The 115,343-nt window shown below is 50.4% G+C and carries 95 protein-coding genes and 3 pseudogenes (2 of these 98 only partly in view); 33 read left to right on the top strand and 65 right to left on the bottom strand.

Annotated features, from left to right (window positions below):
* From SAQUA_RS04730 to SAQUA_RS04695, 8 genes are all read left to right on the top strand, one after another.
* On the top strand, nt 1–277 hold the 3' portion of the coding sequence (locus SAQUA_RS04730) for a fimbrial protein (RefSeq protein WP_380674203.1). It extends 239 nt beyond the left edge of the window; 277 of the gene's 516 nt are visible here — the last part of the coding sequence; the start codon falls outside the window, past its left edge; it ends in the stop codon at nt 275–277.
* 10 nt (nt 278–287) lie between these two features.
* Nucleotides 288–824, top strand: coding sequence for a fimbrial protein (locus SAQUA_RS04725; RefSeq protein WP_380674166.1), 537 nt, complete (start codon nt 288–290; stop codon nt 822–824).
* Between the two features lie 9 nt (nt 825–833).
* Nucleotides 834–1,373 carry a fimbrial protein gene (locus tag SAQUA_RS04720; protein WP_380674167.1) on the top strand — a complete coding sequence of 180 codons (540 nt, stop codon included), beginning with the start codon at nt 834–836 and terminating at the stop codon, nt 1,371–1,373.
* Nucleotides 1,374–1,383: 10 nt separating this feature from the next.
* Nucleotides 1,384–1,926: a fimbrial protein gene (locus SAQUA_RS04715; RefSeq protein WP_380674168.1), complete on the top strand. Its 543-nt coding sequence runs from the start codon at nt 1,384–1,386 to the stop codon at nt 1,924–1,926.
* Between the two features lie 214 nt (nt 1,927–2,140).
* A complete protein-coding gene (locus SAQUA_RS04710) occupies nt 2,141–2,947 on the top strand; it encodes a hypothetical protein (RefSeq protein ID WP_380674169.1) in 807 nt (268 codons plus the stop codon).
* A 196-nt stretch (nt 2,948–3,143) separates the two neighbouring features.
* Nucleotides 3,144–3,800, top strand: coding sequence for a hypothetical protein (locus SAQUA_RS04705; protein ID WP_380674170.1), 657 nt, complete (start codon nt 3,144–3,146; stop codon nt 3,798–3,800).
* A 117-nt stretch (nt 3,801–3,917) separates the two neighbouring features.
* Nucleotides 3,918–4,877, top strand: coding sequence for a ParB family protein (locus tag SAQUA_RS04700; RefSeq protein ID WP_380674171.1), 960 nt, complete (start codon nt 3,918–3,920; stop codon nt 4,875–4,877).
* Nucleotides 4,878–4,966: 89 nt separating this feature from the next.
* Nucleotides 4,967–6,502, top strand: a complete 1,536-nt coding sequence (locus SAQUA_RS04695; protein WP_380674204.1) for an IS3 family transposase — start codon at nt 4,967–4,969, stop codon at nt 6,500–6,502.
* 52 nt (nt 6,503–6,554) lie between these two features.
* On the opposite strand, the gene SAQUA_RS04690 is transcribed toward SAQUA_RS04695, so the two are convergent.
* From SAQUA_RS04690 to SAQUA_RS04645, 10 genes are all read right to left on the bottom strand, one after another.
* Nucleotides 6,555–6,749: a hypothetical protein gene (locus tag SAQUA_RS04690; RefSeq protein WP_380674172.1), complete on the bottom strand. Its 195-nt coding sequence runs from the start codon at nt 6,747–6,749 to the stop codon at nt 6,555–6,557.
* A gap of 87 nt (nt 6,750–6,836) precedes the next feature.
* Nucleotides 6,837–7,157, bottom strand: a complete 321-nt coding sequence (locus SAQUA_RS04685) for a TA system toxin CbtA family protein (protein ID WP_380674173.1) — start codon at nt 7,155–7,157, stop codon at nt 6,837–6,839.
* 22 nt (nt 7,158–7,179) lie between these two features.
* Complete coding sequence (locus tag SAQUA_RS04680) at nt 7,180–8,178, bottom strand: ArdC family protein (RefSeq protein WP_380674174.1); 999 nt, start codon at nt 8,176–8,178, stop codon at nt 7,180–7,182.
* Nucleotides 8,179–8,277: 99 nt separating this feature from the next.
* Entirely contained in the window at nt 8,278–8,757 is a 480-nt protein-coding gene (locus SAQUA_RS04675; protein ID WP_380674175.1) for a hypothetical protein, read from the bottom strand.
* Nucleotides 8,757–9,071 (bottom strand): hypothetical protein, encoded by a 315-nt coding sequence (locus SAQUA_RS04670; RefSeq protein WP_380674176.1) that lies wholly within the window; start codon nt 9,069–9,071, stop codon nt 8,757–8,759. Before SAQUA_RS04670 ends, SAQUA_RS04675 begins: the two co-directional genes overlap by 1 nt.
* 102 nt (nt 9,072–9,173) lie before the next feature.
* The gene (locus SAQUA_RS04665; RefSeq protein ID WP_380674177.1) at nt 9,174–9,626 is read right to left on the bottom strand and encodes an antirestriction protein; all 453 of its coding nucleotides are present in this window, start codon (nt 9,624–9,626) and stop codon (nt 9,174–9,176) included.
* Nucleotides 9,627–9,701: 75 nt separating this feature from the next.
* On the bottom strand, nt 9,702–10,169 hold the full coding sequence (radC, locus tag SAQUA_RS04660) for a DNA repair protein RadC (RefSeq protein WP_380674178.1): 468 nt from the start codon (nt 10,167–10,169) through the stop codon (nt 9,702–9,704).
* 100 nt (nt 10,170–10,269) lie between these two features.
* Nucleotides 10,270–10,554 carry a hypothetical protein gene (locus tag SAQUA_RS04655; RefSeq protein WP_380674179.1) on the bottom strand — a complete coding sequence of 95 codons (285 nt, stop codon included), beginning with the start codon at nt 10,552–10,554 and terminating at the stop codon, nt 10,270–10,272.
* A gap of 22 nt (nt 10,555–10,576) precedes the next feature.
* Nucleotides 10,577–10,906, bottom strand: coding sequence for a hypothetical protein (locus tag SAQUA_RS04650; protein ID WP_380674180.1), 330 nt, complete (start codon nt 10,904–10,906; stop codon nt 10,577–10,579).
* 340 nt (nt 10,907–11,246) lie between these two features.
* Nucleotides 11,247–12,152 carry an integrase domain-containing protein gene (locus SAQUA_RS04645; protein ID WP_380674181.1) on the bottom strand — a complete coding sequence of 302 codons (906 nt, stop codon included), beginning with the start codon at nt 12,150–12,152 and terminating at the stop codon, nt 11,247–11,249.
* Nucleotides 12,153–13,299: 1,147 nt separating this feature from the next.
* Between SAQUA_RS04645 and SAQUA_RS04640 the strand changes: the two genes are divergently transcribed.
* Nucleotides 13,300–15,978 carry a hypothetical protein gene (locus tag SAQUA_RS04640; RefSeq protein ID WP_380674182.1) on the top strand — a complete coding sequence of 893 codons (2,679 nt, stop codon included), beginning with the start codon at nt 13,300–13,302 and terminating at the stop codon, nt 15,976–15,978.
* A 336-nt stretch (nt 15,979–16,314) separates the two neighbouring features.
* Nucleotides 16,315–16,539, top strand: coding sequence for a hypothetical protein (locus SAQUA_RS04635; RefSeq protein WP_380674183.1), 225 nt, complete (start codon nt 16,315–16,317; stop codon nt 16,537–16,539).
* Nucleotides 16,540–16,597: 58 nt separating this feature from the next.
* On the opposite strand, the gene SAQUA_RS04630 is transcribed toward SAQUA_RS04635, so the two are convergent.
* Nucleotides 16,598–17,806, bottom strand: a complete 1,209-nt coding sequence (locus SAQUA_RS04630; protein WP_404413008.1) for an IS256 family transposase — start codon at nt 17,804–17,806, stop codon at nt 16,598–16,600.
* A gap of 190 nt (nt 17,807–17,996) precedes the next feature.
* On the opposite strand from SAQUA_RS04630, the gene SAQUA_RS04625 reads away from it, so the two are divergent.
* The 6 genes from SAQUA_RS04625 (at nt 17,997) to SAQUA_RS04600 (ending at nt 26,163) form a co-directional block, all read left to right on the top strand.
* The gene (locus tag SAQUA_RS04625) at nt 17,997–18,863 is read left to right on the top strand and encodes a carbohydrate ABC transporter permease (RefSeq protein ID WP_380676052.1); all 867 of its coding nucleotides are present in this window, start codon (nt 17,997–17,999) and stop codon (nt 18,861–18,863) included.
* 21 nt (nt 18,864–18,884) lie between these two features.
* On the top strand, nt 18,885–19,805 hold the full coding sequence (locus tag SAQUA_RS04620; protein ID WP_380676054.1) for a carbohydrate ABC transporter permease: 921 nt from the start codon (nt 18,885–18,887) through the stop codon (nt 19,803–19,805).
* Between the two features lie 5 nt (nt 19,806–19,810).
* Nucleotides 19,811–21,076: an extracellular solute-binding protein gene (locus SAQUA_RS04615; RefSeq protein ID WP_380676056.1), complete on the top strand. Its 1,266-nt coding sequence runs from the start codon at nt 19,811–19,813 to the stop codon at nt 21,074–21,076.
* 24 nt (nt 21,077–21,100) lie between these two features.
* Nucleotides 21,101–22,522: a CehA/McbA family metallohydrolase gene (locus SAQUA_RS04610; protein WP_380676058.1), complete on the top strand. Its 1,422-nt coding sequence runs from the start codon at nt 21,101–21,103 to the stop codon at nt 22,520–22,522.
* A 67-nt stretch (nt 22,523–22,589) separates the two neighbouring features.
* Complete coding sequence (locus SAQUA_RS04605; RefSeq protein WP_380676060.1) at nt 22,590–23,711, top strand: ABC transporter ATP-binding protein; 1,122 nt, start codon at nt 22,590–22,592, stop codon at nt 23,709–23,711.
* 562 nt (nt 23,712–24,273) lie between these two features.
* Nucleotides 24,274–26,163 carry a PhoX family phosphatase gene (locus SAQUA_RS04600; RefSeq protein WP_380676062.1) on the top strand — a complete coding sequence of 630 codons (1,890 nt, stop codon included), beginning with the start codon at nt 24,274–24,276 and terminating at the stop codon, nt 26,161–26,163.
* A gap of 271 nt (nt 26,164–26,434) precedes the next feature.
* On the opposite strand, the gene SAQUA_RS04595 is transcribed toward SAQUA_RS04600, so the two are convergent.
* The 4 genes from SAQUA_RS04595 to phnW all read right to left on the bottom strand — a co-directional run bounded on the left by SAQUA_RS04595 (nt 26,435) and on the right by phnW (nt 31,456).
* The gene (locus tag SAQUA_RS04595; RefSeq protein WP_380676064.1) at nt 26,435–26,971 is read right to left on the bottom strand and encodes a hypothetical protein; all 537 of its coding nucleotides are present in this window, start codon (nt 26,969–26,971) and stop codon (nt 26,435–26,437) included.
* 238 nt (nt 26,972–27,209) lie between these two features.
* Entirely contained in the window at nt 27,210–28,898 is a 1,689-nt protein-coding gene (locus tag SAQUA_RS04590) for an endonuclease/exonuclease/phosphatase family protein (RefSeq protein ID WP_380676066.1), read from the bottom strand.
* Nucleotides 28,899–29,374: 476 nt separating this feature from the next.
* Nucleotides 29,375–30,184, bottom strand: a complete 810-nt coding sequence (gene phnX / locus SAQUA_RS04585) for a phosphonoacetaldehyde hydrolase (protein ID WP_380676068.1) — start codon at nt 30,182–30,184, stop codon at nt 29,375–29,377.
* A gap of 129 nt (nt 30,185–30,313) precedes the next feature.
* On the bottom strand, nt 30,314–31,456 hold the full coding sequence (phnW, locus tag SAQUA_RS04580) for a 2-aminoethylphosphonate--pyruvate transaminase (protein WP_380676070.1): 1,143 nt from the start codon (nt 31,454–31,456) through the stop codon (nt 30,314–30,316).
* Between the two features lie 176 nt (nt 31,457–31,632).
* Between phnW and phnR the strand changes: the two genes are divergently transcribed.
* The 4 genes from phnR to SAQUA_RS04560 all read left to right on the top strand — a co-directional run bounded on the left by phnR (nt 31,633) and on the right by SAQUA_RS04560 (nt 36,390).
* Complete coding sequence (gene phnR, locus SAQUA_RS04575) at nt 31,633–32,340, top strand: phosphonate utilization transcriptional regulator PhnR (protein ID WP_380676072.1); 708 nt, start codon at nt 31,633–31,635, stop codon at nt 32,338–32,340.
* 99 nt (nt 32,341–32,439) lie between these two features.
* Complete coding sequence (locus SAQUA_RS04570; RefSeq protein WP_380676075.1) at nt 32,440–33,456, top strand: putative 2-aminoethylphosphonate ABC transporter substrate-binding protein; 1,017 nt, start codon at nt 32,440–32,442, stop codon at nt 33,454–33,456.
* A gap of 154 nt (nt 33,457–33,610) precedes the next feature.
* Nucleotides 33,611–34,675 (top strand): putative 2-aminoethylphosphonate ABC transporter ATP-binding protein, encoded by a 1,065-nt coding sequence (locus SAQUA_RS04565; protein WP_380676077.1) that lies wholly within the window; start codon nt 33,611–33,613, stop codon nt 34,673–34,675.
* Nucleotides 34,672–36,390, top strand: a complete 1,719-nt coding sequence (locus SAQUA_RS04560; protein WP_380676079.1) for a putative 2-aminoethylphosphonate ABC transporter permease subunit — start codon at nt 34,672–34,674, stop codon at nt 36,388–36,390. The genes SAQUA_RS04565 and SAQUA_RS04560 overlap by 4 nt, the downstream gene beginning before the upstream one ends.
* 443 nt (nt 36,391–36,833) lie before the next feature.
* On the opposite strand, the gene SAQUA_RS04555 is transcribed toward SAQUA_RS04560, so the two are convergent.
* The 9 genes from SAQUA_RS04555 to SAQUA_RS04515 all read right to left on the bottom strand — a co-directional run bounded on the left by SAQUA_RS04555 (nt 36,834) and on the right by SAQUA_RS04515 (nt 44,538).
* Nucleotides 36,834–37,619 (bottom strand): hypothetical protein, encoded by a 786-nt coding sequence (locus SAQUA_RS04555; protein ID WP_380676080.1) that lies wholly within the window; start codon nt 37,617–37,619, stop codon nt 36,834–36,836.
* Between the two features lie 195 nt (nt 37,620–37,814).
* Nucleotides 37,815–38,351, bottom strand: a complete 537-nt coding sequence (locus tag SAQUA_RS04550; RefSeq protein ID WP_380676082.1) for a fimbrial protein — start codon at nt 38,349–38,351, stop codon at nt 37,815–37,817.
* Nucleotides 38,352–38,361: 10 nt separating this feature from the next.
* A complete protein-coding gene (locus tag SAQUA_RS04545) occupies nt 38,362–38,841 on the bottom strand; it encodes a fimbrial protein (protein ID WP_380676084.1) in 480 nt (159 codons plus the stop codon).
* A 10-nt stretch (nt 38,842–38,851) separates the two neighbouring features.
* Nucleotides 38,852–39,367, bottom strand: coding sequence for a fimbrial protein (locus SAQUA_RS04540; protein WP_380676086.1), 516 nt, complete (start codon nt 39,365–39,367; stop codon nt 38,852–38,854).
* Nucleotides 39,364–39,894, bottom strand: a complete 531-nt coding sequence (locus SAQUA_RS04535) for a fimbrial protein (RefSeq protein WP_380676088.1) — start codon at nt 39,892–39,894, stop codon at nt 39,364–39,366. The genes SAQUA_RS04540 and SAQUA_RS04535 overlap by 4 nt, the downstream gene beginning before the upstream one ends.
* Nucleotides 39,895–39,943: 49 nt before the next feature.
* Nucleotides 39,944–40,687, bottom strand: coding sequence for a fimbria/pilus periplasmic chaperone (locus tag SAQUA_RS04530; RefSeq protein WP_380676136.1), 744 nt, complete (start codon nt 40,685–40,687; stop codon nt 39,944–39,946).
* Between the two features lie 147 nt (nt 40,688–40,834).
* Nucleotides 40,835–43,348: an outer membrane usher protein gene (locus SAQUA_RS04525; protein ID WP_380676090.1), complete on the bottom strand. Its 2,514-nt coding sequence runs from the start codon at nt 43,346–43,348 to the stop codon at nt 40,835–40,837.
* Nucleotides 43,349–43,361: 13 nt separating this feature from the next.
* Entirely contained in the window at nt 43,362–43,913 is a 552-nt protein-coding gene (locus tag SAQUA_RS04520; RefSeq protein WP_380676092.1) for a fimbrial protein, read from the bottom strand.
* A gap of 85 nt (nt 43,914–43,998) precedes the next feature.
* The gene (locus SAQUA_RS04515) at nt 43,999–44,538 is read right to left on the bottom strand and encodes a fimbrial protein (protein ID WP_380676094.1); all 540 of its coding nucleotides are present in this window, start codon (nt 44,536–44,538) and stop codon (nt 43,999–44,001) included.
* 683 nt (nt 44,539–45,221) lie between these two features.
* On the opposite strand from SAQUA_RS04515, the gene SAQUA_RS04510 reads away from it, so the two are divergent.
* The 3 genes from SAQUA_RS04510 (at nt 45,222) to SAQUA_RS04500 (ending at nt 48,023) form a co-directional block, all read left to right on the top strand.
* The gene (locus SAQUA_RS04510; protein ID WP_380676096.1) at nt 45,222–45,491 is read left to right on the top strand and encodes a FaeA/PapI family transcriptional regulator; all 270 of its coding nucleotides are present in this window, start codon (nt 45,222–45,224) and stop codon (nt 45,489–45,491) included.
* A gap of 72 nt (nt 45,492–45,563) precedes the next feature.
* A complete protein-coding gene (locus SAQUA_RS04505; RefSeq protein WP_380676098.1) occupies nt 45,564–46,166 on the top strand; it encodes a response regulator transcription factor in 603 nt (200 codons plus the stop codon).
* A gap of 837 nt (nt 46,167–47,003) precedes the next feature.
* Nucleotides 47,004–48,023: a glycosyltransferase family 9 protein gene (locus SAQUA_RS04500; RefSeq protein ID WP_380676100.1), complete on the top strand. Its 1,020-nt coding sequence runs from the start codon at nt 47,004–47,006 to the stop codon at nt 48,021–48,023.
* Nucleotides 48,024–48,671: 648 nt separating this feature from the next.
* Here the strand turns inward: SAQUA_RS04500 and SAQUA_RS04495 are convergent.
* The 9 genes from SAQUA_RS04495 to SAQUA_RS04455 form a co-directional block, all read right to left on the bottom strand.
* Nucleotides 48,672–49,838, bottom strand: coding sequence for a CdaR family transcriptional regulator (locus tag SAQUA_RS04495; RefSeq protein ID WP_380676102.1), 1,167 nt, complete (start codon nt 49,836–49,838; stop codon nt 48,672–48,674).
* A 226-nt stretch (nt 49,839–50,064) separates the two neighbouring features.
* Nucleotides 50,065–51,249 carry a thiolase family protein gene (locus tag SAQUA_RS04490; RefSeq protein WP_380676104.1) on the bottom strand — a complete coding sequence of 395 codons (1,185 nt, stop codon included), beginning with the start codon at nt 51,247–51,249 and terminating at the stop codon, nt 50,065–50,067.
* A gap of 10 nt (nt 51,250–51,259) precedes the next feature.
* Nucleotides 51,260–51,997, bottom strand: coding sequence for a 3-oxoacyl-ACP reductase FabG (gene fabG, locus SAQUA_RS04485; protein ID WP_380676106.1), 738 nt, complete (start codon nt 51,995–51,997; stop codon nt 51,260–51,262).
* A gap of 19 nt (nt 51,998–52,016) precedes the next feature.
* A complete protein-coding gene (locus SAQUA_RS04480; RefSeq protein WP_380676108.1) occupies nt 52,017–53,594 on the bottom strand; it encodes an acyl CoA:acetate/3-ketoacid CoA transferase in 1,578 nt (525 codons plus the stop codon).
* A gap of 53 nt (nt 53,595–53,647) precedes the next feature.
* A complete protein-coding gene (locus tag SAQUA_RS04475) occupies nt 53,648–55,003 on the bottom strand; it encodes an MFS transporter (RefSeq protein ID WP_380676110.1) in 1,356 nt (451 codons plus the stop codon).
* 157 nt (nt 55,004–55,160) lie between these two features.
* A complete protein-coding gene (locus SAQUA_RS04470; protein WP_380676112.1) occupies nt 55,161–56,702 on the bottom strand; it encodes a class I adenylate-forming enzyme family protein in 1,542 nt (513 codons plus the stop codon).
* Nucleotides 56,703–57,334: 632 nt separating this feature from the next.
* On the bottom strand, nt 57,335–58,447 hold the full coding sequence (locus tag SAQUA_RS04465) for a fimbrial protein (RefSeq protein ID WP_380676114.1): 1,113 nt from the start codon (nt 58,445–58,447) through the stop codon (nt 57,335–57,337).
* A gap of 22 nt (nt 58,448–58,469) precedes the next feature.
* The gene (locus tag SAQUA_RS04460) at nt 58,470–61,115 is read right to left on the bottom strand and encodes a fimbria/pilus outer membrane usher protein (RefSeq protein ID WP_380676116.1); all 2,646 of its coding nucleotides are present in this window, start codon (nt 61,113–61,115) and stop codon (nt 58,470–58,472) included.
* A 194-nt stretch (nt 61,116–61,309) separates the two neighbouring features.
* Nucleotides 61,310–61,849 carry a fimbrial protein gene (locus tag SAQUA_RS04455; RefSeq protein ID WP_380676118.1) on the bottom strand — a complete coding sequence of 180 codons (540 nt, stop codon included), beginning with the start codon at nt 61,847–61,849 and terminating at the stop codon, nt 61,310–61,312.
* A 634-nt stretch (nt 61,850–62,483) separates the two neighbouring features.
* Between SAQUA_RS04455 and SAQUA_RS04450 the strand changes: the two genes are divergently transcribed.
* Both SAQUA_RS04450 and SAQUA_RS04445 read left to right on the top strand, forming a co-directional pair.
* Nucleotides 62,484–63,128 carry a LuxR C-terminal-related transcriptional regulator gene (locus SAQUA_RS04450; RefSeq protein WP_380676120.1) on the top strand — a complete coding sequence of 215 codons (645 nt, stop codon included), beginning with the start codon at nt 62,484–62,486 and terminating at the stop codon, nt 63,126–63,128.
* A 328-nt stretch (nt 63,129–63,456) separates the two neighbouring features.
* A complete protein-coding gene (locus tag SAQUA_RS04445) occupies nt 63,457–64,389 on the top strand; it encodes a LysR substrate-binding domain-containing protein (protein WP_380676122.1) in 933 nt (310 codons plus the stop codon).
* 81 nt (nt 64,390–64,470) lie between these two features.
* On the opposite strand, the gene SAQUA_RS04440 is transcribed toward SAQUA_RS04445, so the two are convergent.
* The 6 genes from SAQUA_RS04440 to SAQUA_RS04415 all read right to left on the bottom strand — a co-directional run bounded on the left by SAQUA_RS04440 (nt 64,471) and on the right by SAQUA_RS04415 (nt 70,690).
* Nucleotides 64,471–65,499, bottom strand: a complete 1,029-nt coding sequence (locus SAQUA_RS04440) for a hypothetical protein (protein WP_380676124.1) — start codon at nt 65,497–65,499, stop codon at nt 64,471–64,473.
* A 152-nt stretch (nt 65,500–65,651) separates the two neighbouring features.
* Entirely contained in the window at nt 65,652–66,173 is a 522-nt protein-coding gene (locus tag SAQUA_RS04435; protein WP_380676126.1) for a hypothetical protein, read from the bottom strand.
* A gap of 26 nt (nt 66,174–66,199) precedes the next feature.
* Nucleotides 66,200–66,871: a molecular chaperone gene (locus tag SAQUA_RS04430; protein WP_380676128.1), complete on the bottom strand. Its 672-nt coding sequence runs from the start codon at nt 66,869–66,871 to the stop codon at nt 66,200–66,202.
* Nucleotides 66,840–67,520, bottom strand: a complete 681-nt coding sequence (locus tag SAQUA_RS04425) for a pilus assembly protein (protein ID WP_380676138.1) — start codon at nt 67,518–67,520, stop codon at nt 66,840–66,842. Before SAQUA_RS04425 ends, SAQUA_RS04430 begins: the two co-directional genes overlap by 32 nt.
* 74 nt (nt 67,521–67,594) lie before the next feature.
* Entirely contained in the window at nt 67,595–69,847 is a 2,253-nt protein-coding gene (locus SAQUA_RS04420; RefSeq protein ID WP_380676130.1) for a TcfC E-set like domain-containing protein, read from the bottom strand.
* A 345-nt stretch (nt 69,848–70,192) separates the two neighbouring features.
* Nucleotides 70,193–70,690, bottom strand: coding sequence for a CS1 type fimbrial major subunit (locus SAQUA_RS04415; protein ID WP_380676132.1), 498 nt, complete (start codon nt 70,688–70,690; stop codon nt 70,193–70,195).
* A gap of 1,113 nt (nt 70,691–71,803) precedes the next feature.
* Here SAQUA_RS04415 and SAQUA_RS04410 point away from each other — a divergent pair.
* Together SAQUA_RS04410 and SAQUA_RS04405 are read left to right on the top strand one after the other, a co-directional pair.
* Nucleotides 71,804–77,728, top strand: a complete 5,925-nt coding sequence (locus SAQUA_RS04410; protein WP_404413144.1) for an Ig-like domain-containing protein — start codon at nt 71,804–71,806, stop codon at nt 77,726–77,728.
* A 253-nt stretch (nt 77,729–77,981) separates the two neighbouring features.
* Nucleotides 77,982–78,905: a LysR substrate-binding domain-containing protein gene (locus SAQUA_RS04405; protein WP_380678202.1), complete on the top strand. Its 924-nt coding sequence runs from the start codon at nt 77,982–77,984 to the stop codon at nt 78,903–78,905.
* Between the two features lie 278 nt (nt 78,906–79,183).
* Here the strand turns inward: SAQUA_RS04405 and SAQUA_RS04400 are convergent, their stop codons facing one another.
* From SAQUA_RS04400 to tssB, 13 genes are all read right to left on the bottom strand, one after another.
* Nucleotides 79,184–80,542 carry a VasL domain-containing protein gene (locus SAQUA_RS04400; RefSeq protein ID WP_380678200.1) on the bottom strand — a complete coding sequence of 453 codons (1,359 nt, stop codon included), beginning with the start codon at nt 80,540–80,542 and terminating at the stop codon, nt 79,184–79,186.
* A 60-nt stretch (nt 80,543–80,602) separates the two neighbouring features.
* Nucleotides 80,603–84,127 (bottom strand): type VI secretion system membrane subunit TssM, encoded by a 3,525-nt coding sequence (gene tssM, locus SAQUA_RS04395; protein WP_380678198.1) that lies wholly within the window; start codon nt 84,125–84,127, stop codon nt 80,603–80,605.
* A 31-nt stretch (nt 84,128–84,158) separates the two neighbouring features.
* Nucleotides 84,159–85,565, bottom strand: coding sequence for a type VI secretion system protein TssA (gene tssA / locus SAQUA_RS04390; RefSeq protein WP_380678196.1), 1,407 nt, complete (start codon nt 85,563–85,565; stop codon nt 84,159–84,161).
* 5 nt (nt 85,566–85,570) lie between these two features.
* Nucleotides 85,571–86,236: a type VI secretion system-associated protein VasI gene (gene vasI / locus SAQUA_RS04385; RefSeq protein ID WP_380678194.1), complete on the bottom strand. Its 666-nt coding sequence runs from the start codon at nt 86,234–86,236 to the stop codon at nt 85,571–85,573.
* Nucleotides 86,233–87,030 (bottom strand): Fis family transcriptional regulator, encoded by a 798-nt coding sequence (locus tag SAQUA_RS04380; RefSeq protein WP_380678192.1) that lies wholly within the window; start codon nt 87,028–87,030, stop codon nt 86,233–86,235. Before SAQUA_RS04380 ends, vasI begins: the two co-directional genes overlap by 4 nt.
* Entirely contained in the window at nt 87,027–89,630 is a 2,604-nt protein-coding gene (tssH, locus tag SAQUA_RS04375) for a type VI secretion system ATPase TssH (protein ID WP_380678190.1), read from the bottom strand. Before tssH ends, SAQUA_RS04380 begins: the two co-directional genes overlap by 4 nt.
* A 10-nt stretch (nt 89,631–89,640) precedes the next feature.
* Nucleotides 89,641–90,408: a type IVB secretion system protein IcmH/DotU gene (icmH, locus tag SAQUA_RS04370; RefSeq protein ID WP_380678188.1), complete on the bottom strand. Its 768-nt coding sequence runs from the start codon at nt 90,406–90,408 to the stop codon at nt 89,641–89,643.
* Nucleotides 90,408–91,754, bottom strand: a complete 1,347-nt coding sequence (tssK, locus tag SAQUA_RS04365; RefSeq protein WP_380678185.1) for a type VI secretion system baseplate subunit TssK — start codon at nt 91,752–91,754, stop codon at nt 90,408–90,410. The genes icmH and tssK overlap by 1 nt, the downstream gene beginning before the upstream one ends.
* A 2-nt stretch (nt 91,755–91,756) precedes the next feature.
* Nucleotides 91,757–92,254 (bottom strand): type VI secretion system lipoprotein TssJ, encoded by a 498-nt coding sequence (gene tssJ, locus SAQUA_RS04360; protein WP_380678183.1) that lies wholly within the window; start codon nt 92,252–92,254, stop codon nt 91,757–91,759.
* Entirely contained in the window at nt 92,251–93,552 is a 1,302-nt protein-coding gene (tagH, locus tag SAQUA_RS04355; protein ID WP_380678181.1) for a type VI secretion system-associated FHA domain protein TagH, read from the bottom strand. The genes tssJ and tagH overlap by 4 nt, the downstream gene beginning before the upstream one ends.
* 455 nt (nt 93,553–94,007) lie before the next feature.
* Nucleotides 94,008–94,448, bottom strand: coding sequence for a type VI secretion system baseplate subunit TssE (gene tssE, locus SAQUA_RS04350; protein ID WP_380678179.1), 441 nt, complete (start codon nt 94,446–94,448; stop codon nt 94,008–94,010).
* A gap of 6 nt (nt 94,449–94,454) precedes the next feature.
* Complete coding sequence (tssC, locus tag SAQUA_RS04345; protein ID WP_380678177.1) at nt 94,455–95,945, bottom strand: type VI secretion system contractile sheath large subunit; 1,491 nt, start codon at nt 95,943–95,945, stop codon at nt 94,455–94,457.
* A gap of 28 nt (nt 95,946–95,973) precedes the next feature.
* Entirely contained in the window at nt 95,974–96,471 is a 498-nt protein-coding gene (gene tssB / locus SAQUA_RS04340) for a type VI secretion system contractile sheath small subunit (RefSeq protein WP_380678175.1), read from the bottom strand.
* A 715-nt stretch (nt 96,472–97,186) separates the two neighbouring features.
* On the opposite strand from tssB, the gene SAQUA_RS04335 reads away from it, so the two are divergent.
* Complete coding sequence (locus SAQUA_RS04335; protein ID WP_380678173.1) at nt 97,187–97,705, top strand: Hcp family type VI secretion system effector; 519 nt, start codon at nt 97,187–97,189, stop codon at nt 97,703–97,705.
* A gap of 450 nt (nt 97,706–98,155) precedes the next feature.
* Here SAQUA_RS04335 and SAQUA_RS04330 read toward each other — a convergent pair whose 3' ends face one another.
* From SAQUA_RS04330 to SAQUA_RS04305, 6 genes are all read right to left on the bottom strand, one after another.
* Nucleotides 98,156–99,910 carry a restriction endonuclease subunit S gene (locus SAQUA_RS04330; RefSeq protein WP_380678171.1) on the bottom strand — a complete coding sequence of 585 codons (1,755 nt, stop codon included), beginning with the start codon at nt 99,908–99,910 and terminating at the stop codon, nt 98,156–98,158.
* Nucleotides 99,910–101,382, bottom strand: coding sequence for an N-6 DNA methylase (locus SAQUA_RS04325; protein ID WP_380678169.1), 1,473 nt, complete (start codon nt 101,380–101,382; stop codon nt 99,910–99,912). Before SAQUA_RS04325 ends, SAQUA_RS04330 begins: the two co-directional genes overlap by 1 nt.
* A 72-nt stretch (nt 101,383–101,454) precedes the next feature.
* Nucleotides 101,455–103,878 carry an EcoAI/FtnUII family type I restriction enzme subunit R gene (hsdR, locus tag SAQUA_RS04320; protein ID WP_380678167.1) on the bottom strand — a complete coding sequence of 808 codons (2,424 nt, stop codon included), beginning with the start codon at nt 103,876–103,878 and terminating at the stop codon, nt 101,455–101,457.
* 191 nt (nt 103,879–104,069) lie between these two features.
* The gene (locus tag SAQUA_RS04315) at nt 104,070–105,362 is read right to left on the bottom strand and encodes a TRAP transporter large permease (protein WP_380678165.1); all 1,293 of its coding nucleotides are present in this window, start codon (nt 105,360–105,362) and stop codon (nt 104,070–104,072) included.
* Nucleotides 105,363–105,386: 24 nt separating this feature from the next.
* Nucleotides 105,387–105,893 carry a TRAP transporter small permease gene (locus tag SAQUA_RS04310; RefSeq protein WP_380678163.1) on the bottom strand — a complete coding sequence of 169 codons (507 nt, stop codon included), beginning with the start codon at nt 105,891–105,893 and terminating at the stop codon, nt 105,387–105,389.
* 60 nt (nt 105,894–105,953) lie between these two features.
* Nucleotides 105,954–106,934 carry a TRAP transporter substrate-binding protein gene (locus SAQUA_RS04305; RefSeq protein WP_380678161.1) on the bottom strand — a complete coding sequence of 327 codons (981 nt, stop codon included), beginning with the start codon at nt 106,932–106,934 and terminating at the stop codon, nt 105,954–105,956.
* Between the two features lie 446 nt (nt 106,935–107,380).
* Between SAQUA_RS04305 and SAQUA_RS04300 the strand changes: the two are divergent.
* From SAQUA_RS04300 to SAQUA_RS04280, 5 genes and pseudogenes are all read left to right on the top strand, one after another.
* Nucleotides 107,381–107,807 (top strand): annotated as a pseudogene (locus tag SAQUA_RS04300) (LysR family transcriptional regulator); the annotation flags it as partial.
* A 238-nt stretch (nt 107,808–108,045) separates the two neighbouring features.
* Nucleotides 108,046–109,074 (top strand): glycerophosphodiester phosphodiesterase family protein, encoded by a 1,029-nt coding sequence (locus tag SAQUA_RS04295; protein WP_380678159.1) that lies wholly within the window; start codon nt 108,046–108,048, stop codon nt 109,072–109,074.
* A gap of 271 nt (nt 109,075–109,345) precedes the next feature.
* Nucleotides 109,346–109,894 carry a type II secretion system assembly factor GspB gene (gene gspB, locus SAQUA_RS04290; RefSeq protein ID WP_380678157.1) on the top strand — a complete coding sequence of 183 codons (549 nt, stop codon included), beginning with the start codon at nt 109,346–109,348 and terminating at the stop codon, nt 109,892–109,894.
* A 53-nt stretch (nt 109,895–109,947) separates the two neighbouring features.
* A pseudogene (locus SAQUA_RS04285) lies at nt 109,948–110,043 on the top strand (type II toxin-antitoxin system RelE/ParE family toxin); the annotation flags it as partial.
* Nucleotides 110,033–110,321 (top strand): annotated as a pseudogene (locus SAQUA_RS04280) (helix-turn-helix domain-containing protein). The pseudogenes SAQUA_RS04285 and SAQUA_RS04280, both read left to right, overlap by 11 nt.
* A gap of 134 nt (nt 110,322–110,455) precedes the next feature.
* Here SAQUA_RS04280 and gspS read toward each other — a convergent pair.
* The 7 genes from gspS to gspJ all read right to left on the bottom strand — a co-directional run.
* A complete protein-coding gene (gspS, locus tag SAQUA_RS04275) occupies nt 110,456–110,851 on the bottom strand; it encodes a type II secretion system pilot lipoprotein GspS (protein ID WP_380678155.1) in 396 nt (131 codons plus the stop codon).
* 84 nt (nt 110,852–110,935) lie between these two features.
* The gene (locus SAQUA_RS04270; RefSeq protein WP_380678153.1) at nt 110,936–111,790 is read right to left on the bottom strand and encodes a prepilin peptidase; all 855 of its coding nucleotides are present in this window, start codon (nt 111,788–111,790) and stop codon (nt 110,936–110,938) included.
* Between the two features lie 22 nt (nt 111,791–111,812).
* Entirely contained in the window at nt 111,813–112,556 is a 744-nt protein-coding gene (locus tag SAQUA_RS04265) for a type II secretion system protein N (protein ID WP_380678151.1), read from the bottom strand.
* Nucleotides 112,546–113,034 carry a type II secretion system protein GspM gene (gene gspM / locus SAQUA_RS04260; RefSeq protein ID WP_380678149.1) on the bottom strand — a complete coding sequence of 163 codons (489 nt, stop codon included), beginning with the start codon at nt 113,032–113,034 and terminating at the stop codon, nt 112,546–112,548. The genes SAQUA_RS04265 and gspM overlap by 11 nt, the downstream gene beginning before the upstream one ends.
* Nucleotides 113,027–114,217 (bottom strand): type II secretion system protein GspL, encoded by a 1,191-nt coding sequence (gene gspL, locus SAQUA_RS04255; protein ID WP_380678147.1) that lies wholly within the window; start codon nt 114,215–114,217, stop codon nt 113,027–113,029. The genes gspM and gspL overlap by 8 nt, the downstream gene beginning before the upstream one ends.
* Nucleotides 114,214–115,191 carry a type II secretion system minor pseudopilin GspK gene (gene gspK / locus SAQUA_RS04250; RefSeq protein WP_380678145.1) on the bottom strand — a complete coding sequence of 326 codons (978 nt, stop codon included), beginning with the start codon at nt 115,189–115,191 and terminating at the stop codon, nt 114,214–114,216. Before gspK ends, gspL begins: the two co-directional genes overlap by 4 nt.
* Nucleotides 115,188–115,343 carry the 3' end of a type II secretion system minor pseudopilin GspJ gene (gene gspJ, locus SAQUA_RS04245; protein WP_380678143.1) on the bottom strand. Its footprint extends 444 nt past the window's final position, so the window shows 156 of its 600 coding nt (coding positions 445–600); its start codon lies beyond the right edge, outside the window; the stop codon is at nt 115,188–115,190. The genes gspK and gspJ overlap by 4 nt, the downstream gene beginning before the upstream one ends.

Raw genomic sequence — 115,343 nt, 5'->3', positions numbered from 1 at the left:
GGAAATACCGCCGCTAAGCCTTCGTCATAAGGGCACGGTTACTACTTTTGATGAGGCCGCAGTCAGCGGTATTGTAGATGACTTTGGTATTCATGTTGACTTGGAAACAGCTAACGGACGCGTACCATTCACGGTAGGAAAGGCTTTTGTCATTACCGATCGTGCCCAATCCTCATTACAAACGACGATTATGGTCACGCCAGTCAAAAAGAAGGGGGCAATCTTGGGTGCTGGCTATTTTACTGCAACGTCTACTTTGCAGATCGAATATCAGTGAGGTAGTTTTGATGAACAGAGGATGTTTGCTAAACAAACTATTAGTGCTATGCCTGGCCGTAGCCTGTTTCTCCGTACAGGCGGAACAAGCGGAACAGGGGAAAAGGGGGACAACCTTCGTTTTTTATTGGGGATATTTGTTGGATGAGCCTCAGTGCATCTTTACCAGCCAACAGTCGGCTCAAATAAATTTTGGCGATGTTCAGGTATCACAGGTCGATGGCATAAAGTACGCGATGCGAGTAGATCTACCCGTAAAATGTAGACCTGGTGCCGTGGTATATCTGAAGCATCTGGGGACTCCGAGCACTTTTAATAATGCAGCCGTTCAAACTAATGTGGAGAACTTTGCTATTGAACTGTCACTGCTGAATGGGAGTAACGGCAATTTCACTCCAATGCCTATAGGACAGCGTACATTTTACAATACCAATGGTACCGATATAGTAAATATATCGCTTCAGGCTATTCCGGTAAAAAAAGCTGGAGCCAAGCTGGATACCGGGTCATTTAATGGTGTATCCACTATTCAGTTTGATATCCCTTGAGGAAGAGTGATGACTCGGATTTATACTATTCTTTGGGTATTGATAAGCAGCAGCGTGATACTGATATTTTTCAACACCCCCGCTGCGCTTGGTGATACAAACTCCAATGGAATACACTATTCAGGAAATCTTATTGACATCCCACCTTGTGACATCAATCGCGGCAATTTGATTGAAATTGATTTTGGTCAGGTTGGGGTGAATAAAGTCAGTGAGACTGGTGAGGATCCATTATATCAACAGCAAACTCTGCTTGAAGTGAACTGCGTCGGAACACGCCCGGATTTATTAGTGCGTTATCAGGGGAATGCTACGACATTTGATAATGCCGCAGTGAAAACATCGATAACAGATTTTGGTATTCAAATGCGGCGAGGAGCACCGGAGAACACCCGTATCATTATCGGAGAAGCATGGTTGATCCCACATGATGCTGTTGGCAATGATAGCTCACTCTCATTTATTGCGGTACCAGTTAAAAGAAAGGGAGCAGTGCTTGGCAGCGGTTCATTTTATGCCACTGCGGGGCTGCAACTGGAATACCCATAAGGAGATAGAAATGCTTTCAAAAATGAGGTGTGGACAGTATCTGGTGCTCTTTCACCTATTGATGATTCTGCCAGCGATAACAATCCAATCAGGACATGCTGCGGATAACATACGCTATATTGGCACACTCGTAGCGGAGCCATGTGCACTATTGCCTGCGGACGAGAATATTGTGGTGGATTTTGGTACGGTTGGTGACAAGTATCTTTATTTGTATAACCGCACCAAGAGTCAGCCCTTTGAATTACACCTGATTGATTGTGATATCAGCCTGGGTAATTTACTCAAGGTAACCTTTAGTGGTAGAGCAAACCAGTCATTACCTGGTTTTTTGGCATTGGAGGGGGCTAAAGGCGTCGCAATAGGTCTGGAAACCAAGGACAGTGATGCACTTCCTTTAAATAAACAGATTCGCTTGCAAGAGCTTACAGAAGGTGACAACACCATTGTATTGAAAGCGTATGTACAAGGGGAACCTGAGGCGATTGCCAACAAGACTATTGAGCGAGGGACTTTTGCGGCAATAGCAACTTTTACTCTCGATTATGAATAAGCAAAACCGATGAGTCCTTCATTATTGAGGCTAATTCTCTGCAATCAGGCTGTGATGGGTTGTGTTCCTTGACTCTATTATTTATCGGTTAATTTTAAGGGTTTTATTTTTGCTCAAGTAAATGCCAATGCCATAGGCTACTGATTTATACCCTTTGAGGTGAGACGCTTTTTACCGTATTTTCATGACTACTTTAGGGATATAATATATTCATATGTATAAATTAACTTATGTTTTAGTGTTCGGGCTGGTCTTACTATCAAAAATGAGTATTGCCGCATTGACGCCGATTGTGACTAATGCAATACCCAAACCGATGAACCCGGGAGCGACTGTTGAGTGGTCTAGTATTGAACTACCAGAAAATAATAATGTTATACCCTGTGCTGGACATCAACTGTGTGTATACGGAGTGTTTGTATATTTTTTATCAGGACTTAATGATAAGCGCACTGACGTCTTTTCTATTGATCGCGATCAATATCGCAGAACAATACGTGTATATGCCGGCATGACCTGGTCTCAGGCTGCGGAAGCATTTATCAGAACTTACGGTCCTTCAGGCAGGTCTGGTCCTTCGATTTGGGCTTGGCAACCTAAGTTTTGGCAGTTATGTATGGCGGCTGGGTACACCGCCACCGTCACAATAGGGCCCCCTTATCTTGCTTCGGGCGGTACGTGCCAAACCATTCCCCAAGTACCGACGGCATGTAACGTGGAGGGGCGTGCGGATATTGTGCATGGGCTGATATCTAGCGACAAAATAAATGGTCATAAAGCTTCTACTCTACTCTATATGAATTGCACTGCACCCGCTGAAGTCAGGCTCCGCATCCTCCCTGAGAAGATCGATCTAGGTGGTGGTGTGACTTCTCAGGTGACAGTGAATGGGCTTGGCAATGGGGGAATCATTTCATCTACAGGTAATACGACTCTTACCGTGCAATCTCAATTGAGCAGTACAGGTGCGAGCCCAGGGGCCCACGTAGGAGCGGGGGTTATTATGTTTGATGTTCAATAACTGTTGTAGATAAATATGCTTAAATGGCTATTTAAGCCTTGTTTGGGGAAAATCGTTGAGGGTTTATACAGATTAATCGCCATAAGCAGTCTGTCAGGATGAATCGTAGTTGGAGGACGCGATAAAAACGGCCTGTAGATTTTTCTGTTACGGTAACACCTATATACGCGGTTGTTGATGATCTCAGGAGATTTAAATGCAAAGCTCAGATGTACCAATGCCGATCAATGTATATGGTCTGGACAGTATTTCGACCTTTGGTGTCAGGCAACTTCTTACTCATATACTCGATGAGATCTTCTGGAAATATCCAGGCCATAAGCCAGTAGTTTCTGATGTATGGGTTTTAACCAACGGTGACTTGACAAGGTTAATTTCACTTGAATATCAGATTACTGCGCGGCGCCCCTGTATTGTTATTGGAGATAAACGGTACAAGCAATTGCTTACCAATGTTCCCGGATTTAATATGCTCAAATTTATTTCGATCAAACTGCCCATACCGGCTCTACGTGCTCAATTGGCTCAAGTACTCAGCTCTTCGCAAACAGTTAACATCAATACAACATGCTTGTCTCTAAACTCGACTCAATTATCTATTTTCAAAAAGCTTCTTTCCGGTGTAACACCAATAAATATAGCATCCAGAACAGGGCTGTCAGTAAAGACAATCAGCTATCTCAAGCGTGATTTTATGCGGCGGGCAGATATAAGAACCAGCCAGGAATTCTTCATAAAAATTTATCTGACATTGGTGGGAATATATACAGCCGGGAGCGGTTATAATCTGGAACCCAATGCTAATCCAATGGTAACGCTAGGAAAAATGAATCAGCTGGCTATTACACATTAGCGTTTTAAGCAGAGTCAACTATCACTTGTCATTATAATTTAAGCATTACAGTGCACTATTGAGTATTTTTAGAAAGTGTAATTTATCAGGTTTTATTAGCGTTATTGGAGATGCCTCATGGGAAATGCAAAAGAAACTGTTAGCAGGATATTTACACAACCCGCACAGGAGCGATCAGGAGGTAACAAAGTGATTACACTGTCATCTGGTCGAAAAGTTTCGTTCTGTAAAGAACATATTGCTGCAGAAGAGGTAGCTGCAAAAACTTCAGTGGCTGAGGACCACAACGGACGAGACCAGGCAGCATTAACCGAGCAGTCGCTTAAAGACATTATACGGACTTTGTCTTTCCAGCAGTTTTATCCCGTAATTGGCATGAGGCGTGGGGATATAATTGAAATCCTGGACGGTTCACGTCGACGTGCTTCAGCTATTTTTTGTGAAGTGGGATTGGATGTGCTGGTTACTGAGGATGAATTGACGCCAGCGGAAGCTCGTCAACTTGCCAAGGATATTCAGACTTCAAGGGAACATAGCTTACGTGAGATTGGCATGCGTCTTGCGGCCATGAAATCTGCCGGTCTGACGCAAAAAGAGATAGCCAAATCAGAGAGACTTTCACAGGCGAGAGTGACGCGGGCACTGCAAGCCGCCAGCGTTTCGGGAGACTTGATGGCCCTTTTCCCGGTTCAGAATGAGCTGTCATTTACCGATTTTAAAATTTTGCTTGAAACGCAAAAGCAGCTCAACAGGCAGGAACGGTCGGTTGCTGAACTGGTCAAGAATATTGAGCCAGTCGTACAACAGTTGAAAGGGCGAGCCGATCTTGCTGAAGATGAGGTTAAGAAAAATATTCTATTAGAAATCAAACGTGAAGCTATCATTCTAGGTAAAAAACCACCCAAGGATAAACCCGTAATTACTCCTTTATGGGCTTTTTCAGATAAAAACCGTTTTGCGCGCAAAAAAGTATCGGGGCGGGTATTTTCCTATGAATTCAGCAGGCTTCCTACCCACATCCAAGGGGAACTTGACAGAGTAATCTCTGAGGTTCTCCAGAACCAGATTGAAGACTAGGCCGGGTCCCTTGATTGTACGTGTCAGCAGCGATTGTAATCTGATACACCGAGGATGCGGACAACACTTGGACTACTTGGAGATAGTCCATATACCCATACGAAGATCGCATGCGGGCAGTTAAGCTATACATAAAACTCGGGAAACGCATCGTTGCTACCATTCGTCAGTTGGGTTACCCGACGAAGAATTCCCTCAAAAGTTGGTACCGGGAATACGTTCAATGCCATGACTTGCCTGCTGGCTATGTTCGCTCGAGGCCGAAGTACTCGCCCCAACAGAAGAGGTCGGCCGTCGAGCACTATCTGAATCATGACCAATGTCTTGCTGCTACTGTGAAAGCATTGGGATTTCCCAGCTGCGAGACGCTCGCAGCCTGGATTCGCGAGCTGTACCCTGATTTACGTCACGTGATAACTAGAACAAACAACAGCTCCCCTTTTAGACCTGACGAGAAATATCAGGCTGTCAGTGATCTCTGTACCCGACATGGCTCGGCTCAGGAGGTTGCACAAAAGATAGGCGTAAGCCGTCCGATATTGTACAAATGGAAGAATGACCTGATCGGCGATGAAGCTTATCAAGCTATGCGTAAACGTAACGTGATCCATTCCAATGAAGAAGAGGGTGCTTTGCTCGACAAAATTACTCAGTTCGAAATACAGGTGCATCAGTTGCAGTTGGAGCGTGACATCCTAACAAAGGTGAACGAACTGATAAAAAAAGACTTGGGTATCAAAAATCTGGCCCTGACAAATAGAGAGAAGACACGGATTATTGATGCCCTGAGAGAAACATATCCGCTACCGGTATTGCTTGGTGTTCTGAAGCTCGCCCGCAGTTGTTATTTTTACCATCAGTCAGCTATGCTCCTGAGCGATAAATACGCCGAAGTTCGAGTAACCATGGCAGATATTTTCAATGATAATTACCACTGCTATGGTTACCGTCGCATCCATTCCATGCTTCGCCAGAACAACAAGGTTATCTCAGAGAAAGTGGTCCGCAGGCTGATGGCGGAAGAACAGCTTGTTGTCCGCCTGTCCCGCCGTCGCAGATACAGTTCCTACTGTGGAGAGATCGATGCTGCTCCTGAAAATCTGCTGGCCAGGGATTTTAGTGCAAGTTCTCCGGACGAAAAGTGGCTGACGGATATCACCGAGTTCCAGCTTCCTGCGGGAAAAGTCTATCTTTCACCTATACTCGACTGCTTTGACGGCAAAGTAGTGAGTTGGTCAATTGGAACTCGCCCAGATGCACAACTGGTCAATACCATGCTCGATGAAGCTATAAATAAACTCACCGGTGATGACAGGCCGATCATACATAGCAACAAGGGTGGGCATTATCGTTGGCCGGGCTGGCTTGAGCGCATCCAGGCAGCCGGTCTTGTTCGCTCAATGTCACGTAAGGGATGTTCATCGGATAATGCTGCCTGTGAGGGCTTCTTCGATCAGTTGAAAAATGAAATGTATTACGTCCGTGACTGGTCAGATATCACGCTGGAAGGATTTATGCAGAATGTGGATACTTACATCCGTTGGTATAATGAACATCGGATCAAGATGTCGTTAGAAGGAATGAGTCCTGTAAAATACCGGCAGCAGTTGGGAATCAGAATATAAACCAGTCCAAGAAAACATCCGCATCCCCGCAAACTACATAGGATATTGACCCTCACCCAAAATATTCCATCAAATAAAATAGAACGTCACGAACATTAAGGGGGTCAAATCGGGCGCTATTCACTTTTACGGGCAGATTGACTGCCATCTGCACAAAATCCCGAAAGGCCTTGTAATAGAAATGATAACGCACAGTCTGGTTAAATAATGCAATAAACTCCACAACATGCGGATTAGTGTTTGCCATAGGGATGTTTCCTGAAAGGGAGGGGAACATCTCCCCAAGGATGCTTCCCTGGGGAGTGGCAGGTTATTGGCTAACCTTGGGTAAAAGTCAGTGCGGGGTCGGGCTGCTATCCGTTTCATCGATACGGACAAGCTGGACGTTCTCCGGCACGGTCTCCAAGACGGCCACCATAAAGTGGCTCGCGGTCAACAACGGGCTCCGGGGCGACCAGGCGTTCTGGTCTATCCGGTCCAGGTGGTATTTCTCCACCAGTTGGTTAATCGCTTCAAACACCGGCACGTTAAGCTCGACCAGTTCCTGTACCACAGCATCCTCATGCAGGTTGGTGTCGTTCAACGTCAGCCCGAAGTGTTTCTCCAGGAGAAACGTCGCTATCTTTTGGTATTCGCGAATTGCAGTCGTGTCCATCGTGTCTTCCTCCAATAGCAGTTCAGGCAGCAGCCAGGGCCTGTTCACGTAAGATAAGATACTCAAAGGTTTCTCGGGCAAAACGGCTTGCCTGGAAGATAGCCTTCTTGTCTTCTTTCAGTGCCTTCAGCCAGGAAGCGATATAGCTTTCATGCTGATCGTCACCCTGGATACCCAGTTCGGCGCACAAAAATGCCGAACCGATTTCCGCCACAAGCTCTTCGAACGCATACACCGGGTCACCAAACCGACGAGTTGAAGACGTAATGCCTTCTCGCGCCAGCCGGGAGAGATGCCCGGTGGAATGCACCAGCTCATGCAGCAACGTGCTGTAGTAATCTGCCGGGCAGGAGAACTGCACGGCTTCCGGCATGGTGATGCGGTCAGCACAAGGGCTGTAAAACGCCCGGTCCTGATACCGATGCACCACCGGCACACCGCTGCAGGCGACCACCTGTTCGGCCCGCTGAATACGCACAATATCGTCTTGCTCGGGTGTGTCTTCTGCGTCACCGGCCACGGTCACCGGCGCTAGCAACTTGTCAGGTAAATTTTCACACTGCTCGACGTTGAACAGATGAAAGCTGGTCATGAAATTCCGCTGGGAAACCACGGCGTTCCCCTTGTCATCAAACAGCGGCTTGCCCTGCTCGTCCGTCTCTTTCTTTTCGAGCGGCTTGAACAGCGTGACCAGCGTCGATTTCTCGCCCTTGCGGACGTTACCACCGACATCCAGCGCCTGCTTGAACGTCAGCCAGCGGTGAGAGGTAAACCCCTTGTCCACGGCATCAATCCACAACAACAGCACGTTGATGCCGCTGTAGGCACGCCCCGTCACCGCATTGGCCGGTAATCCGCTCATACTGGCCGCGTGGCCACCAACGACGGTTTTCCACGGCTTGCGCCAGGGAGACGTCCCCTTCTCCAGTGCGGCGATGATTTTGTCCGTCACCACCTGGAACAGGTCTGTTTTATCCTGGCTGCGTGATGCCGCCTTCTTCTTGGTGTGTTTCGTTGTCATGGTCAGTCCTCGCCATAAAAAAACGGGGATTGACCCCCTTGCGGGAATAAATCCCCGCAAGGGTTGTCAGTGCTACCGTCGCGTTAAGCGACTGTAGCGTTAGTCTGTTGAAAGCCCGGGCGGCAGTATCACCGCCAGGTCAAGATGCGTGTTGAGCCAGTCAGCCACCTGTTGCCATTCGGTACGTGCCACCGTCGAGTGAATGCCGTAGCATCCAGGACAACAGTGGCTGGCCAGCAACAGGACCGCCATCACCAGAAAATCGTAGGGATGATGGCCGGTATCGCATTGACCTTGCTGCCGTTCGACAGAGAACGAACGAACCAGGCAGAACGGGTCACCCGACAGGCCTGCGTCAAAATCACCGTTAAAGGCGATAACGCCGATGCCAATCAGGCTGTCGTCATACCTCAACGGTTGGGTGCCACTGAGGTCACAAACGACCAACGGCCTTCCCAACCAGTGAAAGTCCGGCGTGTTGCGCACCTGATGATGTACCCGGGTTGTTGCACGACACAACTCGCGCCAGGCCTCAGGCGAAACTGCCTGGTAGTGGATAAACGAATGACGTCGATTCATCACCATCCCGCCGCTGCTGCTGCAGAATCTCTCTGGCCTACGCTGAAAAAGTAGTCCCAGGCACCTGGACAAATCGTTCTGCCCAGCGCAACAACATCGTCGAACAAATCCTTGCAGGAAGGATGTGTATAGCGAGGTGAATCTCCCCCACATTCCCAGGCAAGCGTTTCAGCCAGATGGCCAACCGCCCAGATATTATCGGTAAAATTGTCTTCGTCCGACTGGGTGCCAATACCCAACTTCTCGTAGGCTGCAATCACCCGCAAATCACCTTCAAGGTTCGCCAGGTCGCACAAGTCATCTATCGTCGTCATGGTCAGTCACCAAAATAAAAAACGGGGACTGACCACCCAAAGGGAAGTCACTCCCCTGTGGGTGGGTAAAAATACAGGGCGGGTTAACGCCCGTGGATGGGACTAATCAATGGCACCGGCAATCGCCATGCCTTCGGGATGCGCTAGGGCAAAACCGCGTAGCCGATGGTAGCTCTCGATGAAAAAGTCATGGCCAGACTCCGCCAGGACGCACAAAGCATACAATGACACCGTCAGCCCCAACGCCTGGGCGCTCATCTCACCCTGGTAATAGTTTGAGGTAACCTCGATCCGATAGGTTTTCTCAGTCTGCGGACAGATAAAGAACCCGCCATCGGATTGGGTGTACCAGTGCCAAAAATCTCCGCCATAGTCCTGACTGAATTGACGGGCATAGGCGTAGCACATCTCGGTAAAGCTATACACATGGCGAGTCGCACTGTCCGGGGAAAAACCCTGTTGGACGAGCACAGAAGCCAGGCTGTAGTAACTGGTCATCCATTCTGTGATCTCCGCCGTGACGACGGGGGTTTCTGCTTTTGTCGTTTGTGTCATTCCAGGTCTTCTCCAAAAAAAGAGCGGGACCTGCCCTTTGGGGACACGTCCCGCAAAGGATTGAGTTAAATCAGGTTATACAATGGTCGTATTGAGCCAACCACGCTCGGCAAACGAAACCGCCTCACCATGCCCGAGCACAATATGATCCAGTACACACACATCAATTAATGCCAGCGCAGCATTCAACCTATCCGTCACGGTTCTGTCCGCCTGGCTGGGCTCAGCCATTCCCGAAGGATGGTTATGCGCCAGGATCACCGCAGCGGCATTGTAGGCCAAAGCCTGCTTGACGATTTCCCTGGGATAAACATTGACCGAGGCCAATGTACCGGTAAAGGGCGTTTCACACGCGATCAACCGGTGTTGGCTATCCAGGTACATCACCATAAAGACCTCGCGATCCTGCCGTTCCAGTTGCAGGCGCAGATAACTGCGAACCGCATCGGGTTGCGTTAGCACCACCGTACGGGCCTGCAGTTGTCGTTCCAACAAACCGATAGCCTGGGTGATGATATGTTGCTCATGAGACTCATAGTGCATGGGGTACTCCAGGAAGATCGGCGTACGCCTGCCCTGTCGGGCAGAGAACAACCCGATCAGGTGAAGATCATGAAAGGTGTAAAATGCAGACGGTACCGCGTTAGCGATCCACCACTACCGAGGTCGGTAACAGCACCTCGCCGTGTGGATCCACCATGGCAATACGTTCACGCAGAAGCTGACAGGCCTGGGTAAAACAACGTCGGTCTCGCTCACTCGCACGCTTGCAGCCCAGGTTCTCCAGTTCAGCAAGATGGCGTTGCGCACAACTGCGCCAGGAACGCCGTTCACTGTGGGTCACACACGCATAAAAATGTGCGTTGGCCAACGTAAACAGACGGTCTGTGGCGTTACGATAGTCTGCTACCAGAACAAACGTCGTCATCAATCACTCCTGTTTGTTCGGTTTAGTGATAACGGTAACGAAGCGTCGCCAGTTGCTCAGCCAACAGGCAGGCTTCACGAAATACCCGTTGACGGCTGGGTCCCGCATTCAGGCCCACACGGCACCATTCGTAGGTATATTCGCCAGAGTGCCAACCGGTACGGCACAGTATCGCCATCCCCCAGGTTCCTTCCTCAAGCGGAAAGACCTCGGCACGGTAGCTGACACGCCCGGTTTTATTAGCTACCCAGTCACCTCGAAGTGCTTCCTTCCGTTCAGGAAAAAGCAAATCAAACAGGGGAAAAGCCCCACGGGTGACAGATGCAGCATGACGCTGGGTAAAGGTTTGCATGATGTTCTCCAAAAAAAGGGAACACCACTGCCCTGAAGGGAAGCGTGTTCCCTCAAGGGTGAGTCAATCAGACAGGATGCCATTCAAAGGCATGTTGGATAAGTGCACCTTCATCGCAGTAAACTGCGATCCCCGCTTTCAAAGGTTCAGGGGGGTTACCGCTCTAGAGCGCGTCCTCTCAGGTTAAGGTCGCTTTGGCTTGTGATTGCCCGAAGGCGTCCTTCTCAAATCACCAGGACATTGGCTGTTGTCGTAGACAACGGGTTAGCATGAAAAATCGTACACAATTCAAACGTAGCCGACAAGCCCCATTCTGCATAAATACTTACCGTTGACACTGTCAGGACTCATCATCACTCACTCGGTTATAAACTCTGGCAACATAATGCCCGCGCCCGTCCCCATGCCCTAAATCCATTGAGACCATTGCTTCCGCCTCTTTTCGGCTCAATCCTTTATTCATATGATATTCCGTCGCTTCTCTGGAATAGGCATAGCGCAGACTGTGCGGAGATTCCTTCCCCGTTAATCCGGCCTCTTTGAGCGTATTTCTATATCGATCAATAGCAGAGTGCAAATTAGGCTTATCTATTAATCGCCCATTGTGTTTATCAACATATTTTATCGCCTCATTGACTGCACGAATAACCGTTTCGCGATCCACAACCGTGGTATCCCTCGGGCGTCCACCTTTGGTTCCGAATACAACCCGTATACGCTCATCGCCTTTATTCAATGCCTGCCGCCAGGTTTTTAATGATTTAGCAGACTGCACAGCTTCTTCCGTTCTTAATCCTAAATAACGCGCCAATTGCATTGCGGCAGCGACACCTTCGTCTTTTTCACGTATATGGACGAGCGCTGTGTGATAGCGCTCGTCCGAAATAGCAACTTTTGAACCGTCACGACTGGCCCCAGACAAGCCGAGCGCTGAATTACTTAATCGCTCGTGATCCGGATCGGCGAGTTTCGTCCTACCTGCCGTGGTGAATATCGCCCGGATAGCCGCCATTTCATTCTGCATCGTCCGTTTAGAGATATTTTCTGACTGACGACTTTTAATATACAACTCGATATGGCTGGTCTTAATATTGTTCACATCGCGGATCTGTATATTTAATTTCAACATACTTTCTGCGAAACGAGACGCTATTCTTGCGCGATCTGAAACTGTTTTAAAACTCCCCCCTGACTTTCGGGCCAATGTGATCAATTGCTTACTTAACTGCTTATTGGCTCTCGACATCCCCCTACTCCCTTCGTCCTGAAAAACGCACGACATTACCGCCTTCGCCTCGAAGGATGAAGGACGTACCGAACTGCATTTTTGATATACGACAAAACGTCTGAACAACGTTCAGCACGACAGTTATACATCCTGGCCCCGACGACACGGTTTGATTTGCGCTTCCTGCGGCTCGACTGATAACTGTGCATCGGGGTGGCAAAATGTTGAGTTCTTGTGAGGTATCCACAGCTCGCTGAGCTGCTTGCGGCTTGCGCCGGTACCTGACTATTGCCAGGTCACCTCCATCCATCAGCTTTCGCTGATGTTGCCATCGTTACCGAGTCGATTATTCTCCTTTATTTCATAGATAAGCGTCTTCATGGGGTTACCCCGTTTTTACGACGCGATGGTTTAAAAAATGGCCTTTTACTACGCTGGACGTTCCGTAGCCCCTGGTTCGGCCAAGGTACTACGTGTCGGTCAGAGCGTAGAAGACGTTGGTAAAGCCCGTATTACGAGGGTTTGTCCGTTATGCGCTTCGCGCGTCACTTGGTAATGCGTTGCATTGACACAAGTGACGCGCTGCGCCAATCCCGCGCCAAATGCTGCTCTAGCAGATGCCAAATGTTCCAATTGGCCTTGCAGAGAGCCGCAAATGTTGCCGGGATAGCTGGACGTAAACCCAGGAAACCGTGCATTGATCTGGACGTTCTCCAGTGCGGAGAAGTCATCATTTGAGGGATAAACGTACCTTCATCGCAGTAAGCTGCGATCCCCGCTCTCAAAGATTCAGGGGGGTTACCGCTCTAAAAGCGTTGCATTTCAGGTCTAGGCAACTGGGGTTTGACCGCTTTACAGCGCTGCCTTACAGGTCATGGCAGCATTGGGGGTTGTTGATAACAACGATACGACATGAGTATAGTACTTTCATATTGTTAACATTTCAATATAACCTTCCCCTCAACTTTGTTATCAATAAACCAATGTTGTTTATGATTAGTCTATCAATCAGTTTTCATCTTAATAATATGAAACGCAAGCATTATTTTTGTAATCACTTCGAAAATGTCTAACAGCTTTAATAAAACTGGTGCTGGATCAATTTTTTACCATTACTAATTTTATATATTGTATTCGCTTACTTTCCCAATGGAGTGGTGTTATTTTGAATAATAAATTAGACATATACCTAAACACAATACAAAAAATGAAAGAAGATGACTTTTCAAAGAAAGTGCTTAAGCCACTATTTGAATCAATGGGGTTCTATCGAGTAGACTTTGTTGGTGGCCCTTATGAACAAGGTAAGGATTTAATAGCATTATATAAAGTCCCATTGAAAGGAGACAGTATATATGTTATTCAAACTAAAAAAATTGGTGAAAAAGCAAATACATCTGAAAAAGCAATATTATCAGATCTAATTACCCAACTTCGACAGTGTATTACAAAAAAGATAAAACTACATAATGGAGAGGAGAAAAAACCGGATTATGTGTATCTTGCCACCCCCTACCAAGTTAGCAATCGCCTTTTAAATGAAATACATGAACAACTTAGAGTTGAAAATAAATCAATTGAAATCCTTGACGGTCCAAAAACAATCAATCTTATAATGGAATATAATCCAGAAATATTAACATCTATATTACCCATTGAAAGCAAGATGTTAATACAAGACATAAGCCAACTACAAAACCTTGAGCTTATCAGTGCACTTAACCAAAAAGATCTGTTTAACAATGTTAACTGTTATAACGATTTGGCATTTTTCATGGGTTCAGTAGATAGTAATATACTGTTAGATAGTGATATTTTATTTTCAAGTGAAGAAAAAATATTGACGCTAAATCAATGGGACTTTTTAAAACGTGAAGTAATTCAACCGTTGGAAGAGATCCTTTGTTTCTCCCCACTGACCAAGGATATAAAAGACACCGAGTCCGAATATAAGGAAATATTAAAAAAGCACAAATCTAAAGAAAATAGAGAAATAAAAGATGATATCAATGACATCAGTAATAAAATACTAAGTTTAAAAGAAGGCATTTTTAGAATAATTGAGGAAGCGTCCCACGCTGCCCTCCAAGCCAATAAAAATAAAGATCTTGGCGATTTATTGAAAGAGCTCTCCACAAACACTTATTTTATTTTTAAAAATGAAAAGGATGCAGGCTTTTCTTTTGAAAGCTTGAGTAAATTAAAAAATCATATAAAATCCAATAAAATAGATGTATTAGCAAAAAAATTCAACCATAGTGCATTTCCTAAATTCATTAGTTACACAAATATCCTATCCGACTTACTACAAGCAGAAAATGAGCTATCTTCCCTTCAATCTAAATATATTGGCGAGCCGTATATTTCGTTTTCCATTGCATCAGTTAAAATAAACACCTGGGTAAAATCAAAAACCACATCCTATAAAAAAAGCATTAAGGAGATAAATTGTGGGAATGAAAGCACTAACATTATGTCCTTCTTAAAAGACACACAGGATGTTCTTAATGTATTGGATATTTTCTTAAATAAAGATAATACTGTAAAAGAGTTAATTGATATAACTAAAAGTAACAATACCAAACGAGATGGAATATCAATTTCACCATTTAATATTTTTGACACTCGAAACGATATTGCGGTTTACGGTGGTGCTGGCGCAGGAAAAACAACAACTCTTCAAACATATACTAAAATTTTAATAGAAAGAAACCCAAAGTCAGTTATATATTTAGCATTGAATAGGTTAATTAACAAAGTAAACATCTCTTTAGAGGAAAAGAAAGAGAGTTCCGAGTTAATACTCGAATTAATTCTCATTTCAAGGGGGGTTGTCAATAACAATGGAAACCTAGAGGATTTAAAAAGACATTTTTCTCAGGAGGAAGGACTAAAATTAATCTTAGATGGCTTGGATGAAGCATATAGTAAATTTAGCGGAATAATTTTAGCCATAAATGATTTCAAAAAAAAGTTCAAAAGAATACAAATTATAATATCCAGTAGAGATTGTGTAAGTTATCTTTCTCAAATTAATTTCTTAGGTATCACTTTACTCCCTTTTAATGAAGAACAATTATTCAAGTTTATACGAGGATGGTTTATTGAAAAAAATAAAAACCTAGCGGAGTCACTAATTTCCAGACTAACTGGTTCTTCATTTTTTGAAGTAGTTAAGACACCTCTTTTAGCAACATTATTATGTGATTTGACAGAGAAAGGTATAGAGATTCCTTCGACAGAGAGTGAGATTTTTTCTAAGCGACTGGAACTACTATGTGGTATGTATGATAACTACAAAGATATAAAAAGAACGGAGTTGCCTCAGAGCATTTTAAGGAAATCAGCAATAAAAATAGGTTATGCGCTCCATCAGAGAAACTTACGCTCCGCACCAAAAGAAAAAATAATAAAATTCCTACAGTTAGATGGAACATTTAATTTAGATGATCTATCTTGCGAATTGACTGTAAATGAATTAATCAGTCCTTGCAATATACTTGTCTTCGATTCCTTATCAGAAACATACTCACTTGGTCACTTAAGATATCAAGAGCATCTAGCTTCGCAAGAGCTTATTGAAAACAGATCAATTGACATTCTACCTTTACTTAAAAATGATTGGTGGAGAGGAGCCCTCTGTTTATATGCTCAGGCATGTCAGTTCACTAATTTCATTGATGAGTTTACAATTAAATACGGCAACATTTACCCGGCATTAATAACGCTACGAGAAATGTGTAAACACAGGCCATTAACTGAAAGAAGTAGTATTAACTTTCTATTAAAACAATATGAAAAAACAGATGATTTCTTTATTAGTGATAATGAATTACTGTTCTAAACAGCATTCAGACTTTTGTTTCATCGAATTTATGCAATTAATACGTACTCATGAAATCAAGAAGGATATTTAATACTTTTTTATAAACACATCCAGTCAGTGATTTTTTAAGATAATTCAGGCATTAATCTTACCCACAACTCCACAATCGGTGTTCCAGGGCTTGTCACGCCCTGGAACCGCTCCCGTTCACTAGCCCCTTTGATGGGGTCTGGTTCACTGGCTTTACCTCATGATGGATTTGTGGATAACGGCAAATGGCTTGTCGAAATTAGCTCCCTGAAGTAATCTATTGGCGATAAAACCAGCAACATAGTATTCCACGAGGGAAAGATTATGGCCAACAAGGAATCAAACGAGCAGGATGATATCTGGACTCTTATCACCAAAGGATTAGCTGAAGCCGCAAAAATGATATTTTCTGTATTAACATTTATTTTTACAGCCAGCTCAAGACAAAAATCGAGTAACAACTCAGAGCCCCAACACAAAGACGGATGGAGAGACGGTCACAGCGGCTATGGATTCTATACCGGTGACATGAGAAATGATGATGATTAAAGATGATAGTCGCCGTTAAATATGAGCCTGTCCATAATTCTGTGTAACTGCCAACCTATTAAAGGTGACCGTCTAAGCGGTCACCGAACTCGATAATAAAACGACTCATCGCCAACCGCCAGTTCTGGATCGGCATACTCCATTTTTTCGACGCCGCCTGGATGGCCAGATAAATCACTTTTCTCACTGAGTCATCTGTCGGGAACACTTTACGTTTCTTTATCGCCTGACGGATCACGCTGTTCAGCGATTCTATGGCGTTGGTCGTGTAGATCGCTTTGCGGATATCCGCGGGATAACCGAAGAACGTGTTGAGATTTTCCCAGTGAGTACGCCAACTCTTGCTGATTTGCGGGTATTTTTCATCCCACACACCCGCGAACTTGTCCAACGCCATCAGTGCCGCTTCCTCTGTCGGGGCCTGATACACCGTTTTCAACCCGCTGGTGACCGCTTTGTAGTCTTTCCACGACACGTACTTCAGGCTGTTACGCACCATGTGGATAATGCACAACTGGATGTGGGTTTGCGGATAGACGCTGTTTATCGCCTCTGGGAAGCCCTTCAGGCCGTCTACACAGGCAATCAGGATGTCCTGAAGCCCCCGATTTTTTAGCTCGGTCAACACGTTAAGCCAGAACTTGGCCCCTTCATTTTCTGCCAGCCACATGCCCAGAAGTTCTTTCTGACCCTCGGTATTGATGCCCAAGGCAAGGAACACGGCCTTGTTGATGACGCTGCCATTTTGACGCACCTTCACCACGATACAGTCAAGGTAAACAATGGGATACAGTGAGTCCAGTGGCCGGTTTTGCCACTCGGTAACCTGCTCTTTAACGGCATCGGTGACTTTGGATATCAGCGTGGGCGACACGTCGGCATCGTACATCTCCTTGAACGTGGCGACGATTTCCCTCGTCGTCATCCCTTTGGCATATAAGGATAAAATCTGGCTGTCCATCTGCGTGATACGCGTCTGGTTTTTCTTTATCAGTTGGGGCTCAAAGGAGCCTTCACGGTCACGGGGTGTATTCAGTTCGAACTCACCATCATCAGTGAGCAACGTTTTAGACGAGTAACCGTTACGGGTATTCGAGCCTTTTTTAGGGGTATTTTTTTCATGACCGAGGTGGTCAGTCAGCTCGGCATTCAAGGCAGTTTCGACGGTGAGCTTGGTCAACATACGAGAAAACGCATTGAGATCGGCTTCTGTTTTAATGCCTTTGGCCAGCTCAGCAGCGAGTGCCTTAAGTTTCTTTTCGTCCATAATTTGCCTGTCTCCATTGTCAGGAAGAACATATCAAAAACAGGCAATTACACAATTTAAATTACAGTCTCTTCATATACTCACTCAACTGCTTATTTTTAGGTCATAAATCCTTAATTTTAAATTCACCTATACTTAATGATTACAATCTAAAGTTGGCGTCCTGAGTTTTCATGAAGGGCGCAACAGCATGAAAAATAATATACTACGCAATCTATTATTCATCCTTCCCCTCATGCTACCTGTGGCGGTCTTCTGGTTATTCCCCTTTATCTGTAGCATTTATATCAGCTTTACTGACTGGGATTATATTTCCCCTGCCTATCATTATGTCGGTTTTGAAAATTATACAGCGATGATAGAAGACAGTGAGTTTATCAACGCCTTAAAAAACACCCTGTTCTTTGCCTTAGGCACGGTATTACCTACCACCCTATTAGGGCTGCTATTGGCATTGTTACTACAGAAGAAATTCGCGGGTGGCCAATTTTACCGTGCAGTGATTTTTTCCCCGTGGATCACACCAACGGTGGCGGTATCTATCGTCTGGGCCTGGGTATTTCAATCGAAAAATGGGCTGGCTAACTCACTATTGATGGCGATAGGGGTTGAACCTGTTGCCTGGTTAGAGCAGGGTAACAGCGCCATGTTTGTGGTGATAGTAGTGACAGTGTGGCAATCCGTGGGTTGGACGATGCTTTTTTATATCAGTGCACTGGGTAAAATCCCAGAGTCGCTGTATGAAGCATCAATGATTGATGGTTGTAGCAAGATGACTCGCTTGCTGCGAATTACACTGCCGCTGGTATCCCCGACAACATTTTTCCTGCTTATCATAAATATGATTAATTCATTGGCAGCGTTTGATCAATTCCAGATCTTGACTCAGGGTGGCCCAAGCGGAAAAACACGAACGCTTTTCTATCTTTATTTTCAACAGGCATTTGATCGCTACGATATGGGCCCGGCGGCAGCAACCTCGCTGGTCATTGTTGTTATTACCGCAATACTGGTTTCAATCAATATATATATGGGTAAACGCTGGGTTTACTATTAAATTCAGGACAACAGAAACTCTATGGATAATTACAGCACCGCATTAACCGTCAGCGATAGCCCTGCTGAGTTATTACAACCAGCTAAGGATAAACCGCAGCGGCGTTACCGAGTGGACATCACAATAACGACGCTAGGCAGGCATCTGTTGTTATTGAGTATAGGAACCCTCATGGTGTTTCCCTTCCTGTGGATGCTACTTGGTTCCATGAAAACCAATGATGAAATATTTAATCATCCCTTGAAATTGCTACCTGATACATTTCACCTGCAGGGATTTATTGACGCATTCAACGCCGCCCCTTTCGCTACTTACCTGATTAACAGCTTTACCGTAGCCTTGGCGATCACGTTAATTACCCTAATCAACTCAAGCCTGTTCGCCTATGCAATTACACAACTGCGTATTCGCTACGCTGGTCTGTTTTTCGGCGCGGTTATGTTGTGTTACATGATGCCAGCAGCGGTAAGTTATATCCCCTCTTATATTATTTTGGCCAGATTGGGTTTACTGGATCACCACCTTGGTTTGGTGATATCCAACGCTGCCAGCCTGTTCGGTGTATTTTATCTGCGTCAGGTATTTCTAAAAATACACGGTTCTTTGATTGAGGCTGCGCGTATCGATGGTGCCAGTGAAATTAAAATACTCTGTGCCATCGTATTACCACAGTGTAAATCAGCCTTGATCACGCTCGGCCTGTTAACGTTTATCAGTCATTACAACAACTATTTCTGGCCAAACCTGGTTATCTCTTCACCTGAACGCGATCTGATCGCCACCGGCATCCGCCGATTCTTTATTGCCGAAGGGCAATACGGGCTGAATTGGTCGCAAATTATGGCAGCCAGTGCGATTACGGTGCTACCACTGCTTGTTCTATTTCTGTTTTGTCAAAAAACCATTCTATCTGGCCTCAGCGACACGGGCGTAAAGGAGTAGTCATAATGAAGATTGCGTCATTGGGTATTTTCCTCAGCGGATGCATGCTGAGCCTGCACGGATTAGCAGCCGTTGAGGTGCCATTCTGGTATTCCGGTGGCATAAAACCGCAGGAAATGATGATCACACTGATTAACGAGTTTAATCAGAGCCAGCAGGAATATGTTATCAAGCCATCGTTGCAGGGTAACTACAGTGAAACGTTTCAAAAACTACAGGCGGGGTTAGCCTCTAATACTGCCCCAGCGTTGGCACTGTTGGGTTCGTCACAGGCGGAATCGATGACGAAAAGGGGTTTAGTACGTGATTTGCGCCCCTATATCGACGAATCGTTCAATTTTAATGAATTCATCCCGGCATTCCGCTCTCAGGTCACGGCCAAAGATGGTGGCGTTTATGGTCTGCCCGCTTACGGCACGACACAGATCCTCTATTACAACAAAGACCTTCTGGCAGAAAAAAGGATCAATCCGGAGAGACTGAAAACCTGGCAAGGGCTGGCCGACGTCGCCAAACAGGTGGCAAAAAAGAATGACAAAGGCGAGACCGTTTTCTACGGCTGGGAACCTATGTGGGGCCAAAACAATATGATCGATGCCGCGCTGTCCAACGGTGCTGAGTTTATCAGTGCCGACGGTAAAACCGTGCTGATCGACTCCCCTGCCTGGGTCACTGTGTGGGAGGGTTTTCGTCAGTGGCTACACCAAGACAAGGTTATGCGCATCCATCACGGCGGCCAAGGATGGGAATACTGGTATAAAACCATTGATGACGTGATGAAAGGCCGTGCCTTAGGCTATACCGGTTCCTCCGGCGATCAGGGCGATCTGGATTTCACCCGTATTGCTGCCGCACCACAACCAGGTTGGGGCGATCATCCGGCTCGCCCTCAGGCCGGTGCCTTAGTGATGGTGATCCCGAAGAATACCGCTGACGAGGTCGCCAAGGGAGCATTTGAATTCCTGCGTTTCTACACCTCGGCGAAGAATACCGCTCGCTGGTCAATGTACACCGGTTATATCCCGGTACGGGAAAGTGTTCAGCAGGTTGCTGAATACAACGAATTCACCACGAAAAACCCTCACGCCCTAATGCCCTTACTACAGGCCCGCACTGCCGCTTCCGATCTGGTTGATCCAACCAACGGCAAAATCCTGGATGCATTAGCTATCGCCGCCGACAAGGTGCAGATAGAGAATATTCCGGCGGAAACTGCGCTGAAAGAAGCGGCACAAAAGGCTCAGCGTGAGCTGAATAAAGTCAATCGGTAGTGGGCAGTCTTTGAAGGAGAGCATATGCTGAATTTTGAAAATGAAATGTGTTTTGGTCACCGAGTGATCTCGTTCACCGTTCCCCAAGAGGCCACTCATCTTGGCATGATGGGAACCACGATAATTACCGGCTTTATTTATGCTTATCTGTATGACTCACGGCAACAGTTACGTGCCGCTTTAATTCTTCAAAAGAATATCAAGACCATCGCCCTCAGCCTTACCGATGTTTCATTCGGAGCGATTGCGGGGGATATCCCTGAAGGGGAATGGGAATTGCACCTATATAACCTGGAGGGTGAGCACCGTAAACCCAAAGCCATGCCTTTTCAGGTGAACATCAGTTTCGATCCGCTTGAAATCCCACTTATCCCGCTGATGAACACTATGCGCGCCAACCTGCGTGCCGATCGGCAGATCGTCTTTGACTATGATGCATCGCTGAAAAGCGAGCGTGCATGGTATCGCGGCGATCTGCATGCCCATACCACGTTATCGGACGGGCGTAATACGCTGGCAGCAGCGGTGAGGATCGCCGAGTCACAGCAGCTTGATTTTTTATTCCTTACCGAGCACAACCTATGCCACCCCGAACTGCCACAAAGTGCCCAGACGCTGTTTTTACCGAGCCTGGAAGTGACTGCCGACGAAGGGCATTTCAATGTCCACGGGCCTTGCCGCACGCTGGATATGCACAATGCGGACTATTCAAGCCAAGGGCTGATCGAGCAGGGGCTGAGTTTGGCGGACGGCAACAGCTTTGTGTGTATCAACCACCCGATGCTGAATCCATGGTGTTGGAAATATGCTTCTCTTGATCTGACACAGGTTCACGGCATTGAGATCATAAACGATCCAACCTGGTCGACTGCTGCTCAGAGTATCGAAATCGCATTACAAGTCTTCACCGGGATGTGGCAAGCAGGACTGAAGATTTATGGCGTTGGCGGCAGCGACGCCCACCTGGAGCCGCACGAACGAAACCCCAAGGCCACCGAGCCCTCCATTTATGGCGATCCCAGCACCTTGGTGTATGCCGATAAACTCAGTGGCAGCGCTATTTTGGCAGGTCTGCGACAGGGGCGGGTCTATTTTGAACGCCGCTGCGGTCTGGTGTTCCAGTACAACCAGGGGGCGGTTCTTCCAGGGCAAGACGTTGGTGCAGTGGTGATAGAGGTATCGCTCGCGGTGACCGATGACAGCCAGCAATATTACGCCCAATGCGTGTTGGATGGCGACATTTTCGAGCAGTGCGTTTTATCAACAAGCCCCGTCTCTTTCAGCATTGACATGTGCACACGTCATTGGATGCGCATTGATATCCGCAGGCAGGACGGCACGTTGGAAGGCATGATCAACCCCATTTTTAATGGCAGACAGGCCGAGTTTACCACTCCAAAACTCAGAACCTGGGGTGAGTTAATGGCCACATTGAATATCGACTGAATATTATGCCTTGTTCCGCCAATGGATGAGGCAATCAGGAAGACATTAAAAACGGAGAAAGGGCTACATGGCACAAGTCAGACTCACTCAGGTGGCAAAAACCTATCCTAACGGCTTTAAAGCGGTAGAGGACCTTAACCTGACGATCCATGACGGGGAGTTTATGGTAGTGGTCGGCCCATCGGGCTGTGCCAAGTCTACCCTGCTGCGTATGATTGCTGGGCTGGAAGAGAACACCGGCGGTGATATCGAGATAGGCCCCCAGCGAGTCAACGATCTGCCGCCGAAAGATCGCGGTATTGCGATGGTATTCCAGAACTATGCCCTGTATCCGCATATGAGTGTGCATGAGAACATGGCATTCGGCCTGCGCCAGCAAAAAATCGCCAAAGCAGAGATTGAACAACGTATCCGACACTCGGCAGAAATGCTGGATATCAGCCATTTACTGGATGCAAAGCCTGGTGAAATATCAGGGGGCCAGCGTCAGCGCGTCGCTCTGGGGCGGGCGATGGTGCGCAAACCCAAGGTTTTTCTGTTCGACGAACCCCTCTCGAATCTGGACGCCAAACTGCGCGTAACCACCCGCAGTAATATTGCCCAGTTGCACCGTAATCTGCGTGCCGAGGGGCAGCAGGCCACCATGATCTACGTGACGCACGATCAGGTCGAGGCCATGACGCTGGGCGATAGGATATGCGTATTGAATCATGGCAAGGTGATGCAGGTTGATACGCCTTTGCGGCTGTATCAGTACCCTGCCAACCGCTTTGTGGCCGGTTTTATCGGTTCACCCGCCATGAATATGCTCAAGGTGCGGATCGTGATGGATGGCGCGAACATCGGCCTCAAAACGGACTGTGGAGCCTTGCTGGTATTACCGGAACAAAAAGCGCTGCGGCTGCGCGACCGGGTAGAGCAACAGATTTGGTTAGGGGTCCGCCCGGAACACATCGCTTACCACGAGCGCGATACCGAGCCCATGGTGAACGCCGTAGCGGCAGTGCTGGATACGGTGGAAGTGATGGGCAACGAAAATTATCTGTACTTTCATCTTGGGGCGGATCGTTTCGTTGTACGAACCGCTCACTACCCTTCATCCGAACAGTTGGCAGGCGAACCGGCAAGGTTTGTATTTGATATGGAGCAGTGTCATCTGTTTGATATGCAGACGGAGTTGGTGCTGTAGGCAGTGCTTAATACCGCTCCCCTTTATGCATTTGGCAGGCATTGAGCATAGCGGGATTAGGCTGTGTCCCTTAATTGCACGCGAGCGCCGCTGGCGGTCATTTGCGCACAGGGCAAGGCGTGAGCCGCGAGGTTTGGTGGACCAAATAAGCGGCGAACAACGCCGCAATGCCCGCAAATGGCCCCAGCCCGAAGGGTCGCGCCCCAAAAGCCCGTTTTCTGTGTTGTCGGGCTTGAACAGAGGGCCACTCTGCCCTTCACCCTCCGCCTTGATAACGGGCTTTTGGGTCTGCGACGGCACCACGGGCAATTAAGGGACACAGCCTAGCGTCATTCTTGTAAGTCCGTCTGGCCCACCTTCTTCACGATTTAACAACCAGCACTTTCCCTGGGTTGTGGAGAGGAACATGGGGCCAAAAAATCCATCAGCTAGCATTAACTGCTTTCTTACACTGCCTGTAACATTTTCGTCACAACATCTGATTACTATTGGTCCTTAAACTTGATGGCCCGGCAACTCAGGTGAACTTTGCTCGTGGCGCAAACTATAGGAAGCGAACATCATGACGAATAAAATAGAGCAATTAACTACCGACCATTTAATCGACCCTACCCGTCGTAAATTGTTGCTGGGCAGTGCCAGTGCCGTTGGCGTAGCCAGTTTCCTTGGTGGTAGCATTTTGAGTGTTTCTACTGGGGCACTAGCGGACAACCAGCCCGCCAGTAAACTATTAGGCTTTAAAGGCATTGCGGCCTCCACTGCCGATGACCTTGTGATTGCCCCTGGTTATAAAACCGAGGTGCTTATTTCATGGGGTGACCCCTTGGTGAATGGCGCAGTAGCGTTCGATCCCAACGGCGGCAACAGCGCAGCCGAACAAGAAAAACAGTTTGGCGATAATAATGATGGCATGAGTTTTTTCCCCATTGACGACAACCATGGCGTGATGGCGATCAACAACGAATACGTTAATGAGCAATACCTGTTTGCCCATGGCGGTAGCCAAGCGACCAGCCTGGAAGACGTTCGCAAATCTCAGGCAGCGCATGGTGTATCAGTGGTTGCGGTAAAACGCGTAGATGATAGCCAACGCTGGCAAGTTGAGCGCCCGTCGCCCTATAACCGCCGCATCACCGCCAATACCGAAATGCAATTCAGCGGCCCTGCCGCTGGGCATCCACTGTTGCAAACCGCCGCCGATCCGTCAGGCCGTAAAGTTCTGGGCACGCTCAATAACTGCGCCAACGGAAAAACCCCATGGGGCACCTACCTGACCTGCGAAGAAAACTTCGAAACCTATTTCGGTACCCAGCAGGCGGATTATAAAACTACCCCGGAACAAAAACGCTATGCGCTCAAAGCCAACGAGCCGGAGCGCAACTGGTCGTCGTTTGACGAACGTTTCGATGTGGCGAAGAACCCAAATGAACTCAACCGGTTTGGTTGGATCGTCGAGATCGACCCGATGGATCCTAACGCTACGCCGATAAAGCATACCGCTCTGGGCCGTTTTAAACACGAAAACGCCGCTGTAACGGTAGCCAAAGACGGCCGTTTGGTGGTGTATATGGGCGATGATGAGCGCGGTGAGCATATCTACAAATACGTTTCCAAAAACAAATTCGACATTGCCAATCCGGCGCAAAATCATCGCCTACTGGATGACGGTACATTGTACGTGGCACAGTTTGACGCTGACGCTAGCGGCACGCCTCTGAAAGGAACAGGCCGCTGGATCGCGCTGGAGTTTGGTAAAAATGGCCTTATGCCAGAAAATGGTTTCCGTGATGCGGCCGAAGTGTTGATCTTTGCACGCAAGGCAGCGTCACAGGTTGGGGCAACAAAAATGGACCGCCCGGAATGGATTGCTATCAATCCGCATGACGGGCGTACCTACTGCACATTGACCAACAACAGTAAACGCGGCGAAGAAGGTATGCCGCTGAACGCGGCTAATCCTCGCCCTAACAACGTTTACGGCCAGATCATTCGCTGGGATGAAGGCGGTGATGCAACTGCGGAGAATTTCTCCTGGGACATTTATGTACTGGGCGGCAACCCTATTGCATATCCAGAAGGGGTTAACCGTGGTACGCCAAACATCACCGCAGAAAATACGTTTAACAGCCCCGACGGTTTAGGATTTGATAAGGCGGGACGCCTGTGGATCCTTACCGATGGTAAATACAGCAACAAAGGCGATTATCAAGGGCAAGGCAATAACCAGCTGTTGGTGGGCGATCCGCAAAGTGGCGAAATCCGCCGATTTATGGTTGGGCCAAAGTCGTGCGAATTGACCGGTCTCGCCTTCACTCCCGACTATAAGACGATGTTTGTCAACGTACAGCACCCGGGAGAGGAAGGGGATTCTCACTTCCCAAACAACAGCCCGCGCCCACGTTCTTCAGTGATCATGATCACCCGTGAAGACGGGGGCGTGATCGGCGCCTGACGCTTGATATTTTATTCTGCCTAGCCTCTTAACTTCGCGCCCGGTGTGCTCCGGTTACAGTGGCGAGAAAAAAGTATTCAGCGCTAAAAAAACTCACCCTGGCCAACATCGCCGGGGTGAGTTTTTATTGATGTCTATACTCGTCATACTTCAAGTTGCATGGATGTTGGCTGCGCCCGTTCGCACCAGTCACATAGTGGGCTATGCTCCTGGCGACTCTCGGACTTGCCGCCTACATGCAACTCGAATTATTTTGAGTATATCAACAGGCTTACAGCCAGAAACGCGGGCTGATGTCGTCAAAATCATGTAAATGAACGGTGATTTGTTCACTCTCTACCAGTACGACACCATATTGCGCAGGTTCGTGGCTTCCGGGAACCTTGCCTTCTGCTTTCAGGTCCAGTGCAACCTGGTGATTGGTACCGCGCAGCGTAGAAAATGAAATCCCTTGCCATGAACCACTGGTTACGATGAACAGATAGAGCAGCGTGTTTGCCATCGACTGGCGAAACACCGGATCGCTCCACAAGCTGATGTAGTTGTTCACCCCTACCCAATTCAGCGTAGGTGCACCAAATTGCCAGTCGGTCAACGATACCAAAGCCACCGCCGCCAGCGGCAAGACCAGCAATGCCATCAACAACACGCCGGATGGAGTGATAAGCAGCAAGAGCTGCGAGGTGTTGATACGCGGCGAACCGACGAAGCGCGCGACCTCCAACGTCGCTGGTGTGCGATAAATTTCCTGCGGAGTGCCCAACTGCAGCACCTTGCCTTCACGCATCAGAGCGACGCGATCAGACATCGACATCGCTTCATGCTGGCCATGGGTTACTAGGCTGGCCGCTTATTTGGTCCACCAAACCTCGCGGCTCACGCCTTGCCCTGCACGCAAATGACCGCCAGCGGCGCTCGCGTGCAATTAAGGGACACAGCCTAAGAACAATTCGAATTATTTTGGGTATAGCGTACCGCACGCAAGAGATACGTACGGTACGGCAGGCTCGGTGTTAAGCCCAAAATTACCCGATCAATTCAGGTTTTCAATCAAGCTGACTAACGGTAAGCGTCTTGGCATCATAATCGAGATCAAATTGAAACAACCCCGCCTGTTCGCTCTCAAACAGAAAACCTTCATCACTGTTCTCAACCAACGTCACTGGTGTGAATAATTCGAGCCGTTTTCCCGCTAGAGGGCTCCCCAAACTGAATAAATGGCCGGTACGATCTGTCAAATACAGCCGATGAGCCTTAAAATCCGCTTGCGGGTCTTCTTGTGCGGCCCCCAACAAGGTCACCAGCCGGTATTTCCCACCCTCCAAGTGCTCAAAGCGATTGCCTCTATATGTTTGCTTACCTGTATGGCTACCAACCAGATAGAGTTGATATGGTGCACTGCCTTCAGTCTGCTCTGGCTGTCGGTCCGCTAACCCAAACTGCGCATAGACACCGGTATGATCGGATACACGCCCAAAAGCACCCTGCGTAAACACGCGCTGGCTCTGCCTGACTTCAAATGGGCTGTCATCATTCATCACCAGAAAATCAATCCGTTTACCGACGTCACCGCTCCAGCCATCTATCGTTCCCCCAATGGTCGGGTCAAGTAAGCCATCCGGGTTTGCCAGGGCATACTGCTCAGAATACCCGGTACCATTGGTAATAAATTGCTGCTCTTTCGTCGCTGCAACCTGATTAAAATCCCCACAAAACAGCGTATTTACATTCTGCGTTTTGAGTTCTTTATCCCAGGCAGTGAGGCGGTTGAACTGGCCTTGGAAAGGTTCTTCATCATCATTCCACCAGCCCGCGTGAATTGAAAATACGTCTAACTGACCTAAACGAGAACCAAGATCAATCTGAGCCATAGGGATATTACGTGACTTCCAGAAAGTACGCGTACCATTACTGACATCGCTGATATAGCGGGAATCTTTTTTAATGATTGGGTGTCTGGATAGTACTGCGGAGCCTTCCATCCAGACATCCCAGCCAAAATGGGACCAATCCATCACAAAATCATACTGCTTATTGTCGAGCCTGGAGAGGATCTGCCTGACCATGTTGCTGTCCGTCGCACCGAATTGCACAGTTTCCAGATCGTCTCTCTGCTTACCATGCCACTCCCCGACCTCCTGTAGGCATACCACATCTGGGTTAAGTTGATTAATCGCCGCCGCTACTCGGTCGAACAACACGCCGTGCTGGTTCACTCGCTCCATCGCCTGACTGTCTGTCAGGTCAGACTCTTTAACACCCGGTGTCTTGAACTCCTGGTAGGTGTGCAGGTTGACACTCAACACCGTAAAACTCTCAGCAGCGTTATCACTCGCGGGATTAGCGGTAAAAAGCAGACCATTTTTCACCCATACCTGCTCGGCACTGCTACGAAAATTTTCTGCAGGGTCTCCTTCATTTTCACACTTGTAATGAGAGCCTGAATAACATCCCTGGGTCGCACCAAGGTTAACTATTCCGCTGTCGCCCTCAAACGCGAACTCCAGCTTGTCCGCCTTAACCATTGCCGACCACCAGCCCTCTTCATTCTTTGTCATGGCAAGGCGCTGAAACTCCGCCTCGGCAGGATTGCTGCGATAAATTAATTCTCCATGGGTCCAATCGGGCATATAAACATGTACGGCCATAGCGTGAGAAACTTGTGGCCATTCCTTAGTGCGCGCTTTCTCGGGTTCTGAATCAGCGTTGTCACACCCCAAAAGCGATAAGCTCATTGCTACAACCAGAGTTAAGTTTATTATTGCTTTCTTAATATGCCTCATGACCTCTTCCTATTTTGATTTTACTGGCAAAATCCCTGATGAATTTGCCTAAAGCAAGGTCAATATTACAGGCTATTAGGCTGTGTCCCTTAATTGCACGCGAGCGCCGCTGGCGGTCATTTGCGCACAGGGCAAGGCGTGAGCCGCGAGGTTTGGTGGACCAAATAAGCGGCGAACAACGCCGCAATGCGCGCAAATGGCCCCAGCCCGAAGGGTCGCGCCCCAAAAGCCCGTTCTCTGCGTTGTCGGGCTTGAACAGAGGGCCACTCTGCCCTTCACCCTCCGCCTTGATAACGGGCTTTTGGGTCTGCGACGGCACCACGGGCAATTAAGGGACACAGCCTAGTTTCAGGCTTATTGCTCCGCGAAATGTACTTAATGGAAAAACGCCTGAATTAACCCGTCAGGCGTTGCTAAAAACAGGTCTTTCAGGGCCTTTCTCCATTTTTTAAACGGCCATTAATATCGGCGATCACACTCTGAATATCCGCGAGCGTATCGATAACATAATGTGCCCCTGCCTGTTGCAGTTTATTCTTGGCAAGCACTCGCCGAGCTGCGACTTCCTGCTCACTCATTGCCTGATATTCGTCCCAGGTAGCGCCAAACTCGTTGCCGGAAACCGCCAACCCTACCGTCCACATGCCAGCATTAAGCCCCTCGGTAATACCCGGCACCGCATCATCTACCTTGATGCAGAGATGTACTGCATCAATGCCCAGTTCAATGACATTGGCAAGCGCCATCCAGGGCCCAGGGCGCCCCCCTGCTTTCAGATCATCAGTCGCTACCCAGTGATCAGGTTGGTAACCCAGTTTTGCAGCAGCAGGCACCAGCGCCTCCATTACCTGACGGGGATATCCGGAGCAAGAACCAATACGCATCCCCTGCTGGCGGAGCATTGCCAGCGCCGGCAAAACGCCTTCAATAGGAGTAGCAAAGCGGGTAACTGCCTCAATTTGTAACGGCATAAAGGTGCGATAGATATGATCGACTTCTTCTTTGCTCATCGGATGACCAAAACAAGCCTGCCAACGGCTATCCACCGATGGCAAACGCCCCAACGCTTCAATATGATCCCATTTTCCCAACCCCATCGGCTGGCGAGCTTCATCCAGGCTAACCGGGAAATCGTAGGCGCGCGCGAATGCTTCGACAAAGATAGAAGTAGGGGCAAACGAACCAAAATCGACCACGGTGCCAGCCCAATCGAGGATCAGCGCTTGTACACTAGACATGGAAATACTCCTGTTAAACAGTGGGTTCAATCTGGCGCAATGCCAGATCAAGAATAGAGATGGCAAACGCTCCCTTGCCAGGTTTTGGTTGATGTGCCAACCCATCGCCGGGGAGCATTGCGGGTTGCCTTATCGGCTACCTTCCAGCCAGTAGCAGGCCTGCTCCATAGCGGCCAGCAACTGGCGGATTTGCTGCGGTGTAACATTGCCGATATTACCGATGCGAAAACACTCTGCCTGTGAAACTTTGCCGGGATAGATGACAAATCCCAGTGCCTTGAGGCGCTGATAAAACTCGGCAAAGCGGTAATCTGGATCGGATGGGGAGTAGAAGGCGGTGATAACAGGTGATTGCCACGCTGTGGGTAATAACGGCGTAAAACCAAGAGATTGCATTCCAGCCACCAGCGTGCGCTGATTTTCCTGATAACGTTGATGGCGGGCATTAATTCCCCCCTCTTCGTCCAACTCACGCAAAGCCTGTGCAAAGGCCAGTACGGTATGGGTCGGGGAGGTAAAACGCCATTTGCCACCCTGTTGTTCCATAGTTTGCCACTGGGCATGAAGATCGAGAGATACTGAACGAGCTTGACCAGCACAAGCCGCCAAGGCAGTGCGGTGGGCAATAACGAAACCGAAGCCCGGTACCCCCTGAATGCACTTGTTGGCTGAACTGATAAGAAACTCGATGCCAAGACGCCCGATATCAAAAGGAATGCCACCAAAACTGCTCATCGCATCCACGATCAGACGAATACCATGGTATTGACAGAAGGCGGCCACCTCCTCCAGCGGATTGAGCATGCCGGTGGTGGTTTCACAGTGGACGATTGCCAGATGGCTGATTTCAGGGTGTCTTATTAAAAGCTCCTCCAGATCCTGTATTTCCGGGCGAGCCGTTTCGCCACAATCGAGCACCCGGTGGTTCACCCCCAAACATTGAGCCATCTCAACCATACGGGCACCGTAGGCGCCGTTATTGACAATCAGCAGGCAGTCTCCCGCATTCAATGCCGATCCCAATACGCTCTCCACCACATAGCTGCCGCTCCCTTGTAGCAATACAGCGCTGTAGTCAGCGGTAAATTGCTCGGCTGTCGCAAGGCGCACCAGTTCACGGCGAATAGGTTCCACCACGCCAAGGTTATAGTCAGTATCCCAGGTACAGCTGTCTTGCAACATGGCGGCACGCACGGAAGCCGTGGTCGACAGAGGTCCTGGAGTCAACAACAGATAATCAACACAAGCAGATGCGGCAGGAATGTGGGTCATAATAGCTCTCTTTTTGGTATATACCAGAATGCCATTATTGTGAGTAAATTGCTGCCTAAGGTCAAAGGGTGTACCCACCGTGCAACAAAAGATTCATATACCCACCCAATGATCGGGTAATCTGTCTCTTTCACCGTGCCTGCCGTTGTTGGTCTTTACCAAAATAGAGGATCACTATGATCAAACCACAATACCTGCAAATCAAGGATGCTCTCATAACCCAGATCCAGGCTGGCGGTTTGTCCGCCAATGACAAGCTCCCCTCAGAGCGTTTGCTGGGCGAACTCTATGGCACTACCCGAGTCACTATCCGAGAAGCCCTGGTTCAGTTAGAAGCTAACGGCCTGATTTATCGGGAAGACCGCCGTGGCTGGTTCGTCACTCCCCCGCGTTTTCGGCTTAATCCGCGACATACCTCCAACTTTCATCAGATAGTGCGTGATCAGGGTGGCGAGCCACACACCGAGCTATTGGAAAAGAGCCGGATCGCCGTTCCTCCTCTACTGCTGCCACGACTTTCACTCAAACCTTTTGATAGCATATTCCTGCTCAAACGGCTGCGTTTTGCCAATGACCGGGCGATCTGTTATTGCGAAAACTACTGCCTGCCGGAACGCGTTCCCGGCCTGCTCGATCTCGACCTCAATGGCAGCCTGACCGAACTTTACCAGAGCCATTACGGCATCCATTACGCGCGCATGCAGGTCACCTTTTATCCCACCGCGCTACCGGATGAGGTTGCTCACCAGTTGCGAGCCACTGCGGGCCTTCCTGCACTGCGTCTTGAACGTCTCAACTTCGACCAACATGGCCAAGTACTCGACTTCGATCTCGAATACTGGCGTCACGACAGCCTTGAAATCGATGTGGACACTCAGGATTGAGCTCATCAAGCTGTCATAATTTTGTCACAGAGTTGTCACGATAATCCCCTAGCCTTTCTCCAGTAAAATCTGGTTTATACCAATTCCACTGGAGAAAAAATGAAACTGGGAACCCCTTTGCTAATCGCAGCCATGCTGGCCACCACAGCGCCCACACTGGCCAACACGGATCTGACCGTTTATACCGCTTTCGAACCCGAGCAACTTGCCGAATTGAAAAACGTCTTCGAACGCCAGCACCCAGATATCAACATCAAGTGGGTGAGAGATTCGACCGGTGTGATCACTGCTCGTTTGCTGGCAGAAAAAAATCGGCCCAAAGCCGATGTCGTATGGGGGTTGGCTGCAACCAGCCTGATGCAGTTGGATCAGCAAAAGATGCTGGCGGGCTATGCTCCTAAAGGGCTGGATAAACTCGATAACCGTTTTCGTGACAGCAGGGCACAGCCCCACTGGATTGGGCTGGATGCCTTTTTCAGTGCTATTTGCTTTAACAAAGTAGAAGCTGAAAAACAGGGGATCCCGGTCCCCACCCGTTGGGCTGACCTGACCAAGCCGATCTACAGAGGTAAAGTGATCATGCCAAACCCCAATTCCTCTGGCACCGGATTCCTGAGCGTCGCTGGCTGGTTACAGACCATGGGCGAACAGCAAGGCTGGCAGTTTATGAACGAGTTGCACCAAAATATCGATCGTTATACCCATTCGGGGTCGGCCCCCTGCAAACTGGCCGCTAGCGGCGAAACTGTGATCGGTATTTCGTTTGATTTCCCCGCCACCAACCTTAAGGCCAAGGGTGCCCCTATCGAAGTAATATTCCCAAGCGAAGGCTCGGGCTGGGATATGGAGGCCGCCGCGATTATCAATGGCACCACCAAGCTGGACGCCGCGCAACAATTGCTTGATTTTGCCGCAACTGAACAGGCCAACGCGCTATATAATAAGTCATTTGCTGTCGTCGCTATCCCACAGGTAGCAAAATCCCGTGCAGGCTATCCGACCGATATCAACAGTCAGATGATCAAAAATGATTTTTCCTGGGCCGCCCGTGAGCGCAACAACATCCTGATCCGTTGGGCCAGCAACTTCGATGGTAAATCCGAAGTTAAACAGTAAATTACCTCTCTATTGCAAAGGCTGAGCATTATCAGCCTTTGCTTTCCGCTTCAACTCTGCTGATGCAGCTTAACCAAACCGTCATTTTGCATTCATTTCTTTTTCATGTTTAAAAAACATATTGGTATATACCAAAAAAATAACGAGTCTGACTATGACCCAGCCATATCTGGATATCAAACACCTTAATAAACACTTCGGGACCTTTCAGGCTCTCAAGGATATCTCTCTGACGATCGACCAAGGGGAGTTTGTCTGTTTTCTTGGCCCTTCAGGGTGTGGCAAAACCACCTTACTACGAGCCATTGCCGGGCTTGAGCTGCCAGAAAGTGGTCAAATCTGGCAAGGGGGGCGAGACATTTCACTGCTCCCACCACAGCATCGGGATTTTGGTATCGTATTCCAATCCTATGCGCTGTTCCCCAATCTGACGGTAGCAGAGAACATTGCTTTCGGTCTGCAAAATCAGGGAATAGACAATAAGACGCTCGGGGAGCGAGTCGGCCATTGGTTAAATTTGATCGGCCTTACTGCACAAGCTCACAAATACCCGAGCCAGATCTCTGGTGGCCAACAGCAGCGCGTTGCTCTGGCCAGAGCATTGGCCCTATCTCCTGGATTACTGCTGCTCGATGAACCCCTGAGTGCTCTTGATGCACTGGTGCGCAACCACTTGCGTAGTGAGATCCGCGCCCTGCAACAGCAGTTGGGGATCACCACCATTATGGTGACCCACGACCAAGAGGAGGCACTCACTATGGCTGACCGCATCGTAGTCATGAAGCACGGCACTATCGTGCAGGTTGGCACGCCACAGGAGATCTACCACCATCCGGCAAGCCGCTTTGTCGCCAGTTTTGTCGGTAATATGAATTTTCTCGATACCTTGGTGCTAAATGCCAACCAGGTAAGCATTAACGAACATCCGTTGCCGCTGGCCAATCATGCCGCCACCGGCAGCACCCTGCAGGTAGCGATCCGGCCCGAAGCGATCAGCCTTGCTCCCCCAGAGCAACCGGGGTTACGGGCAAAGATCGAACAGGTAGAGTTTCTCGGAGCCGCCCAGCGCCTGATTTGCCAAGCAGAGACACTGATGGGCACACAGCGGTTGCTGGTAGAGCTCTCCAACGATGAAGGCCACGAGTGGCGCAGCGGTATGAGCTGCTCCCTGCACTGGCCAACTCAAGCTATGCAACTGTTCTATGGGGAAGCCGCATGACACATTCTCCCCTGACAACGTTACCGCGTTATTCACTCGGGCAGCGGCTGTGCAGCGGCTGGAGTCTGGATAAGGGCATCCAGTTGGCCCTGCTACTGCTGGGGATGGCGTTATTCGCTGGCGGACTGTTGTTCCCGGTGCTCTATATGCTGCAAAAAAGCCTACAGGACAGTGATGGTACGTGGATTGGCCTCGCCAACTTCCGCGATTACCTCTCCACCCCCTCACTGGGGCGCACCATCGGCAATACGCTTTGGCTTGGTTTTCTGATCACGCTATTAGTGACTACGATTGCCTTTGGTTATGCCTATGCCCTCACCCGCACACGGATGCCAGGTAAATCCCTGTTTCGATTAATCGCTCTGGTTCCTCTGCTGATGCCCTCGCTGTTGCCTGCCATCAGCTTGGTTTACTGGTTTGGTAACCAGGGGATCGCCAAAGGGTTATTAGGTGACCAGAGCATCTATGGCCCTATTGGTATCGTTCTCGGTCTCGGCTTTTGGTGTTTTCCCCACGCCCTGATGATCCTGATCACCGCCCTCAGCCACAGCGATACCCGTCTCTATGAGGCAGCCAGAGTGCTCGGTAGCCCCGCCTGGCGCACCTTTATCACCGTGACGTTGCCAGCCGCCCGCTATGGCCTGCTCAGCGCAGCGATTGCCGTCTTCACCCTTACGATTTGCGATTTTGGCGTAGCCAAGGTGATCGGGGGGCAATACAGCGTGCTGGCTACGGATATCTATATCCAAGTGGTCGGGATGCAAAACTTCTCTCTAGGGGCGGTGACCAGCGTGCTCCTGTTACTGCCGGCACTACTCAGTTTTGCCCTGGAGCACCGGGTACGCAGTAAGATGCAGGAACAGAGCAATAGCCGAGCGATCCCCTATCAACCGACTCCGCATCGGCTGCGGGATCTGCTGGCTCTGCTGTGGTGTAGCCTGTGGGCTCTGTTATTTCTGGCGCTGGTTGGGATGGCTATCTACGGCTCGCTGGTGCAATTCTGGCCTTACAAACTCACCCTGACGCTAGAACATTATGCTTTTGACAGTAACAGCGTTTACGGCTGGCAACCCTTTACCAACACGCTCAAGCTAGGTGCGTTTACCGCCATCAGCGGTACGGTGATCATCATGATCATCGCTTGGGTGCAAGAAAAAGGGCGCAACTTCGCTCTGTTGCGTCAACTGATACACCTGCTTGCCATGCTCTCGCTGGCGGTACCAGGCATTGTGCTGGGTCTGGGTTACATCTTCTTTTTCAACCGTGCCGACAGCCTGCTTGGCGGCCTGTACGGAACCTTGCCCCTGATGGTGCTGTCTTGCGTAATCCACTACTACACGGTAGGCCACATGACAGCGCTGACCAGTCTGAAACAATTGCCCAAAGAGCTGGAACTGGTTGCCATGTCCCTCCGAATTTCGCAGTTCAAGATGTTCTGGCATATCACTTTGCCAGCATCACTGCCCGTTTTACTGGAGATCTTTATCTATTTGTTCGTCAATGCCATGACCACAACATCAGCGGTGATATTCCTCTACTCCAGCGACAGCGTACTGGCTTCGATCGCGGTGCTTAATATGGAAGATTCTGGAGATACCGCTGCCGCTGCCGCCATGGCTACGCTGATATTGCTAGCCGCCGCCAGCGTCAAACTCATTCAGCTTGGCCTCAGCCGCACCCTACTGGAGAAAACCCAGCGTTGGCGTCAGGGATAATGTCAGTGACAAAATCCTATCGCTCCATTCCATAGCGGCCGAACATGCTAATTACACGCTTGTAACGAGAACGATTATTGTCAATTTGTCGCAACATTGAAGTAGGACACTAGGCTGTGTCCCTTAATTGCCCGTGGTGCCGTCGCAGACCCAAAAGCCCGTTATCAAGGCGGAGGGGGAAGGGCAGAGTAGCCCTCTGTTCAAACCCGACTTTACTTCGAACGGGCTTTTGGGGCGCGACCCTTCGGGCTGGGGCCATTTGCGTGCATTGCTGCGTTGTTCGCCGCTTATTGGGGCCACCAAACCTCACGGCTCACGCCTTGCTCTGCGCGCAAATGACCACCAGTGGCGCTCGCGTGCAATTGAGGACACAACCTAATACAGTGGCTAATTTTAGTTGACCACTACAGTTTTAATTTCCTATACGTCAAAGAGGACGTATTTCACTCCAATGACATAATAATAATCGCGTTACCACTGATGAAACCTGCCGTTGGGTTTGTAGAGGATAGCGTCGATTCCACGTTGACAACTTTTGTATTATTTATAGACATAGCCGGTGGGGTAGACTGCCCATCTATTGTTATTTTGGATTTAACACCGTGTCCTAAATCTACTGTTGGTGTAAGACTCTCCAAACTGACAAGAACTGCTCGATCACAAGATATGCTTACTGATGCCGTTTTTGTAAGACCATTAATCTGATCGATGTTGATCGGGCCATAGTTGATATTCGCCGTGGCATCGATCGAACACTGAGCGGGTGATAACGAGGCAATAACACATGATGATGGCTGGATGTCTTGCCATGCGCTATTACTACCCCAATTGAAGTGACTCTGGTTTGTCACAGCCATACAGAAGAAAAAGTTTTTGCTGGCCAGTTGGCTCACTTGCATACTTATCGTCGATGCACCAAATTTAGCAATCCATTTTTGTCCGAGTTGTTCCCAAGTATCTCCATATGTTCCTATAACTGAATGGATACCATAAGCTTGGCATCCATTTAGACCGGTCATACAGAAAACCGGTCCATAATATGCAGGATCTCCCACCCTCCCCCAATCAACCGGTGAAGCAAACGTTAGAGGTAGATCGCCTATCTCTGCGTTTACACGACTTGTATTACTCGCATATGAGATCGTCTCCATGGTAAATCGAGTGACGTAAGGCGCTGCGTAAGCCATATTCACTAATAAAAAGGTCAGCATGATAAGTAAGGAACGCATTCTTTGTTACACCTATTAAATATTTATTGTTGCAGCCACGTGCAAAAACCATTCATCCCATAATCACCATGCGCAATATCGTCGAGCATGGAAAATGCACTTTGTCAAAAAGACTCGTGGCACCTGGCACAGCGTGAAATACCCCGGCCGTTATCTGAAGCATCCATCGGTGACGGCTTCCCAGCTCCGGTATTCTTATTGGTACTCCAGTGCAAACGTCGCCGTCGCCGTAAACGGACCGCGCACAATACTCCGGCTCGCCTGCGCTGCAGGCTCTGCACGCACATACGCCTTCAAGGCTATCACCATGTTGCCCGGCGTCAGCGGGGTCGAACTGCCCTGAACATTGAGCGGCAATGCCTGCCCACCGGCCGTCTCCATCCCTATCGCCACACCACTCGCCGCACTGGCCGCATCCAGCGCCAGCAATCCTGGCAACTCCGCGCTCTCGGTGCCTGTAAATGTCAGCTTCACTCCGGTCATCACCGACGTGTCACAGTCGTCCAGGTGCAGCGTAAACGGCCGGCTGGGCGTCCGTGTGTCGCTGTACAGGTACTTGTCTATCACCGAGCCAAAATCCAGTGACTGCGCCTCGTCACCCGACCGTAACGTACAGGGCGCGTTCACCAGCGCCCCCTTGAACGCTAGGTTATCCGCCGCCTGCGCGGCAGAACTCACTAGCAGGACCGCCAAGAGCAGTTGTGGCCGCCAGACTTCGTGCCATTGCTTCATCGTCACTCTCCTATTGGTACTCGGCAAGCAGCGTTGCCTTGGCCGTAAACGCCCCCGGGCTCGGCGGTTGCGCCGGGTCAGAGACCGGGACCGCCGTCAGCACTGGCGGATTACTCAGGTTAACCGTTATCGGGGTATTTAGGGTAAATCCCTGTCCCTCCTGCTTCAGGAGAATACCCAAGCCGGGCACATCGGTCTGGATGGCCGCACCATTGAAAAGCGTCTGCGTACCGTTGACGCTCAAACGCACGGTACCTGGCACACTACACGCTATCTGGTAGGTAATAGGCTCGCTGTAACGTACCCCGTCAATGTTGCGGATAATCACCCCATTACCAAAGTCCACTTCAATCAACTTACCGTTGTTGATGCTGCACGGCAGCGCCTCCACTAACGTCCCGCTAAAATCCACTGGGACCGCCAGGGCACCGCCCATCAGGGTTCCGATCAGACTCAACCCCATCGCCAGGGAAACCGTCTTGACACTCATTGTTCACCCCTCACTGGTAATCCACCAACAGTGTGGACGCCGCCGTAAACGGGCCTCCACTCAAGGTGCTGCCCGTAGCCTTCACCGGTACCACCGTCAGAACTGGACGCGCGGGATAGGTAAAGTCGAACCAGGTGTTCATCGGCAATTTGGCACCGTTACTGCGCAGCTCCAGGCCCAAAGCCGCTTTACTCGTCGTGAGCACCGTGGTGTCAAAACCTGCCCCCGTTCCCTTAAATTGCAGTTTCAGAGCATTGCTCGATGCACCGGTACAGTCCAGCGTATAGGTGATGGGCTGCTCGTAATTGCTTCCGTTCACCCGCCCGGTCAGCAACTCATTACCGAAACTCACCGCGATGGCCGCGTTGCTATTGAGTTCACAAGGAGGCGGTACCACCAACGTGCCATAGAAGTAGCTATCAATGGCCAATGCCGGTACCGTGATACCCTGTATGCTCAAATACAACAGGACAGGTAAAGCCACACGGTTCCCCCCTCGTTTCGGGTTTTCTCTTGCCGCTGTCATAAAACCTCCATCTCCAACGTTGCAGAGGCACCAAAAAATCCTCCCGGCAATGTCGCTCCTGGCCGTTTCACCGGCACCGCCTTGATGGCCGGCGGCGTAGCGGAATACGCAAAGGTAAACCACGCCCCTAGGTTCAATGCACTATTGTCCGGCCGCAGCAACTTTATCCCCAGATCCGGGAAATTGGTCGCCAACACGTTACTGTCAAAGGAGTTACCGCCCCCCGTACGCACAAACCGTAAGCGTAAGGTAGACGGGTTTCCGGTACAGGACATCGTAAAAGAGACGGGTGTGGCATAGTTGCTGCCGTTAATAAGGGTGGTCTGCAGGTTATTGCCAAAATCCACCTCAATCTGGTTGTTGACGTTGCCAACCACATTACAGGCCGGACCAGCAAGTACCGTGCCCGTGATGTTGACCGTCAGTACGTTGCCCGCCTGCACCATCGTGGGAAGCAGGGCTATCAGTACCGCACCAATCATCGCGGACTGGCGCACTTTATTGCCGGACTGTTTTCTCGTTTCCATGATTGCCCCTCGTGCTTCCGTTAGGGTTGGCCCCTGCTCCATCAAGGGATCACTTGCCACGCTGACGCTCGTCCACCTGACAAGTCGCACCACCACAGCGGAAGATCAATGCCATTTGTCCTCCGTAGTCGTTCACGTACACTAGTGCCGGTGTGGCGCCCAGTGCAACCGCACTGCCACCCAGTTGGATACTGCCTTTCGGCGGCACCATCAGCGGTTCAAACCCCTTCACCACCTCACCATCCTTCTTCGCACTCGCCCCAATCAGCGTCACGAAGTAGGGGGTGGGATTATTCACTCTGTAGCTGTCACCCGATTTCGTCAGCGTCAATTGCTCCTGAAACGGGATAGCCTGCTGCTTCGCTGCCGCCTCCGCCAACGCCGCCGGGCGGTAGAACAACTTAACGCGTGTCTGCAGCGCTATTTGCAGCACGTTTTGCTTATCACTCTGTGGAGGAATTTCCCGCAGATTGAAGTAGAACAAAGACTCCCGGTCCTGCGGCAACAGATTGGCCCCTGGCATTGCCTGGATTTTCAACTGGGTCTGTCCCTGCGGCTCCACCCGTTGTACCGGCGGCAGCACGGTAAACGCGCTGTTCCCCTCCAGCTTGGTGCCCTGTACATCCTCCAGCCACCCCTGCGCCAGATACGGCAGCTCGGGGTTCTGGTTGCGTACCGTCAGGCTCACCGATTTCTCGTTACCCGGAAAAACCACCCGGGTCCGGTCCAGCGAAATAGCCGCCTGGGCCGACGGCAACACCGTGCTCACCGTGACGCTCGCCAGCAGGCTCATCAAAAAAATATGTTTTAGGGTCATTACCTGTGTCATTACCTTGTTCTCTTTCTTTGGGACGCGGGACCTCAACGGCCCGCTGCCTGTCATGTGTTGGTGCCCCTGACAAAAGGCCCCATCGTGTTCACTCTGTTGTTTGCCGCGCTGTTACCCTTTCACACAAAGCAGCAGCAAGGTACTCCCCATGTTCCGGGGGATCTCTGGCGGCAGCGTCACCCGGCACTGTTCCTGGTTGTTCCAGTGCACACTCAGGTTTTCGCCTCCCTTAAGACCGCTGAGGTAGGCATTCCCAGCATCGTTTACCATGCCCACCTCCTGCCGCTTCGCGTTCAGTACCGTGGCACCGAACGGCGGTACCGAGCCGTCGGCCAGACGGAGAACCGCAATCGCCTTATAACCCTCTACCACCTCAAAGTGACGGTAACCAATCGCCCCTTCGGTCAGCGTACCCTGCATCACCGAGTTGGTGGCCTGGGCGTTATCCGCCAGTTTGTCGACGTCAATACGCACGCTGTTGCGGTAATAGCTGCTCACATCTGCCACCACGGCCTTGCCGAACAGGTTGGAGTAGACTGAACTGCCATAGCCGCCCACAGGCACCCCGGCCACGCCGTCGGTGTCGATCAGCATCCGCGTCCCGCCCAATATCCCGTTACGGTGCAATGCTCCCCCCTGCGGCGTCAGGGTTGCCCCCCCTGACATTGACAGGCCCACTGAGCTGTACTGCCCACCAAGCACGCTGGCCGAGCCATCAATCTGGGCCAGTGAACCGCGATGCGAGTAATAACCGCTCAGGTCGGCATAATTGCCCGTCATCCCGGCCCGCAGTTGATAACTGTCCGCGTCACCCACTCGGTTAAAGTAGCTGACCGCATGACTGTTGGTGCCTGAGGTATAAGAGCCGCTATAGCTCACCGACCCCGAATTGCCCCACGGCATCGACAACGACAGGTACATGCCGTCATCCTTGGAGTTGTTGAAGTTGTTACGGTAGGCCGTCAGCGACAGGCTGACGTTACGAAAACGCCCAATATCGAAGTAACGTGCCAGCGACAGGTTGTAACGATCCGTCGGATCCTGATTCCAGTAGGTTTGGTGGTTGTAACTCAGGTGCGCGCTTAACCCCAATGACGCAAACTGCTGGTTTAAGGAGAGGGTGTACATCTCCTTGCCTCGCCTCGGGGCAACTCCGGTCTGGTCATCCTTCGCACTCAGGTAATCCGCCATCGACATAAAACGGTTGTCGGAGAAGCGATAACCCGCGAAAGTTACCTGGCTGCCGGTCTGTTCAAAGCGTTTCGAATAACTCAGCCGATAAGAGCCCCCCTTCAACGTTCCCTGTTGCGGCAAGCGTGCCCGCGACTGCGTCACGTCGGCCGACAATGCCCCAAAGGCCATCAGGTCTCGTCCGAGTCCCACTGACAGTGCGCCGTAGTTATCGCTACCCAACCCACCACCGTACAACGACCAACCGTTGCTCACCCCCCAAGAGAACTCTCCGGTGGCAAACACCGGCCCGTTGACCTGGTGCTTCCAGTCGGAAGGACGTCCCGTCGCCAGTTTAAAACGAAGCTGCCCGGGACGGGTCAGGTATGGAATGGTGGCGGTGTCCACCTGAAAGCGCTGTACGCTGCCATCGGCTTCTTCTACTCGCACGTCCAGCGCCCCGGAGACTGCGCTGTCCAGATCCTGGATACGGAATGGCCCGGCGGCAACCAGCACCTCCTTGATAACCCGCCCCTGCTGGCTGATAAGCACCTTGGCGTTGCTCCGCGCCACCCCACTCACCTCCGGGGCATAGCCGCGCAGGTTCGGTGGCAGCATGTTGTCGTCCGAGACCAGACTACCGCCGGTAAAGCGGAAGCTGTCAAAGATATCGGAGTTGAGGAAATCTTCCCCCAGCGTCAGTTTGGCACGCAGCGGCACAATCGCCCGGTGTGCGGTGTACTGAGTCCAGTCGAAAAACCGTTCACTCGGCTTGCCCGAACCCGTCTGGTGACTGATCCGAGTTTGCCAACTTGCCCGCAGCCGCCATGAGCCCATGTTGGCTCCGACCACCCCGTTACCCGACATGGTATTGTTTTGTCTGTTGTCATTGCTGTTTTGGCGCTGAGTCTGCGCATTAACGTTGTAGTCCAGCAAAATGCCAGGGATCCCCTCTTCCCAACGCGACGGCGGGTCCCAGTTGGCACTGCTGTACTCCAGGTAGGCCTGTGGAATATTGAGGGTCAGGGTATTGGTATTTAAATCCCCCCGCACCTCCATCCCCTTCAGGCTTGCTACGTCCAGACACTGGCCCTCGTGCCACCAGGTCAATCCTTTCAGGGCGGTATCGGTCAACCCCAGTTGCTCCACCAGTTCCGGGGGCAAACAGGCTTTGCTGTCTTTTGGGTCGTCGTCCGGTGCCAGAAACACCACTGGGCGTACCGGCAACGTCTGGTTGTTTAACTTGATGGCCAGCTCATAGGTGCCCGGCAGGATGAATCCCTTCTGGGTAAATTGACTTAAATCGATATTGCCCCGGTCCTTGAGGTCCAAGATGTCCGCGTTGAACTTGATATCTTGTGCCTGGACGACACCTACCGCCCCGAGCAACACGCTGGTTCCCAGACTGGCCTGACACAGTATGGCCAGCAGCGAGCGGGAAAAGTAACGCGCCATGAAAAGAGTCCCTTTAGTAATAATCCATTCTGAACCGGATAGCCGAGCGATACTCCCCGGCTTTGAGCGGTTGCTGGTTGCTCACCAGATTCACCCGGTAGTGCAGCGTCGGGTCCCCTGGCATCAACGTCACGGGCAAGGTTTCCCCAGGCCGGGCGGCCTGCCCTTGTGTATCCTGTATCCGCAGCGCCACCCCCTGTGCAGTGCCGAACACGCCAAAGTGTTCGCGGTCTCGCGCACCGTCAAAGGTCATTTGAAAAAGCTGCCAGTTCGACTGCCCCAAGTCAGGACGAGGCAGGATGCAGTCCACCAGCCGCAGGGTAAACCCCTGCTCCGGGCCTTGCCCCGCACGCGCGAGTTGTTCAATCGGCAAAGTCTTCATCACCACGGTCTGCGCCTGCTCCCCCACCGCAATGGTGCAGGGCGCCTCCATGATGCTGCCTATCATGCTGACGCGCCCCTGTACCAGAATGTCGGGAGGCATCACCGCAGCTGAAACATCAAAGGCACGGCACATCAGCAGGAAAGGCAGCACGCAGGGCAACGCGGGAGAACTCCGTTTCATTGGTACACTCCTGTGTCGAGACGGTAAAGAAACCTGCGGCAAACCGCCGCAGGTCAGACATCACTGCGTTATGCAGTGAGGGGGATTACTGGTAATCCAATACAAACTCGGTAGGCACTTGGAAGCTGCCCGGAACGATAGTGGCACCAGCACCGCCGCCTTTTAGCGCTGCGGTGAAGTTCAGAGTGTTGTTACCGTCTGACACGGTCTGCTGAGCAGTCTTGGTGTTCAGCTTGACCTTGGCACCATCCGCCTGAGAAATCAGAATGTAAGCCCCTTGCGCCGAGCCCATCATGCCCAGGCTTTCAGCATCATAGCTGGAGGCAGAACCTTTGAAGGTCACGGTTACTTTGTCTTTGGTGCCCGTAGTGGCAATCACACAGTCTTTCAGCTCGATGCTGAATGGCTCTGGCGAAGACATACCGGTGTTGCCGTTAGCTGCCAGGGCCACGTTGGACACCGCGCCCAATGGGATAGTCTGGTCCAGGGACCCTGCTGCGATGGAGCATGGCGCATCAATGATAGAGCCAGTAAAGGTAATTTTGCCGCTACCCTGGTCTGCATTGGCAAAAGACACCAGACCAAACGCCATAACAGTGGCCATTGCAATATTATTCAGTTTCATGCTTGTTCATTCCTTTAGAACGTTAATTAACGAGTTTTAACGAGTTATGTCGAAACGCCTGACCCCGCAAATAAAGCACACTGTCCGACCAAAGCCGAAAGCCTTCATTATTAATAGAGGAATGCAGTATCGACGTGCATCCTTGCCGATTGATGATAAAAAAGGATCCGTCCTTTCTTAATTACAAGCAGGGTGATAAAAGGAATGAAAAGGTTACGAGCAACATAAGAAAAATCCATATCATCCGTTGATAAATTCCAATCCCATTTATCTGAGCTAAGAATCTTCTCACACGTAAAAACATAATTAATGTGAAGAAAATCCCTCCCCTGATTTGTTGCGAAAATTATTGCTAACATTAAATACTTTTAAAAGCCTTTTTATTCACGCGCTGTAATTTCACCATAATATCCTTACTTTTATTGTATTGTTTTCACATCGCGATTTATATGTTCATCAAGAAACGCAAATCCAGCATATTATATCGAGTTGTTATTTTTTGGCGATCTTATTGATCGAATAAGTGGTTTTTAGTTATATATTACTCGGCATTACTGTAGAGTATCAGCAATAGGACAGAGTGCAGACTGTGGGTAAATGGAGTGCGGTATCCCCTTCTTCTCCGCTGGTGTTCTACCGATTCAGGAAACAACAGATAGATCGGCCAAGTAAGGATAATAAGTATGTCTAATCAATCAGATAGCAACAAAGAGCTGATTCGGGTCCTGACGGCATTGCGGACATTGTGCGATATTAAGTGCTCGTCAACTACCTTACCTCCCCAGTCATTATGGCCGAAAACTCGGCATATTGCCGATTATTGTGGTATGGATATCTATACATCCCGGCGTTATTTAATGAAGCTAGCAAAGAGTAAAAAAGCTTATATGTCAGACGGTTCGATAAATAATAGTCTACGCTGGCATATTGCCCCCCCAACCCCTGCATTATGAGCAATCACTACCCCTCGTCTACGAGCAAGAATGCGTAATAATGCCTAAGAGGAATAGAGTTCGAGAGATAAAATGAAGTCACCAATTATTATTGGCATGTGGGACAACGATCACTTCTTTATACAAGGAATGCAACATATTCTTAACTCTTACTTTCATGCTAAGGGAAATTCTGTTGTATTTATGACTTTTAATAAGGCCAATATTGTCGACCTAATGATGGTAGACCTGATTATCAAGAGCACAATGTCCTGGGAGAATGTTGGGTGCGAACGACATAAAATTGTTATCGCACGGAAAAACGAATCAGGAGAAGAAGGTCTCTTTCGTCGGCTAGGGGAAATCAACCGTCGAGAAAAACCGGAAGCGATGTTTCGCCTGCTGGATAAACTGTTTACATCATCGTCCTCAAACCAAGTTCGTTATCATACGACTGGTATTGGAATCAGCTCTCGGGAACATGATGTTCTGCGTGGCATCGCAGCAGAACTTACCCATCATCAGATAGCGAAGAGGCTGCAAATCAGTACCAAGACCGTCAGCGCCCATAAGCATGCCGCAATGCGCAAATTGGGGTTCAAAAGTACACACGAACTATATAACTGGCTACTGCAGGACGGAGTCACCTGCGGGGGAGAATTAGGCCGTATCCCTCAATTAAACATGATATGCTAATCATCTAATTTCCAATGATTTATCACTTTAGATCGCTACGATTTTTCTGGTGCTACATGGCGCTCCCCCTACCATTCCTTTAGAACGTTCTCGACGCACTGGGCATCCCTATAGAGAGTCATCAAATTCCTGATACGCCAGTAGCGCAAGACACTAAGCTGTGTCCCTCTTAACTGTCCGTGGTGCCGTCGCAGACCCAAAAGCCCATTATCAAGGCGAAGGACGAAGGGCAGAGTAGCCCTCTGTTCAAGCCCGACAATGCAGAGGATGTTTTTTTGGGGCACGACCCGCAGGGCTGGGGCCATTCGTACGCATTGCTGCGTTGTCGCCGTTTATTGGATCCACCAAACCTCACGCCTTGCTCTGCGTACAAATGACCGCCATTGACGTTCGCGTCCAGTTAAGGGACACAACCTAAGAAGCTGTCAAGTCAGACATGATTTTTATTTGGCAAGGCCAATCACAGCAGGCTCAGCGGTGAAGTCCTGTACCTGGTGGTCAGGCAAGGCAAGAAGCTGTTTCGCAGGCGTCGTTATAACGCCCGCAGAGCATTCAGCCTGAAATAACTTGAAAGCCAGATTCTCGCTTGGTGCTGTGCTCACATTACGTCAGAAAGATCCGTATTCTTGTGAGAAATTTTTTCTTGTCGCATGATATTATCCGCTTCGGTCACTGCTCGTTACAGAACATTTCCGAGCATTACACCCTCGTTTTGTTACTGGGGCAGTGCTGGCCACAAAGTAAATCTTACCAAACTCGGGCCGAGCAACAGATGCAGCCAACCCCCATGCGAATTGTCGTATTTCGGGGATAGCGTACTAACTGAAGAGATGATTGATGAAAGTCTTATTAATCCGGCGAGAAAACATTGGCGATCTGATTCTGACGACCCCTCTTATATCCATGTTGGCCAAAGAGCATCAAGTCGACGTGCTGGTTAACACTTATAACATGCCAGTGCTGGATGGTAATCCGCATGTCACTAACGTCTATCACTACACCAAGTCACACCATGAAACATCGTTGAAAGCCAAGATTGGCGCGGTTGCTCATCGCTTAAAAACAACGTTGGATATTTGGAGAACGGGTTATGACGTTGCTTTAATCGCAGGTAACTGGAACAAAAGAGCCTTAACCTGGGCCAGGTTGTCCAGAGCAAAGCGTGTTATCTCGATTGGCGAAGATGCTCCAGCAGTCATCACCGATAGGATCCCCTACATACAGGAGAAAATGCACCTTGTTGAGGAACTGGTCCAATTAGCGAGGCCACTAGGTTGTGAGTTACGGCCTGGTAAACTTGAGCTATATGTTACTCCAGCTGAAATTGAACAAGCAGCTGAAAAAATCAGTACCCAGAACAAGTTACCGTTGTATGGCCTGCAAATCAGTTCAAGAAAACCCAATCAGAGATGGCCGGTAGAGTACTTTATTGAACTCGCACATCGTTTATCTCAACGGGAACCTTGCAGAATCATGCTTTTTTGGTCGCCAGGCTCGAGTGATAACCCTATGCATCCAGGTGACGATGAGAAAGCTGCAGTGATCGCTCAAAGTTGCAGTGATATTGATCTCATCCCATACAAAACCAGCAATATACGCGAATTGATGGCGGGGATGGCTTTGTGTGATCAAATCGTGACCAGCGACGGTGGGGCACTCCATATCGCCGCAGGCGTCGGTAAGCCTGTGGTAGCCCTGTTTGGAAATAGTGATGGATACCATTGGGGGCCTTGGCAGGTACCATCGCGGGTTTTGGAAGCCACTGATAATCATGTTAATAGCTTATCTACGGATCAAGTCTATGGAAGTTTTATTGATTTGAGAAACGAGGTGCTTAGCCAGGAAGTGACCGGATAACCCTCTTTTAGGGGTTAAAGCCGTTCATTATCTGGTTTCTCTGGTACAGACAATGAACGGCCAACCGGCCTGTTGCAGAACTTGTAAAACGGAATTGCTCAGTGGAAAACGTATCATTTCTGAGACTCATCAGGCACCAGATAGATTAAGATAAGCCAACATATAGTCCATCAGTGTTGCAAACGTTCAGAAACAGACGTAAATCAATAATATCAAACCGCATAGCAAAACCTGCTCCGTTGGTTTGGTAGCCTTTTATTTCAATATGTATGCTCTATACCCAAAATAATTCGAGTTGCATGTAGGCGGCAAGTCTGAAAGTCGCCAGGAGCATAGCCCACTATGTGACTGGTGCGACAAATCTGCCTGGAGCAGATTTAAACGTTGCTTGCAGCGGCCCCATAGGGGCGAGGCTTATGGACGGGCCGAGTAATCGACGTAGCCAACACCCATGCACTTGAAGTATGACGAGTATACGCGAAAACGTAGATCACTTTGTGAGACTCAAGCTCAGATTGAGCATTCTGATCAATCGCTGAATATCCCATGAACAACGCCTGATGTAGAAGACTATTAACAAAAATCAGGTTAAAAAACATTACCATGTCGCGCACACTACACTTAGCAGACGGGCTGAAGCCAGGAAATTCACTGCTCCAACCTTTCAAGATCAGCTGTAGGTAAGTACAGCAGCGGCGCGCCATGATGATAGTAAAGTGAAATCATCAGTTGGCTAAGTTCCTTGAAGTTAAACGGATCCAATGAAGTCGCTTCTTTGATCTGGTTTAGCCGATAGGTGAGCGTGTTGCGGTGGATGCCAAGCGCCCGCGCGGCGTTAACCAACTCGGCATTGTGCGCAATATAGGTGCTTAAGGTGTTGAGCAACATCTGGCCAGTACCCAATTCCAGCAATTTGGCAATTCTCTGTTTAAAATAGAGGGTAAATGAGCTGGTTCTAGCTTCATTCAACAGCCCACCAAAGGCAAACTGCTTACCATTGAATACCCGCTGTTCCGGCAGCAAGCCCCGCCCATGTTCGATCATCTCTTTAAGCATAAATACCGACTGGCGGAAAATCTCGGCGGAAGCCGATTCTACTCCCACACCGATGGTGTAGTGACTCAACTGCGTTTCCATAAATGCGTTAACATCATTAACCGTTGCTTCTGTCTGTTCGATAGCGGTAATAATTAACAATATTTCATCATTGCTGAGTAATATAACCCGCTGAGATTTTAAAATCTGTGAGAGTTTATTAAGAATATGGTCGATAGTTTGCCCTAGTAAATGGCCACCGGTTTCGATATTAATCAATAGCGGTAACAACGGTTGTGACAAATCAATCTCTTGGCGCACCAACTGCTGGATAATCTCCTTACCTTTTTCAGTATCACCCACCTCCAGGTACTGCTTAAGCAATAGATCCCTGATACGGTATTGCCAATTCATCTCGCGGATATCTAAAGACTGCTTGATTAGCAACTCCGCCGCCAGAATAGCCAACTCGGCGTAGCGCGCTATTGCCGCAGGATTGCCACTGATACCAATAACCATAACCACCTGATCATCAACGATAATAGGGTGATTAATCCCGGGTTGAACATTTTTATACCGGGCCGCTTGCTGAGCATTTTCAATCGTCATCCGCTGGCGGTTCTTAATCACCTCATCGGCTACCTCATGCCGCTCACCAATTCTCTGTGGTTCGCCAGAAGCAATAATCACTCCTCTATGATCAATAACATTAACGTTATAATGGATAATACCCATTGCACGCTTCACAATGGTATTTGCTAATTCTAAAGTGATCAGCATATTTATACCCTGATGATATAAACCCTTCATTATAGTGAGTGGCCCGTAAGATAATACTGGATATTTCTTATCATTCCTCCGCCGCTATTTCTGCGGCAATAAGTAAAACCACCCAATCAGCTAATGCAGATCGTTTTAAGAAGGAGTTGGGCACGGAGCCAAACCCAGCATAGCACCCCTATCCAAAAGGGATGGGGCGCATGGTTCGGCCTTCTTTGCTCAAATATTACCTTTCCCGCTCAAACAACATAGAAATCCCCTGCCCACCGCCAATGCACATGGTGGCTAAACCGCTATTCACACCACGCCGTTCCATCTCATACATCAGTTTTACCGAAATAATGGCCCCGCTGGCACCAACAGGGTGCCCCAACGCTATGGCCCCACCGTTGACGTTCACTTTGGCCTGGTCCAACTCCAGATCGTTAATCACCGCCAGCGATTGTGCGGCAAAGGCCTCATTAAGCTCGATCAGATCGATATCATGCACCGACATATTCAGCTTTTGCATCAGCTTGCGTGTCGCAGGAGCTGGGCCGAAGCCCATTATTTCGGCCTCACAACCGGCCACTGCCCATCCCCGGATCACCATCTTGATCGGCAGCTCCTGTCTTTCTGCGTTAGCCCGGGTGGTGATAACCAGCGCCGCCGCCCCATCATTGATACCTGATGAGGTTGCCGCCGTGACCGTACCGTCTTTTTTAAACGCAGGCTTTAGTTGCGCGTACTTCTCTTTCGGTGTGTCTCTTGGGTGTTCATCGATAGCAAACAGGCGGCTGTTTTTGCCTTCACGAACTTCGAGCGGCAAGATTTGCGAGGTAAAATAGCCCTCTTTGATGGCGGCTAAAGCTTTTTGCTGGCTTTGCCAGGCAAACTCATCCATCGCCTCACGGCTAATGTTAAAACGTTCTGCCACAAACTCGGCGGTCATGCCGTTATGATAAGGCCCTTCCGGCCAGGTCAGAATAGAGGTGATACCGTCCTCCAACTCGCCATGCCCAAGACGATAACCGTAACGCGCCTGGCGAATATAGTGGGGAAGCTGGGTCATATTTTCTGTCCCGCAGGCAACGGTGATCTCCGCATTCCCGGTTTGCAATTCCAGCATGCAGTCAACAATCGCTTGCAGGCCGGAGCCACATTGCCGATTCACCGAGTAAGACGTTGTCTCGTTGGGTAAACCTGCGCGCAATTGGCAAATACGGGCGATAAAACCGCTCTCTGCAACTTGCCCCACGTTGCCCACCACTACCTCATCGATTTGTGCTGGCTGCAGCCCGGCTCGAGCAACGGCTTCACGGATCACCGCCGCACCCAAATCGTGCTGATGTGTCTGTTTAAAACTGCCACCCATAGTGCCGATCGCCGTACGTACGCCGCTGACGACCACAATGTCATTTGCATTCTTCATTCGATTCTCCTTACAGCACCATGCCGCCGCCGACGTTAATTACTTCGCCATTGATATAGCGCGCTTCGTCGGATGCCAGAAACGCGACGCAATGACCGACATCGACCGGATCGCCGGCATAGCCAGCAGGGATTTTACCGATCATGATCTCCCAGACCTTTTCCGGCACCCCGCGAGTCATGTCGGTTTCAATAAAACCAGGGCAGATGGCGTTAACGGTGACGCCTTTCTTCGCCAATTCGCGGCAGGCCGTTTTCGTCAGGCCGATCACCCCAGCCTTTGAGGCGGCGTAGTTGGCCTGCCCCAGATTACCTAACCAACTGGCGGAAGAAATATTGATGATCCGTCCACCGGCACGTTCACGCATCCGCACTGCGGCTTCCTGCATGCAGTGGAAAGTGCCCTTCAGGTTGATGTCGATGACCAAGTCCCAATTCTCTTCCGTTAACTTGTGCAGCATGGCATCGCGATTAATTCCGGCATTATTCACCAGAATATCCACCGGCCCCAGTTGCTGCTCGGTTTGTATAAATAACCGGTTAACCTCTTCACGATTAGCAATATTACAGGGGATAAAAATGGCTTTATGACCGGCATTCACCAGCTCGGCGGCAGTTTTATTGCCACCTTCCTGGTCAACATCGCAGATAACCACTGCGGCCCCCTTTGCTGCCAATACTTGGGCAATGCCTCGCCCAAGACCACGGCTGGCCCCGGTGACAATCGCCACTTTATTTATTAAAGACATAGGGTACTCCTTATCGTTTTTAATTTCTGGACAGCATTTCTTTCAGGCCAAATGGAGCATCACAAAATAGCGCAGCGTCCATCTGTTTTAATGAAGCGGAAATAATCGGCATAAATTCCATTTGCTGCAGAATATCCCGTTCCAGGTCTACGCCTGGAGCAATCTCTATCAGTACCGGGCCCCGCTCCGTCAGTTCAAACACCGCTCGTTCGGTCACCAAATGCATTTTCTGTTTTTTCTGGCGAGCTATTTCACCGTTGTAAGAAATCTGATTAATTGACTTCACCAGTTTTTTGACCGAACCCTCCTGCAGGATCTTTAATTGCCCCCGCTGGAATGTCACCTCAAGCCCCTTGGCAGTGAAGGTAGAACAAAACACCACGTGGTGTGCGCTTTGGGTAATGTCGATAAATCCTCCAGCACCGGTACAGCGATCCCCCATGCGGGTGGCATTGACATGCCCGTTGGCGTCCATCTCCCCGGCTCCCATGTAGGTGATATCCACACCGGCACCGTTGTAGTACAGCATCTGCTCCTGATGGTTAATCATGGCGGTCAGGTTTTTACCGATACCGAAATCAATGCCACCGGCCTGCACACCGCCATAAATACCGGACTCAACGGTGATGGTTACCTCTTCACTCACCCCCTCTTCATGAATGATGGTGCCAATAACATCGTTGGGAATACCGGTGCCCAGATTGATCACACAGTCTGGGGATAAGAACTGGCAAGCGCGGCGGCCAATCACCTTGCGGATATTGAGCGGTAACTGTTCCACTTCGCTGGCAGGCGCGATCAGGTTGCCGCAATAGGCCGGATCATAGAACCAGGATGAAGTCTGGCGGTGGTCCTGCTCAGGGTTTTCACTTACTACCACCGCATCAATAAAGTTCCCCGGCACGACGATCTGTTTAGGATGCAAACTCCCCTTCTCTGCCAGGTATTTCACCTGGGCGATCACCTTGCCGCCAAAGCGTTTCGCCGCCAGTACCGCCTGCAGAATTTCCAGCTTCATCGCCTCTTCTTCACAGGTGAGATTGCCAGCGCGATCCGCCGTGGTACCACGAATGATCACCGTGTCCAACGGGATCGCCGGGTAAAACAGATATTCCTCATCACGCAGGCTGACCACTTCCACCAAATCCGGTAGCGCGCGGGTTAACGTATTCATTTTGCCGCCTTCCAGACGGGGATCGATAAATGTACCCAGCCCCACCTTGGACAGATACCCCGCCTGCCCAGCCGCCATTGCGGTATACAGATGCACAATCTGCCCCTGTGGCAGGCAGAATGCCTCGACCTCGTTGGCCGCAATCTTTTCCATCCACTTGGGTGCCAACCCCCAGTGTGAACCGATAATACGTTTTACCATTCCAGGCGGAGTAAAATGCTGATTACCCCGCTCACGGTTCGACTGCCCGGCCGAGTGAATATAGGTCAAGCCATGGGGCGCACCTGTATCCAGAAAGCGTTGCTCCAGCGCCTTCAAAAACGATTCCGCCGCCCCGACCAAGGTCATGCCGATGGTGCACAAGGTTGAACCGTTTTTCACTAAATCCGCAGCCTGCCGAGCCGAAATCACTTTATTTCTCATCACTGCCTACCTTACGTCTGTGCTGCGGTGCCCACTGGCACCGCGTCTAGGCTCTATTTCTCAATCACAGTTTGCATGTCTGCAACGGGGCTTGTATTGGCGGCCTTATCCTTACTACCCGCAGGTTGTTTCACCCGCGCAGCACCGATAGTGGCAAGGATCAGCAGCACAATGGCAAACCACAGACCCGCACTGGGTGAACCAGTTTTATCTTCCAACAGCCCGAACACATAAGGCCCAAAGAACCCCCCGGTGATCCCCAGACAGGCCAACAGCCCCAGCCCACCAGCCAGCATTGGGCCGCTCATCAGCGTTGCCGGGTAGGTAAAGATGATGGATTGCACCACGAAGAACATCGAAGCGCCGATACAGAAGCCGATCAGCCCCAACACTGGGCCACCCAGCACGCCAATCAGGAAGCCGACGGCCATCGACATAAAGCCGGATACCAACATGATGCGTGAGCGTGATGCGGTGTTGGCATATTTGGGCAGGAAAAAGCCCCCTAATGCAGCCGCGATCCAAGGGATAGCGGTGAGCATGCCGAGCGTCAGAGTGCTCATTTTGCCGTAGCTATTGATAATGCTTGGTAGGAAATAGGTCAGGCTATAGACCGAGATCTGATGGGTGAAATATATCGCCACGATCAGCATAAAGGTCTTATTGGTAAACGCCGTTTTAAAGGAGAATTTCTGGTTTTTGTCTACCCCTACCGGTTGCTCGGCGGCCAGCTTGTTTTCAATATACTCAACGTCGGCTTTAGTCAGCCATTTGGCATCTCGCGGCTTATTGGGCAGTACGGCATACACATAGAACGCCAGTAATACCGCCGGTATGCCTTCCACAATAAACATCCACTGCCAGCCATGCATTCCACCCAGGCCATCCAACATCAGCAAAGCGCCACCCAGCGGAGCCCCGACGATGTTGGCGATACAGACACCGAGCAGGAACATACCTACAGCCCTGGCTCGCTCTTCACGGCCAAACCAGTAAGTGAGGTACAGGATAATACCGGGGTACAGCCCTGCCTCAGCAGCCCCTAACAACAGACGCATGATATAGAAAGAGGTTGGGCCGGTAACAAAGGCCATACCAGCGGAAATCAGGCCCCAGGTGAACATGATACGGGTGATCCAGAAACGGGCCCCAACTCGCGCCATAATCAGGTTGCTGGGGATCTCCATCGTGGAATAGGTCAGAAAGAATAGCCCGGCCCCTAAGCCGTAGGCGGTTGCGGACAGGCCAAGGTCGATGGACATTGAAGCACGAGCGATGCCGATATTAGTTCGGTCGATAAAGCTGATGATATAAACAATGATCAGTAATGGCATCAAATGTTTATATATTTTCGCATTGGTTATTGCTGCCTGATTTTTCAGTGCAATATCTAACTGCCGATTTGACATGATAAATACTCCTCCTCGCGATGAGGCGATTAAATAGGGTAGAGTTTTCGTATTATTATTAGGCTGTGTCCCTTATAGAGTTACAGACGCTCTATTATTTAAATGGATGCGCTAAACGTTTCCTTATATTGGCGCACGTATTGGTCGCAGTCTATTATCATATTGACTGCGTCAATCTTTTTCTCAATGCCAACTTATCGGTTTTACCATTGGCATTCTTGGGTAATTCTGCCGTAAAGACGATTTTTGAAGGTATTTTAAATTTAGCAATTTTATTGGATAGCCAATGAATAATATTATCGCTCACCAAGGGTTTATTACGGTGCGCCACAATAAAGGCCACGGCCTCTTCACCATAAATTTTACTGCTGCTGGGAACAATGGCAATTTCCTTCACGCCGGGGTAATTCGAAATCAGGTTTTCTACTTCAATGCAGTATATTTTTTCCCCACCTCGGTTGATCATATCTTTGCTACGATCTTTGATATACAGATAGTTATCCTCATCGAGGCAGGCAATATCGCCAGTGTAGAACCAGCCATCGTGGAAGTACTGCTGATTTGCCGCTAGGTTCCTCCAATATTGGCTAACCACCACCGCCCCCTTGAGCCACAGATGACCAACTTCTCCGGTGGCAAGCACCTGCTGATTGTCATCACGGATTTGGCAGATCAACCCTGGGATAGGTAAACCCGAACTGCCTATTTTATCGCTGCTACGTACATCAACCGGGAAGATACTGGCTGGTGAAGAAGTTTCGGTCAGCCCATAAATCGGCCTGATTTCCGTGGCTGGAAACAGTTCCGCCAACCTTTCGATGATCCCGACGTTCAAATGCCCGGCACCGCAGGCGATCATCCGCAAGCTGGCATAATCGCCTGCCTGCGGATGTTTTTCAGCTTCCTGGAGTAACAGGATAAACACCGTTGGTGAGCCGTGCAGGAAGGTAATGCTGTGATTGCTGACGGTTTTTAATATCTCTTCCGCACTGAATCTTTGCTGCAAATGCAGCGTACCGCCAAGATGAATAAACAGGCACAGCAAGGCAGAGAGGCCGGTAATATGGCAGATGGGGATCGGCAAAATGGCACTGTCCTGCTCGGTTAACTTCAGGACATTCTGGTAAGCAGTGATGGCCGCAATAAAATTACCGTGAGTGAGCGCGGCACCTTTGGGCGAGCCCGTAGTGCCGGAGGTGTAGATAATGGCGGCAATATCATCCTCTGCGATTGCCGCAGCCTGCAAGGGTTTGATCAGCTGTTGGTCATCGGCATTACTGAGTATCAGTTGCCAATCGGCCAGCGAGACCAGATGGCTTTGCTTTCCGGCCTCCAGCGTCGCCATCCAAGGCTGACTATTGGGATCGAAGAAAACTGCCTTGGCGTTAACGCTGGTCAGGATGATCTGGCTATCCTGCGATTTTAGCTTGGTACTTAACGGCACAACGATAATACCGAGCGCCATGGCGGCATAAAATAGCGAACAGAATTCCGGCCGATTACCCAGAGCCAAAACAATCACATCACCTTTCCCGAGATTAAAACTCGCTTTCAGGCAGGCTGAGCACAGATTAACGTTATGATTTAATTGACTATAACTGTACTTATGGCCTTCAAAGAAAATGGCGGTATGGTCAGCCCGACGCTTAACGCTCCGTTGGAAGCTTTGATAGAGGTGTGTGATTTTTAGCTGCTGCATAGGTTGCCCCTTCACCGACATTTACTGATGGTGGTGAGTATAGGGAAAGGCAACGCTACAAGAATGCGCAAAATTTCACATCTTTCCACGCCGTAGGGGCTCGGTGCTTTGTGTAAAACGTCAACCCGCAGGCGGTTAAAAAATCGATGTTATGACGTGCCGGTTAGCAAATGTTAGCGAAATTGATAAAAATTATGAGCGGAAAGGTATATTGCCGGGTTTGCTTTTATGCAGATGCATAAAAAGAAAGGGATACAGCCTAGGCTGTGTGAATAAATCAGATTTGGAATAAAGAGCCCCCTGAATGGGCATATTTCAGGCAACGCTTACACTTTCTGGCATACCGGCGAGCTAAACTCTAAATAATTCGAGTTGCATGATAAAAACGCAATACGTTTTTGAACAGCGCCTGCGCTGGCCCCGCAGGGGCGAGGCCCAGAATTGGGCCGAGTAACGCGGCAACGCAATGACAAATTGATCTTTGACCGATTTGAACAGCGCTTGCGCTGGCCCGTAGGGTGAGTCCCATTAATGAGACTAGGCTGTGTCCCTTAATTGCCCGTGGTGCCGTCGCAGCCCCTTCGGGCTGGGGCCATTAAGGGACACAGCCTAGGTTAGCCAAAGCGCATCATTTAATAGTAATTAATCATAAAGGTGACTGCCGCATCCGCTTTCCCCGGCGTTACCCGATCATTGGTCTGAATATACCTGGCCACCAGTGGCAACGTTTGCGTCGTTGAATCATTATTGACCATGTTAAAACTTCTGCTGTTCGCAAAATTGGCCAGAGCGGGTGATGTATCGCTAACCATGCCATAAGCCATTTGGATACCGACCCCCGAAGCACTCTCCGTTCCCGTCCTAATACCGAGAATCCCCTTGGTTCCGTCAACAATAGAAGTGTTCGGTGCCAATTTAAGTTCCAGTGAGTTGGCCGTGGAGCTAATTGTTGCATTCCCCACGCTGGTATAACTTTTTACCTGAAACTTTGAACCATAGAACCGAGGACAATTGGTCAAACGGATAGAGGCATCCCGCCAGGTAGATACCGACCCAGCCCCCTTAAAGGTCTGATCGATATTGACTGTTCCCATCGGCACATATACATCTGGCGTTTGGCAAGTTTGCGAAACTATATTAATGCTACCTGAAAAACTGATGCCATTTAAACTTAGTGCAGTCCCCCCGGTTGGAGTCACCTCCACCGCCATAGAGGGTAAATCTGCAGCGTTAATGGTACCGGGTGATACCGGCCCAATCTTGATCAATAACAGGTCAAACTCAGTGCCAACATGTCCCGAATAGGGCACATTACTTCCAACATTGATGGTTGTTCTCTCTGTTGGGAATGCCCTTCCCCAATACGAAATAACAGCACCGACTCCGGGAACGCCAGTTTCAAAGACCTGTCCAGGATATGGTGAACCATTCCAGGCAGAAAGCGGTTTTGGCGTGCTGGTTCTGACGTATCTTGCCACGATACTGTAACTCGTTGGCGACGAAGTACAGCTAAACGTCGGGGTAGGCGCTGCTCCCGTGATATTGCTGCCGCCAACATAGTGTGAGAGCAGTACCGATCCGTTCGGTGTATCCGGCCCCACGGTAATATTCTGAGCTTGTAAAGGAACTACCGATACCGACTTACTGTTTCCAACCGCAAACGAACAGACCCCTGCTGCACTTGCATTATGTGCATAGATCGCTGCCAATCCCAACAGCAGTGTAACCATCTTCATTCTATTCATTAATCGACTCATTTCTCTTCTCTTACCAACCGCTGCTTACGAGGGGTTTATCGCTGCTGTTATGGACTACTTGGCCTGTTACTATTTGCGGTGTGCCGGATTGACACGCCGAATTAAACTGCTGAATAGTGCGCTGTGTGCTGCTCTGCGTCTGTGGCATTAATCGGTAACCGAGGCGGCATTGCAACTCGCGATCCTCCCCCCATTTCACCAGCAACTGCCCTGCATCCTGTGCCACGCGCGCATATATTTGTCCGCCCTGCCCCACTGAACCGACGCTGTTGCCGTTGCCATCAAACACCTCGGCACCAAAGCTCAACGGCTCCCCTTGATGAGTGGCATTGATCAGAATAGGGGTGCCTTTCTTGATTTCATATTTCACCTTGACCACCGCTCCAGCGTGAGGTGCCACTCTCTGCATGGTGTTATCCAGTTCAACATCAGCAGCACTGCCTTTCGGATCGATGCTGACATCGTTCAACTGATAGGCATTCAGGTAGGGCACTACCGCATAACCACGGGAATCAACCGTGACATTCTGATAAGGCGACACGCTGGCCCCTTCAGCCCCTTTGGCTTCAACCAGGGCATAAGTCTCTGAGGTATACGGGGTAAGGGTCACGCCACCTGAATGCCCGATCACCGTACCGCTCAAACCTGCCGCCACGCTGTTATAGCCTTTGCCCTTGCTGTAACTGCCATTTAGCGCCGTTGATGAGTTGCTATAGCTGCCGCTGAGCGAACCGCTGTTACCCACGCCCTGATTGGCATTCATAGCCGTCACGGCATAACCCAACTGACTCTCCTTACCTGCCGCACCTGTAATACTGATCTGCTGGCCATAACGGCCACTGCTGTCCTTGGCGAGATCCGTACGCAACTGGGGTGTATTCACCCTGTCATTGCGCCCCAGCGGTAAGGTGAAGCTGAGCAGGTAGTTATTCTGGTTCCCCCCCAAGCTGGAATAGCTGCGATTGGCGCTGATGTTGTAGGTCAAACGCTGAAACTGGTTGCTGTAACCCACCTGAAACTGCTGCTCGCTACCTTCTTTATTCCAATAGTTCTGTACAGAACCACTCAGATTCAATTGCCCCCAACCTTCAGCCAGCCCCTGGCCAGCCGTGACGGTAAAGCGATTTTTGGCGCGCGAGACTGCCCAAGGCGAATCGCCTTTAGCTACCGCATCACGGCTCTCCATCGCAGTCATAAAGTCCAGATAACCCTCAGAAGAAAAACGGGACGCGGCCAGCGACAGGTTACTGTTGGTTTCAGGGATCACTTTGCTGTAACTAAGCTGATAACTCTGCCCCTTAAAGGTTTTTCCGGGTTGGTCATCCGCCGTATTTTCTACCTGAGCCTTTGCCTGGGTCACGTCAAACGCCACAGCACCGACCGGTGTGCCTACTGCAGCGCCTAATTGCAGTGCGCCATAACCCTGGCTGGCCTGCAAGCCGGTATATCCCGTGAGGGTATTAGTCAACCCACGCTGGTAGGTCAATTGATAAAGCTCCGGGTTAACGCGCAGGTTATCGTTGCGTAATCTCCCTGCGGTAACCGCATAGTTTGATGTACCTGGGCGCAACAGTTGTGCCGCTGATGCATAGGGCACCCGGAAGTGTTGCTCTGAGCCATCCGCTTCACGCACAATCACCTCCAAATCGCCTCCATATCCAGTTGGATACAGATCGTTGATCAGAAACTCTCCGGGCGTTACCGTAGTTTCATACAGCACCTGATCGTTCTGATGTACCGTAACTCTGGCATTGGTGCGTGCAATTCCACGGATATCCGGCGCATAGCCGCGTTGTGACGCTGGTAACATGCGTTCATCGCTGGCCAGTTGAATACCGGTAAACGGCAAGGTGTCAAACAGTTGCCCATAGGTATTCGCTTGCCCAACCAGTGCGCGCCCCATAATTTGTGGAATATCCCGCTGTAAATAAGTGTTGCGGTTGCTATATTGCGCAGATCCGTCTTCCATCCAGTTGTAGGCGCCGTTATGCCGTAAATACCAGGCATCAATATTCAGCCCCGCATTCACCCCGGCATACATTGAGTTAAATGTTTTGCCACGTGATTCACTGGAATACCCATTGACGTTATAGCCGAACATCAGGGCAGAAATACCGCTATCCCACAATTCCGTGCTAACACTGCCTCGCGCCGCTTTCAACATATAAATCTGCGGGATCAGTAAATCGAGACGCTGTTCACTGCTATCAAAATTAACCTGGGCATCAGACAGTTTACGCTGTAGATCGACACACTGCTCACCGGTCTCTGTAACGCTTAAAAAGTCTACCGGTAATTTTTCATAATTGAATGTAATGATTTTTATTATTTCAGCGGTCAAACATGGATAAACAGATTTATCTTCGCGTGACTTAAACTCAACTTCTTTATTATCAATCAATACATTATTGACATATATTGCAGTACGGTATATCCCTGGAGTGGCCGAGGCACCATGGGCAAAACGGCTTAGGTCAACTGATGCTTCATCATTGATATGAAGAAAAAATGCATCAAACTCAACATTCTTTTCAACTTCCTGTGGGAGTTTGGCTGTCGTATCGGCTGTAACACTCACGGCAAAAAAAAATGATAAAATAACCACGGCTAAAGGAGATAATTGACTCTGTAAGCCATAGGGTAAAAATTTTGGCATAATATATCTCTTAAGGATTATTTACTGAATGCTGACTAATGACTAATGACTAATGACTAATTAAAGAATCGATATATATAAAAATAAAACCATTTGATTTTGATGTTAAATGAACTAATAACACGGAGTAATTTTTTATCTGAAAATCCAATGGAAATAGGTTATTCGGGAGGGGGATTCCCTCCCTGAGGCTATTACTTGTACTGAATAGAGTACACAACACCACTGACAACCGTACCTGCGGTGGCGGCTCCTTCAGCGTAGTATTCGACAAAATAGGGCAAATTAGCGCTGCCGGACTCGACATTTACAAACGAGTTGCCGTTAATCTGACCCGCATCACCCGCCTTAATCACCGCTTGAGAAGCACTGGTACCATCACGCAATTGCAAACTGACATTTTGTGCCGTGCCAGTATTTTTCAAACGGCCAGTAAGCACATCAACCAACGCTCCTGCTTCAAAGTAAGTGGAGGCGGTTTTCAAACTACCGCTGCAATTGGCCAGCGCCAGGTTAAAACCGGTCATTCCTGCCGTCTGTGCCGCGCTCCCCAGTTGGCTGGTACTAACCGTTGGCAGAATTACCTTCGGGTTGCTAGCCTGACCATCGACAACGACTTCACAGGTATTATTACTTATCTGCCCTTCAAAATTGATAGTGCCACCAGAAGCAGCCACTGCCAGACCAGAAGAGAGAACCATGCCTGCAATAGCAGTCAGGATAAATTTATTCATTTACATTCCTTAATTACGGTTAACTAAACGCCAGAGTTATAAAAAGGCGCTTAATAAAAGTTACGTGAGTTGTTGAGCAAGAGGCACACTAGCAAAGAGAGTTATTCCTCATACACTTACAGATAATAAAGCAGACTGTAGTCAGTATTCTTTATATAATAAAAGATTGATAACTCTTTTAAGTGAAGTACCTTTCAACGAGGCGTACTATAGAGATTAGGTATAAGTGCTGTAAATATAGTTTTTTCTATAGGTGATAACAATAATCTATTTTAAGTAAAAAAAACAATATAAATCAACATGGCCTGCCCTGTTTTTACTTTTAATCACCCTGATATTTTTTATTACGTCTTGTAGCGTTCACTTTTGATTATCACCGATAAAAAATACTTCCTTCACAACATCTCAGCAAAATCCTATACTACTTGAAAATATAAACAGGGCTGCATCAACTATTTTACAGACATACATTACCTTTAACTCAAGATGCAAATCCCAAAGTCCATCATGACGAATTGATTTTACTTAAAGGCAGTAAAATCAACGTCTACTAATGTAATGAAAAAAGTAACAATTGTGTACTTTTAAAAAGACCGACTTAAAAAACATCAATCGTAAAAAACACGAGGAACCGATGAGAAGAAAAAAAGTAGTTCTGCAATCCACCTGTAACTTTATGCGCACAGGGTTAGAAACGTTTATTAGAGATACCGACTTATCAGTCTCTCTTGATATTGTCGAAAGTACTGATAGCCTGGAAAAGTGTGAGGGTATTTTAAACTCATTGATGAACGTTAACCTTATCGTCTTAACGTTCAATAACCATGACTATAATCTAACCTCGCTCTTGCAACTAGTAGGAGAATATTTACCCAAAACGCATCCAAACAGCAAGGTTATACTGATAGGAGATATCGCCAAGGTAAACTCACTTAAATATTACTTTAGTAGGTTGAGTAACGTCAGTGCCATATTGGATAAGACAATAGCGATTGATGAGTTAAGAAAGGAACTGCTAGGCATTAACACGAATAAAGCACAAAAACTTGAGAGAACCTCACCATTGCTCTCCATGCGTGAATTACAGGTTCTGCAAATGTTGTTGGATGGCGATACAGCGACAAAGATAGCTGACAACTTACAACTAAACTTCAGAACGGTAAGCCATCATAAACGTGCAGCATTAGCTAAATTAGGTGTTCGTTCCTTATGCCCATTGGTGAGTTTGCGAAGTAAAGATAAACACAGCAACAGGATCCCACACTTGATGAGGGCATAATCTCCAGTCTGTATGTAAAAGTATAAGCATGAATAGTCAAGTAATATAGATTGACAACCATAAAGGGAAAAGCCCTCAGGATAATGTTGGGCATAATTCGTTGCTGATGTTTTAAAGACACATCAACCTATCACGTGGAAAAATCAAGTTATAATACCAAGATAAATCATGAGTTCCTGTCTCATCTTGCTATTTTTATTTTTCACTATGATAAACAACCGAATCAGTAAAAGTTTATTTCCCTAACTGGTTTTATCTAAAAATGGTTTATATCCCCAAAGTGGAATATAAAAAATCAGTAATATAGAGAGAAATAGATATCACAGTTATGAAAAATCTGCCCAAACCCAACCAGCTTAAAATGTTCCAGTCAATTATAGAGCATGGGAGCTTTCGGGCTGCAGCCAAAGCCCTGCATCAGACTCAACCTGCATTGACACAGTCAATGAATGAGCTTGAGAAAATGTTAGGGACTTCACTTCTGGTTCGGGGGCCGCGTGGTGTGGTACTGACAGAAGCAGGAAAACTTTTTGAGCCACGCGTCCAATTGGTGCTGAAAGAGTTGGAACGTGCCGTCAATGAAGCAAAGCAGCTCAGCGCTATCTCTCAGGGAACCATTGAGTTGGGCAGTTCGTCGTTACCTTTCTTTACCATGTTGCCACCGGCAATCCAGCGTTTTCAAAAACGCTTTCCGCAGGTCAACATCAACCTTACTGAAGGGCAGCTTTCTGAGTTATTACCTGCACTGCGAGGAGGGGAATTAGACTTTGTCATCGGCGCAACGTCGCCTGAAACAGTTTTGACGAGCGAATTTATTGAGGAACCATTCTTTACCACTCCCTTTGCTGTGGTGGCTCGCCGTGGACACCCATTGGCTAACAGTACCTCGTTGAGCCAACTCAAACAGGCCAAATGGTATTTGCCAACAACCAAGATAGGTTATTACGGCGAGCTTGATGCGCTGCTTTTCCCCGATGGGGAAGAGAATGCACAGACTATTATCAGGGGGGACACGGCAGCCATCACATTGCAGATGGTAATAAATGCTGACTTTTTGACCGTAGCCGCGAAAGAGATCCTCCAGGTGCCTTATCTAAGCCAGCAGTTATGCATAATACCGCTCGAAGAGCAATTACCCGATGCATCCTACAGCTTTATCTACTCCCATCGTCTGCCGCTGACGATGCATGCCAGGACGATGATAGATAAACTGCACCGGGAGTGTAAAAGCTACCCTTGGTCTACTGAGGTTGCGCAATAAGTGTCATCGTATGCGCCCCTTACTTTGCAGAATTTTCTCGGCCCTACCCTGGGCCGAGAAATACAGCAGATACAGGTGGACTTATGCCTTGGGGCTAATGACAAAGTTCAGCGTATTGGTGTGCATCCCTTCTTTTGTGGCTGAGTTTTTAAACAGATTAATCTTTGGCGTCCAACACATCTCGCTACGGTCGGGAGTACTACTGGCCGTCTGTGTCAATGTGATGTATTTAGCGCTTGCAGCCGGGAAATTGAAATCGTTTGCCGCCACGCCGCTATTACTGGCCAATTGCAGGTTATAAAACAGCTGACTCCCCGTGCCTTGCAGGGTAAATAAACTACGACCGCCCTGCAAACTGGAGGTATTTGTTACACTCAGCGCATAGGTTTTATTCTTTACCCCAGCGGTAACATAGTTAATACACAGATTATTGCTGGCGATATTACTAATCGATGCGGCATAACCGTTTCCAGTTGCAGAGACATCGGGTAAATTGCTCACATCAAGAGTATTCATCTGCCATACGGCAGATTTCATACTGAATTCCGGTTCAGGTGTATCAACATCTTCAGGTTTGGGAAGGGCCGCTATCGTAAGCTGGCATCCATTAGCCGCAATATAAATTACATAGGTTGAAGTACCGCCACTCTGCCCACCACCACTTAAATTCTCGGTTGTCAGGCGCGCGCGCAAACCTGGGTAAGCACCTACAGTATCTGTGGTAAAATCGATGGAAACAAACGAACTGAATTGAATTATACTCGCGGTAGGATTACCGTAAAAACCTAATAACCTGGCACCGATAGTGTAACCAAGGTTAGCATTAACAACGACATTACTATAAGTAGTAGTTGAGTTATTTTGTGGGTGAACTGTTGAATTACTACCTAACGAGGTTGGCACTTCTACGTAAAAATTATTTCGCGTAGTGGTACTCCCAGGGTCACCTTGTGTTACCACGTAAGTGAACTTTGCCTGAAACTTATTAGTACCCAATTTAGTAATAGAGCAGCCGGTAATATTCTGACTATATGAAGCTGCCATTACATGTGTGCTTAATGCCAGCAAAGAGCATGCCATCAAGCGGGATAAATTTGCTATTATTTTCATATATCTCTCGCGATTAGCGCGTAAATTTCCAATTATTTCGCTCAACTCATGCCACCGCTGTATTCGCAAGGGCATGTTAGGCTGTTTCCCTCAATTGCACGCGAGCGCCGCTGACGGGCAATTGAGGGAAACAGCCTAGTTTTGGTTTTGGCTTAAACTTTAACCTCAAACATCATCACCAGTTTTCCGACGTAATTCCCGGAAACATTTCCCAGAACACCCACAGGCTGGCGCGCTGACACTGAAAGCAGATAGTTGCCAGTAGAGCTGCCACTCACCAGTGGAGGATTACTGAGGTCGATTGGAGTGGTACTCAGTGCCTGCAGCGTTGTCGCACTACTGCCAAATCCCACCTGCTCTGTGGTGAACGTCAAAGACGCATCGGTTTCATGAGTCAATAACAGCGGATTAACCAGCGACACCCTAAAGTCGCGTGCATTGCGCATACTGACCTGTACCGAGACCTGAGCCTGGTAGCGTGTGATATCGCTGCCCGTGCTGTTACTGAGCGTCAATGTGTCGTACCAGCCGCCCCCCGGTTTCTCGACCGTGATTTGTACCAGATTGGTCAACGTAATGCTGACCGGCACACCACCCAGCGCAGTGTCTGCGGCATTAACCGTGCTCCCAGTCAGCAGAAACACTGCCATCATCATCTGCTGCAATAGCTTCATGCTATTCATCCCTTTGTTGTCTGCACTTATTTACTGCACTGCAGGCTAAAAGACTTGTCCTGCGCCTTGCCACTCAATGTGTTTCCCACCATCTGCCTTGGCGTGCCGGGGTAAACATTAAAATCATCCATAGCCTGACCATCCAACTTCAGTTCGCTGAACTCTACCCGCACCGTGCCATTGGCCTCCAACAGCAACCCACTGGCCTGGCAGCGGTGTTGCCAAGTGGCAACCTGCTTGATCGGCAACTGGCGCACCAAGCCGTTAAACCCCAGGCTGACCAGCATCACATTGTCCTGGGTTCCGCTAACGCTGGCTCTTTGCTGAGGAATGACCGCCAGGCGGTACACCTTTTCTCTTCCCGGCGGTTTCAGCGCTGTTAACTGCACCGTTTTCTGCTGGCGCGGCCCCAACGAAAGCTTGAACGGTGCGGCATACAGATATGGGTCTTTGCTGATACCCAGAGGTATCAGTTGCTCCTCATCGATAGGCACACCGGGGTTGTCGATCTCAAACAGAGCAACATCAACGAACTCCGGGGTATCGCCGGTATTGATCACCTGCACCACCGCCTGCTCATCTTTCATTTCCAGAATTTTCGGGCTGATATCAATCAGTGCCTGTGCCGCTCCATAAGGAAGAAGACACAGCAGTAGCCCAGAGACCCTACGGGCAACGGATATCAAATGGCTGGCCATCGGCGTTTCCTTTCAGGGTTTTCACCGGGAACACCAATGGTGTGCCGGGGAACACCTTTTGTTCTGGTGAAATGCTGCCCGCCGGGGTCGCTTGCAGTTGCTTGAACAGCGAATGTACGCTACCACTGGATGTCAGTTGCAACCCGGCTGCGGTACATTGATGGTTCCAGTTTCGGGTCTGTGCACCAGAAGAAGGCAGATGGTGGACCAGCACACCGTACGCCACCCCAAAGGTCAGCGGGGCGCTGATTTTGTTTTTACTCTCCTCCCCGACAACTTTGATGCTGGACACCGGTACGATATACAGCCGGTATAATGTCTCTCTGGCTGGGGATTGCAGCGCCACCAGGCTAATATCGCGTTTCTGACCCGGCCCTAACGTCAGTTTGGCAGGGCTGGCCATCAGCCCAGGTACCGTGATATCACCAATCGCGGTTTTGCGTTCCGGGTTTTTACCAGGGTTCTCGACACGCATCAGATCCACTTTCAGATACAGGGGTTTATCGCCCAGGTTACTGACCTGTACGGTACGGGTTTGCTGGCCTTCAACGGTACTGCGTGCAGGCATCACCATCAGTTGACCATCAGCATGAACCAGGCCGCTTAGTGCCAGAAAACTGGCGACTATTGCAGACGGCAATTGTTTAATCATAATTTTCCTCGTTAATTCTCATCAATTCCTAGGCTGTTTACAGCGGGTGACATCCCTAAGGATTGTCTATCTCAACCGGCTACACAGAGGTAGCGCTTATCTTTTGGCTGTGTCATGTCACAGCGGTATCGTCCCTGCTTGCTGGTGACGGTAATTTCTTTAATCAACGTTGTAGATGCCAGCGAGAACAGGCCATTCGGGTAGACCGCATCGCCAGTCTCACTGACAGTACCGCTCACCGGCACTCCGCGGCTGTCCACCAGGAAGCCGTTATACAACAGGTTCATTTCCACCTCGGCTTTCACCGGGTATACCTGCCCAGGATGGGCACGCACTATGTTTGCGGGTAGACGAATGTTCATATCCACATTGGAATCCACCGACTGTGCACGGGCAAAGGTCACATCCTGATAGCTGGCTAATGGCACCGCATAGGTACTGCCGCCACCCACCGGGTTGCCTTCCACCTTGAAACCATATTTGGCATCACCCAGTTTCGGTGTGCGCACCAGCATGGCGGCACCGCTCGGGCTGGTGCGCCCAAGGGCAATCCCATCCTGACTGGCGGCAAACATACCGTTGTAGTTGAAGCTACCGCTGGTGGTATCGTCGTCAACGCCGAGACGCAGCGAGGCATCGCCGCGGGTGCCACTGCGGCGAGCGTTCAAACCCACCGCGTTAGTACGGCCAATGTCACTGAAGTCAATCCCTGCGGTAGTGGTACCGGTGCTATCCTCAAAATCACGGGCATAGCTTCCGCCGGTATACAGTTTGCCGTTGTTATAGGCAGCGTTCAGCGTACCGGTATTGCGATCCAGCATGATGGTGGTATTCAGGTACAGCCCGTAGTTATTGCTGCCACTGTCATAGCCCCCTTTCTGCACCCCGGTAGAGATCACTGCCCAGACGCCGTTGCCGCGCCAGTTCCAGGTGCTCTGCAACTGATGGCGTTCACTGTTGGTATAGCGGCTATAGTTGTAACCTAGGCGAGTGGGCCCAAACTGGCGGCTATAACCAAACGAGGTACTGTTTCTGGCCGGGTAGAACTCGGAAACTGACGTATTCTGGTACTGCGAAGCGGTCAGATAACCCAGTTGCGGGCTGCCCGCATTCAGGCTGGCATAGCCTCCAACGCGTTTTTCCCCCGCCATTACCCCTACGGTTGGCGTCACTTCGACATTTGCAATCTGCATTGGTCGGGTGAGGTTGTGTTCCATCGCCCAGGTATTGCCGGTGCCCTTGAGCAACGCGCTGCTCGCCGCAAACCACTTGGTCTGGAAGCTGGCCCCAGCACTGAGCAGGTCTTTCTCGGTATCAAGCTCTTTCCCCAACGTGACATACCAACCAGTGCTGCCACCATAGTTGATATTGGCAATCTGCTGATTCTCGCTGCTCACCACTTGGCCGCTGCGGTTAACCAGGCGGATCTCTAAACTGTAAAAGCCGCCTGGCAGCTGGTTGTAGTCAATCTCGTTGCGGCCAATCACTGCTGGAATACGGCGGATAAGGCGACCATCGCGATAGAACTCGTAGTCACCGTCAGCGGTAGCGAACAGCACCATCTTGCCCGCAGACTGGTTGTCACGCTTCAGATTGTCCTGGCTACCCAAGGTGACAAATTGATCAAAGCTCGGGTTCAGCGAGGTGCTAACGCTACCTGCCGCATTATCCCTGCTATCCTGCCGCCCACTGCGCAGGTAGGTAGTGGCAAAGTTCTTCTGCAGATACCAAGTACTAACACCCTGAACGGTGGTCTGGGTATCGAAGTTTTTGCTGTCGTTGTAGTACCAGCTCAGGTAGCCATAGCTCTGCCACGGCAGGCCAAGGTAACCCTGGCCGAAAGCGGATACGGCGCGATATTCGTTGGAGGCAGTACGCACATCCAGCGACTGGTTGTGGATGAATCCCATCATGGTCTGGGGTTGCACGTAACGCTGATTACCATCGGTAATGCTGATCGACTGTTTAACCTTGTCCAGTGACACCGTCTGACCACTAACGGTATAGTCGCAACCGTTAGGGCAGACCGCATAAGGTATCTGTGTCAGCACCTTGTTCAACAGGTCTATCTGCGCGGTTGAAACGCCATTTTTACGATAAAGAGCTTCATCAAAGGTGAGGCGATTTTGTTTGGCAGACCAACTGACCGGGCCCGGCAGGGGTTTGCTGTCGAGAGTAGCCAGAAACTGCATGGAAGAGTCCTGCTCGGCTTCTGAAAATCCGGCGGGCACTTGATATTCGATTTGAGCACCCTGAGCATAGGTTGCTGCTGAAGGAGTCAATAATAATAAACCTGTCGCCCATCCTGGGATATTTCTGCCCATCTTATATTCCATGTAGAGATTCAACAACACGGCCAGTAACTTATTAACTATTAATTTTTAGGTTTAATAGTTAATAAGCCACGTCCTGCCTGTTTTTTTGCACTAGAGATACAAAAATTCCGTTATAAAACAAAAATTGGCATTTAAAATATGATACTTAGGGTTATTCGAGAATAACCCTAAAAATTATTACGTAATTAAACGTTATACTCTATATGCTAAACAATTCGAACCGTATGAAGACAGTGACGCAGCGGTCCCCAAGTTGCATAGATAACTATGTAACGGGTAAGAGCTAGGAAAGCCAACACACAGACGACTCGAAGCGTGAGGAGTATAAATTAATTAAGCTTTTGGCTCGAACAGCATTACCAGATCACCCTGGTATGCGCCATTGGTAGAGCCCGTTGCATTGGTTGGCGCTTTAGCGTTGATTTTCAGGGTGTAAGTGTTGTCGTAGCCACCTGGAGCTGTGGTGGTTTGCATTACTTTCAGTGCAGTGCCCTGAACTACAGCTTTACCAGCAAAATTAACAACTACATCAGACAGTTGAGCACCATCAGCGCGGTTAATGGTCAGTGGCTGAACCAGAGATACGTTAACTTCGTTGTCGGTGGTGTAAACACGCACTGGCAGATCGTTAGAAGCAAATTCAGTCTGCGTGTAGTCTTTAGCAAACAGTTCTTCTTTGTCATACCAGGTGCTACCGTCTGGCTTAGAAACAAAAATCGCATCGTTGATGTTGGCTACGATGGTGATTTCTTTTTCCACGCCAGTGGCTGCATGTGCCATACCGGCTGACAGGATAGCTGTAGCGACAACAGACAGAAGGATCTTTTTCATTATTACTTTCCTTATTAATACTTATTAACAGACGTCCTTGTCATCAAGGAACGCTTTGAATTACCCGTTTAACTAAACAGGGTGAAAACAACCATTATCTAAAGGATTGTTTTCAGCCTGCTTGCCTCAGTGAACTTGAGCCATACTGGATAACACAGTGCATGAGTATTTTATTGTGTCAAAGATAGATTTTTAGCCTTGCCTCTTAAATCTGCGCTGAATATAGACCTACACTTCAGTTATTTCAAGCCAATATATTTTTATCAGTGATAGATAAAATTAATACTCAATCCACAGTGCAAAAAGCATCGATTGAGAATAAGTTATCACCAATAGAAATTACTTTATTTACCTTCTTTGTGGCACCCCATACAATAGTGAAAATTTGATAGCAAAGCGAATAGGAAATAGCAGTGGTGTAAAGTTACTATCAGCAGGAAAGCGTTGCTTATTCTGTCATACCCCCGATAAGAACTGAGAACATCCTTATTTAATTAGGGTTATTCGAAATTCACTAGTGATGGATTAGCACACAGCCATTCACAATGACCTTTCGATATCAGCTTTCTAGGGTAAAACCAGTTCTTTATCATTTATTTTATCATTATGAATTTATTAGCAAAATATAATGCCAGGTAACCATTCTCAACATATATACCCAAAATAATTCGAGTTGCTTGAAGACGGCAACTGAGTGAACCCCTAGGAGCATAGATAAACTATGTGGCTAGGGTGAACGACAAATCTGCTTGGCAGATTTGAACGCTGCTTGCAGCGGCCCCTAAGGGGCAAGTAACTCAGCCAACACCCAAGCAACTTGAAATATGAAGGGTATAACTATTTAAAATGATAGTCATATAATTATTAAGGTCAAAGAAACAACTTAGTGATTTATATTGATTTTCATAAAATTAATAAATCTTTAAATACTTAAAAAAGGTAAGGCTAATTTATTAAGCCCCGCCTGCAAGTATAACGTTTTAATTTATCTATAAGGTAGTCGCATTGAACAAGCACGATTTATCCTCTCGCCGTAGGCCCGAGGCACCAAAAAAATCCCGGATATCCATACTGTTAGCCTGGGCTAATATTGTCACGCAAGTGGCATTTCCAATGAGCCTGGTCTATACCCCGGCAGTGATGGCGGCGAAAAAAGCCCATACCGAGGATGAACAGGCAGTTGCGACAGCGGCAACCCGTCTCGCGGGGGTATTAGCCAGTGGTGATCCAACCAAACAGGCTGAGTCTATCGCTCGTGGCATGGCTTCCAGCACCGCAAATGATGCTGTAGAAACCTGGTTGAATCAATTTGGTACGGCCAAGGTGCAGTTGAACCTGGACGACAAACTGAATCTGAAAGGCAGTCAGTTAGATGTTCTGTTACCGCTGCAAGATACCCCAAGTTTGCTGACCTTCAGCCAACTGGGTACGCGCTATATTGACGATCGCCTTACGCTTAACGCGGGCATTGGGCAGCGTCATTTTATCGATCAGCAAATGTTTGGCTATAACCTGTTCCTAGATAGGGATATTCAGGGCCATCATTCTCGCCTTGGTATTGGTGCTGAATATGCACGTGATTACCTGCGTGTTGCGACTAACGGTTATTTCGGTGTCAGCGGTTGGAAGAACTCACGTGATCTGGACGGTTTTGATGAAAAAGCCGCTAATGGTTTTGATCTTCGCACAGAAGCTTATCTGCCATCTATGCCGCAATTGGGCGGCAAGCTGGTCTATGAGCAGTATTTCGGTGATGAAGTTGGTTTATTTGGCAAAGATAAACGCCAGTCCGATCCTGCTGCCGTAACGCTTGGTGTAAATTATTCACCTATCCCGCTGGTTACCTTCGGTGTTGACCATAAGCAGGGAACCAGTGGCATGGAGGATACCCGTTTCAATCTTTCCTTCAATTACTCCTTTGGCACACCTTTGGCGCAACAGATCGATCCGGCTCACGTTGGGGCAAAACGTACCTTGGCAGGCAGTCGCTACGATCTGGTTGACCGTAATAATGAAATTGTTCTGCAATATCGCGAGCAGCAGTTACTAAGCGTGGTGATGGCGCCGTTGGTACAGGGCGATTCTGGCCAGACCGTTGAGTTGCCGATCACAGTCACCAGCAAAAATGGCGTGGCATCGTTTGAGTGGAAATCTGACTTGTTTACCGCTGCCGGAGGGAAAATTGTCCCCAATGGTCTGGGGTGGCAGGCCGTGTTGCCATCGTATAGCCTACTGGGCAATAACAGCTACCCAATCAGCGTGATCGTCATCGACAAATCGGGTAACCGTTCTGAGCCTGCTCAGGGGGAAATCGTCGTTAGCGGATTTGGTGTTGCGGCAACCTCCAATCTGGCAATTAAAAATGCCCGTTTGCCTGCCGATGGCCGTTCCACAACGCAGGTCGAATTATCATTGAAAGATGGCAGTGAGCTCCCAATCCGCGGGATCGCGGGGCAAATCACGCTGAACAGTGAATTCCAATCACCATCAGTTGCCAGCAAAATCAGCCAGGCATCAGCCGCCGCGCAGCCAGCACCACATAAGATTGGTGACGTGACTGAATCCCCAGATCGCCCTGGTATCTATCTCGCTACCTTTACGGCGGGTACCAGCGTGGGCGAGGTGAAGATCTCTGCCAACGTACCTGGAACAGCGATAGCAATGAAACAGGCTACCGTTACGCTGTCAGCAGACAATACCACTGCGGCAATCGACCAGAACGGCCTGTCTGGCAAAGTGGGTAGCACCTTGGCCAACGGTAAAGATGTAAACCTCGTCCAGTTACCGGTGAAAGACGCGCAGGGTAACCCGATCCCGGGCTTTGATGTCACCTTTACCGTGACCGAGCCAGACGGTACCACCCGTCAGCAGACGGTGAAAACCGATGAGAACGGCATCGCCACTCTGCCAGTGACCAGTGATAAAGCGGGCAGCGTCAAGGTGGAAGCAGAAGTCGGCGGCGTGACCAGCAGCACTGAACTGAGCTTTGTGGCTGACAGCAGCACCGCCAAGATCGACGAAAATGGCCTGACCGCCGAAGCGGGCAATACCACGGCTAACGGCAGCGATGTCAACACCGTACAGTTACCGGTGAAAGATGCCAACGGCAACCCGATCCCGGGCTTTGATGTCACCTTTACCGTGACCGAGCCAGACGGTACCACCCGTCAGCAGACGGTGAAAACCGATGAGAACGGCATCGCCACTCTGCCAGTGACCAGCGATAAAGCGGGCAGCGTCAAGGTGGAAGCAGAAGTCGGTGGCGTGACTACCAGCACCGAACTGAGCTTCGTGGCCGACAGCAGCACCGCCAAGATCGACGAAAATGGCCTGACCGCCGAAGCGGGCAATACCACGGCTAACGGCAGCGATGTCAACACCGTGCAGTTGCCAGTGAAAGATGCCAACGGCAACCCGATCCCGGGCTTTGATGTCACCTTTACCGTGACCGAACCAGACGGTGCCACCCGTCAGCAGACGGTGAAAACCGATGAGAACGGCATCGCTACTCTGCCAGTGACCAGCGATAAAGCGGGCAGCGTGAAGGTGGAAGCAGAAGTCGGTGGCGTGACTACCAGCACCGAACTGAGCTTCGTGGCCGACAGCAGCACCGCCACCATTGACCAGAATGGCCTGACCGCCGAAGCGGGCAGCACCGTGGCTAACGGCAGTGATGTCAACACCGTACAGTTACCGGTGAAGGATGCCAACGGCAACCCGATCCCGGGCTTTGATGTCACCTTTACCGTGACCGAGCCAGACGGTACCACGCGTCAGCAGACGGTGACCACCGATGAGAACGGCATTGCTACTCTGCCAGTGACCAGTGATAAAGCGGGCAGCGTGAAGGTGGAAGCAGAAGTCGGTGGCGTGACTACCAGCACCGAACTGAGCTTCGTGGCCGACAGCAGCACCGCCAAGATCGACGAAAATGGCCTGACCGCCGAAGCGGGCAATACCACGGCTAACGGCAGCGATGTCAACACCGTGCAGTTGCCAGTGAAAGATGCCAACGGCAACCCGATCCCGGGCTTTGATGTCACCTTTACCGTGACCGAGCCAGACGGTACCACCCGTCAGCAGACAGTGAAAACCGATGAGAACGGCATCGCTACTCTGCCAGTGACCAGCGATAAAGCGGGCAGCGTGAAGGTGGAAGCAGAAGTCGGTGGCGTGACTACCAGCACCGAACTGAGCTTCGTGGCCGACAGCAGCACCGCCAAGATCGACGAAAATGGCCTGACCGCCGAAGCGGGCAGCACCGTAGCTAACGGCAGTGATGTCAACACCGTACAGTTACCGGTGAAGGATGCCAACGGCAACCCGATCCCGGGCTTTGATGTCACCTTTACCGTGACCGAACCAGACGGTACCACCCGTCAGCAGACGGTGAAAACCGATGAGAACGGCATCGCTACTCTGCCAGTGACCAGCGATAAAGCGGGCAGCGTGAAGGTGGAAGCAGAAGTGGGTGGCGTGACTACCAGCACCGAACTGAGCTTCGTGGCCGACAGCAGCACCGCCAAGATCGACGAAAATGGCCTGACCGCCGAAGCGGGCAGCACCGTGGCTAACGGCAGTGATGTCAACACCGTACAGTTACCGGTGAAAGATGCCAACGGCAACCCGATCCCGGGCTTTGATGTCACCTTTACCGTGACCGAGCCAGACGGTACCACCCGTCAGCAGACGGTGAAAACCGATGAGAACGGCATCGCTACTCTGCCAGTGACCAGCGATAAAGCCGGTAGCGTGAAGGTAGAAGCGGAAATTGGCGGCGTGACCACCAGTACTGACCTGACCTTCGTGGCCGACAGCAGCACCGCCACCATTGACCAGAACGGCCTGACCGCCGAAGCGGGCAGCACCGTGGCTAACGGTTCGGATGTCAACACCGTGCAGTTGCCGGTGAAGGACGCGCAGGGTAACCCACTGCCGGGCTTTGACGTCACCTTTACCGTGACCGCGCCAGACGGCACCACCCGTCAGCAGACAGTGAAAACCGATGAGAACGGCATCGCTACTCTGCCAGTGACCAGCGATAAAGCCGGTAGCGTGAAGGTAGAAGCGGAAATTGGCGGCGTGACCACCAGTACTGACCTGAGCTTCGTGGCCGACAGTAGCACCGCCAAGATCGACGAAAATGGCCTGACCGCCGAAGCGGGCAATACCACGGCTAACGGCAGCGATGTCAACACCGTACAGTTACCGGTGAAAGATGCCAACGGCAACCCGATCCCGGGCTTTGATGTCACCTTTACCGTGACCGCGCCAGACGGCACCACGCGTCAGCAGACGGTGAAAACCGATGAGAACGGCATTGCCTCACTGCCGGTGACCAGCGATAAAGCGGGCAGCGTGAAGGTAGAAGCGGAAATTGGCGGCGTGACCACCAGTACTGACCTGAGCTTCGTGGCCGACAGTAGCACCGCCAAGATCGACGAAAATGGCCTAACCGCCGAAGCGGGCAATACCACGGCTAACGGCAGCGATGTCAACACCGTACAGTTACCGGTGAAAGATGCCAACGGCAACCCGATCCCGGGCTTTGATGTCACCTTTACCGTGACCGCGCCAGACGGCACCACGCGTCAGCAGACGGTGAAAACCGATGAGAACGGCATTGCCTCACTGCCGGTGACCAGCGATAAAGCGGGCAGCGTGAAGGTAGAAGCGGAAATTGGCGGCGTGACCACCAGTACTGACCTGACCTTTGTGGCTGACAGCGGCACCGCGATCATCGACGAGAACGGCCTGACCGCCGAAGCGGGTAATACCGTGGCTAACGGTACGGATGTCAACACCGTGCAGTTACCGGTGAAAGATGCCAACGGCAACCCGATCCCGGGCTTTGATGTCACCTTTACCGTGACCGCGCCAGACGGCACCACGCGTCAGCAGACGGTGAAAACCGATGAGAACGGCATCGCCACTCTGCCAGTGACCGGTGATAAAGCGGGCAGCGTCAAGGTGGAAGCAGAAGTGGGTGGCGTGACCAGCAGCACTGAACTGAACTTTGAAGCGGATTTCAGCACGGCAATGATCAATGCAGCCAGTGGACTGGTTCTTGATACAGCTGGCAAAACGATTGAAACACAGAAAAGTGAAGATGCGCCAAGCGAGCTTTCTACTCATAATCTGGTCGTAACCATGACAGATAAGAATGGAAACGTTATCAAAGGCAAAGCGGGTGCTCTGGATGTAACCTTTACCACCACTGGCAGTGCTAAATTTATCGGTAACACTACCGTCGCTATTGATGAAAACGGGCAGGCTAAAATCGGCATCATTAACACTCAACAGGAAACTGTGACGGTCAATGCCCAGATGAATGGTCAGTCATCCAATAGTGTGCCTGTAAGCTTTAAATCTGTGGTGAAAAGCGTTGTATTGAGTAAACAAGATATTACGTTTACTAAATACTTTGGCACGAACGTTACTGCCGAAGCCGTGTATTCAAACGGTTCGAAAGCCGATATTACCAATACAGGCGTATGGAGCAGCAATAATGCGAAAATCAAGGTTGATGCTTCAGGGTATGTCACATCTGAGGATGAAAATGAATCAGGTAAGCTTTCTGTAACCTTTGAAGGGAAGACTGCGGAAACGGACGTCAGCGTAATTGTGGCCAAGACCAGTGCAATTATTGGCACCAAGACGGCATACACTACGCTGCTGCCGAAAGAAAAATATCCATCGCTAACCCTCAAGAGCGCGGCAGTTGTCGATGGGTTCTATTCCGGTGGTGTGCTGGTTGCAGGTGGTCTAGGTGGACAAGCGTCTAGCGAGGTTCTTGATCTGGATAAGGTGACATCTATTACCGGGTACAGTGCGGTCGTAGCAATAATCGGGTTACCTACTCCATTACTGGAAATGCTGACATGGACAGACGGAACTAATCACAAGGTGGGTTCGTCAACGGGAACGGCATATACCGCAACGGTATCGGATACTATCTACGGGATTATCGTTTATTCGAATGGAAACAAAGGCCAGCCAGGTGTTTTCGTCTCGGGTATCCAGATCGTATATAACTAAAACCCAGGGTCGTTACAGTTACAAGGGCTTGCTCATCTGTCGTATTTAATAAAACAGGCTCTGGTATAGGTATAACAAAGCCACTGCGTCAAGCGGTGGCTTTTTTACTTCACTTCAGCACACCCAACTTACCAGCCCCAAACTGCCCCCATTGAACAAACATCCACTTCACGTTTACATATCCCAATTCAACACCTAAGCTTAGTTTTGGTGCCACCCAGAGTTGTTATTTGATTTAAATATAAGGTGAACAATGAAAGAACTGCCAAAAATCAATCAGCTCAGGGATTTTCAGGCGATTATCTATTATGGAAACATTAGAACGGCTGCACAGGCTCTGTTCAAAACCCAACCTGCAATGACCAAAAGTATTCAGGAGCTAGAACGGATCTTGGGAGTAACCCTATTATCTCGGGGGCCTCAAGGCATGGTGTTAACCAAAATGGGGCGCGTTTTTGAACACAGAGTTAACACGCTACTCAACGATCTGGAAAGAGCCGTAGATGAACTGCATCAATTGAGTGAACAATCCCAGGGCAATGTGATTTTCGGTTGCTCACACCTGCCTGCGTTTAGCGTACTGCCTTCTTTGGTTAATAACTTTCAAGAAAATAACCCCACATCAAACATTACTATTATTGAAGGGCAACTCTGCGAGCTAGTGTCCTCACTCCGGCTAGGGCGGCTGGACTTTTTTATCGGCATCGCTTCACCTGAGATATCAATGAGTGAATTTCATGTCGAGCAATCGGTCAGCACAGAGTTTTGTATTATTGCCAGAAAGGATCATCCTCTTTCTCATTGTCGTTCATTAAGTGAATTACAAGGGGCAAAATGGTATTTCCCCAGCACGAGAACAGGATATTACAAAGAACTGGAGAAATTTATTTTCCCAAGCGGGAGAAAAAGCAAAGACTACGTAATTTATGGCGATTCAATGAGTATTGGCGAGCAACTGGTTTTAAATGAGGATTACATCTTTATTGGTCCTAAAGCGATTCTCGACATTTCATATATAAAAGATTTGATCACCATGATCCCAATAAAAGAAAAACTACCCGACGCTGTCTATATACTGCTTCACAGACAACAACAGGGGTTAACTCCGCTGGCCAAGAAACTGATGGATGAGGTCAACCAGGCGTGTTTCAAACTTCTTCACAACGGAAAACAGTAATACCGTGGTTATTCGTCAGTAATTGCTTGTTGATAAGTCATTATTAGCGAAGCAAGATTGACACTGCCAACCCGCCAGTTTCCCGCGGCGAAACAGGAAACCGGTCCGATGTGACCCAGGCTGTGTCCCTTAACTGTCCGTGGTGCCGTCGCAGACCCAAAAGCCCGTTATCAAGGCGGAGGGTGAAGGGCAGAGTGGGCCTCTGTTCAAGCCCGACTTTACTTCGAACGGGCTTTTGGGGCGCGACCCTCCGGGCTGGGGCCATTGAGGGACATAGCCTAACGCACCGCGTCTGCCCGCTGCGTTAATTGGTGATAACGGCTGAGTAGCGCATTCCAGCGGTCATCTATCTGTTTGATCAGCACTGGTGACGCAGGCTGCTTCTGTTCGACTGAGACAGCCAACTGCCGCAGCAACTCTTCCAACGGTGTTTCACGGTTTAACTCGGTCTGCATCTGGTAAACTGCCGTCTTCAGATAGGAGATCGTCAGGCTACCGCGTATCTGTTCCTGTTCGAGCAATTTCGCGGCCAGAGCCTGCAGCCGCTGCTGCACCTGATAGTAACTGCTATCCCCCACCCCATTGCCGAGGCGCGCCTGCAACAATCGTTCCCAGCGCTGGCTTTCTGCTACCTGACGCGGGTCCGATGGCCACAGTTCGCGCGCCATCGCCAGCGAAAGATCGGCGGTGTGCAACCCCGCCAACGGTGAGAGATTTTCCAGGTTACTCAGCTGTTTGCCATAGGTCGCCACGCTCGGCTGGGCAAGCCATAACTGCACTGCCCCCTCTGGTTTGGCAGCCAGCGCTGCCAATTGCCGCTGCATCGGGTGTACGTATACCACATAAGCCACCGCCGCAATCAGCAGGCTGAACAGCACCCCGGTGCCAAAACCCCAGGTCAGGGTAAAACGCTTGGCTGGCGGTGCCGTAAAACGTACCTCGACATTGGGTTCAGGCTGAGACTGAACTTGGATTTGCGGTTGTGGTTCCTCTACCGGTTGCGGCTCAGGAGTCGGGAAAGACGTGCGGATCGGCTCCGTTTCAGGCACCGCCAAATACACCATCGACGGCATCTTCAATGGCACCGCAGGAGGTTGCTTCGCCGCCTCATTGGCTGCCTCGAGCCTTTTTGCCGTATTCTGCATGAAATACAGCAGGTTTTCGATGCGCGGTACCCGCTTTAGATCCACCTGTTGCAGCTTGTCGCAAAGCAGCTGCAATGCCCGTTCGGCACGGTACACCAGCCGTAAATCGTCACTGTCAAAATCGTGTTGCCGCAGTTGGTTTCCTACCCGAGCATTGAACCATTCCAGTATCTCCGAACGCGCCTGTGGCTGTTCTGGCCACAGGTTGCTCCACTGGCTGACCACCATACCGGAAATCAACTCGCAGCCTTCGGTAAAGCCTGCCAGCCCGTGCTTCTGCGTCCGCGCCAGGGTGTAATACACCGCAGTCTGCAAATCCACGCCGTTGGTGCGGAACAGCGTCAGCGCCAGCGACTCGATCAACCGCCAGTTCACCTCTGGCCGCGCCGGGTGGTTAATCTTGTTAATCTCTTCACGCAGGGCACTGAACTCCGGCCAACGCCGTGGATCGGCTCCCGTTTGAATGACGATATCTTCTGAGGTTTCGCTCATGCGTGCTCATCCTTAAAACGTCTCCCGCACTACGCGGTACGAGAGACGGAATAACAACAATTAATACAGGGTGTCTGGCAAGGTGAATTTACTGAACAGGCCGCCCGCGAACGGGTTATCTGATTCATCAACATAGATGCGGTAGGTCATCTCACCGCCGTCCACCTTGAAACGCACATCAAACGAACTGGTGGTGACGTTGGTCAGTTCACCGGCATTGATCAAGCGCAGTTGCGCCCATGGGCCGCTAAAGGTGATCGAACGCGGTGACCTGTCGTTCTCATCCGGCACTAGAGTCACTTTGCTTTCTACACCAGTACGCATCGAGTTTGGCCATACCAGATGAACGGTGTTGTTGTTGCCGTGTGCATAGTCCAGTAATTGCCCATCAAGATTCAGTACGCTGCGGCGTTTGTTACCGCTCAACATCACCGGTTCAATGGCAAATTGCGTTCCCAGGCCGTTTTGCGCCGAGAAGAAGATCTCACGGATCTTTTGTGCCTGCGCCAGTTGCTGCAACACATCCTGACGGATCAACAGTTCACCATCATTGCCAAGGCTCAGGTTGTTCTCGACAAACGGTTTCAGGTTTTGCTGATAGAACGCGTCGAGTGTGCCTTTCGGCCCAAAGAAGCGTTCAAACTCGCTCAGCGGTACATCCTGCTTGGAATTAGGATCAAACGGATAGCGGCCTGCCAGATAGGTTTGATACTGCTTAACCACCGTCTCATTCCATTCCACCTCCAACGAGCGTATCGCCTCCATCATCACCACGCGCCAGGCTTGCTCAGCCAGCTCGCTCACCCAACGGTTAAGCGGCTCCGGCAACCCTTTGGCCTGCTGCTGGACTTCAAAGATTGGATCGCTGCTGTTTTGCTCCAGGCGCAACTGCACCGCCTTCAGCGCCGCTTTGCCAGGGGTTGGGGAGTTCTGGATCGCCAACAGATAGCGGTGCAGGTTGGTCAGTTTCTGGTAGACATTCTGCAGTACGCCTTCTTTATCACTGTTCTCCGCCAACACGCCGGTTTGCGGTGCAAACTCGCGGTTAATCCGGCTCAGCAGCAGATAATCAGGCTGTTGCAACAGCGCCTCGCGCTCTTTACCGGTCACGCTATCCGGGATCAGCGGCGGGCGCGTATTGTCACTCAGCGTGCGCAGGATCCGGCGGAAAGGTTGCTCCCCATTGATCACCTGCTCAAGTGCACCGATGGCCTGCGGCAGATCGCCCAGATCGGTTACCGAGAGGTTACTGATCGCCGCCCGCCAGTGAGCAATATAATCACCGATATATTGTTCGGTAACCTGCCGCTGGATCTCTTTTCGGTCGGCCTCGCTATACTCAACATTTTTGGTGAGATTAAGCACCCAGCTGTCCATCACCGTCAGTTCGATCAACTGGTCTTTCTGCTTGATAAAGTAGTTCTGCAAACCGTTACGCGTGAGGAATTGCGGGATCACCAGCAGATCATCGTTGCTGGAAATGAACAGTTCATCAAAGCTAGCGCCAACCTGATCCCGCAGATCCAGCGCGGGTGGTAAAGCATCCTGCGCCTTGATGCGCAGGTTCTGATAGACCCGCTGATAAATCGACAGTTTGCTCAGCTCTTGCTGCGCCAGTTGGATCGGCCTGACATAAGGCACGAAACTCTTGATGGCATATTGATCGCCGCTTTCCCGCGCCGCATGCCAATCGGTGTGCTTCAGCGCATACTCAAGATGGCCCATCAGTTGCTGTTGCAGATCGCGCTGGCCATTGAACTGCTGGCTCCAGCGGCTACTCATATACTGTTTGACCAGTGGAATATTGCGGCCACTGCCATCTTCCAGCATCCGCATCACACGCAGGATCTCAAGCTTTGCCTCACTGCCTTTGGGCGCGGCATTCAGTTGATCCAACAGGCCACTCATCACTGCGGGCACAAAACGTTGCTGCAACAGTTGCAGGTAAGTACTTTCAACGTATGGGCCAATATTGCCGCCCTGGTACAGCCCCATGTCCGCCAGCAAGGTATTGCGTTCATGATAATTACCGTAAGCCAGCGTAGCGTCACGGATCGGGTTCAGCAGCGGCAGTTGCAGATTGCCATAACGGTCATCGCCTTTGGGCGTAGGGATCGAGAGGAAGGTTTTAGCCTGGGCCAATACCTCTTGCCCGGCACGGTAGTTGAGCTGGTAGTAGTAATGCCAGCAGCCCCATAAGGCCAATGCCACCACGGCACCTACGCTGGAAAAGACCAGCATGCTCTTTCTGGAACTGCGCAGCCAACTGCCGTTTTCCCCCGCCAGATTAGGCTCTGCCAGCAACACCTGGCTGAACAGCTCTTTGGTGAAGTAAGGGGTGGTATCCGCCACCGGCCAGGTTGGGAAAGCCTGCGGCGCCAGATGATATTGCACAGCAGCGGACTGGGTAAACACATCATCCATCTGCCCACGCTGCTGAGCGGAGGTGAGATAAACCCCGCGTAGCAGTAACTGGGCATGGTCACCACTGTAGAGAATGCCTTCCAGCAGTTGGATCACATACTCCTGCACGCCGTGCATCTGGCGGATAAAGCTGAACAGTTGGCTACGTTGCCCGGCATCAACACTATTGAGCATCATATCCGGCATTGCGCCGTTCAACTGGGTGATCCATTGCTGCCAGAACTGCTGCAACTCTTTACGCCAGACCTCGGCATCGCTGGCGTTCAGGCTGAAGGTCACCCCTAACACCGCCTCGCGCTGCGCCTTGTCGAGGGTCTGGAACATCGCTTCAAAACCGTACAGCAGGTCCAGCTTGGTGAAAACCACGTACAGCGGTATCTGGCTATGCGACGCCAGGCGTATTTCCTGCAGGCGCTGATGGATATCTGCGATATAGCTTTCCCGCTGGGCTTTATGTGCCGTAACCAGTTGATGCAGATCGACGGTGAAAATAATGCCTGTGAGTGGCTGCCGTTTACGCTGCTCAACCAACCAGGATAATAAGCTCTGCCATAGGCGGCTATTGAGCGATGCCTTACCCTCAATCGGCGTAATCGGCTGCTCTATCAACGCCCCGGCAGGATCGATGATCACCGCCTGCTCACCCAACCAACAACGCACGCGCAAGTCGGTGGTATCGAGCTGTTCGGAACCAGCTATTTCACTCAGCTTATAGCCTTCTCTGATTAGCGTGCTTTTTCCGCTATTGCGCGCTCCGACCACCATGTACCACGGCAGACGATACAGATATGAAGGGGTGTTCAGATGCCGTTGTAACTGCTGCTTCCAGCCGTTCAGATACTCATTCTGCCGTTCGATATCGGCAAGCACCGGATCTTCAACCTGGGTTTGGGCTTGCAACTGCAGCCCTTCCAGGTGCTGCAAACGTCTTACTACTATCAGCGCCAACCAGCACACCGCCACCAGCACAAAAACGGCGGTTGCCAGCCAACGACTCAGCAAGGTTTCGAACGGCTGTTGACCTTTCCATTGCCATTCAGGGCCATAAATCCACACCCATCCCAGTGCCACACAGGCCAAGATGGCTAATACCACCGGTACCGATGCCTTAATGCTCGGTATGGTGGGCATGGTGAAACGAATAAAAGAGGGCAATCTCATGCGTTAATACTCCTGTTCCCTTCCCTGGCTATCATGGCGCGAGCTGCCGCTGTTTTTCTGTCAGCAAATCCATCAACGTGGGTTCCCATTCGCTCAACCGCAATTGCTGCCCCATCTGCATTAGGCTGTGGTATTGCTGCTGCGCCAGTGCGGTAAGCCCGGCCTTTTCGAACAGTTGCGCACTGAGCAATTGGTTGTAAAAGCGGCTTCTGGGTTCGGATTGCTGCTGCTGGTCGATCATCTGTAACGCGGCTTCCAGTCCTTGCTGTTGATAGCATTGCCAAATTTCATCCTGTTCAAGAGTGGTACTTTCCCCCTTCTGTCTTGCATCCTGCTGTAGCCAGCCTGCAGATTCAGCGGAGAGAAATGGCGTCATGTCGGTAAAAAAGAGCGTTCTTAATGCCGGTATCCGATCTAAAAAAGCGTTGAGTTCATCGCGAATGGCTTGCGCCACGGCGTCATAACCCAACCTGATAGCGATTTGCGCCGAGAGGACATGCCCATCCAACCAATACGGTGCCAGGGTCAGGCTCTGCTCTACCTGCTGCCACAAAGGAATATCCGCACTGGCCATCCGCGCCACATAGTCAGCCGTGCGATCTGCCGAGACCGCCGCCAGCGGCGTGCGGCCATCACTTTGTGCCATCGGTGGTGCCGTCAAGGTTCCCCATACGGCTTGGCGACGCAGGCGAAAACCGATCGCCGCATCAGGCTGCAGTTCGCACAGCAAATCGGCCATTTTCAGCAACGTTTGCCGCCAGGCTTTGTCATTGGAGTTATCGATGGTCAGGCTGGGTGCAGCCTTCGACGCAGGTACAAATGCCGAGGCAGCAGCAGCCCCACCAGCCGAGTTAGCAGCGGGCGGCGCTTCCACCGGTGCAGCCACTTCGGCAGGACGCTCTGGTTTACGCGCATAGCTGATGCGTAGCCCATCCACCTCTTGTGCCAATGCGGGTTCATCGCTATGCCAGACTTGTGCCAGATGAGCTAACAGGCCTTGCACATTCTCGCGCTGGGCGTCGCTGGCTTTCTGGCTGAAGCTGCTGCTGGCGGTCTCGAAACGCTTAAGGATTTGCTGGGAAAAGCGCCTTTTGTGCAGCAGGTTCTGCGGCCATGCGCTGGTCCAATAGTGCTGTACATAGTTGGCCAATAGTGAAATAGCCAGCATCAGCCCCTCAGGTTCCGCCCCATGCTGTAAGGTACGCAGCAGGTGAACCATCAGGCGGAAATCTTTACTTTTCTGCGCCATCAACATGATGGCTTGCTGTTGGATCTCAGCAATATTCAGCGTGGCGTGGGTCAACGAACCAAGCTTGACCATCTGACCGTCAATGTATTCCCATTGCGGATCGTCATCAGCCAGTGCCTGGGCGATCTGCTCAGGGGCCATCGGTGTCAGCAGCAATTCATGCCAAGGGTGTTGTGAAGTGGTATCCATGGTCCTCACCAATGACAGGCGTTACGCAGCGGCTTCAATTCCTGCGTCAGCTGAGAAATATTAAATGTCAGGCGAGGAAACCCACCGGTTGAGCCCACAATCGTCAGCGTCTGCGCCGACATCAGCCGTTTGATTTCATCAATACCGGCCAACCCGCGGCTGGACTCCAGCAGATAGCCGTTCTCGCGCAAGAACCAGTGCGCATCGAAACGAACCTTATCGGCAATCAACGTCACTTCGCCCTCTTTTTGCGGGCTCACCAATGCCACTTGCAGCCGGGTAATATTGTCGATGCAACTCAGCATCAACACCGGTCTGGGTGGGGGCATCCCAAGGGCTGGCGTGGTCAGCACCACGGTTGGGTTCTCCCCTTCCCCTGCGCTGACCAGAAAGGTCGTTGAGTGGTCTGTGCGCTCTTTTTCCTGTGCCATAGCTCTCTGCCAGGCCGGGCCACCGGTAGTTAGAGCTACCTTTTCTCCGGTCGCCTCAACCAGCGCATTGTCATAACAGTCCAGACGGACCAACGGCGAGGCTTCACTGCGGCAGGCCATCACCCGCGCCAGTTTCTCAGCATCTTCCGATACGGCAGTAATGGGTATCTCTGTTGCCCACAGGGCGACAGAGTGGCTAGCGGAGAGCAGTAACGAAGCGATCAATAACCACGTATTCATAGCTGACACCTATATTTCGCCAACTTGTAAGCCAAGGTGCGCGGTGCAATACCCAAACTGGCCGCAATACGGTTTTTGTCCTGGCCGTACAGGCGTTGGCGTTGCGTCAATACGGCACATTCGAACAGTTCTACCGCTTTGGCCAAATCGTCTATCTTGCTGTAGTCATGGGATAACCCCGGCAAGGTGTGCATATCTGAAGTACTGAGAGAAACCAGCAGCTCATCCAGCTGTTTTTCACGCTGTTGCTGGGCTTTAAACACCGTACGGATCTGGCTTAATTGCGATCTCAGGTGGTCCATCTCTTGCAGCTTATTAAGGCGGTGCTGGAAAACCTGACAATAAATGCCAAACATGCCGCGCGAATCGGCAAATCGTGCAATGTTCTCGGCAAAGACAGCCACCACGCCGCAGGCTCGCCCCTGAAAGTCAAACAGCGGCAAGGCATAGAGCCCGCAGCCGGTCGGCAATTCCTGAATAAACTCGCGGAAAGCCTCGTTCTCGATACGCACCCCTTGGTACAACGAGTCCCACACCTCAGGCAGGCCATTGCGCAACACCTGTATCAACGGGTGGCTGATGTCTTCAATATTGGCATCCAGTCTGTTGGCAAAAGACAAAGAGTCATCAGGTTGACGATAGCAATTGAGACGCCCTTCGCTGGCATTGAACATCGCAACCATCAAGGAACTGAACCGTTGACGATGGTGATTGACCGTCAGAAAACAGTGGATCAGTTGCTCAATCGAGTCATTTTCCAGCAGCGCAAGTACGCTTTTCAGTCGTTGTCTCATGTTGCTTCCTCAACCTGTGCGGTAAACACATTCCCCTCCACCGCGATCCGGATCTGGCTGATAGCCGCGCCGGTTGCCATTTTTTGCAATAGCAGAAGGGAAAGTGGCGGCAATAACGCACCGTCGATGATGGACTCCAACATACGTGCACCGTTTTCTGCACGCGTTGCACGCAGCAGGATCTCTTCAACAACCTCAGGTTCAATCAGTACTTCGGCCTCGAAGCGCTGGCGCAGCAGGCTATCCAGGCGGCTCAGCTTGCCGTGGATAATGGCTTGCAGCGTCTCTTTGCCCAGCGGCAGATAAGGCACCACTTCCATACGCGCCAGCAAAGCGGGTTTGAAGAACGCGGCCAGCTCCGGGTAGAGCAACTCATTGAGCAATTCTGGCTGCTGCGTATTGTCGACAATGGTTTGGTAACCCAGATTGGAGGTGAGGAAGAACACCACATTTTTGCAGTCAATAATGCGGCCTTCGCCGTCAGCCAGTTCGCCCTTGTCGAAAGCCTGATAAAACAGATTCAAAACGTCGGGATGCGCCTTTTCCACTTCATCTAACAGCACCACTGAGTAGGGCTTCTGGCGGATCGCTTCGGTCAACACGCCGCCTTCGCCATAACCGACGTAGCCCGGCGGTGAGCCGATCAGGCGAGAAACGGTATGCTTCTCCTGAAATTCGGACATATTGATGGTGGTGAGATATTGGCGACCACCGTAGAGCAACTCGGCAATCTGTAACACCGTCTCTGTTTTACCGACACCACTGGGCCCGACCAGCAGGAAAGCCCCCATCGGGCGGCCTGGGCGGCGCAGGTCTGCTCTGGCCGTCAGCAAGTGCTGATGCAGACAGTGGATCGCAGTATCCTGGCCTTTGATCTGTTGGCCAAGATAGGACGGTAGCTCGGTGACCACCGCCAGTTCACTCTGCGAGAGCCGGTTAAGCGGCACGCCGGTCCATTCGGCGATCACCGCCGCGATCTGCTGTTTATCCACATGCGGCGAAACCAGCGTCTGATGCTGTTGCAACTGTTCCAGCTCGTCGCCCAACGCAGCCAGATTGGCAGCCTGTTCATCCGTTGCCGCGCCTTCCTGCGTCAGCAATTCTGCCCTTAAGGCGATAATCTGCTGCACCAACTGCTGTTGTTGCTGCCAACCGGCATTCAGTTCTGCCAGTTGTTGTTCGATCTCTTTGCGCTGCAACGTCAGCACCGACAAACGCTCCGCCGGGCGGCCCAAATTAAGACGCTGTTCCCGCTCAAGCATCTCAATTTCCATCGCCAGTTGGCTCAACTGCGTCTTCAAAGCAGAGACCTGACGCGGTGCCGAAGTCAGATTGATGGCAACGCGTGCGGCGGCGGTATCCAGCACATCGATGGCCTTGTCCGGCAACTGGCGGCCAGAAAGATAGCGATCGCTAAGCGTCGCCGCAGCCTGTAAAGCCTCGTCGTCGATCAGCACGCCATGCGCCTTCTCATACAGCGTGCGCAGGCCACGCATGATGGTGGTCGCCTCCTCGGCGCTCGGCTCAGAGACTTTGACTAACTGGAAGCGGCGCGAAAGTGCGGCATCTTTCTCGAAATACTTTTTGTATTCACTCCAGGTGGTGGCCGCAATGGTTTTCAGCTCACCACGCGCCAGCGCCGGTTTGAGCAGGTTGGAAATATCTAACCCGCCCTGCTGGTTGCCCGCGCCGATCAGCGTATGGGCTTCATCAATAAACAGAATAATCGGCGTTGCCGACTGGGCGATCTCCGCCATGATGCCTTTGAAGCGTTTTTCAAACTCCCCTTTTACCGCGGCCCCGGCCTGAAGCGCCCCTAAATCCAGCGTCATCAGTTCACTGTTACGCAGTTTTTCCGGCACCTGATCATCGACAATACGCAGCGCCAATCCTTCGATCAGGGCGCTTTTACCCACGCCTGCCTCGCCCACCACAATCGGGTTGTTTTTACGGCGGCGGCAGAGAATGTCGATCATCAGGTCGATCTCATCATCGCGGCACAGTACCGGGTCTAGCGCATGGTTACGGGCCTGCTCCGTCATGTTAGTGGCATAACGGGCCAGCAGACTCTCAGCGTTGGCTGCAGCTACCTTGGCCGAACCAGCCGCTTTGCCGGTCTGGGGCGCTTCGGCGGAATCTGCCGTCCAGTCGGCAAAATTCTGGCGTAACAGTTCGCGGTTGACCGGTGATAATAAGCGGCTCGCCGTCGGTGTTAGGTAACGCAGCGGGGTAAGCAGCAAGGTGAGTAGCATCACACCGCTACGCAACTGGCTATGCTCCATCTCGGTGGATGCCAGTAACCAACTGTCCTGCAACCACGCCACCAGCAAGGGCGAAAAACTCGGGTAAGCCTGAGTCACGGACTGATAGCTCGCAATACGTTGGTCGAGCAATTCTTTCAACCCATAATTATCGACGCCGGCATGGTTCAGAATTAAGCGCACGTCGCTCAACGGTGTGGATACCATCTGCAACAACACCTGCGAGACGGTGATTTCAGCCTCTTGCTGACTGACACAATGCGCGGCCGCCGCTTCCAGTGCGTGCCGGGCAATCGGATGCAGGCGTTTTACCAGTGCGGGCAAATCAATCTGGATCATCTGTACTTCCCTAGCTCAATAAACTATTCAACTGCTGCAAAATATCCTGACTCTGGTTATGCAAATGGACGGCATAAAACAGATAAATCACCACCAACAGACTCAAGCCGCCCCAAAACAGATGTTTGACGGTCAAACGCTTGCTCAAGTGATAACGGCCACCCAGGCGACTTTGCTTTTGATGCAGAACGGTCGCCGGTGCTTCGCCGCGCAACTGATGCAACTGTTGATGTAAACGGCGGAATAACCGTTCAAAATCATCACTGTTCTGCACGGTCACTTTGTAGCGGCCCCGATAGCCCAGACAGAAACAGAGATAAATAAACTCCAGCAAATCCTGGTAACGCTTGGGTTCCCCCATCAAACGCTCCAGCAGGACATACACTTTCTCCCCGCCCCAGGTTTCATTGTGGAAGTGCACCAATAGCGATTGCTGTAACCAGCCATTCTGGGTGTTCCAGCCATGCCCCAATGCGGTTTCATCAATAAAGGTACAGAGCACATAGCGGAACGAGACAATCGCCCCTGGCTCATAGCCTTTGGTCTGCAGGAATTGCTCAATAGCGCGAATATCCGTCACCACCTGCTGATACAACTGGTCGGGTAACGGCTGGTTTTCCATGTCTTTCAGGCGCAGCACCATGCCAAGTAACGGCGTGGCAGCGTCCACCATGGCATTCAGGCTTTCGCCGCGCAGGGGCAGTTGATATTGCCGGTAGGAGGTCAGGGTTTCCTGTCTAGGGAACAGGGCTTTGTCAGTAACGGCGTCCATTTTCATTAACTACTCCTGATGGCCCAGAACTGCATATCCAACTCAGGGAAGTCACCCGAAACGTGGAAAGCAATGGCGTTACTCTGCTGGATCTCTTTCCAGGCCGGGCTTTGCAGATCCAACATAAAGTAGGTGTATCCCGAATGGTAAGGCAGCTGACGCGGTGCAGCAGAGAGCGCCACCAGCGGAACGCCTGGCAGTTGTACGCTGACCAGTTCGCGGATCTTATCCAGGGTGGTGATTTTGGTTTGCTGAATAAACTGCCGACGCAACTGCTCCTGCGGGATCTGGGCACGAACGGCCAGCACGAAGTCAGCGCTGTGCAATAGTTCGCGATCGTTAATATTCGCCACGCGGATACCATGCGCTTGCGTATGCAGTTGAATGGAGATCGCACGCGGTGTGAGCACCGTGCTGAGCACCTGGCGCATCGCCTGAAACAGTGGCTGGAAGCTATCGGTCAGGTTGTCATGGTTATACAGCGGGAATACCCCCGCCAGACGGGATTCATCGGTAAAAGTGCGCAGTTCACCGCAGGTTTGCACCAGTTGACGGTAAAAATCTTCCGGGTGCATCACCGTCTGTTGGGCCAGATGCGTGAACAGCGGTTGAGCACGGTTAAAGACCTGCAACATCATAAATTCAGCCACGTCGGCAATGCCTTGCTGGCCCGGCGAGCCGATACGTTTGGCTAGCAGGCGCGCACGCTCAACCAGGGTTCCTTCCACTTCATCCATAAAGCTTCTCAGTTGGATGGAGGCACTAAGAGTGGTACAGGTCGGGATAAATTCTTCATCCAGGATCAGTGCCCCATCGGCACGTTTCTCTTTGATGCGGCACAGTGGCAGCACCGAATAGGCGCTGAGATCTTCCGATCCTTGCACCAGCCGTGGGGCCAATTGGGCCAACATCAGTTGGCTGACATCGCCGCCTTCGGTATGCAGATCCCGCACGCTGTCAGCGTGTTCACGGTAACGGATCGCACCCGGCATCTGGTTTTGCTGCCCCGCCACTTCATTGATGGTGTCATTGAGCATCGGCAACGCCAGATAAATATTCCTGCTGGCCGCATCGTTACAGCTCAGGATGTCCAACGGTTTTGGCGCGTGATCCTGATAGGGAATGTCGAATACGGTCCCGTCAGCCATGCAACCGCTGGCCGCACTCAAACCAATACGCCCCAGCTTCAGCAGTTCCTGATTGAGGGTCAATGAATCAAAACCGTAGCTATAGCCCCGTAGGGCAGTTATCCGGCTCTGTAATTGGTAATCGTTATGCCTCTGCTGCTGCTGGAAATGCTGTGGCTTAATAAATAGTCCTTCACGCCAAATCACCCGATTCTTGGTCGGCATACTTATTCTTCCTCTTTCCTTAGCTCAACTTCATTCTTTCTAACGTGGATCAACACGTTATACTGATGACCTACTCCGTTGATCTTGATGATTTTTTTCCATTCACTGCGGTTTGCGTTGGCATAGTAGGCAATGACGCCGAGATAGCTGTTGTTCTTGACCAAATCTACCGGTAACACCGGCTTAAACTGGCCCGGCAACAGGGTATATTCCTGGTGGTCGATGTAATTCTTGCTCAGCGTTTTTTTCAGCGTCTTACTGCGGAGTTGGTCATAATCAGCCGCCAACAGTTTGGAATCGTCACTGAGGTACACCACTGCGATCTCGGTCGGTGTCGCCTCCCCCTTTCTATTCGGGTTGGTATTCGGTTCAGCTAACAACGTCAGCCTGACGGTAGAGGGCTGATCAGCGGGGCTGATTTTCTTCGCTGACTTACACCCTGACAACAGCAACACCAGGCACAGCAGCCCAGTCAGGAAGTAACCTTTGCCACTTCTCATTGTTCGCTGTCCCTCATTCCCTGACGCAGGGCCTGGTCATAAGCCTGCTCGTAGACTTCACCAAACAGCTTTTCAAAACCTTGCTGCCGGCTGGAAGAGAGTTCCTGATAATAGTTTTTATACATTTCCCAAGCCCAGGCCGAGTCCCGCTCCTGACGCTCATTGCTGCGCAGATAATGGGTAAAGCGTGTCAGTAACCGTTCCGGTGAGAACGCCTCCAGCATGGTATTCAAGGCTTGTGCAATCGCCTGCTGATTGGCCTGATGATGCAAACGCAGGTTATGCAGGCTCTCCGCTACCGCCGCTGGGGCAGAAAGGTGCACTGGGCTTTTTTGATCGGCAAACAGCAGGCTGAGCGTGGTGTCGTAATCCATATTCAGGCGTAGCGGATTATCTTCAATCGGCCGTAAATGCTTATCCCGTAAGCCGTGTTGGCTGCGCTGCAAGGCCAGCAAACCTTCAATGGTGGCTTTCAGGGTCTTACCGGCCTCTTCCAGAAAGTCATTGGCTTCCTGACTGTTACGAATAGGCAATTGAGCATCAAAACCACGCATCAGCGGCGTGATCGCCACGTGCTGCTGGTCCATCTTGCCGTCTGTTTTCTCTTGGCTGTCGGAAAGAAAACTACTGATTTGCGGTAGATCGATAAACTCCTGATCCATTGCACTGTCCTTGGCGGTATCCGAAAGTGGGGAAGAAAAAAGCGGGTTACGATAGCGATCCTGCTGGAGAATATGCTCGGCTTCCAAAGTGTTGTTAATGGGCTCCTGAGTGGTCAGGCTTTCCGTTTCCAGCACCCGTAAAGGATCGTGGCTGAAGCTGTTGACCACGGTGGTTGCCAACCGGCTGTCTTGTACCTGATGAGCAGAGGAAACACCGCCCTCCATCAGCGCTTCCAGGGGATTGCTGTAGCTGGAGACCAGAGACTCAGGCGAGACCGTCAGCGGATCGAGCGTATCGGCCATTGAGCGGCTGATATGGCTTTTGATCGCCAGATTGCCGAGCGTAATTTCATCCCCTTGCTGGATACGGACCAAACCGGAGTTCGCCGTCAGCACTGACTGGTTAATATTCACCGAACCATTCAGCACGCGCAGGCAAAAAGAACCATCGCGCCATTCAACAGCAAATTGCGCAGGGCGGATATTGCCACCCTGATCCTGGATAGACCAATGGTGGCTGGCGTCACTCCCGACGATCCCACCCTGTGCGTGAAACAGGCTGCTGGCCTGCTTGCCACTTTCCAGTTTGTCGCTGTTAATAACCCGCAATGATAGTGTTGGCTGCTGTTTATCCATTATCTCTATTCCTGAATCCTGATAGTCATTGCATAACGCTGATGATTACGTGGGGCAGTACCCCGAGGAAGCTGGTCCAATCCAGCGGGTTATTCTGTTACGCCCCCACGCAAGCCGAAAGGCAGCTACGACAGGCGTACCCTGCGAGCGCAATAGCGTTGGGCGGTGCGGTATCACTGAGGGACTGGTCTTGGAAAACAACAGAAAACCTTGCGGAAAACAGAAATATGCCCGCGGTATGCAAGAGCCTGAATAAGCCTTGTTCGGAGTGGGCCGCAGGGTATCTTCCCGCAGGGAACCGGCCAGAGAAGCCAAGCCTTTGTTTCGAGATCCAGCGTCAGGTTGCGAACACAGCCCAAGCAAGCATGAGGCAAAATGAGGCCGCTCGACCGCCGCGCCCCATCCTGACTGCCGGGGGCGATCCAACTCATCCCTGAAGTATTTCTCGAACGACATTATGCTTCCTGGTTTAGGCAGTAACGGCGGTTATTGTCCAACAGAATATTGAATTCGATCACATCGCCGATATTGTCGAAATTAACGTGAGCACTGATATGGAAACTTAATAACAATGGGTCTCCATCATTAACCAAAGATTGAACGGCAACGGAGGTGATCCGTGGCTCGTAGCGCTCAATACAATCCTTGATGGCTTGTTCAATGCTTTTCCTGAAGTCAGACGTGGAAGCTGTCGCATCGTTGAGATCGGTAACACCGAGCCCCCCGGCACTTTGGCAAGCACCTGGACGCGAATTAAGGACTTCATTCAAATGTTGCTTAATCGAACGCAGTAGCTCCTGAACACGGCTAGCAGAGGAAGGGCCGGAGCCCCTCCCCTGGATACGTTCAAACAAGCTGGCAGAACTCCCTCGCTCCCAATTGAGAAGCGCAGCCATAGCGTGTTATTCCTTGTCCAAACGACCAATCAGCGACAGTTCGAAGCTAGAACCCATGTATTTGAAATGTGGGCGCACCTGCATCGCAACCTGATACCAACCAGCATCACCTTCAACATCCATAACCTGAATATGCGCTGAACGCAGAGGGCGACGGCTACGAACATCGGCCGGCGGGTTTTCCTGATCGGCAATATATTGCTTAAGCCAGATGTTCAGTTCGCGCTCAAGATCCTGACGCTCTTTCCACGACCCAATCTGTTCGCGCTGCAGCACTTTAATGTAGTGTGCCAGGCGGTTGATAATGAACATGTACGGCAGTTGGGTACCCAACTTGTAGTTGGTTTCCGCAATGCGCCCTTCCTGGGTATTCGGGAACACTTTCGGCTTTTGCACCGAGTTGGCAGAGAAGAACGCTGCGTTATCGGAGCCTTTACGCATGGTCAGGGTAATGAAGCCCTCTTCGGCCAGTTCGAATTCACGACGGTCGGTGATCAACACTTCGGTAGGGATCTTCGCCTGAACCTGTCCCATCTCTTCGTACAGATGCACCGGCAGGCCGTGCACCGCACCACCGCTTTGTGGCCCGATAATATTCGGACACCAGCGATACTTGGCGAAACTGTCGGTCAGGCAGGAGGCCAGCAGGAACGCGGTATTCCCCCACAGGAAATGTTCATGATCCTTGCTGACATTTTCGTAATAGTTGAAGTTCTTGATCGGGTTTTCAGCAGAAGAATATGGCAGACGCAGCAGGAAACGCGGGGTGGTCAAACCCAGGTAACGGGAGTCCTCAGACTCGCGCAAGGCACGCCATTTGCTGTGTGCAGGCCCTTCAAACACCGATTTCAGGTCTTTGATTGCTGGCAGCTCGGTAAAGCTGCTGATACCGAAGAAATCTGGAGCAACGCTGGAAAGGAAAGGCGCATGAGCCATGGCACCAACCGCACTCACGTACTGCAACAGCTTCATATCCGCCGTACTGTTGTTGAATGCGTAGTTACCAATAATTGCTGCCGTAGGTTCACCACCAAACTGGCCATAACCTGATGAATAAACGTGCTTGTAGAAGCCTGACTGGATAATTTCTGGTGAAAACTCAAAATCTTCCAGCAACTCTTCTTTGGTTGCGTGAAGAATATTGATTTTGATGTTCTCACGGAAATCGGTGCGATCCACCAACAGCTTCAACGAACGCCATGAAGATTCGATTTCACGGAATTCGGGGGCATGCAGGATCTCGTCCATCTGAGCACTGAGCTTCTTGTCGAGCTCGACGATCATTTTTTCGACTAACAGTTTGTTAATCGGCTCTTCGTTGGTTCCGGTATCCAGAATGCTGGAGATAAATGCCGCAACACCCTGCTTGGCAACGTCATAACCTTCGTTGCCTGGCATCATACGTGTCTGAGACATAATTTCGTCGAGCAGGAAAGTGGTACTCGTCGTACTGACAGGAGTTGCTTCTAAAACAGCATTTTCTTCATGTAAAGACATACGTAAAATTCCCTCTTGGCCTACTCAATTACTTTTGATTCAGAATATCCAGTTCTTTCAGCAACTGCTCACGCACATCTTCATTGCTAAGCAAATCCTGCAAACGGGAGCGGAAAGCCGGAATGTTGCCCAGTGGGCCTTTCAAAGCCACCAGAGCTTCCCGCAATTCCAGAAGTTTTTTGAGGTCAGGAACTTTTTTCGCCACGTTATCAGGAGAAAAATCGTCCAGAGAATTGATTGGCAGGGCAACGGTCATATCTTTCTGCCGCCCTTCTTCCAAGCGATTCGGCACGTTGAATGTCAGATTGATATTCGCTTCGTTCATTACTGCGTTAAAGTTACTTTTACTGACAGACACAACCTGACGCTCTTCGATCGGCGTATCTTCACTTGCGCCTTTAAGGTCACCAACAACCAATAAGTTCAGTGGCAACTCAACTTCGGTGTTCTGGTCACTGCTATTAGGAACATACTTAATACTTATCCTTTCCTTCGGAGCAACGCTGCTTTGATTATTCTTACTCATAACTCGTCCTTTTAGTCACTATAAGGTATGTCAGCGACATGTTCTCATTCTGGATATAGCGAGCGCCTGGCGTAAATGAAGTTGCGATATTCTCAGAGTTTGTAGACTTAACGTCGTACTATTTCCGGGGATATCCATCACTACGTCAGTCATGATTTTTCCTACGCTGTATCTTAGACACGCGCCAGAAATATCTTAAAATAAAAAACATGCAATTAACCAGTATCTTATCCTAACGAATCAGGAAAAGTCTTATATTAGACTGGCTTTACTGGACATATCGTCTACTATCTTCGACACAAAAGTCCATAAACTTTTCTTGATAGTCAGACGCTCGTCCAATTTTTTCCCCCATGCCTCTTTCTGGTGAATGATCATGAAAAATAACTTTATTGATATTTTTTTATCTATAAAAAACAAAGCATTAATATGTTGCATTGATAATGAATGTTAACTAATGGCTAACCACCAACAAGACTGCGCATCAAAAAGGCAACATAAAATCCCAATTATGCAAATATTATAATTTTTCCTACTATTAAATTCCCCTGAGAAATTTCAGAGTCCGTGAATAACTTGCGCTCAGAAAAGAGCCGATTATAGTTATGCCGGAAAGTGAAGTTGTGGGGCGAGTTACATTCGGGGCTGACAATTAATGGAAGCACAAGTGACTAGCGCAGAGTCAATATAAAGCAAATTATCAAGGATACTTAAGATGCCAACTCCAGCTTATATCTCCATCACAGGGAAAACGCAGGGTCATATTACTGCAGGTGCCTTCACCTCCGAATCGGTAGGTAATATCTTTGTGCAAGGCCACGAAGATCAAATGTTGGTGCAGGAATTTGAACACGTGGTGACCGTTCCTACCGATCCGCAATCTGGTCAGCCTTCAGGCCAACGTGCGCACAAGCCATTCCGTTTTACCGTGGCTTATAACAAAGCGGTTCCTTTGCTGTATAACGCGTTAGCCTCTGGCGAAATGCTGCCAACGGTTGAATTGAAATGGTACCGTACCTCGATTGAAGGTAAACAAGAGCACTTCTTCACCACCAAACTGGAAGATGCCACCATTATTGATATCGACTGTAAGATGCCGCACTGCCAGGACCCAACCAAAGCCGAGTTCACCCAGTTAGTTCGAGTTTCTCTGGCGTATCGTAAGATTACCTGGGAACACAACACTGCCGGTACTTCTGGCTCTGATGACTGGCGCGCACCGATCGAAGCGTAAGATTATTACGTTTCTCAGCAGCCAATGGCGATATTGGCTGCTGTTTAGCGTAACAGGGGGAAATGTTCAGGTTTGCAACCAGGCGTTGTAGAACAGCGATAATCCCAGACAGCCAAGACCAACGCCGCTTCAGACAATCACGCTTCGGCATCCCAATTTTTGAAATAGCCCTTCAATTTCTCAACGGTATGACGCCATTTTTGCGTGGTGGGTTTATACACTAAATAATTCGAGTTGCATGTAGGCGGCAAGTTCGAGAGTCGCCAGGAGCATAGCTAACTATGTGACTGGTGCGAACGCACGAAGCCAACACCCATGCAACTTGAAGTATGACGAGTATACAGACCGTATTCTGATTGCCAAAGAAACCGAGTGCGTTCACCGCTTCGCTCTCGCTGCGCGTTTTCACCCAAGCGCCAGATGGCATGTTGAATCGGCATAAACAGTTCCTTAGTTGAGTGCGGCGTCCGTTAACGCATCAGCAAGGTGAAGCTGGGTTTGCTGCGCGGATTGCAGGCGGGATTTGAGTTGATCGCAAAGAGAAAAAAGTTGATTCACTTTAACGACAATACGTTCTTGCTCTTGCTTTGGCGGAATTGATACTAAAAAAGATCTGATTAGAGATAAATTTAAATTCCCTTGGGAAACTCCTTTGCCATATGTATATCTTGAGGAAAAACCCCTGCCGATAGGAGAGTTTAGCCATAGAGTTAAATAATATGAGTCTATATTATTTTTCATGGGCTTTATCAAGCCAGTACTGACATATATTGCAAATTCAAGTTCTATATCTACCACAGCACTTTCACCAATACCTGCACCAACTCGGGAAAGTAAAATATCATTTAGTTCTGGCTTTCTATTCTTAATGTACTGTTGGTAATCATCTTCAGAAACAAATCTACAATTTTCAGGCATAAATTTAAATGGTTTCACACATTGAGCAGAAATAAATGGCCTGCCATTCTCTGTATATTTTGGCGTCTGGTGCGTACCATCTGCTATTAATTCGCTTATATCTTGCAGATAGGCGATTTCCCATCCCTTCGGTAATTCAAATGGTTTTTCTTCATCACTAATTGGTGGTAACGGTTTTTGCTTTTTAATTTTACCTGCTTTGATCAACTGCGCTTTTTCCTGCGCAATCCGTTTTAGCAGTTCAGAAGCCGGTTCGTCGTTGGGATCTTGCGGCACCAGTTTGCCCATTACCGCCAGTTGCAGAATGGTTTGCTTAAGTGCGTCAATACTGGCTTCGGTGGTAAACAGCGTGTCGAAATGCTGGCTGATACGCGACCAGTTTTCGGCTAACTGTTCGGCATTTTGGCTATTGGTCAGCGTTGCCAGCAGGGTTTCTACCAACTGCGTATGCGCATCCAGATTGGTTAGCGATTGCTGTTCCAGTTGGTCGCAAAGGGACATAAGTTCACTAACTTTACAAACAATTATTTTTTGTTCTGACAAAGGAGGAAGAGCAAAAACAGTAGCGATAATCTTTTCTCTTGATATATTTGGCTGAGCTCCACCTGCCCCCATATCTATAAATACTGCCTTATATGCTTTTAACAGAGTCAGTAAATATGTGTTCAAAACACCATTATATGGAGTACAAGCACATACGGCTTGATTAGTCACACCTCTAACATTTAATATTGATGCCTTACCAATTGTAGCACCATACATTGCGACTAAAACATCACCTATTTGATTATCGCGAAGTGAGCATTCTTGCAAGGCTAATTCAGTAACTTTCTCTTCGGAGTCAGTGATGTAGTCAGAAGAAAGCTCTCCTGATTTAAACCAAGGTATATTTCCGCCATAATATTTCGAGTTCGAGCGGCTAGGAGTGGCACCTGCGCCCCAGCGGCCAATATCATTTAAATAACACCACTCCCACCCCACCGGCAATTCAAATGGCTTCTCGTCCTCGCTAATTTCCGGCAGCGACTTCTGCTTTTTAATTTTCCCCTGCTTCACCAGCTCCGCTTTTTCGGCGGCGATACGCTTTAACAACTCAGACGCCGGTTCATCGTTTGGATCCTGTGGCACCAGTTTGCCGCGCACCGCCAGTTCCAGAATCAGCTCGCGCAGCTTCTTAATGCCGTAGAGGTCGATTTTGCCGTTACTGCCACGCCCGGCCGTGGAGCGGGTTTGCAGGGCAGAGGTCCAGGTGGCAAAATGGTCAGTTATCAGCTTCTCAACGGCCATCAGTTTGCCCCCTTGTTGCCTGCCAGCGCAGCGCCGAGAATATCGCGCAACTGATTACGTAGTTCGCTGATTTCAGCCTGCTGCGTGTGGTACTGCGCCAGCAACTCATCCGGATCGTGGCTGATGGTTTCACCCTGATACGGGTTTTTAATATCCAGGTTAAAGTTGCGGGCAATAATCTCTTCAATACCCACTTTCCACGCCTGGTTGTTCTCCACGCGGCTGGCAAATCCATCGGCTTCACTGCCCCACCAGTCGATTTCTGTCTGGAACTCTTCAAACTTCATCGGTTTGGTTTTGCTGTAGTTCTTCACGCCAGCGGGGTACGGGTGCTCGTAGAACCACACCTCTTTAGTCGGCTGACCTTTGGTAAAGAACAGAATATTGGTTTTGATACCGGTATACGGATTAAACACGCCGTTTGGCAGGCGCACGATGGTGTGCAAATTACACTCTTCGGTCAGCAGCTTTTTGATTTTGGTCTTTACGCCCTCGCCAAACAGCGTGCCGTCTGGCAGCACCACGGCGGCGCGGCCTTTATCCGCCAGCACTTCGATAATCAACTGTAGGAACAGGTCGGCGGTTTCGCGGGTCTGCATCTCTGCCGGGAAGTTTTTCTCAATTCCGTCCTCTTCAGTGCCGCCAAACGGTGGGTTGGTAACAATGACATCAAGCTGCTCGTCCCAGGAAGAAAGCGGTTTGTTAAGTGTGTTGTCGTGGCGGATTTGTACCGGCACTTCAATGCCGTGCAACAGCATGTTGGTGGTACACAGCAAGTGCGGAAGCTGCTTTTTCTCTACCCCGTGTATCTGCTGTTGCAGGGTTTTGTGGTCTTCGGTGGTTTTGACGTAATTGTCTTTCACATGGTCGAATGCACAGGCGAGGAAGCCACCGGTCCCGCACGCCGGGTCCATGATCGATTCGCCCAGTTTCGGGTCAATACGATTGACCATAAAGCGCGTCACAGCACGCGGGGTGTAGAACTCACCCGCATTACCCGCACTTTGCAGGTCGCGCAGGATCTGTTCGTAGATATCGCCAAACAGATGGCGTTCCGCGCTACTGCTGAAGTCGATTTCGTTAAGCTTGTTGATCACCTGGCGCAACAGGGTGCCGTTCTTCATGTAGTTGTAGGCATCGCTAAACGCCTGCTTGACCACATAACCACGCGGGTTCTTGTCGATGGGCGCAGTCAGGTTTTTCAGGGTTGGGAACAGATCGTCGTTAACAAACTCCAGCAACGCATCGCCGGTAATGCCTTCGCTGTTAGCCGCCCAGGTGCGCCACAGATAACGCTGGGGAATAGGCAGTTGGTAGTTATCCTGCTCAAGCTCCAGTTCTTCTTCCTGAGTATCAAAAATCTTCAGGAACAGCAGCCAGGAAAGCTGCCCAAGACGCTGGGCATCGCCATCAACACCCGCGTCTTTACGCATGATGTCCTGCAAGGATTTAATAACGGAGCTAATAGACATGTTTTCGTTTTCCATAAAAAAAGAGGCCACCGGCAGCCGGTTAGCTACCAGTGGCTGGGTGTTCACGGCTTATCAGGCGAGTTGGTAGATTTCATTTTCCAGTTCGTTGACCGCTTCTTCGTAGGCCTGCTTATTGCCAAAGCTACTTTTGATGATCTCCAGCGGGCGGCCCAGCGTGTCGAACGGTTTCAGTTTCAGCACCTGAATATCCTCAATTTCCTGCACGCCCTGATCGGCGTATTTATCCAGCAGACTGTTCAGCACGTTCTGCGCAGGTTCAGAGTATTTACTGAAGTAGTTACGCTTGCGCACATTATCGGCACGCTCTTTGCGCGTCAGCGGCGGCTGGCCATACACCACATGGCAAAGCAGATCGAACGGGTCAAGATCTTTACCCACCTCTTCCGCCAGCACTTGCCAGAGGATGCCTAACTGCTCCAGTTCCTCAATAATGACCTGCTTGCGGGCGGCAGAGTGCCATTTACGGATGAAACCATCAAGGGAGGCGTACTCTTTATCTTTCAGTAACGTTTTGCGGGTGTAGTCCTGGAAGGATTCCGTCACCAGTTTGCCGTCGGCATCGTAATACTGCACCCGCTTCGCCAGCACTTTTACCACCACGCCATTGACGTGGAATTTACGGATTTTGCGCTGCTCATCTTCCTCAAAATCGCCGCTATTGTCGCCCGCCGCAGCACTATAAGTTGCAGCATGCTCCTCGGCTGCGCTGGCTGACTCCGCTCCTGCCTCATCCGTTGCTTCATCGGCCAGCAACTCGTCGAACTCTGAATGTGGATCGGAAATCTCTGCTGAGGTAGTGCGAATGACTTTTTCCGGTACGCCGTCAAAACGTTCATCGGCAAACAGTTCTGTGGCCTTTTTGAAATCAAGAATAGTGAACCACAGCTTGCCGTACTTCTCGTTAATACGCGTTCCGCGCCCGATGATTTGCTTGAATTTGGTCATCGACTGGATGTTTTGATCCAGCACCACCAGCTTGCAGGTCTGGGCATCCACACCGGTGGTCATCAGTTCAGAGGTAGTGGCGATCACCGGATAGGCCTTTTTGGGATTAATGAAGTTATCCAACTGCCCCTTGCCGATGTCGTCATCACCGGTGATCCTCATCACGTACTTTTCGTTTTTTTTCACCTGTTCGGGATTCAGGTTCACCAGCGCTCGCCGCATCCGTTCGGCATGGTCAATGTCGTTGCAAAAAACGATGGTCTTATCCATCGGGTTGGTGCGTTTCAGGTAGTCGGTAATGGTTTGCGCCACCAGTTGCGTGCGCTCGTCAATCACCATGGTGCGGTCGAAATCTTTCTGGTTATAAATACGGTCATCGATCAGTTCCCCGTGTTTATCAACCTGCCCTTTGGTAGGCCGCCAACCCTGTAAATCCACGTCGATATCTACGCGCACCACTTTGTAGGGTGCGAGAAAGCCGTCTTCAATACCTTCTTTCAGCGAGTAGGTGTAAACAGGATTGCCAAAATAGTCAGTGCTGGAGACATCATCGGTTTCTTTCGGCGTTGCGGTCAGGCCAATCTGCGTTGCACTGCTGAAATACTCAAGAATTTCGCGCCATGCGCTATCTTCTGCAGCGCTGCCACGGTGACATTCGTCAATCACAATCAGATCAAAGAAGTCAGGCGCAACCTGCTTAAAGGCTTTCTGATCCTCTTCCGACCCGGTGATCGCCTGGTAAAGCGCTAACTGGATTTCATAGGCCGGGTCAACTTTGCGCCCGGTCACTTTAGCCATCGCGCTGCCAAAGGGCTGGAAATCGTTGTTTTTGGTTTGGTCGACAAGAATGTTTCTATCGGCCAGAAACAGGATGCGTTGCTTATTTTTGGCCTTCCATAAGCGCCAGATGATTTGAAACGCGGTGTAGGTTTTCCCGGTTCCGGTAGCCATCACCAGCAATACGCGCTTTTGCCCGGCTGAGACCGCCGCTACCGTTTTATTGATGGCTTGCAGTTGATAGTAGCGCGGGGATTTTCCGGTGCTGTCATCATAGTAATCCTGGCTGATGACCGGCAGTTGTGCTGCGGTAAACCCTTTCCAGGCACAGTACTTTTGCCAGAGTTGTGCAGGCGTGGGGAAATCCTCCAGCCTGATTTCAGATTCTAGCTGCGCCGGATTGGTTTTGTCGTGAAAGATAAAACCATCGCCGTTAGAGGCAAAGACAAAGGGCACATCAAGCAAGCGTGCGTAATCCAACCCCTGCTGCATACCTTTACCAATCTCATGCTTGTTGGCTTTAGCCTCAACAACCGCCAGCGGCATTCCTGGCTTGTGGTAAAGCACAATATCCGCCGATTTCACCGAGAGGCGGGCCGCCAATTTGCCACGCACCACCACTTTGCCATCGCGGAGTTTCACTTCCTGGCGGATCTGCGTCATCACATCCCAGCCTGCATCTTTTATCGCCGGCAGAATGAATTTGGTAATGATGTCCGTTTCGGTCAGATGAGTCTTGTTAACGCCAGCCATAGCAAAGCTCTCAACGGTGATGATCGTGCAAAGATTCTTACATATAACCGCGCGTTAAGTCATGACTTAAACGGGAGTTTTATGAACAGTTGCCTGTTTGCTACCGTTAAACGTGCTGCTGCGCCCCACGCACAAAAAAAGCCCGTTCTCGGAAACGGGCAAAATATAAAATAAAGAAAAAGAAATCATCGCTATCCGGTATGAACACCAAACAGCTTAGGTAGGAACAGCGAGATCGCCGGAATATAGGTCACCAGCATCAGTACGCTAAGCAGGGCGATATAGAACGGGATCATAGCCTTCACCACGTGTTCGATTTTCTGCTTACTCACCGCACTGGCAACAAAGAGTACCGATCCCACTGGCGGAGTGATCAGGCCAATACCCAGATTGACCAGCATGATCATACCGAAATGCACCGGGTCGATGCCCAGGTTGATCGCAACCGGCAACAGTACCGGGGTCAGGATCAGGATCAGCGGAGCCATGTCCATCAGGGTGCCAATCAGCAGCAGCATGATGTTGATCCACATCAGGATCACATACTTGTTGTCGGAGATCGACGTGAAGAACTCGGTGATCCGCGTTGGCAACTGCATATAGGTCATGATCGCGCCAAAGCTGGCGGCGAAGCCAATCAGGATCATCACGATGGTGACGGTTTTCACCGTGCGGAACATCAGTTTTGGCAGCTCAGACCATTTATAGTCACGGTAAATAAACATGGTGACGAAGAATGACCACAGGCAGGCGATGGCCGCAGATTCGGTGGCAGTAAAGACCCCAGAAAGAATACCGCCCATGATGATAACCACCGTCATTAATCCCCATAGGGTATCAACGAAGATCTTCAACGCCTCACGGAATGGCACACGCTCGCCTTTTGGGTAGCCACGCTTGTGGGCGAAGCAAACGCACATCGCCATCAGCGTCAAGCTCAGCAGTAAACCAGGCAGGATCCCGGCAATAAACAGCGAAGCAATGGAAACTGTACCGCCAGTCGCCAGCGAATAAATCACCGAGTTATGGCTCGGCGGTGTGAGGATCGCCTGAACCGAACCGCTGGCAGTTACCGCTGCGGCAAAGTCTCGCGGGTAGCCCTTCTTATCCATTTCCGGGATCATCACTGAACCGATAGATGCGGTATCCGCCACCGATGAGCCAGAGATAGCACCAAAGAAGGTCGAGGCGACGATGTTGACCAGCGACAGGCCACCACGAATAAACCCGACAAAGATATAGGCAAAGTTCACCAGGCGGCGAGCAATACCGCCTTCCGCCATAATGGCCCCGGCCAGAATAAAGAACGGTATAGCCAGCAGCGAAAACTTGTTCACACCGTTGGTGATCTGAATCATCACGGCTTCGAGCGGTAGATCGATCCAGAATGCCCCGGCGACGGCGCTGATGCCGACGGCGTAGGCCACGGGAACGCCAATGGCGAGCATTACGCCAAGGGTTAGCAAGAGTATTAATGCGTCCATAATTTACAGGCTCCTGGTGACCGCTTAGGAATTACCCAGCATAACCACCGGGCGGTGATTCTGCGGACCAAAAAAGATGCGTTCAATAATGAACAACAGCGTGATGAATGAGCCGATTGGCAGCGGCAGATAGGTTTCCCCTGCGGTTAAGATCGGGAATTCTGCCACCGGTTGTTCCCACAGCTCCAGACACAGGTTATAGCCGTAATAGAGAATAAACAGGCTGATCGCCAGCATCATCAGATCGGTCAGTACTGAACAGACTTTTTTCATCGGTTCTGACAGCCGGTCGGTCATCATGCTGACCGCGATATGTGAGCAGGAGCGGTAGCTGACGGCGGCACCGACGAAGGTAAAAGTCACCATACAGATGATCGCGACCGGCTCAGGCCATGACAGACCGGAGTTCAATACATAGCGGGCAAAAATACCGATCGGGATCACGATGGTCATCACCAGCAGGGCAAGGCCAGAAAGCCAGATGGAAAAACGATAAAGGAAGTCCATCAGCGATATATAAGAGCGAGACATGATAATCCCCTACATCCTAATCAGGAAAAGTGGGGGAAGCTTTGGTTCCCCCCATGGCCATTATTTGATGGCTTCGATACGCAGGATCAGCTCTTGATAATTTTTGCCAAACTGGTCACGCACCGGCTGAGTCGCCTTGTAGAAATAATCGCGATCGATCTCCTGAATATTCACGCCACCGGCCTTCATCTTATCCAGAGACTCCTGGTTATATTTGGCCCACAGTTCGCGCTGCTCGGCCTGTGCCTCTTTCGCCAGTTTGAGAACTAACTGCTGATCTTCAGCAGACAGTTTGTTCCACTTGGTTTTGGAATAGAGAAATACTTCAGGAATGATCATATGGCCGGTCAGGGTGTAGTTTTTGGCAACCGGCATGTAGTTGTGGGCAACATAGGTTGGCGGGTTGTTTTCCGCACCATCGATAACGCCGGTCTGCATACCGCTGAACACTTCGCTTACCCCCATGCTAACCGCGTTGGCCCCCATGGCTTTCAACGTGGCGAGCGCCACCGGGTTACCCTGCACGCGGATCTTCATGCCCTGCAGATCTTCTGATTTAGCGACAGGTGCCTTGGTGATCATGTTGCGCGTGCCGCTGTCCATCCATCCGAGGAACACCATTTTTGACTTGGGGTTATCGGTAATTTTCTGACCAATCTCATTACCAATCTCGCCGTCCAGCACTTTGTGCATGTGATCTTCATCGCGGAAGATATAGGGCAGAGTAAAAACGTCTACTTCCGGCAGAATTGCCGCGACCGGCGACATGGAGACGCGAATGATATCAATCGCCCCAATCTGCGCCTGTTCGATCTCCTGTTTCTCGTCACCTAATACTCCACCAGGGAAGGTTTTGATTTCCAGACGGCCATTGGTGGCCTGTTTTAATTTTTCCCCCATATGCTCAACGGCAACAACGTTCGGGTAACCGGCTGGATGAACATCGGCAGCTTTGATCTGCTGCGCAGCAAGCGAGGAGTGGCTGATTAATAAGGTTGCCGAGGTGAGGCAAAGGCTGAGTAGCGTCTTGGAAAGTTTCATAGGATGGTCTCCAGAGGTTAACGGCAGAACCTGGGGTAACTCATTGAATAAAAAGCCCGATTAAAAGCAACCCAGGTGTCATTTTTTAATCTGATATTGATTCGGCATTATTCAGCCTTCCTCAATGAGCCTGTTTTTAGGCATGAGCTGACCGTCAGACAAATAATGTCCAAATAAATCAGTAGGTTTATTAGTAAATTGCCAACCGCTTAGTAGGCTAATCAGATATGACTAACGGTAACTTATTATACAACTTTGTAAATTGAGTGATATCACAAAAGAGGAAAGTGATTTTAATAAAAATTTAAAGATTAAAATATAAATTCAAAACTTTGTTTTGTTTTTATGTTATTGATAAATTTAAACTATTTCCGTTATCAGACATAAAATCAAAAAATTGATAGCCTGGTAAGAATGGTGTGATAGGTTACGGGAAGTCCAGCAACCTATGCGGCGATCTGATCATTGGCCTGGTGGACAACCTGGTAACCCTGCTAGGTGTGCCTTTCAGCCAAGCCATCCGGCAGTTCAGTCGCCGCCATCAGGATGTGCAGTTTCAATGCCGTATCTGTTCACCCGCCGAGATTGGGCAGGGTAAAACGCGGCTATTTGCTGGCGCAGCAACTGCGTCCGATAACCCCAACCAAGTTTGGTTCCATGGCTTTCCACATGGAAAGCGTGGCTCATCTGATCCTCAGTGGTAAATATCTCGGTTACCTGCCAACCCATTTTGCTACGCGTTGGGTGGAACAAGGCGTGATGAAGCAGTTAGGTGACCAATCGCTGACCTATCAGGCGCAGTTGAGTCTGGTTACCCACCCGGCAAGGCAGAAAAAATCGCTGACGGCTTTACTGGAGGATTTAGCTGGCTGAGTCCCTTAAATGGACGCAAGCGACGGCACCACGGACAGCTAAGGGGCAGTTAAGGGACACAGCCTAGCGGCAACCATTAATAAATAAAAAATAATCGGGTCATTAAATTTTCATTTAAGTCAGGCACTGTTATGTCCACCAGTAATCGGGGAAGGTTGTAAAAATTCTCCTTCTTTTTACCGGTTTGTTAAATGAAGCAATTATTAAATAAATTAAAAACAAAAAAGGAATACCCTGGATGAAGAAATACATAATGATTGCCATGCTGTCGACGATCTCGTTATTGGCAGCATGCGATAATAACAACACCACAACTCACAACGAAACCCCCGCACCAGAAGCTGAAAAACCCGCCGTAGTAGAACAACCCTTAGTGATTGCCCATCGCGGTGCGAGTGGCTACCTACCAGAGCACACGTTGGCGGCTTATCAGTTAGCGATAAAAATGGGGGCAGATTATATTGAACCCGACCTACAGTTAACGCTCGATAATGAATTGGTAGCGATGCATGATGAGACATTGGAGCGCACGACTAACATTGCTGAATTATTTGATAAGCGTAATGATGGATATAAAGTCGCCGATTTCACCTTATCAGAAATTAAAACCCTGACAGTATTACCTAAAGGAACCGCCAAAGAGAGCTACCCTGGCTTTACCCCTAGCGCCGCCAATCCGTTTGATGTCCCGACCTTTCAGGAAGTCATCGACTTTGTTAAGCAGCAGGAAACCGTCACCAAACGTGAAATTGGTATCTACCCCGAAGCCAAGCAGGCCGATCCGCTGATGGAAGATGCAATTATCGAAATCTTGTCGCGCAATAACTACACCGCTGACAGTAAGGTATTTATCCAGTCTTTCAGCGATACCACTTTGCGCAGCACCAGGGGCAAAGAAGAGGCACAGAATAATAAAATACCTCAGATTGTCTTGGGTGTAGCTGTAATGGGGGATGATGGTATAGCCCGCTTACAAATCGTTCAGGATAAAAAGCCACTGCTTGCTTTTAACGAAGTCACCAGTTTTGCTGAGGGCATCAGCCTGTTGATCAACAATAAAACTTACCCGATCACCAAAGAATATATTGCGCAGGCGCATGCTGCCGGTTTGAAAGTACACGGCTGGACGTTTGCTAAAAACGATCCCGTTGCTTCCGCAGCCGAGTATAAAAACTATCTCGATATGGGTATGGACGCAATGTTTTCAAACTATCCTGATCTGGCGGTAAAAGCGCGCGATCTTTTTGTTCAGAACAAGAGTAAATAGCGATCATTTATTAAGCCCCCCTATTTAACCCAATAAAAAACTGACTGCGAAAATGATTTTGCAGTCAGCCTATTTTCGCTACTTACCAAACCGGCAACCGGGGTTTAAGCCTTCGGCTGTCCGTGTTTCACTAAACCTGCTTAAAATACACGTAAAGCGCTCTTGACCCGCGCCTGCCGGACAGATAGCTTCTTCTCATACTAGGCTGTATCCCTCATGGCTCGCGGGGTTTCGGCTCCCGCACAGCGCATTAACTCAAGGGCTCAGGGTTGTGAATAAACAAACGGAATTAACACCAGAAGTCAGGACGCGTAGCCCCAACGGGCTGTTTATTCCTCATTATCTCTTGCCGGTCTATGCGTTGCTGTTTATCGCCTTCGGCTGGTTTTCTAGTGAGCATTGGCGTAACAATCCGCAACTCGATCACCCGGTAGCCACCATCGCCAAAGTGGTGCCCTCCGCCGTAGCGCAAAACCATATTGCACAGGTTAAGCCTGATGCCGCCGCTGTGGCCAACAAAGAGACCGTGGAGCAAAACATCCCAACCGTTCAGCCAGCGCCCGCAGAGACGTTGGCTAGTGATGAGCTGCCAGCGCTGCGTTACAGCGCCCACGTTTATGCTTCTGAGGATGATAAACGCAGCATTACGCTCAATGGGCAGCGCTATCGGGAAGGTGACAGCCCCGCCCCCAACCTGATCATTGAACAGATCCAGCAGGACGTGACTATCTTCGATTTTAACGGCGAGGTGTTCACGCTGGATGCGTTAGAGGATTGGCCCGGTGGCAAAGTGGATGAGGAAAATCCCAGTGAAAGATAAGCATGAGGCCAGTCAGTGAATGGCAATACCTTAGGTGACGTCCCCTCCCCATAATATTAAGGACGTTCATAAAGAAACCCCCTAAGACACCGAAAGCTGAGATAGCACTGGCTAAGTCAAGATGGGAGGAGCTAAAAGATGGCAGTTAAAGGTATCAAATTTTCAGATATTAAAGCGAAAGCGTTGGCAAATCCTGAGGTCAAAAAGGCTTATGAGGAAGAAACTCAAGAAGAGGAACTTCGTGCAGTACTGGTCGCAATGAAATCTAAATCAGGGCTGACCAGCACAGAAATTGCTGCACGCATGGGAGTCAGCCAGCCAGCAAGCAGTGAGCCGACTGGAGAGAAATGCGTCAAGTGCAAGCCTTTCAACCTTGCAACGCTACGCAACTGCCTGCGGAATGCGCATTAAACTGTCTCTAGGTTAAAAAACGCCATCAAGCCTTATTTTAAGGCACTCTGGAACCATCAAGACAGTTGCTGATTTGGCAAGGGCCTGAGGCTGGCTCTTGAGCCACCTGCTCGGGCGCGTTCACTTGATAGCAGAAAGAATGCGAGATGTTTAGCGCCCTTCTTTTCGCAACTCATCGGTGAAAGGGGCCAGCAGGCCGTTAAAACTACTGCATTTAGTCTGTTCCGGCGTGCTGTCTCTGGTCAGGCTCTGATAAATAGCCTCGCTGCGCTGAGGCAGGGCCGCATAGGCCGCCGGGTCCCAACCGCGCTGTTTTGCCACCTTGTTAGCCACCCGGTTGATCACCGCATCAGCGGGTAAATCACTGCGATTACACTTGTATTTGAGGTATTTAGTACCAGCAACCACCGAGGCAAGCTGCTCGACCTGATCGTTCAGGGGCACAGATTTACTCTGGCGTGCAGAATGCGGCTGTTGGCAACCCACCACGCCCAAAACCAACAGCACCGAAGCCAAGCGCACAAATAGAGGTAACTTAATCATCATCTTGTTATTTTCCCGAGTTCCATTCCACCTAATCCCCGGCACCAACCGGTGAGAAAAGTTTTTATTTGGTGTGCCAGCCCCGCGTTACCACAGCGCGTTGACGTTTAAAGACATCAGCATATTGGCCGCTCCCGCCAAAGCCAGCCAAGGGCCAAAAGCCAACGGTTGATGGTAATCCTTGCGTGTTACAGCCCGTTGTACCAAGGTAAACAGCAGCCCACAGCTCGCCGCCAGCAGAATTACCTGCGGCAATGCCTGCCAGCCCAGCCAAGCACCCAGCGCCGCCAGCAATTTAAAATCACCATAGCCGAGCCCGTCTTTGCCTGTCGCCAGTTTAAACAGCCAGAATAAGCTCCATAAGCACAAATACCCGGCCATTGCACCGATGGTTGCTGCCTCCAGTTCAACAAAATACCCTTGCAGATTAAATAGCAGCCCAATCCACAGCAGCGGCAACGTCAGCACATCGGGTAGCAGTTGGGTATGGTGGTCGATCACCGCCAACGCCAGTAACAACGAGAGAAATATCCAGGCTCCCAACAGCGGCATTCCCAACGGCAAAACCACCGCCGCCAGCGTAAAGAGTAATGCCGTCGCCACTTCAACCAACGGATAACGCCAAGAGATACGCCCACCGCAGCAACGGGCTCTGCCCTTCAGCCACAGAAAACTCAACAGCGGAATATTATCCCTGGCGGCAATCGGCTGCTGGCAATGGGGGCAGCAAGAGTGCGGTAACAGCAGGTTAAAACGGGGCATCTGCGCTGGCAAAGGCTGCGCCAGTTGCAACCATGCCTCGCGCTGCCAGCGTGTTTCCAGCATCACGGGCAAGCGGTAAATCACCACGTTCAGAAAACTGCCGACAATCGCCCCCAATAGCGCTACCGAACCCAGCCAGACAAAGGGAAAAGCCAGGGTAAAATCCAACAGCAAATTCACAAAACCTCCCTGTTGTTGCGCATCAAAATGCCCGCCCCTGAACCTGCCAGGCGATCAGCCCCTGGTCATTGGCTTTACCCAACTGAGACAGCAGCGGTTTTATCACATCAGGTAACTCCGGCCCACCGCGCAATTGTCCGTTGAACTGATAGCGTCCGTCGAGTGCGAGATTGCCCTGCCCCGTCAGGTTCAGATGAGCAGAGTTCTGCTTCAGCACCAGCGCTAGCGCCCCTTGCCGGTTACAACTGAGTTGCCCCTGTATATTGGCAAGATCTAACCCACCCAAAGGCGTTGCCAGCTGCGCATTGTGCCAGTTAATCAGCCCGCCGGTAAGGTTTACGCAGCCATGTGGGCCGAGTTCCCCCTGCTGTAGGCGCAGCTGTAGTTTACCTTGAGCCGTTATCGGTAATGGCAACGGCAAGCGTTGCTGTAGCCAATCTGCGGGGGCCGAGAGTTGCCATTCATACAATTGCAGGCCGGACCAACCGCGCAATGTCCCGTGCCCCTGAATACCCTGCGGATCCCACAGTTCAAGCTGCAATGCTGGCCGCCATGAAGAGAATGTGAACTGCCAGTTCACCTCTGCCAGCGTAAGCTGATGCCAGTTGAATTGGCGCAAGCTGCCTTGCCAGATCGAACCGGTAAAACTGCCAATACGCATCTCCGCTGGCAGAAAACTCCGTAACAGCTGTGCCGGTGCATTCCAACCCAACAGCAGCAGATAGCAGGCCAGCACCAGGGCGATTTTTTTCGCTTTAGCGCCCATTACGGCGTTCCAGCATCAGCTTGTTTACCGCTACCCAACCGGGTTTGCCGGGCTGCGCGGCCACGTCGAGCGCGACGACTCGCACCCGATATTGCTGTTCCAACTGTGTTAGCCAGAGCATCAAGCGGTTAAAGTCACCCGCTTCGAGAGTCACGGCCAAGCGTTCCCCCTGCGGTTGTATACGGGCAATGCCAATCCCCTGCGCGGTGGCGCTGCGCGTCACCGTCGCCGACAGGCTGAGCGATTCATCCTGCAGCGGGCGCGGCGTTTGTTGGCGCAGGCGCGGGGCCTGTTGAGTCATCCATTCCACCGTGCCCTTTTCGCGGGCGATGGTGCGTTGCCACTGCTCGGCCCGTTGTTGCCAAGGCTGCCAAAGCGTGTAGTAGCACAGGCTCACAATCATCAGTACGCCACAGCCCAATAGCAGCAGTCGTTCCCGGGGGCTGAACTGCAACCAGCGCCGTTTCAACTCATTCATCCTGTATCCCCAGAATCAACCGGCTTTCTACCCTGCCTGGGCCCTGCTTCACTTCGCCGGGTTGCAGCCGATAACGCTGCCCGACAATGTTCTGGAACTGCTCCAACACCTGGAAAGAAGGCGCGTGAAGATCGATTTTGATTTCTTTACGGCTGGCGTCATAGGACAACGCCTGTAAGCCAATCTTCGGGCTCTTGGCGATCAACTGCTGCAACTGGCGCATCTGCACGCTCAGCCCAGCCGGTTCGATAGGCTGTAACGCCTGCAAATGTTGCTGCATCTGTACGCGTGGGTTAACCACATTTTTCTCTGCCGGGAATAGTTGCTGATAAAGCTGCACACTCTGCTTTCGCCACTGTTCAGCCTGTTGCCACAGCCGATAGTGTGACCACCCCGCGTCGACGCTCAGCAGCAGTAAATACCCTGCCAGAACCAGCATCACCGGGCGCCAAGGGCGTAAACCGGCGCGCCACGGGCTGGAGCGGGTAAACTCCCCCTGGCGTAGATCGGCACCGCGATAGACTTCACCTTCTGCCGCCAGTTGCAGTAAATCCCGCGTGGGCTGCACACGCCACTCTGGCACATCCGCCGTCTGTGGCGGGGGCGCGGAATAGCTACTAATCAGCGGCGGTGACCATAGCGCCAGCAATTCGGGCAACCAGCAGGATTCGACAATCATCCCGGCATGGGCCGCCCGCCGGAACAACCATTGATCGTTCAGGCGGACGACACTCCATCCGTTAGCCACCAGCGGTAACATCAGCACGTCGGGGAGCAGCGCCTGCACGCGCACACCCAGTTGCTCGCAGCGGGCAATCCAGCGCTGCATGGCGTTTTTCTCCACCACCGCAACGTCACACAGGTCACCACTCTGCTGCAAAATGGCGAAGTGCAGGCGCTCGACATCCGTTGCCAACTGCTCCTCCAGCATAAATGGCAATACCTGCAGGCTCTGGCGTCGCGCCCGTCGCGGCAGCGTCACCTGATGGAAAGCAAACTCACTCGCCGGAACCAGCACCCACGCCGGGTAACTGGCGAGCAGACGCGCCAGCTCTGGGTCAGTCTCCCCTGCCGCCAGGCTCCCTTGCAGGTGAGCCCATCGCCACAGGAGCGGCTGGCTGTCGTCACTGGGTAACCGCAGGATTAACCGCGCTTCCCCATTGCGCTTTATGTTCTCAGTCAAGGCGTCACCATCATGCTTAATCCGTATTTCCGCTGTACTACCTGAAAATTATTGCCTGCCTTTTGCAATAAACTGTGCTGACTGAAATGGTTGTCGCCCATCAGCACGCTGAAATTGGCCAAAAAAAAGTCGCTATTCACCGCCAGCATGGGCCTGAGCGTGGTAGTCTCAATATCCTCTAACGACGGCTGTGCCAAAAATTCCGCCACGCTGTCCCACCCTTCCCGTGGCCGCTGTTGTAACAACTGCTCGGCCTCTTGCGGCGAGAGTTCGGCCAGAAACAACGCCGCCAATAACGGCCCTTGGGCGGTACGCAAGGTGTTGATATTCAACAACAACGTCTGCGTTGGCAATGCGCACACATAGGGCAGCAGCCGTTGATAAAGTGCGGCGTCAACACCATAAACCATGCGCAACTCGCTGACATCCTGCATCGGCTGATTAGCCGGCAGGTAAAGCTGCTCCAATGCCATATACACATCATCTTCCGCACCATTGATGCCGGGTTCACTGTCGCTGTCTATCCAGTCGCGCAAGGCGGCGGTCACCTGTTCTGAGTGCAGCGGCTCCTCCCCCAGATTGTTCAATAGCTGTAGAAAAACCTTGGCGGGATAAGGCGTGTCAGTCTGCTCCCCCGCGCCCTGATTAATGGCGTTGAGATTAAAACAGGCCTGCCCATCGACAATTTGCCCCTGCAATTCGCCCCCTTCAACCGGGAATCTGCGATCCTCTTGCGCCCAGTTTTGCGCCAGATGGGTTTTATTCGGCAGATCCAGCCTATCTCTCTGCAGGATTTTCCCGGCTAGCGCCTCTGCCGCAACGCCATACCATTTCGCCTGCTGCTGTTGCAGCTGCGCCGCCGTGCGCAGATAAGTGCGCCCGTTACGTTCGGCAATCGTGGCGGCAACCGTAACCATCAAGGCCAGGATCAATAGCACCACCAGCAGCGCAACGCCTTTCTGCCGCCCTTTCATTCGCTTGGCCCTTCAGGCAGGGCGAACAAGCGGGTCAGTTCACCCACGCCGTTCACCGTCAGCGTCACTTCAATCCCTTGCGGTAACGTTGCCGCATTATCCCAGTTCTCCTGCCAGGCTCCTTTGGCAAAGAACCGCAGGCGAAAAGCGCT

It is taken from the genome of Serratia aquatilis (genome assembly GCF_044865145.1).
Classification (GTDB): Bacteria; Pseudomonadota; Gammaproteobacteria; order Enterobacterales; family Enterobacteriaceae; genus Chania; species Chania aquatilis.
This window is presented reverse-complemented; position numbering and strand designations above follow the sequence as displayed.

What these genes read in the sequence shown, in the direction of transcription:
- SAQUA_RS04725 (WP_380674166.1), top strand. Translation starts at nt 288, where the DNA reads ATGAACAGAGGATGTTTGCTAAACAAACTATTAGTGCTATGCCTGGCC.
- SAQUA_RS04720 (WP_380674167.1), top strand. Translation starts at nt 834, where the DNA reads ATGACTCGGATTTATACTATTCTTTGGGTATTGATAAGCAGCAGCGTG.
- SAQUA_RS04715 (WP_380674168.1), top strand. Translation starts at nt 1,384, where the DNA reads ATGCTTTCAAAAATGAGGTGTGGACAGTATCTGGTGCTCTTTCACCTA.
- SAQUA_RS04710 (WP_380674169.1), top strand. Translation starts at nt 2,141, where the DNA reads ATGTATAAATTAACTTATGTTTTAGTGTTCGGGCTGGTCTTACTATCA.
- SAQUA_RS04705 (WP_380674170.1), top strand. Translation starts at nt 3,144, where the DNA reads ATGCAAAGCTCAGATGTACCAATGCCGATCAATGTATATGGTCTGGAC.
- SAQUA_RS04700 (WP_380674171.1), top strand. Translation starts at nt 3,918, where the DNA reads ATGGGAAATGCAAAAGAAACTGTTAGCAGGATATTTACACAACCCGCA.
- SAQUA_RS04690 (WP_380674172.1), bottom strand. Translation starts at nt 6,749, where the DNA reads ATGGCAAACACTAATCCGCATGTTGTGGAGTTTATTGCATTATTTAAC.
- SAQUA_RS04685 (WP_380674173.1), bottom strand. Translation starts at nt 7,157, where the DNA reads ATGGACACGACTGCAATTCGCGAATACCAAAAGATAGCGACGTTTCTC.
- SAQUA_RS04680 (WP_380674174.1), bottom strand. Translation starts at nt 8,178, where the DNA reads ATGACAACGAAACACACCAAGAAGAAGGCGGCATCACGCAGCCAGGAT.
- SAQUA_RS04675 (WP_380674175.1), bottom strand. Translation starts at nt 8,757, where the DNA reads ATGAATCGACGTCATTCGTTTATCCACTACCAGGCAGTTTCGCCTGAG.
- SAQUA_RS04670 (WP_380674176.1), bottom strand. Translation starts at nt 9,071, where the DNA reads ATGACGACGATAGATGACTTGTGCGACCTGGCGAACCTTGAAGGTGAT.
- SAQUA_RS04665 (WP_380674177.1), bottom strand. Translation starts at nt 9,626, where the DNA reads ATGACACAAACGACAAAAGCAGAAACCCCCGTCGTCACGGCGGAGATC.
- radC (WP_380674178.1), bottom strand. Translation starts at nt 10,169, where the DNA reads ATGCACTATGAGTCTCATGAGCAACATATCATCACCCAGGCTATCGGT.
- SAQUA_RS04655 (WP_380674179.1), bottom strand. Translation starts at nt 10,554, where the DNA reads ATGACGACGTTTGTTCTGGTAGCAGACTATCGTAACGCCACAGACCGT.
- SAQUA_RS04650 (WP_380674180.1), bottom strand. Translation starts at nt 10,906, where the DNA reads ATGCAAACCTTTACCCAGCGTCATGCTGCATCTGTCACCCGTGGGGCT.
- SAQUA_RS04645 (WP_380674181.1), bottom strand. Translation starts at nt 12,152, where the DNA reads ATGTCGAGAGCCAATAAGCAGTTAAGTAAGCAATTGATCACATTGGCC.
- SAQUA_RS04635 (WP_380674183.1), top strand. Translation starts at nt 16,315, where the DNA reads ATGGCCAACAAGGAATCAAACGAGCAGGATGATATCTGGACTCTTATC.
- SAQUA_RS04630 (WP_404413008.1), bottom strand. Translation starts at nt 17,806, where the DNA reads ATGGACGAAAAGAAACTTAAGGCACTCGCTGCTGAGCTGGCCAAAGGC.
- SAQUA_RS04625 (WP_380676052.1), top strand. Translation starts at nt 17,997, where the DNA reads ATGAAAAATAATATACTACGCAATCTATTATTCATCCTTCCCCTCATG.
- SAQUA_RS04620 (WP_380676054.1), top strand. Translation starts at nt 18,885, where the DNA reads ATGGATAATTACAGCACCGCATTAACCGTCAGCGATAGCCCTGCTGAG.
- SAQUA_RS04615 (WP_380676056.1), top strand. Translation starts at nt 19,811, where the DNA reads ATGAAGATTGCGTCATTGGGTATTTTCCTCAGCGGATGCATGCTGAGC.
- SAQUA_RS04610 (WP_380676058.1), top strand. Translation starts at nt 21,101, where the DNA reads ATGCTGAATTTTGAAAATGAAATGTGTTTTGGTCACCGAGTGATCTCG.
- SAQUA_RS04605 (WP_380676060.1), top strand. Translation starts at nt 22,590, where the DNA reads ATGGCACAAGTCAGACTCACTCAGGTGGCAAAAACCTATCCTAACGGC.
- SAQUA_RS04600 (WP_380676062.1), top strand. Translation starts at nt 24,274, where the DNA reads ATGACGAATAAAATAGAGCAATTAACTACCGACCATTTAATCGACCCT.
- SAQUA_RS04595 (WP_380676064.1), bottom strand. Translation starts at nt 26,971, where the DNA reads ATGTCTGATCGCGTCGCTCTGATGCGTGAAGGCAAGGTGCTGCAGTTG.
- SAQUA_RS04590 (WP_380676066.1), bottom strand. Translation starts at nt 28,898, where the DNA reads ATGAGCTTATCGCTTTTGGGGTGTGACAACGCTGATTCAGAACCCGAG.
- phnX (WP_380676068.1), bottom strand. Translation starts at nt 30,184, where the DNA reads ATGTCTAGTGTACAAGCGCTGATCCTCGATTGGGCTGGCACCGTGGTC.
- phnW (WP_380676070.1), bottom strand. Translation starts at nt 31,456, where the DNA reads ATGACCCACATTCCTGCCGCATCTGCTTGTGTTGATTATCTGTTGTTG.
- phnR (WP_380676072.1), top strand. Translation starts at nt 31,633, where the DNA reads ATGATCAAACCACAATACCTGCAAATCAAGGATGCTCTCATAACCCAG.
- SAQUA_RS04570 (WP_380676075.1), top strand. Translation starts at nt 32,440, where the DNA reads ATGAAACTGGGAACCCCTTTGCTAATCGCAGCCATGCTGGCCACCACA.
- SAQUA_RS04565 (WP_380676077.1), top strand. Translation starts at nt 33,611, where the DNA reads ATGACCCAGCCATATCTGGATATCAAACACCTTAATAAACACTTCGGG.
- SAQUA_RS04560 (WP_380676079.1), top strand. Translation starts at nt 34,672, where the DNA reads ATGACACATTCTCCCCTGACAACGTTACCGCGTTATTCACTCGGGCAG.
- SAQUA_RS04555 (WP_380676080.1), bottom strand. Translation starts at nt 37,619, where the DNA reads ATGCGTTCCTTACTTATCATGCTGACCTTTTTATTAGTGAATATGGCT.
- SAQUA_RS04550 (WP_380676082.1), bottom strand. Translation starts at nt 38,351, where the DNA reads ATGAAGCAATGGCACGAAGTCTGGCGGCCACAACTGCTCTTGGCGGTC.
- SAQUA_RS04545 (WP_380676084.1), bottom strand. Translation starts at nt 38,841, where the DNA reads ATGAGTGTCAAGACGGTTTCCCTGGCGATGGGGTTGAGTCTGATCGGA.
- SAQUA_RS04540 (WP_380676086.1), bottom strand. Translation starts at nt 39,367, where the DNA reads ATGACAGCGGCAAGAGAAAACCCGAAACGAGGGGGGAACCGTGTGGCT.
- SAQUA_RS04535 (WP_380676088.1), bottom strand. Translation starts at nt 39,894, where the DNA reads ATGGAAACGAGAAAACAGTCCGGCAATAAAGTGCGCCAGTCCGCGATG.
- SAQUA_RS04530 (WP_380676136.1), bottom strand. Translation starts at nt 40,687, where the DNA reads ATGAGCCTGCTGGCGAGCGTCACGGTGAGCACGGTGTTGCCGTCGGCC.
- SAQUA_RS04525 (WP_380676090.1), bottom strand. Translation starts at nt 43,348, where the DNA reads ATGGCGCGTTACTTTTCCCGCTCGCTGCTGGCCATACTGTGTCAGGCC.
- SAQUA_RS04520 (WP_380676092.1), bottom strand. Translation starts at nt 43,913, where the DNA reads ATGAAACGGAGTTCTCCCGCGTTGCCCTGCGTGCTGCCTTTCCTGCTG.
- SAQUA_RS04515 (WP_380676094.1), bottom strand. Translation starts at nt 44,538, where the DNA reads ATGAAACTGAATAATATTGCAATGGCCACTGTTATGGCGTTTGGTCTG.
- SAQUA_RS04510 (WP_380676096.1), top strand. Translation starts at nt 45,222, where the DNA reads ATGTCTAATCAATCAGATAGCAACAAAGAGCTGATTCGGGTCCTGACG.
- SAQUA_RS04505 (WP_380676098.1), top strand. Translation starts at nt 45,564, where the DNA reads ATGAAGTCACCAATTATTATTGGCATGTGGGACAACGATCACTTCTTT.
- SAQUA_RS04500 (WP_380676100.1), top strand. Translation starts at nt 47,004, where the DNA reads ATGAAAGTCTTATTAATCCGGCGAGAAAACATTGGCGATCTGATTCTG.
- SAQUA_RS04495 (WP_380676102.1), bottom strand. Translation starts at nt 49,838, where the DNA reads ATGCTGATCACTTTAGAATTAGCAAATACCATTGTGAAGCGTGCAATG.
- SAQUA_RS04490 (WP_380676104.1), bottom strand. Translation starts at nt 51,249, where the DNA reads ATGAAGAATGCAAATGACATTGTGGTCGTCAGCGGCGTACGTACGGCG.
- fabG (WP_380676106.1), bottom strand. Translation starts at nt 51,997, where the DNA reads ATGTCTTTAATAAATAAAGTGGCGATTGTCACCGGGGCCAGCCGTGGT.
- SAQUA_RS04480 (WP_380676108.1), bottom strand. Translation starts at nt 53,594, where the DNA reads ATGAGAAATAAAGTGATTTCGGCTCGGCAGGCTGCGGATTTAGTGAAA.
- SAQUA_RS04475 (WP_380676110.1), bottom strand. Translation starts at nt 55,003, where the DNA reads ATGTCAAATCGGCAGTTAGATATTGCACTGAAAAATCAGGCAGCAATA.
- SAQUA_RS04470 (WP_380676112.1), bottom strand. Translation starts at nt 56,702, where the DNA reads ATGCAGCAGCTAAAAATCACACACCTCTATCAAAGCTTCCAACGGAGC.
- SAQUA_RS04465 (WP_380676114.1), bottom strand. Translation starts at nt 58,447, where the DNA reads ATGAATAGAATGAAGATGGTTACACTGCTGTTGGGATTGGCAGCGATC.
- SAQUA_RS04460 (WP_380676116.1), bottom strand. Translation starts at nt 61,115, where the DNA reads ATGCCAAAATTTTTACCCTATGGCTTACAGAGTCAATTATCTCCTTTA.
- SAQUA_RS04455 (WP_380676118.1), bottom strand. Translation starts at nt 61,849, where the DNA reads ATGAATAAATTTATCCTGACTGCTATTGCAGGCATGGTTCTCTCTTCT.
- SAQUA_RS04450 (WP_380676120.1), top strand. Translation starts at nt 62,484, where the DNA reads ATGAGAAGAAAAAAAGTAGTTCTGCAATCCACCTGTAACTTTATGCGC.
- SAQUA_RS04445 (WP_380676122.1), top strand. Translation starts at nt 63,457, where the DNA reads ATGAAAAATCTGCCCAAACCCAACCAGCTTAAAATGTTCCAGTCAATT.
- SAQUA_RS04440 (WP_380676124.1), bottom strand. Translation starts at nt 65,499, where the DNA reads ATGAAAATAATAGCAAATTTATCCCGCTTGATGGCATGCTCTTTGCTG.
- SAQUA_RS04435 (WP_380676126.1), bottom strand. Translation starts at nt 66,173, where the DNA reads ATGAAGCTATTGCAGCAGATGATGATGGCAGTGTTTCTGCTGACTGGG.
- SAQUA_RS04430 (WP_380676128.1), bottom strand. Translation starts at nt 66,871, where the DNA reads ATGGCCAGCCATTTGATATCCGTTGCCCGTAGGGTCTCTGGGCTACTG.
- SAQUA_RS04420 (WP_380676130.1), bottom strand. Translation starts at nt 69,847, where the DNA reads ATGGGCAGAAATATCCCAGGATGGGCGACAGGTTTATTATTATTGACT.
- SAQUA_RS04415 (WP_380676132.1), bottom strand. Translation starts at nt 70,690, where the DNA reads ATGAAAAAGATCCTTCTGTCTGTTGTCGCTACAGCTATCCTGTCAGCC.
- SAQUA_RS04410 (WP_404413144.1), top strand. Translation starts at nt 71,804, where the DNA reads ATGAGCCTGGTCTATACCCCGGCAGTGATGGCGGCGAAAAAAGCCCAT.
- SAQUA_RS04405 (WP_380678202.1), top strand. Translation starts at nt 77,982, where the DNA reads ATGAAAGAACTGCCAAAAATCAATCAGCTCAGGGATTTTCAGGCGATT.
- SAQUA_RS04400 (WP_380678200.1), bottom strand. Translation starts at nt 80,542, where the DNA reads ATGAGCGAAACCTCAGAAGATATCGTCATTCAAACGGGAGCCGATCCA.
- tssM (WP_380678198.1), bottom strand. Translation starts at nt 84,127, where the DNA reads ATGAGATTGCCCTCTTTTATTCGTTTCACCATGCCCACCATACCGAGC.
- tssA (WP_380678196.1), bottom strand. Translation starts at nt 85,565, where the DNA reads ATGGATACCACTTCACAACACCCTTGGCATGAATTGCTGCTGACACCG.
- vasI (WP_380678194.1), bottom strand. Translation starts at nt 86,236, where the DNA reads ATGAATACGTGGTTATTGATCGCTTCGTTACTGCTCTCCGCTAGCCAC.
- SAQUA_RS04380 (WP_380678192.1), bottom strand. Translation starts at nt 87,030, where the DNA reads ATGAGACAACGACTGAAAAGCGTACTTGCGCTGCTGGAAAATGACTCG.
- tssH (WP_380678190.1), bottom strand. Translation starts at nt 89,630, where the DNA reads ATGATCCAGATTGATTTGCCCGCACTGGTAAAACGCCTGCATCCGATT.
- icmH (WP_380678188.1), bottom strand. Translation starts at nt 90,408, where the DNA reads ATGAAAATGGACGCCGTTACTGACAAAGCCCTGTTCCCTAGACAGGAA.
- tssK (WP_380678185.1), bottom strand. Translation starts at nt 91,754, where the DNA reads ATGCCGACCAAGAATCGGGTGATTTGGCGTGAAGGACTATTTATTAAG.
- tssJ (WP_380678183.1), bottom strand. Translation starts at nt 92,254, where the DNA reads ATGAGAAGTGGCAAAGGTTACTTCCTGACTGGGCTGCTGTGCCTGGTG.
- tagH (WP_380678181.1), bottom strand. Translation starts at nt 93,552, where the DNA reads ATGGATAAACAGCAGCCAACACTATCATTGCGGGTTATTAACAGCGAC.
- tssE (WP_380678179.1), bottom strand. Translation starts at nt 94,448, where the DNA reads ATGGCTGCGCTTCTCAATTGGGAGCGAGGGAGTTCTGCCAGCTTGTTT.
- tssC (WP_380678177.1), bottom strand. Translation starts at nt 95,945, where the DNA reads ATGTCTTTACATGAAGAAAATGCTGTTTTAGAAGCAACTCCTGTCAGT.
- tssB (WP_380678175.1), bottom strand. Translation starts at nt 96,471, where the DNA reads ATGAGTAAGAATAATCAAAGCAGCGTTGCTCCGAAGGAAAGGATAAGT.
- SAQUA_RS04335 (WP_380678173.1), top strand. Translation starts at nt 97,187, where the DNA reads ATGCCAACTCCAGCTTATATCTCCATCACAGGGAAAACGCAGGGTCAT.
- SAQUA_RS04330 (WP_380678171.1), bottom strand. Translation starts at nt 99,910, where the DNA reads ATGGCCGTTGAGAAGCTGATAACTGACCATTTTGCCACCTGGACCTCT.
- SAQUA_RS04325 (WP_380678169.1), bottom strand. Translation starts at nt 101,382, where the DNA reads ATGTCTATTAGCTCCGTTATTAAATCCTTGCAGGACATCATGCGTAAA.
- hsdR (WP_380678167.1), bottom strand. Translation starts at nt 103,878, where the DNA reads ATGGCTGGCGTTAACAAGACTCATCTGACCGAAACGGACATCATTACC.
- SAQUA_RS04315 (WP_380678165.1), bottom strand. Translation starts at nt 105,362, where the DNA reads ATGGACGCATTAATACTCTTGCTAACCCTTGGCGTAATGCTCGCCATT.
- SAQUA_RS04310 (WP_380678163.1), bottom strand. Translation starts at nt 105,893, where the DNA reads ATGTCTCGCTCTTATATATCGCTGATGGACTTCCTTTATCGTTTTTCC.
- SAQUA_RS04305 (WP_380678161.1), bottom strand. Translation starts at nt 106,934, where the DNA reads ATGAAACTTTCCAAGACGCTACTCAGCCTTTGCCTCACCTCGGCAACC.
- SAQUA_RS04295 (WP_380678159.1), top strand. Translation starts at nt 108,046, where the DNA reads ATGAAGAAATACATAATGATTGCCATGCTGTCGACGATCTCGTTATTG.
- gspS (WP_380678155.1), bottom strand. Translation starts at nt 110,851, where the DNA reads ATGATGATTAAGTTACCTCTATTTGTGCGCTTGGCTTCGGTGCTGTTG.
- SAQUA_RS04265 (WP_380678151.1), bottom strand. Translation starts at nt 112,556, where the DNA reads ATGGGCGCTAAAGCGAAAAAAATCGCCCTGGTGCTGGCCTGCTATCTG.
- gspM (WP_380678149.1), bottom strand. Translation starts at nt 113,034, where the DNA reads ATGAATGAGTTGAAACGGCGCTGGTTGCAGTTCAGCCCCCGGGAACGA.
- gspK (WP_380678145.1), bottom strand. Translation starts at nt 115,191, where the DNA reads ATGAAAGGGCGGCAGAAAGGCGTTGCGCTGCTGGTGGTGCTATTGATC.